This window comes from Streptomyces lavendulae subsp. lavendulae, assembly GCF_002803845.1.
GTDB classification, from domain to species: domain Bacteria; phylum Actinomycetota; class Actinomycetes; order Streptomycetales; family Streptomycetaceae; genus Streptomyces; species Streptomyces lavendulae.
Window position 1 is genome coordinate 7,602,820 of the sequence record NZ_CP024985.1, and the last position, 113,214, is coordinate 7,716,033.

Annotated in this window: 103 protein-coding genes, 2 pseudogenes and 1 riboswitch (2 of these 106 cut by a window edge); of the genes and pseudogenes, 39 read left to right on the top strand and 66 right to left on the bottom strand. The window is 73.2% G+C overall.

Annotated features, from left to right (window positions below; genetic code table 11):
* On the bottom strand, positions 1–431 hold the 5' portion of the coding sequence (locus SLAV_RS34045) for an SRPBCC family protein (RefSeq protein ID WP_030235505.1). Its footprint begins 4 nt before the window's first position; only the first 431 of its 435 coding nucleotides appear in the window; its start codon is at positions 429–431; its stop codon lies beyond the left edge, outside the window.
* A gap of 193 nt (positions 432–624) precedes the next feature.
* Here SLAV_RS34045 and SLAV_RS34050 point away from each other — a divergent pair, with 193 nt between their 5' ends.
* Entirely contained in the window at positions 625–972 is a 348-nt protein-coding gene (locus SLAV_RS34050; RefSeq protein ID WP_030235503.1) for a VOC family protein, read from the top strand.
* Between the two features lie 141 nt (positions 973–1,113).
* Entirely contained in the window at positions 1,114–2,088 is a 975-nt protein-coding gene (locus SLAV_RS34055) for an L-threonylcarbamoyladenylate synthase (RefSeq protein WP_030235501.1), read from the top strand.
* A gap of 110 nt (positions 2,089–2,198) precedes the next feature.
* On the opposite strand, the gene SLAV_RS34060 is transcribed toward SLAV_RS34055, so the two are convergent.
* Positions 2,199–2,840, bottom strand: a complete 642-nt coding sequence (locus tag SLAV_RS34060; RefSeq protein WP_030235499.1) for a carbonic anhydrase — start codon at positions 2,838–2,840, stop codon at positions 2,199–2,201.
* Between the two features lie 148 nt (positions 2,841–2,988).
* The gene (locus SLAV_RS34065) at positions 2,989–3,288 is read right to left on the bottom strand and encodes a putative quinol monooxygenase (protein ID WP_030235496.1); all 300 of its coding nucleotides are present in this window, start codon (positions 3,286–3,288) and stop codon (positions 2,989–2,991) included.
* A gap of 392 nt (positions 3,289–3,680) precedes the next feature.
* On the opposite strand from SLAV_RS34065, the gene SLAV_RS34070 reads away from it, so the two are divergent.
* Entirely contained in the window at positions 3,681–4,463 is a 783-nt protein-coding gene (locus SLAV_RS34070) for an SDR family oxidoreductase (protein ID WP_100661123.1), read from the top strand.
* Positions 4,464–4,591: 128 nt separating this feature from the next.
* On the opposite strand, the gene SLAV_RS34075 is transcribed toward SLAV_RS34070, so the two are convergent.
* Complete coding sequence (locus tag SLAV_RS34075; RefSeq protein WP_030235493.1) at positions 4,592–5,023, bottom strand: MarR family winged helix-turn-helix transcriptional regulator; 432 nt, start codon at positions 5,021–5,023, stop codon at positions 4,592–4,594.
* 62 nt (positions 5,024–5,085) lie between these two features.
* Between SLAV_RS34075 and SLAV_RS34080 the strand changes: the two genes are divergently transcribed.
* Together SLAV_RS34080 and SLAV_RS34085 are read left to right on the top strand one after the other, a co-directional pair.
* The gene (locus tag SLAV_RS34080) at positions 5,086–5,871 is read left to right on the top strand and encodes an alpha/beta fold hydrolase (RefSeq protein WP_030235490.1); all 786 of its coding nucleotides are present in this window, start codon (positions 5,086–5,088) and stop codon (positions 5,869–5,871) included.
* A gap of 263 nt (positions 5,872–6,134) precedes the next feature.
* Complete coding sequence (locus SLAV_RS34085) at positions 6,135–6,701, top strand: dihydrofolate reductase family protein (RefSeq protein WP_030235488.1); 567 nt, start codon at positions 6,135–6,137, stop codon at positions 6,699–6,701.
* A 159-nt stretch (positions 6,702–6,860) separates the two neighbouring features.
* Here SLAV_RS34085 and SLAV_RS34090 read toward each other — a convergent pair whose 3' ends face one another.
* From SLAV_RS34090 to htpX, 16 genes are all read right to left on the bottom strand, one after another.
* The gene (locus tag SLAV_RS34090; RefSeq protein ID WP_030235477.1) at positions 6,861–7,289 is read right to left on the bottom strand and encodes a nitroreductase family deazaflavin-dependent oxidoreductase; all 429 of its coding nucleotides are present in this window, start codon (positions 7,287–7,289) and stop codon (positions 6,861–6,863) included.
* A gap of 160 nt (positions 7,290–7,449) precedes the next feature.
* Complete coding sequence (locus SLAV_RS34095) at positions 7,450–8,820, bottom strand: hypothetical protein (RefSeq protein ID WP_030235475.1); 1,371 nt, start codon at positions 8,818–8,820, stop codon at positions 7,450–7,452.
* Between the two features lie 88 nt (positions 8,821–8,908).
* On the bottom strand, positions 8,909–9,460 hold the full coding sequence (locus SLAV_RS34100) for an MOSC domain-containing protein (RefSeq protein ID WP_051841228.1): 552 nt from the start codon (positions 9,458–9,460) through the stop codon (positions 8,909–8,911).
* A gap of 7 nt (positions 9,461–9,467) precedes the next feature.
* Positions 9,468–9,707 (bottom strand): acyl carrier protein, encoded by a 240-nt coding sequence (locus SLAV_RS34105; RefSeq protein WP_199922202.1) that lies wholly within the window; start codon positions 9,705–9,707, stop codon positions 9,468–9,470.
* 1 nt (position 9,708) lies between these two features.
* Positions 9,709–10,719, bottom strand: coding sequence for an NAD(P)H-dependent flavin oxidoreductase (locus SLAV_RS34110; RefSeq protein ID WP_051841227.1), 1,011 nt, complete (start codon positions 10,717–10,719; stop codon positions 9,709–9,711).
* Positions 10,716–11,582, bottom strand: coding sequence for a class-II aminoacyl-tRNA synthetase family protein (locus tag SLAV_RS34115; RefSeq protein WP_051841226.1), 867 nt, complete (start codon positions 11,580–11,582; stop codon positions 10,716–10,718). The genes SLAV_RS34110 and SLAV_RS34115 overlap by 4 nt, the downstream gene beginning before the upstream one ends.
* The gene (locus SLAV_RS34120) at positions 11,569–12,483 is read right to left on the bottom strand and encodes a diiron oxygenase (protein ID WP_051841225.1); all 915 of its coding nucleotides are present in this window, start codon (positions 12,481–12,483) and stop codon (positions 11,569–11,571) included. The genes SLAV_RS34115 and SLAV_RS34120 overlap by 14 nt, the downstream gene beginning before the upstream one ends.
* 5 nt (positions 12,484–12,488) lie before the next feature.
* Positions 12,489–13,445: an inositol monophosphatase family protein gene (locus SLAV_RS34125; RefSeq protein WP_051841224.1), complete on the bottom strand. Its 957-nt coding sequence runs from the start codon at positions 13,443–13,445 to the stop codon at positions 12,489–12,491.
* Positions 13,442–14,764, bottom strand: a complete 1,323-nt coding sequence (locus SLAV_RS34130) for an aspartate aminotransferase family protein (RefSeq protein WP_234333768.1) — start codon at positions 14,762–14,764, stop codon at positions 13,442–13,444. Before SLAV_RS34130 ends, SLAV_RS34125 begins: the two co-directional genes overlap by 4 nt.
* Positions 14,765–14,867: 103 nt before the next feature.
* Positions 14,868–15,395 (bottom strand): dioxygenase family protein, encoded by a 528-nt coding sequence (locus SLAV_RS34135; protein WP_030235457.1) that lies wholly within the window; start codon positions 15,393–15,395, stop codon positions 14,868–14,870.
* Positions 15,396–15,645: 250 nt separating this feature from the next.
* Entirely contained in the window at positions 15,646–16,647 is a 1,002-nt protein-coding gene (locus SLAV_RS34140; protein ID WP_030235455.1) for a phosphotransferase, read from the bottom strand.
* Between the two features lie 31 nt (positions 16,648–16,678).
* The gene (locus SLAV_RS34145; RefSeq protein ID WP_051841223.1) at positions 16,679–17,629 is read right to left on the bottom strand and encodes an ROK family protein; all 951 of its coding nucleotides are present in this window, start codon (positions 17,627–17,629) and stop codon (positions 16,679–16,681) included.
* Complete coding sequence (locus SLAV_RS34150) at positions 17,626–18,759, bottom strand: zinc-dependent alcohol dehydrogenase (protein WP_078950501.1); 1,134 nt, start codon at positions 18,757–18,759, stop codon at positions 17,626–17,628. Before SLAV_RS34150 ends, SLAV_RS34145 begins: the two co-directional genes overlap by 4 nt.
* Before the next feature lie 273 nt (positions 18,760–19,032).
* The gene (locus SLAV_RS34155; RefSeq protein ID WP_030235449.1) at positions 19,033–20,307 is read right to left on the bottom strand and encodes a phosphoribosyltransferase; all 1,275 of its coding nucleotides are present in this window, start codon (positions 20,305–20,307) and stop codon (positions 19,033–19,035) included.
* Between the two features lie 36 nt (positions 20,308–20,343).
* Entirely contained in the window at positions 20,344–20,934 is a 591-nt protein-coding gene (gene pspAB / locus SLAV_RS34160; protein ID WP_030235447.1) for a PspA-associated protein PspAB, read from the bottom strand.
* Between the two features lie 37 nt (positions 20,935–20,971).
* Complete coding sequence (gene htpX / locus SLAV_RS34165) at positions 20,972–21,886, bottom strand: zinc metalloprotease HtpX (RefSeq protein ID WP_030235445.1); 915 nt, start codon at positions 21,884–21,886, stop codon at positions 20,972–20,974.
* 125 nt (positions 21,887–22,011) lie between these two features.
* On the opposite strand from htpX, the gene polX reads away from it, so the two are divergent.
* Positions 22,012–23,730 (top strand): DNA polymerase/3'-5' exonuclease PolX, encoded by a 1,719-nt coding sequence (polX, locus tag SLAV_RS34170; protein WP_030235443.1) that lies wholly within the window; start codon positions 22,012–22,014, stop codon positions 23,728–23,730.
* A 28-nt stretch (positions 23,731–23,758) separates the two neighbouring features.
* Here polX and SLAV_RS34175 read toward each other — a convergent pair whose 3' ends face one another.
* Positions 23,759–24,319: a hypothetical protein gene (locus SLAV_RS34175; RefSeq protein ID WP_030235440.1), complete on the bottom strand. Its 561-nt coding sequence runs from the start codon at positions 24,317–24,319 to the stop codon at positions 23,759–23,761.
* 101 nt (positions 24,320–24,420) lie between these two features.
* Positions 24,421–25,353, bottom strand: coding sequence for a peptidoglycan-binding domain-containing protein (locus SLAV_RS34180; RefSeq protein WP_051841221.1), 933 nt, complete (start codon positions 25,351–25,353; stop codon positions 24,421–24,423).
* A 220-nt stretch (positions 25,354–25,573) separates the two neighbouring features.
* On the opposite strand from SLAV_RS34180, the gene SLAV_RS34185 reads away from it, so the two are divergent.
* Both SLAV_RS34185 and SLAV_RS34190 read left to right on the top strand, forming a co-directional pair.
* Complete coding sequence (locus SLAV_RS34185; protein ID WP_030235435.1) at positions 25,574–26,092, top strand: hypothetical protein; 519 nt, start codon at positions 25,574–25,576, stop codon at positions 26,090–26,092.
* 68 nt (positions 26,093–26,160) lie between these two features.
* Positions 26,161–26,451 (top strand): hypothetical protein, encoded by a 291-nt coding sequence (locus tag SLAV_RS34190; RefSeq protein WP_030235432.1) that lies wholly within the window; start codon positions 26,161–26,163, stop codon positions 26,449–26,451.
* Between the two features lie 90 nt (positions 26,452–26,541).
* Here the strand turns inward: SLAV_RS34190 and SLAV_RS34195 are convergent, their stop codons facing one another.
* From SLAV_RS34195 to SLAV_RS34240, 10 genes are all read right to left on the bottom strand, one after another.
* A complete protein-coding gene (locus SLAV_RS34195; protein ID WP_051841220.1) occupies positions 26,542–27,069 on the bottom strand; it encodes a nucleoside 2-deoxyribosyltransferase in 528 nt (175 codons plus the stop codon).
* A gap of 75 nt (positions 27,070–27,144) precedes the next feature.
* Positions 27,145–27,795, bottom strand: coding sequence for a class I SAM-dependent methyltransferase (locus SLAV_RS34200; protein ID WP_030235427.1), 651 nt, complete (start codon positions 27,793–27,795; stop codon positions 27,145–27,147).
* A 31-nt stretch (positions 27,796–27,826) separates the two neighbouring features.
* Positions 27,827–29,710: a hypothetical protein gene (locus tag SLAV_RS34205; protein WP_030235424.1), complete on the bottom strand. Its 1,884-nt coding sequence runs from the start codon at positions 29,708–29,710 to the stop codon at positions 27,827–27,829.
* 137 nt (positions 29,711–29,847) lie between these two features.
* Positions 29,848–31,074, bottom strand: a complete 1,227-nt coding sequence (locus tag SLAV_RS34210) for an MFS transporter (RefSeq protein ID WP_030235422.1) — start codon at positions 31,072–31,074, stop codon at positions 29,848–29,850.
* Between the two features lie 103 nt (positions 31,075–31,177).
* Entirely contained in the window at positions 31,178–32,416 is a 1,239-nt protein-coding gene (locus SLAV_RS34215) for an ATP-grasp domain-containing protein (protein WP_030235419.1), read from the bottom strand.
* Positions 32,413–33,594, bottom strand: coding sequence for a DegT/DnrJ/EryC1/StrS family aminotransferase (locus SLAV_RS34220; RefSeq protein WP_030235417.1), 1,182 nt, complete (start codon positions 33,592–33,594; stop codon positions 32,413–32,415). The genes SLAV_RS34215 and SLAV_RS34220 overlap by 4 nt, the downstream gene beginning before the upstream one ends.
* Positions 33,591–34,757, bottom strand: a complete 1,167-nt coding sequence (gene blsG, locus SLAV_RS34225; protein ID WP_051841219.1) for an arginine 2,3-aminomutase — start codon at positions 34,755–34,757, stop codon at positions 33,591–33,593. Before blsG ends, SLAV_RS34220 begins: the two co-directional genes overlap by 4 nt.
* A gap of 130 nt (positions 34,758–34,887) precedes the next feature.
* Positions 34,888–35,832, bottom strand: a complete 945-nt coding sequence (gene blsF / locus SLAV_RS34230; RefSeq protein WP_234333767.1) for a CGA synthase-related protein — start codon at positions 35,830–35,832, stop codon at positions 34,888–34,890.
* Complete coding sequence (gene blsE / locus SLAV_RS34235; protein WP_030235410.1) at positions 35,820–36,809, bottom strand: cytosylglucuronate decarboxylase; 990 nt, start codon at positions 36,807–36,809, stop codon at positions 35,820–35,822. The genes blsF and blsE overlap by 13 nt, the downstream gene beginning before the upstream one ends.
* A 70-nt stretch (positions 36,810–36,879) precedes the next feature.
* Entirely contained in the window at positions 36,880–38,133 is a 1,254-nt protein-coding gene (locus SLAV_RS34240) for a hydroxymethylcytosylglucuronate/cytosylglucuronate synthase (protein ID WP_037687915.1), read from the bottom strand.
* Between the two features lie 333 nt (positions 38,134–38,466).
* Between SLAV_RS34240 and SLAV_RS34245 the strand changes: the two genes are divergently transcribed.
* The 5 genes from SLAV_RS34245 to SLAV_RS34265 all read left to right on the top strand — a co-directional run bounded on the left by SLAV_RS34245 (position 38,467) and on the right by SLAV_RS34265 (position 44,502).
* On the top strand, positions 38,467–40,143 hold the full coding sequence (locus SLAV_RS34245; RefSeq protein WP_030235404.1) for an ABC-F family ATP-binding cassette domain-containing protein: 1,677 nt from the start codon (positions 38,467–38,469) through the stop codon (positions 40,141–40,143).
* Positions 40,144–40,324: 181 nt separating this feature from the next.
* Positions 40,325–42,160: a glycoside hydrolase family 15 protein gene (locus SLAV_RS34250; RefSeq protein WP_030235400.1), complete on the top strand. Its 1,836-nt coding sequence runs from the start codon at positions 40,325–40,327 to the stop codon at positions 42,158–42,160.
* Positions 42,161–42,290: 130 nt separating this feature from the next.
* The gene (locus SLAV_RS34255; protein ID WP_234333765.1) at positions 42,291–42,977 is read left to right on the top strand and encodes a helix-turn-helix domain-containing protein; all 687 of its coding nucleotides are present in this window, start codon (positions 42,291–42,293) and stop codon (positions 42,975–42,977) included.
* 61 nt (positions 42,978–43,038) lie between these two features.
* Entirely contained in the window at positions 43,039–43,635 is a 597-nt protein-coding gene (locus SLAV_RS34260) for an Rv1733c family protein (protein ID WP_030235396.1), read from the top strand.
* 570 nt (positions 43,636–44,205) lie between these two features.
* Positions 44,206–44,502, top strand: coding sequence for a hypothetical protein (locus SLAV_RS34265; RefSeq protein ID WP_030235393.1), 297 nt, complete (start codon positions 44,206–44,208; stop codon positions 44,500–44,502).
* 41 nt (positions 44,503–44,543) lie between these two features.
* Here SLAV_RS34265 and SLAV_RS34270 read toward each other — a convergent pair whose 3' ends face one another.
* The gene (locus SLAV_RS34270; RefSeq protein ID WP_030235392.1) at positions 44,544–45,203 is read right to left on the bottom strand and encodes a CBS domain-containing protein; all 660 of its coding nucleotides are present in this window, start codon (positions 45,201–45,203) and stop codon (positions 44,544–44,546) included.
* Positions 45,204–45,517: 314 nt separating this feature from the next.
* Between SLAV_RS34270 and SLAV_RS34275 the strand changes: the two genes are divergently transcribed.
* Positions 45,518–46,006, top strand: a complete 489-nt coding sequence (locus tag SLAV_RS34275; protein ID WP_051841217.1) for a CBS domain-containing protein — start codon at positions 45,518–45,520, stop codon at positions 46,004–46,006.
* A gap of 53 nt (positions 46,007–46,059) precedes the next feature.
* Here SLAV_RS34275 and SLAV_RS34280 read toward each other — a convergent pair whose 3' ends face one another.
* Both SLAV_RS34280 and SLAV_RS34285 read right to left on the bottom strand, forming a co-directional pair.
* Positions 46,060–47,571, bottom strand: coding sequence for a sensor histidine kinase (locus SLAV_RS34280; RefSeq protein WP_051841216.1), 1,512 nt, complete (start codon positions 47,569–47,571; stop codon positions 46,060–46,062).
* A complete protein-coding gene (locus SLAV_RS34285; protein WP_030235385.1) occupies positions 47,568–48,302 on the bottom strand; it encodes a response regulator transcription factor in 735 nt (244 codons plus the stop codon). Before SLAV_RS34285 ends, SLAV_RS34280 begins: the two co-directional genes overlap by 4 nt.
* Before the next feature lie 187 nt (positions 48,303–48,489).
* Here SLAV_RS34285 and SLAV_RS34290 point away from each other — a divergent pair, with 187 nt between their 5' ends.
* The 4 genes and pseudogenes from SLAV_RS34290 to SLAV_RS34305 all read left to right on the top strand — a co-directional run.
* Positions 48,490–49,860 carry a ferredoxin reductase family protein gene (locus SLAV_RS34290; RefSeq protein WP_234333764.1) on the top strand — a complete coding sequence of 457 codons (1,371 nt, stop codon included), beginning with the start codon at positions 48,490–48,492 and terminating at the stop codon, positions 49,858–49,860.
* A 44-nt stretch (positions 49,861–49,904) separates the two neighbouring features.
* Positions 49,905–50,342, top strand: coding sequence for an FMN-binding protein (locus tag SLAV_RS34295; protein WP_030235379.1), 438 nt, complete (start codon positions 49,905–49,907; stop codon positions 50,340–50,342).
* Positions 50,335–51,153: an FAD:protein FMN transferase gene (locus tag SLAV_RS34300; RefSeq protein ID WP_335341807.1), complete on the top strand. Its 819-nt coding sequence runs from the start codon at positions 50,335–50,337 to the stop codon at positions 51,151–51,153. The genes SLAV_RS34295 and SLAV_RS34300 overlap by 8 nt, the downstream gene beginning before the upstream one ends.
* A 277-nt stretch (positions 51,154–51,430) precedes the next feature.
* Positions 51,431–52,456: pseudogene (locus tag SLAV_RS34305) on the top strand (PEP/pyruvate-binding domain-containing protein); the annotation flags it as partial.
* Between the two features lie 159 nt (positions 52,457–52,615).
* On the opposite strand, the gene SLAV_RS34310 reads toward SLAV_RS34305, so the two are convergent.
* The 8 genes and pseudogenes from SLAV_RS34310 to SLAV_RS34345 all read right to left on the bottom strand — a co-directional run bounded on the left by SLAV_RS34310 (position 52,616) and on the right by SLAV_RS34345 (position 61,296).
* Positions 52,616–53,446, bottom strand: coding sequence for a CbtA family protein (locus SLAV_RS34310; RefSeq protein ID WP_030235371.1), 831 nt, complete (start codon positions 53,444–53,446; stop codon positions 52,616–52,618).
* A 14-nt stretch (positions 53,447–53,460) separates the two neighbouring features.
* Positions 53,461–53,688 (bottom strand): CbtB domain-containing protein, encoded by a 228-nt coding sequence (locus SLAV_RS34315; protein ID WP_030235368.1) that lies wholly within the window; start codon positions 53,686–53,688, stop codon positions 53,461–53,463.
* 320 nt (positions 53,689–54,008) lie between these two features.
* Positions 54,009–54,782: an enoyl-CoA hydratase gene (locus SLAV_RS34320; RefSeq protein ID WP_030235366.1), complete on the bottom strand. Its 774-nt coding sequence runs from the start codon at positions 54,780–54,782 to the stop codon at positions 54,009–54,011.
* The gene (mmsB, locus tag SLAV_RS34325; RefSeq protein ID WP_030235364.1) at positions 54,779–55,681 is read right to left on the bottom strand and encodes a 3-hydroxyisobutyrate dehydrogenase; all 903 of its coding nucleotides are present in this window, start codon (positions 55,679–55,681) and stop codon (positions 54,779–54,781) included. The genes SLAV_RS34320 and mmsB overlap by 4 nt, the downstream gene beginning before the upstream one ends.
* A complete protein-coding gene (locus SLAV_RS34330) occupies positions 55,678–56,763 on the bottom strand; it encodes an enoyl-CoA hydratase/isomerase family protein (RefSeq protein WP_030235362.1) in 1,086 nt (361 codons plus the stop codon). Before SLAV_RS34330 ends, mmsB begins: the two co-directional genes overlap by 4 nt.
* Positions 56,760–57,905: an acyl-CoA dehydrogenase family protein gene (locus tag SLAV_RS34335; RefSeq protein WP_078950512.1), complete on the bottom strand. Its 1,146-nt coding sequence runs from the start codon at positions 57,903–57,905 to the stop codon at positions 56,760–56,762. The genes SLAV_RS34330 and SLAV_RS34335 overlap by 4 nt, the downstream gene beginning before the upstream one ends.
* A 5-nt stretch (positions 57,906–57,910) precedes the next feature.
* Positions 57,911–59,412, bottom strand: a pseudogene (locus SLAV_RS34340) (CoA-acylating methylmalonate-semialdehyde dehydrogenase).
* Positions 59,413–59,600: 188 nt separating this feature from the next.
* A riboswitch (cobalamin riboswitch) is annotated at positions 59,601–59,771 on the bottom strand.
* Between the two features lie 55 nt (positions 59,772–59,826).
* Positions 59,827–61,296: a short-chain fatty acyl-CoA regulator family protein gene (locus SLAV_RS34345; RefSeq protein WP_030235354.1), complete on the bottom strand. Its 1,470-nt coding sequence runs from the start codon at positions 61,294–61,296 to the stop codon at positions 59,827–59,829.
* A 299-nt stretch (positions 61,297–61,595) separates the two neighbouring features.
* Here SLAV_RS34345 and aceA point away from each other — a divergent pair, with 299 nt between their 5' ends.
* The 3 genes from aceA to SLAV_RS34360 all read left to right on the top strand — a co-directional run bounded on the left by aceA (position 61,596) and on the right by SLAV_RS34360 (position 65,457).
* A complete protein-coding gene (aceA, locus tag SLAV_RS34350; RefSeq protein ID WP_030235352.1) occupies positions 61,596–62,882 on the top strand; it encodes an isocitrate lyase in 1,287 nt (428 codons plus the stop codon).
* Positions 62,883–62,995: 113 nt separating this feature from the next.
* Positions 62,996–64,588: a malate synthase A gene (gene aceB / locus SLAV_RS34355; RefSeq protein WP_030235350.1), complete on the top strand. Its 1,593-nt coding sequence runs from the start codon at positions 62,996–62,998 to the stop codon at positions 64,586–64,588.
* Entirely contained in the window at positions 64,585–65,457 is an 873-nt protein-coding gene (locus SLAV_RS34360; RefSeq protein ID WP_030235348.1) for a 3-hydroxybutyryl-CoA dehydrogenase, read from the top strand. Before aceB ends, SLAV_RS34360 begins: the two co-directional genes overlap by 4 nt.
* A gap of 109 nt (positions 65,458–65,566) precedes the next feature.
* On the opposite strand, the gene SLAV_RS34365 is transcribed toward SLAV_RS34360, so the two are convergent.
* Both SLAV_RS34365 and SLAV_RS34370 read right to left on the bottom strand, forming a co-directional pair.
* The gene (locus SLAV_RS34365; RefSeq protein WP_051841214.1) at positions 65,567–66,259 is read right to left on the bottom strand and encodes a sigma-70 family RNA polymerase sigma factor; all 693 of its coding nucleotides are present in this window, start codon (positions 66,257–66,259) and stop codon (positions 65,567–65,569) included.
* A gap of 141 nt (positions 66,260–66,400) precedes the next feature.
* Positions 66,401–67,180, bottom strand: a complete 780-nt coding sequence (locus SLAV_RS34370; protein ID WP_037687914.1) for a hypothetical protein — start codon at positions 67,178–67,180, stop codon at positions 66,401–66,403.
* Between the two features lie 338 nt (positions 67,181–67,518).
* Between SLAV_RS34370 and SLAV_RS34375 the strand changes: the two genes are divergently transcribed.
* Both SLAV_RS34375 and SLAV_RS34380 read left to right on the top strand, forming a co-directional pair.
* Entirely contained in the window at positions 67,519–68,649 is a 1,131-nt protein-coding gene (locus SLAV_RS34375; RefSeq protein WP_037687924.1) for an MFS transporter, read from the top strand.
* Complete coding sequence (locus SLAV_RS34380) at positions 68,646–69,740, top strand: hypothetical protein (RefSeq protein ID WP_030235338.1); 1,095 nt, start codon at positions 68,646–68,648, stop codon at positions 69,738–69,740. The genes SLAV_RS34375 and SLAV_RS34380 overlap by 4 nt, the downstream gene beginning before the upstream one ends.
* Here SLAV_RS34380 and SLAV_RS34385 read toward each other — a convergent pair.
* Entirely contained in the window at positions 69,727–70,941 is a 1,215-nt protein-coding gene (locus tag SLAV_RS34385) for an acyl-CoA dehydrogenase family protein (protein WP_051841213.1), read from the bottom strand. The genes SLAV_RS34380 and SLAV_RS34385 overlap by 14 nt on opposite strands.
* 143 nt (positions 70,942–71,084) lie before the next feature.
* Between SLAV_RS34385 and SLAV_RS34390 the strand changes: the two genes are divergently transcribed.
* Both SLAV_RS34390 and SLAV_RS34395 read left to right on the top strand, forming a co-directional pair.
* Positions 71,085–72,884, top strand: coding sequence for a CoA transferase (locus tag SLAV_RS34390; protein WP_030235334.1), 1,800 nt, complete (start codon positions 71,085–71,087; stop codon positions 72,882–72,884).
* A complete protein-coding gene (locus SLAV_RS34395; protein WP_051841212.1) occupies positions 72,881–74,578 on the top strand; it encodes a class I adenylate-forming enzyme family protein in 1,698 nt (565 codons plus the stop codon). The genes SLAV_RS34390 and SLAV_RS34395 overlap by 4 nt, the downstream gene beginning before the upstream one ends.
* A 69-nt stretch (positions 74,579–74,647) precedes the next feature.
* Here SLAV_RS34395 and SLAV_RS34400 read toward each other — a convergent pair whose 3' ends face one another.
* From SLAV_RS34400 to katG, 13 genes are all read right to left on the bottom strand, one after another.
* Positions 74,648–75,472, bottom strand: a complete 825-nt coding sequence (locus tag SLAV_RS34400; RefSeq protein WP_030235329.1) for a metal ABC transporter solute-binding protein, Zn/Mn family — start codon at positions 75,470–75,472, stop codon at positions 74,648–74,650.
* The gene (locus SLAV_RS34405; RefSeq protein WP_234333763.1) at positions 75,430–76,305 is read right to left on the bottom strand and encodes a metal ABC transporter permease; all 876 of its coding nucleotides are present in this window, start codon (positions 76,303–76,305) and stop codon (positions 75,430–75,432) included. The genes SLAV_RS34400 and SLAV_RS34405 overlap by 43 nt, the downstream gene beginning before the upstream one ends.
* A complete protein-coding gene (locus SLAV_RS34410) occupies positions 76,302–76,937 on the bottom strand; it encodes a metal ABC transporter ATP-binding protein (protein ID WP_030235324.1) in 636 nt (211 codons plus the stop codon). The genes SLAV_RS34405 and SLAV_RS34410 overlap by 4 nt, the downstream gene beginning before the upstream one ends.
* Before the next feature lie 147 nt (positions 76,938–77,084).
* Positions 77,085–77,627 (bottom strand): copper chaperone PCu(A)C domain-containing protein, encoded by a 543-nt coding sequence (locus tag SLAV_RS34415; protein WP_030235321.1) that lies wholly within the window; start codon positions 77,625–77,627, stop codon positions 77,085–77,087.
* On the bottom strand, positions 77,624–79,924 hold the full coding sequence (locus SLAV_RS34420; RefSeq protein WP_030235318.1) for a heavy metal translocating P-type ATPase: 2,301 nt from the start codon (positions 79,922–79,924) through the stop codon (positions 77,624–77,626). Before SLAV_RS34420 ends, SLAV_RS34415 begins: the two co-directional genes overlap by 4 nt.
* Positions 79,921–80,181 carry a hypothetical protein gene (locus tag SLAV_RS34425; RefSeq protein ID WP_030235315.1) on the bottom strand — a complete coding sequence of 87 codons (261 nt, stop codon included), beginning with the start codon at positions 80,179–80,181 and terminating at the stop codon, positions 79,921–79,923. Before SLAV_RS34425 ends, SLAV_RS34420 begins: the two co-directional genes overlap by 4 nt.
* Positions 80,182–80,431: 250 nt before the next feature.
* The gene (locus SLAV_RS34430) at positions 80,432–81,601 is read right to left on the bottom strand and encodes an agmatine deiminase family protein (protein ID WP_051841211.1); all 1,170 of its coding nucleotides are present in this window, start codon (positions 81,599–81,601) and stop codon (positions 80,432–80,434) included.
* Between the two features lie 168 nt (positions 81,602–81,769).
* Positions 81,770–82,888: an aliphatic sulfonate ABC transporter substrate-binding protein gene (locus SLAV_RS34435; protein WP_100661124.1), complete on the bottom strand. Its 1,119-nt coding sequence runs from the start codon at positions 82,886–82,888 to the stop codon at positions 81,770–81,772.
* A gap of 294 nt (positions 82,889–83,182) precedes the next feature.
* Positions 83,183–83,281, bottom strand: a complete 99-nt coding sequence (locus SLAV_RS43415; protein ID WP_335341798.1) for a putative leader peptide — start codon at positions 83,279–83,281, stop codon at positions 83,183–83,185.
* Between the two features lie 148 nt (positions 83,282–83,429).
* Positions 83,430–83,888 carry an RrF2 family transcriptional regulator gene (locus SLAV_RS34440; RefSeq protein ID WP_030229949.1) on the bottom strand — a complete coding sequence of 153 codons (459 nt, stop codon included), beginning with the start codon at positions 83,886–83,888 and terminating at the stop codon, positions 83,430–83,432.
* An 82-nt stretch (positions 83,889–83,970) separates the two neighbouring features.
* The gene (locus SLAV_RS34445) at positions 83,971–85,197 is read right to left on the bottom strand and encodes an acyl-CoA dehydrogenase family protein (RefSeq protein WP_037687322.1); all 1,227 of its coding nucleotides are present in this window, start codon (positions 85,195–85,197) and stop codon (positions 83,971–83,973) included.
* A 190-nt stretch (positions 85,198–85,387) separates the two neighbouring features.
* Positions 85,388–85,654 carry a hypothetical protein gene (locus SLAV_RS34450; RefSeq protein ID WP_030229951.1) on the bottom strand — a complete coding sequence of 89 codons (267 nt, stop codon included), beginning with the start codon at positions 85,652–85,654 and terminating at the stop codon, positions 85,388–85,390.
* 137 nt (positions 85,655–85,791) lie between these two features.
* The gene (gene katG / locus SLAV_RS34455) at positions 85,792–87,981 is read right to left on the bottom strand and encodes a catalase/peroxidase HPI (protein ID WP_030229952.1); all 2,190 of its coding nucleotides are present in this window, start codon (positions 87,979–87,981) and stop codon (positions 85,792–85,794) included.
* Between the two features lie 188 nt (positions 87,982–88,169).
* On the opposite strand from katG, the gene SLAV_RS34460 reads away from it, so the two are divergent.
* Complete coding sequence (locus tag SLAV_RS34460; protein ID WP_051840915.1) at positions 88,170–88,640, top strand: Fur family transcriptional regulator; 471 nt, start codon at positions 88,170–88,172, stop codon at positions 88,638–88,640.
* A gap of 40 nt (positions 88,641–88,680) precedes the next feature.
* Here SLAV_RS34460 and SLAV_RS34465 read toward each other — a convergent pair whose 3' ends face one another.
* Together SLAV_RS34465 and SLAV_RS34470 are read right to left on the bottom strand one after the other, a co-directional pair.
* A complete protein-coding gene (locus SLAV_RS34465) occupies positions 88,681–90,159 on the bottom strand; it encodes a type 1 periplasmic-binding domain-containing protein (RefSeq protein WP_030229954.1) in 1,479 nt (492 codons plus the stop codon).
* Positions 90,160–90,163: 4 nt separating this feature from the next.
* The gene (locus SLAV_RS34470) at positions 90,164–92,167 is read right to left on the bottom strand and encodes a hypothetical protein (protein ID WP_234333596.1); all 2,004 of its coding nucleotides are present in this window, start codon (positions 92,165–92,167) and stop codon (positions 90,164–90,166) included.
* Positions 92,168–92,397: 230 nt separating this feature from the next.
* Here SLAV_RS34470 and SLAV_RS34475 point away from each other — a divergent pair, with 230 nt between their 5' ends.
* The 6 genes from SLAV_RS34475 (at position 92,398) to SLAV_RS34500 (ending at position 99,672) form a co-directional block, all read left to right on the top strand.
* Positions 92,398–93,342: an aldose 1-epimerase family protein gene (locus tag SLAV_RS34475; protein WP_030229956.1), complete on the top strand. Its 945-nt coding sequence runs from the start codon at positions 92,398–92,400 to the stop codon at positions 93,340–93,342.
* Between the two features lie 64 nt (positions 93,343–93,406).
* Positions 93,407–94,363 (top strand): cyclase family protein, encoded by a 957-nt coding sequence (locus SLAV_RS34480; protein WP_234333597.1) that lies wholly within the window; start codon positions 93,407–93,409, stop codon positions 94,361–94,363.
* A 150-nt stretch (positions 94,364–94,513) separates the two neighbouring features.
* Entirely contained in the window at positions 94,514–96,094 is a 1,581-nt protein-coding gene (locus SLAV_RS34485) for a GMC oxidoreductase (RefSeq protein ID WP_030229958.1), read from the top strand.
* Between the two features lie 157 nt (positions 96,095–96,251).
* Positions 96,252–97,091 (top strand): SDR family oxidoreductase, encoded by an 840-nt coding sequence (locus SLAV_RS34490; RefSeq protein ID WP_037687324.1) that lies wholly within the window; start codon positions 96,252–96,254, stop codon positions 97,089–97,091.
* A 47-nt stretch (positions 97,092–97,138) separates the two neighbouring features.
* The gene (locus tag SLAV_RS34495; protein ID WP_030229960.1) at positions 97,139–98,620 is read left to right on the top strand and encodes a cytochrome ubiquinol oxidase subunit I; all 1,482 of its coding nucleotides are present in this window, start codon (positions 97,139–97,141) and stop codon (positions 98,618–98,620) included.
* Positions 98,617–99,672 (top strand): cytochrome d ubiquinol oxidase subunit II, encoded by a 1,056-nt coding sequence (locus SLAV_RS34500; RefSeq protein WP_037687327.1) that lies wholly within the window; start codon positions 98,617–98,619, stop codon positions 99,670–99,672. Before SLAV_RS34495 ends, SLAV_RS34500 begins: the two co-directional genes overlap by 4 nt.
* Positions 99,673–99,717: 45 nt before the next feature.
* On the opposite strand, the gene SLAV_RS34505 is transcribed toward SLAV_RS34500, so the two are convergent.
* Positions 99,718–100,398: a DUF1345 domain-containing protein gene (locus SLAV_RS34505; protein WP_063760298.1), complete on the bottom strand. Its 681-nt coding sequence runs from the start codon at positions 100,396–100,398 to the stop codon at positions 99,718–99,720.
* Positions 100,399–100,717: 319 nt separating this feature from the next.
* On the opposite strand from SLAV_RS34505, the gene SLAV_RS34510 reads away from it, so the two are divergent.
* Positions 100,718–102,496 (top strand): cation:proton antiporter, encoded by a 1,779-nt coding sequence (locus tag SLAV_RS34510; RefSeq protein WP_030229963.1) that lies wholly within the window; start codon positions 100,718–100,720, stop codon positions 102,494–102,496.
* A gap of 35 nt (positions 102,497–102,531) precedes the next feature.
* On the opposite strand, the gene SLAV_RS34515 is transcribed toward SLAV_RS34510, so the two are convergent.
* Positions 102,532–104,352 carry a glycoside hydrolase family 15 protein gene (locus SLAV_RS34515; RefSeq protein ID WP_030229964.1) on the bottom strand — a complete coding sequence of 607 codons (1,821 nt, stop codon included), beginning with the start codon at positions 104,350–104,352 and terminating at the stop codon, positions 102,532–102,534.
* A 294-nt stretch (positions 104,353–104,646) separates the two neighbouring features.
* Between SLAV_RS34515 and SLAV_RS34520 the strand changes: the two genes are divergently transcribed.
* Positions 104,647–106,008, top strand: coding sequence for a chloride channel protein (locus SLAV_RS34520; protein WP_030229965.1), 1,362 nt, complete (start codon positions 104,647–104,649; stop codon positions 106,006–106,008).
* Here SLAV_RS34520 and SLAV_RS34525 read toward each other — a convergent pair.
* Complete coding sequence (locus SLAV_RS34525; RefSeq protein ID WP_030229966.1) at positions 105,996–106,628, bottom strand: hypothetical protein; 633 nt, start codon at positions 106,626–106,628, stop codon at positions 105,996–105,998. The two genes, SLAV_RS34520 and SLAV_RS34525, sit on opposite strands and share 13 nt — an antisense overlap.
* 175 nt (positions 106,629–106,803) lie before the next feature.
* Between SLAV_RS34525 and SLAV_RS34530 the strand changes: the two genes are divergently transcribed.
* The 4 genes from SLAV_RS34530 (at position 106,804) to SLAV_RS34545 (ending at position 109,289) form a co-directional block, all read left to right on the top strand.
* Entirely contained in the window at positions 106,804–107,106 is a 303-nt protein-coding gene (locus tag SLAV_RS34530; RefSeq protein ID WP_030229967.1) for an antibiotic biosynthesis monooxygenase family protein, read from the top strand.
* A gap of 94 nt (positions 107,107–107,200) precedes the next feature.
* A complete protein-coding gene (locus SLAV_RS34535) occupies positions 107,201–107,803 on the top strand; it encodes a GNAT family N-acetyltransferase (RefSeq protein WP_051840916.1) in 603 nt (200 codons plus the stop codon).
* Between the two features lie 191 nt (positions 107,804–107,994).
* Positions 107,995–108,366, top strand: a complete 372-nt coding sequence (locus SLAV_RS34540; RefSeq protein ID WP_030229968.1) for a BlaI/MecI/CopY family transcriptional regulator — start codon at positions 107,995–107,997, stop codon at positions 108,364–108,366.
* Complete coding sequence (locus tag SLAV_RS34545) at positions 108,363–109,289, top strand: M56 family metallopeptidase (protein WP_030229969.1); 927 nt, start codon at positions 108,363–108,365, stop codon at positions 109,287–109,289. Before SLAV_RS34540 ends, SLAV_RS34545 begins: the two co-directional genes overlap by 4 nt.
* Before the next feature lie 35 nt (positions 109,290–109,324).
* Here SLAV_RS34545 and SLAV_RS34550 read toward each other — a convergent pair whose 3' ends face one another.
* On the bottom strand, positions 109,325–110,161 hold the full coding sequence (locus tag SLAV_RS34550; RefSeq protein WP_030229970.1) for an undecaprenyl-diphosphate phosphatase: 837 nt from the start codon (positions 110,159–110,161) through the stop codon (positions 109,325–109,327).
* Positions 110,162–110,361: 200 nt separating this feature from the next.
* On the bottom strand, positions 110,362–111,060 hold the full coding sequence (locus SLAV_RS34555; RefSeq protein WP_078950329.1) for an AAA family ATPase: 699 nt from the start codon (positions 111,058–111,060) through the stop codon (positions 110,362–110,364).
* 211 nt (positions 111,061–111,271) lie between these two features.
* Here SLAV_RS34555 and SLAV_RS34560 point away from each other — a divergent pair, with 211 nt between their 5' ends.
* On the top strand, positions 111,272–113,214 hold the 5' portion of the coding sequence (locus SLAV_RS34560; protein WP_030229972.1) for an APC family permease. The gene runs 40 nt beyond the window's last position; 1,943 of the gene's 1,983 nt are visible here — the first part of the coding sequence; the start codon lies at positions 111,272–111,274; its stop codon lies beyond the right edge, outside the window.

Here is a 113,214-nt window from a genome sequence, read left to right on the forward strand (position 1 = left end):
CGGCCCACAGCCGCTGATGGCAGTCGCTGCGCGACCTTGTCCGCGAGCGCCTCGAACTCCGCACGCAGGAAAGGCTCGGCGAATCTGGCAATGCCCTTGAACCGCAGCGAAGCGGTGTAGCTCAAGCGGGTGGCAAGCGCCGACTGCGCCTCGAAACGCATGACGTCAGTCGCGGTCACGGTCTTGTTCACTCCGATGAACACCAACTGCTGAGGCTCTCGGGATGCGAGACGGTAGACCAGATTGGTGGTACGCCCGCGGAAACGCGAAGTGTTGTCCCAGCTGGCCCCTGGCCTCACCGGTCCTTCGTCGATCCGGACACACCGTACCGTGCCCGGGTCCCATTCCTCGGTGTGGCCGAAGTCCTCCAGGTAGGTGATCAAGACGTCGAGCGGAAGTCCGACGAGGAAACTGCGCTCTACCGTGATCACTGCTCTCACTCCTCCTGCCGATTTCAGGGCGGTCCACTGCCGCGATGCTTCGGTTCCCCTTCGCGTCCCAGGTCCGAATCGGATGCGTCCCACGGGCGAACCTGCATGGTGCCGTGGCACTGGTGGAGGGACATGCGACAGTAGTGCTGCTGGAGAGACGCAGAGACAGGCCGGTTCTCACTGGGAGTCGTCGATGGCCGTTCGCCGTGTGGTGCCCAACATCCAGTCGGAGGCCGTGCAGGAGAGCCGGGAGTTCTACGGCCTGCTCGGCTTCGAGGAGGTCATGAACCACGGCTGGATCGTGACGCTCGCCTCCCCGTCCAGCCCGGCAGCGCAGGTCAGCGTCATGGCCGGCGACAAGACCGCTCCCGTCACGCCCGACATGAGTGTCGAGGTGGACGACGTGGACGCGGCATATGCGGTCATGCGGGAGAGCGGAGCGGAGATCATCCACCCCTTGCAGGACGAGGAGTGGGGCGTGCGACGGTTCTTCGTCCGCGACCCCAGCGGACGGGTCGTCAACGTGCTGGGTCACCGATGACGGACTTTCCCGCACCTCCGTGAAAGCGCTGGTCATGGCAACTCGTTGAGGGCTGCGATCAGTGCGGATGCTTCGTGGCGGTAACGCCGCAAGGTCTCCACCCCCGGCACGCGGGTGACGAGCGGTGGGAGAATCGCGAGGGTGACGACGACAACGAGTGACATCGAGACTGCGGCCGGGGTGCTGCGCGGTGGTGGCCTGGTGGCCTTGCCGACCGAGACCGTCTACGGCCTGGGCGCCAACGCCGAGGACGCCGCCGCGATTTCGCGCATCTTCCAGGTCAAGGGGCGCCCGCCCTCCCATCCCTTGATCGTCCACATCGGGGGCGCCGGGCAGTTGGACGCCTGGGTCCAGGACGTACCCGACAGTGCCCGCCTTCTGGCCGACCACTTCTGGCCGGGGCCGCTGACGCTGGTGCTGCGGCGCGGTCGACGCGTGCCCCTCGAAGCGACCGGCGGGCTGGAGACGGTGGCCGTGCGCGTGCCCGACCACCCCGTGGCACTCGCGCTGCTGTCGGCCTTCGGCGGAGGCGTGACGGCCCCGTCGGCCAACCGCTTCGGTTCCGTCAGCCCCACCACGGCCGATCACGTCCGTGCGGAGCTCGGCGATGCCGTCGACTTCGTACTGGACGGCGGCCCCTGCCGGGTCGGCGTCGAGTCGACCATCGTCGACGCCACCGGCGACACCCCGGCCATCCTGCGGCCCGGCGGGGTCACGAGAGAGGACCTCGAAGCGGTGCTGGGCCGCCCGCTCGCGGTGCCCGCGACGAGTACGGTCCGGGTGCCGGGCCAGCATCCCTCGCACTACGCGCCGCGCGCCCGGGTCGTCCTGGTGGAGCCCGGGCAAGCCGTCGCCGAAGCGGAGCTCGCACAGGAGCAGGGGCACCGGGCGGGCGTCCTCGTTCCCCCCGGCTTCGCCGGAAACGCGGTGAAGGCACACGCGGTGGTGGAGGTCCCCCCTTCGACGGCCGCCTACGCCCGCGGGCTGTACGGGTTCCTGCGCGAGCTCGACGAGCAGGGGTGCGACCTCATCGTCGCGTCCCTGCCGCCGGAGGAGGGGCTGGGACTGGCCATCGCCAACCGGCTGCGCCGCGCCGCAGGACCGCGGCCGTCGTGAGCGCCCGCACGCGAGCCACGAGAAGGCGCTGACGGAGGTGTGTCGAACGCACGCCCGATGACGTTCATGCCGTCTGGCGCGCAACCTTCAGGAGAACCGGGGGCCCGCCCTCACGAAGCCGCACCCGCGGGTGCCTGGAGTCCGCGGTGGGTGACCAGGCGGGCCGTTCCGTCGGCCAGCCGGTACGAGAGCCCCACAACGGCGGCCTGACCGGCTTCGACCGCCTGAGCCAGGACGCGGGAACGGTCCAGTAGCAGGTCGACGGTGTGCCTTATGTGCTCGGCGATGAAGTGCTCGTCCTCGGTGTACCCGGCGGCGCGGGCGGCCAGCACGCTGGGAGTGACCCGTTCGATCACGTCCCGCACGTAGCCACCCGCCGCCGTGCCGTTCTCGACGGCGGCGCGGGTGGCCGCGACCGCGCCGCACGCGTCGTGACCGAGCACCACGATCAGCGGCGCGCCGAGCACGCTCACCCCGTACTCGATGCTGCCGAGCACCTCCGGTCCCTGGACGTGTCCGGCGGTACGGACCACGAACAGGTCGCCGAGCCCACGGTCGAAGATGATCTCGGCGGCCAGGCGGGAGTCGGAGCAGCCGAAGAGGACCGCGAACGGATTCTGCGCGGGCGCGACCTCGGTGCGGCGCGCCGCGTCCTGATTCGGGTGTTCCGTCGAACCGGCGACGAACCGCTGGTTGCCGGCCAGCAGCATGTCGAGGGCTTCACGAGGGGTAAGGGCCTGGGTGTCGGTCATGGGCATCAGGGTAGGGCCATGCCCAAAGGGGTGTCCTGCCAGGTCGGGCCCACTGAGCCGGCGGGCGAGGTCGGGACCCGAGCCGGTGGCCTGCCGGCACGGCGGCCCACCGCAGGACGCCTCTGCTCGGCCGCCGCGGGCGATCCGCCTACGGAAGCTTGGCGGCCAAGACTTCAACCTCCCGGATGTCAGGAGGACTGGCGAGCAGGGTGGGGGCGATTTCCATCAGCGCGGCCGCGATCCGGCCGTTCAGGTGGGCTTGACGCCCTGCCTCGTCGTCGAAGGTGTCGAAAACACCGAAGCTCGTGGGCCCGAGCCTGAACGAGTACCAGCTGACGGTCTGCGCTTCCTCCCGGGCCAGTTCCAAGGCGTTCCGCAGGAGTTCCTGGACTTGGGCAGCGTGTTCGGGCTTGGCCTCGATACGGGCGAGAAGGCCGGTCTGGGGCATGGAGGACTCCGTAGTGTCTCGGGAAACGATCGGTCACTGGGGGAGAGATACCTGGCGGCGCGCCACGATGCCCGCGACACGTCCTCTGCTGTCTTCGGTACCACCAGCTCTCCGCACGGCTCCTGGCCCGTCAGTTCACTCGGATGACACACGCCCCTGGACTGTCCGAGCACACTCGACCGCCGCCTTCGCCTTCCTGGTCGCGCCGACGGTGTGCACGTCGGCTGCCGCGCCGGCGACGACGAGTCGGACGCGGCCCGACGCAAGGGTCCGGCTTGTCCATCTGCTCGGTGAGCCGACGGTGAGCGTGTGGTGAGCGGTCCGATCGAAAGTGATGTCGTCGCCGGGTCCCAGCGGGGGGTGCGGCACGGACAGGGCAGAGGAGTACGGGCATGGGCGGGCAGCTGGCCGGCAAGAGCGCACTGGTGACCGGTGGATCGCGTGGTATCGGACGGGCCGTCGCCCTGCGTCTGGCCGCGGAGGGGGCGCTGGTGGCGGTGCACTACGGCGGGAACGAGGCGGCCGCCGGGGAGACGGTGGCACGGATCGTGGAGGCGGGCGGGCGTGCCTTCGGTGTGCGGGCCCGGTTCGGGGAGGCCGGAGCGGTGGACCGGGTGTTCGAGGGGCTGGCCCGCGGGCTGGCGGAACACGGTGCGAAGGGCCTGGACATCCTGGTCAACAACGCCGGTATCAGCTCGGGCAGCTCCATCGGGCAGGTCACCGAGGAGGAGTTCGCCATGCTGATGGCGGTCAACGTGAGTACGCCGTTCTTCGTGGTCCAGCGGGCGCTGCCGCTGCTGAACGACGGCGGGCGGGTCATCAACATGGGGTCGACGGCCAGCCGGTTCGCGGTCTCGACCCAGATCGGCTACACGGTCAGCAAGGCGGCGCTGGAGGCCATGGGGCCCTCGCTGGCCAACGAGCTGGGCCGGAGGGGCATCACGGTGAACACGGTCGCGCCGGGGGCCGTACGTACCGACCTGACCGCGGGTTACACCGCGGTCCCGGAGATCGTCGCGGGCCTGGAGGCGATCACCGCGCTGGGGCGGATCGGCGAGCCGGAGGACGTCGCAGATGTGGTGGGTTTCCTGGCGGGCCCGCAGGGGCGCTGGGTGACCGGCCAGACGATCGACGTGTCGGGCGGGACCTGGCTCGGCCCCATCGCCGCCGGCTGAACCGTCCTGGTTCTGTGCTCCGGCACCCACGCCTGGACCGACCCCCGCGGGACAGACGCCGGCCGGCGGCGCCCCGGCCTCGCGACCGGGGGGGCAGGGAGCCCAGCCCCCTCACCGGACCGAGGGCGTCACCGATCGGCGGGGGCGCCCGCGCCGTCGTCGACGCGTTGGAGCAGGTCGAGCAGCGTGGCGCGGTCGGCCGGGGACAGGTGCGAGTAGCAGGCGGCGAGGACTTCGTCGGCGATCCGGTGTCCTGCGCTCAGGACCGCTTCGCCGGACGGGGTGAGGTAGTGCTCGATGCGTCGGCCGCGGCCCGGCCTGCGGTCGATCAGGCCGAGGGCCGTCAGCCGGCCGGCGAGCGTGCCGAAGGCCTGCTCGCTCTGGAACGTCGCCGTGGCCAGGGCGCGGGCCGGCGCCCCGGGCGCTCGGCTGATCGCTCGGAGGGCGTCCCACTGGGCCAGTGTCGTACCGGCGGCGGCGAGGCGGCTGTCCAGCGCACGGTGCTGCCTGTACTGGGCTTGCTTCACCGCTCTTCCAAGGACCTGAAGTTCATCTGGCATGAGTCCATCCTACGCCATGACTAAGGTTGCTTATATAAACAAGCTTAGTTAGAGTTCTGGGCATGCCCTCAGACAAAACTGTCGCCCTGTACCCGGACCTGTCCCTCACCCAGACCGAAGCCGGAACCGGCAGGCCCTGCCTGGTCCTGCACGGCGGCGGGGGACCGGCCACCGTCGCCGGACTCGCCGCCCACCTGGCGCGGACCGCCCACACGATCACGCCGGTACACCCGGGATGGGACGGCACCCGGCGCCCCGGATGGCTGACCGGCATCGACGATCTCGCCCTCGCCTACCTGCACCACCTCCAAGACCGCGGACTGCGTGACGTCCTGGTCGTCGGCTCCTCGATCGGCGGCTGGACCGCGGCGGAGATGGCGGTACGGGACACCGGCGGCATCATCACAGGCCTCGTCCTGATCGACCCCGTCGGAGTCCACGTCGAGACCGAGCCGATCAGGGACTTCTTCGGGCTCGATGCCCTCGGCGTGGCCGAGTACGCCTGGCACGACTCGGCCCGCTTCTACCGTGACCCCGAAACGCTCTCCGCCGGGCAGCTCGCCCTTCAGCGCGACAACATGGCCACTCTGCGCGCCCTCGCGGGCGACCCCTACATGCACGACCCGAAGCTGCTCCGCCGTCTGCGGCGCGTCGACGTACCGGCTCTCCTGCTCTGGGGCGGGAGCGACCGCATCGTCACTCCCGCCTACGGCGCCGCGTACGCCGAAGCCTTCGGCAGCGGCCGGCTCCACGTCATCCCCGAGGCGGGCCACCTGCCACACCTGGAACGGCCGGAAGCGACCCTCGCCGCGATCGACGCCTACCTGCGCGAGACGATCGGCGACTGAGTCGGCGATGGCTCCTCGGCCTGGCCGCCGGCCTTGAACCGCCGTCCGCGACCGGCCGGAAGTCCGGAGCCCCGTCGGCAGCTGCGGGGACGGATAGAACCCGCGAGGGCGACGTCGAGATCAGGTGGCTTGTCCGAGTCGGCCGAGTACACCAAGCTGAGCCCCGAGCGCGAGGGATACCGGTGAGTCCGGATCGCGCACCGATGGGTTTCCCGCGCCGCGCTGGTCCAGGTGCCGGACACCCACGCACGGAAGGCTGAGCCATGCGGAAACTGATCTACGGCATGAACCTGACCCTGGACGGCTACATCGCCGCGGCCGGCGACGACATCGGCTGGAGCGGACCGCCGAGCGAGGAGCTCTTCCGGTGGTGGCTCGATCACGAGCAGGCGAGTGGCCTGTCCCTGTATGGGCGCAAGCTGTGGGAGGCGATGAGTTCCTACTGGCCGACCGGCGACCAGCAGCCGGGCGCCACCCCGGCGGAGATCGAGTTCGCGCGGAACTGGCGGGACACTCCGAAGGTGGTGTTCTCCTCGACGATCGACAAGGTCGCCTGGAACACCCGCCTGGTCACCGGTGACGCGATCGCCGAGATCACCCGGCTCAAGGCCGAGGACGGCGGACCGATGAACATCGGCGGTGCAACGCTCGCGGGGGCGGCCATGCGCGCCGGGCTGATCGACGAGTACGTGATCGCCGCCCATCCGGTCCTGGTGGGCAGTGGCACGCCGTTCTTCACCGCGCTGGACAGCCGGGTGAACCTGAACCTGGTGGAGACGCGGACGTTTCCCGGCGGCGTGGTCCTGACCAGGTACGAGACGAGGCGCTGAGCAGCAGCACCCACGCGCCGGCCTCACGGCGATGCCGCATACGGCATCGGTACGACACGGCCCGTGAGCTTCCGACATCAGCCAGTCCCGCCGGACTTCGCGGCGGCCGTCGACGCACCGGCCGCCGCGGCGAACCGACCTGCCGCACGCGGGTGCGGGCTACGCCTGCCGGAGTTCGAGCACCGGAATGGTGCGGATCCCGGCGGTCTGGCGTTCGTAGTCGGCAAAGCCGGGGTAGCGCCGCGCCTGCTCGGCGTAGACGCGGTCGCGTTCGGCGCCGGTCAGTTCGCGGACGGTCACGCGGTAGGCCGCGGTACCGCGTTCTACGGAGCCCTCACCGGCGGCCGTGAGGTTGCGGTACCAGTCCGGGTCGGTGGGTGCTCCCGCCTTGCTCGCGAAGACGTAGACGATGTCCGGCTCGGTGTCGTGCGGAAGGTACATCATCGGACTGACGCGCTCCTGCCCGGTCTTGCGGCCGCGGTGATGGACGAGGAGCAGCGGAGCACCCTCGAAGGCCCCGCCGACCTTGCCCTCGTTCGCCCGGAACTCCGCGATGACCTGCGCGTTCCAGTCGGCTGCTTCGCTCATGTCGCATCTCCTGTCGTTCACGATCCGGGTCGTGCGCCGGGCGAGGGAGAATCTTCCTCCGATCGGAGACCTCCTGCCAGGAGGCGGGCCGCCGCGATCCCGTCCACCAGCCGGGTGGACGGGTATCACCGAAAGGCGGCTCGCCGTACGGGGCCCGGTCTCAGTCGGCGGCGGAGGCCGGATCGTCGAGTTCGTGCAGACCCGCCGGGTCCTCGTCGGTCAGCAGCTCCCCGGCCGCCGTGACGAAGCGCTGGGCGTGGCCGCGGTGGACGCAGAGGAGTTGGTCGCGGGTGCCGGTCCGGTCCCGGTGCACGGCCAGCGCCGGACCGTACTTGCTGCTGTGACCCGGCATCGCGGTGTCCGTGCTCCATCCCGTGCCATCGAACGCGGACCACCACAGCTGCTGGCGGGCGGGGTCCCGGTGGACGCACATCAGCGTGCCGTCGAAGACGGCGAGGCCGATGTTGCTGCGGGTACGGTGGCCCGGCAGTGCGCCCTCGGACGTCCAGGCGGTGCCGCGCAGCCTGGCCCAGTGGATCGCCCCGTCCTTGGGGTTGCCGTACAGCAGGTGCAGGTCGCCGTCGTACACGGCGAGCGCCGGGGACCTCGTGGTGGCGCAGCCGGGGACGGGTTCGGGGGTCGTCCAGCCGAGGCCGTCCCGGCTGGTGGTGACCATGATCCGCTGGGCGGCGTCGGCGTAGGCGAGGTGGAGCGCGTCGTCGAAGACGGCCAGCGCCGGGCCGTAGACGCTCTCGGCGTCCGGGACCGGCCGGTCCGGCGTCCAGGTACCACCGTCGTAGGAGGTCAGTGCCATGCCCCAGTCGCCCGAGCCGCCGCGGTGCGCGCAGTACAGGCGGTCCTGGAACACGGCCAGGGCCGGGCTGCCCAGGGTGTGGTGGGCGGGGAACGGCTGGTCCTCGGACCAGCCGCCGTCCGCGCGGTGTGCGGTCCACCACAGGTCGGGGTCATCGCCCCGGCCCTGGTAGACGCAGTACAGGTCGTCGCGGAAGACGGCCAGGGCCGGTGTTTCGGAGGCGTAGCGCGCCGTGAACTGGACGTCGGCCCCCCAGCCTCCGCCCGGTTCGAACACGCTGAACCACAGGCCGGTCTCGCGCGGTGGCGCGTCGAGGGCCACGGGGGCGAGGAGGGTGGGCGCGGACCACGGCGAGACCAGCTCGCACCCGGCGCCCCGGGTGGCCGCCCCGATCCGTCCGGCCCGTCCGGCCAGCCCCGCGCCGACGGTTTCGGCGAGGGCCTCGGGCAGGGAGCCCGCGAGCACTTCCTCCACCAGGCGGGGGAAGCCGCCGTCGGACCCGGAGCGGTCGGGGCGTGCGAGGCGGTCGGCGGCGCGCTGGTCGAGGCGGAGGGCGAAGCCCCATTCCAGCAGGCGGACGGAGACGGCCGCCCCCGCCGCGGCGAGCTCCTCGCCCGCCCGTTCCGCGTTCTCCACGGCCTTGGCCGACGGAGCGTCCGTGCCGGACTCCGGTGCCCTGCCGCTCTGCCGCCCGGGGGCGGCGCCTTCGATCGCCATGCTGTCTCCTGCCTGCTGGGCCGCCGCCGGGCCGTGGGCCCGCGGGCGAGGGATGCGGAAGAGGTCGGGGTGGGTGTCCTTGCCGCCCTCAGGGAAGGTCGGACGCAACGGGGGGTACGAGCTGCCGCGCGTCGTGCGGCAGCGGGAGGATCGGGTCGCCCACGCGGATCGTCCCGCCGCGGACCACCTCGGCCCGCAGGCCGCCGCGGTGCAGCAGGCCGCGGATCAGGCCGGGGCGGACCAGTTGTTCGAGGCGGGCGCAGGGTTCGCTGAGTTTGAGACCGCGCAGGATCACCGTGCCGATCCGGAACTCCCTGTCCACGAGCGGGTTGAGCCGGATCCCGCGGCAGACGAGGTTGCGCCGGCATTCGGCGGGGGTGAGCGTGATGCCGTCTTCGCGGGCCAGGGCCTCCAGCACCTCGGCCTCGATGAGGGTGACGTCGCAGACCCCGGACGCCCGGCCGGCGCCCCGGCGCCGGGGCCTGGGTCCCTCGCCCGCCCAGTAGTTGCGGTCCCCCGCCAGCCCGCGGCCGGTCACCGCGCGGGCCCGTGCCACGCGGAAGGTGGGATCTCCGGTGCGCGCGGCGAGGTGCAGGGAGGCGACCCGGCCGGTTCCGTGGGGCGGCGCGGTCTGTGCCATGGGCGGTTCACTCCTTCAGGAAGTGATCCGTGAGGGACCGAAGGGTGCGGAACTGGTTCACGTCGATCTGGTCGAGCCGCAGTTCCCGGCCGATCAGGTCCTCCAGCATCAGGATGAACTCCATGAAGCCGAGGGAGTCGATCAGCCGGTTCTCGATCAGGTCGAGGTCCTCCGGTATCTCCTCGACGGTGGGGTTGTGTTCGCGCAGCCAGTCCACGACCGGCTTGATCGCGTCGTCCATGGTCACGTCACCTCTCCTGGATCCGGTGCAGCTGTCGGGAGCCCCTCGGGGGCCGGTGCGCGCGCTCGTACTCCAGGCGGACCCGGGCAACGGTGACGGCGGCCGGGTGCGGGGCGGTGACGCGGGTGCAGGACCGGCCGCAGTACATGGCCATCTCCTCGATGCGGCCGGTGGTGGCCTCGCTCGGAGCCGCCGCACTGTAGCGCGGTACCGGGTACGCCCGGCCGTCCACCCGGGTGGTGGCCAGGAAGGTGGCCGGGGCGCGCTCCGAGGTGCCGGTGAGGGGGTTGCGCAGGACGCGGTGCGGGCGGTTCGGCCAGCCGATGTCGAAGAGGGAGGTGATGAGGGTGTCGTCGGCCACGGCCTCGACCACCCGGCGTTTGAACTTCGGGTGCGCGGCGGATTCCGCGGCCGGGACGAACAGGGTTCCGGCCATGGCCCCGTCCGCGCCGCGCGCCACGGCCTCCGCGAGGTCCTTCCCGGTGGCGATCCCGCCCGCGACGGCCAGGACCGCCTGCGGGTGGCGGGCCCGGACGGCGGCCAGCAGGAGGTCCACGGGCAGTCGGCCGAGCAGGTGGCCGCCGGCTTCGGTGCCCTGGAGGACCAGGACCGCCGCGCCCCTGCCGAGGGCCGTGTCGGCGTCCGCGGGGGTGCCGACCTGGACCACCAGCGGGTGTCCGGCTGCCCGCACGGCCCGGGCCGCGTCGGTGTCGGGCAGCCCGAAGGAGGTCACGAAGCAGCCCCGGGGCAGTTCGGGCAGGACGGCCCGGAGCTGGTCCAGGCAGCCGGCCGGCCCGGTGACCTCGGGAACCACGTTCACCCCGAACGGGCGGCCGGTGGCGGCCGCCACCTCCCGGACCAGCCGGGCGGCCCGCCCGGGCGCTTCCCTGTACAGCGCGAGGGTCCCGCCCGCTCCGGCCCGGGACACCTCGGCGCACAGTCCGGGTCCGGCGACGGCGCCCATTCCGGCCTGGAGCAGCGGCAGTTCGAGCCCGAGCCGGGCGGCCAGCCGGGTCACGAGCGTTCCCCTGCCCGCAGCACCGCGCGGTGCGCGGCGGCCAGGTCGCCTTCGAAGAGGTCGCCCAGGACGTGCACCCAGCGTTCCAGGCCGAAGGCGACGCAGCCGGTGAACGCCGGCCGGCCCGCGTGGCCGATGGCGCGCCGCTCGCCGAAGAAGTTGCGGTGGTTGTTGGTGGAGGCGACGGCGGTGCCGTCGGTGTGCAGGTACTCCTCCTTGACCGGGGCGAGCACCTGCATGACGGAGCGGGTGCCGTCCTTCTCGAAGAACGGGTCGGTGGCCGGCTGCCGGTCCAGGGTGAGGCCGAGGGCCGTGCCGAAGGCGAGGATCCGCTCCCGGTGCCGGTCCAGGTGGGTCCGTACGGCCTCGGCGGAGCCGACGCACACGATCTCCCGCATGGTGAACCCCCAGAGCCTGCGCAGCCCGTCGTGATGGTCCTCGTTGCGGAAGCACTGCGCGGCGGTGGTGATCAGTACGGGGGTGTCGGCGCTGGTGCCGGTCAGGTGCAGGAAGCAGCCGTAGCAGGCCGCGGAGGGCAGCATGTGGGTGGCGTCGGCCAGCTCGGCCGCGGGCAGTGCGCCGGCCCCGGACGGAGCCCCGGCGAGGCCGGCCAGCCGGTCGGGGCGGATCCGGGTGACCGGGCTGCCCAGGTGCGGGAAGTTGCGGAAGTAGTCGAGGGACCGCAGGTCTTCGGTCCGCAGCAGCGGCGGGTAGCTCTGCTGGCGGGCCCCGGCCTCGGTGGCCCAGCGGGTGAACACCGTGTCGAGTGCGTTCCTCAGCAGGACGGCGGGCTCGTCGAAGGTGGCCAGTCCGTCCCGGACCGACCAGGTGGTCCCGGTCGCCGTGGGGTCAGTGACGGGCATCGAACACCCCGATCCGGTGGAGGAAGTCGGTGGTCTTGCGCAGGACCTTGGCGTGGGCCGCCTGCCGGGCCGGGTGGGCGAGCAGCCGTCCGCGCAGCGCGAATCCGTTCGCGAGGCCCGCGTCCCGGTAGACGGCCGGGTTGTAGAAGGACTCCATGCTGGTGGTGATGTAGCGGCCGAGATAGCTGCGCAGTTCGAGCCGGGCCGTCTCGTCCAGGCCGCCGTCGAGGAGCCGCTGCCACAGCAGTTGCACCAGGCGGCAGCCGAAGGCGATGTGCCGGGACTCGTCCTGGTGGTGCAGCCGGTTGATGTGCCGGATGGTCGCGTGCAGGCGGCGGTCGGCTGCCAGCTGGACGTTGTAGTGGTCGACGATCTGCTCGAAGATCAGGATCCGGGCGAACACGAGGAAGTTCTCGACGTCCGGGTCGCGCGGGGCCTCCGGAAGTCTGACCGACTTGTCGGGGTAGATCTTGTCGGCGTACTTGAGGCAGAAGGTGGCGAAGAACCACATGTGGTCGTTCTCCTCGCCGATGAAGTGGTGGAAGAACTCGGAGGGGAGCTCGAAGCCGGGTGTGTGGACGCGCCGGGTGACCTCGATGAGCAGTTCGCGGATTCCGTGCACGTTGAGGCTGTAGAAGTTGACGCTCTCCCACCGGCCCAGTGCCCGGAGCTGGGCCGGGCTCAGTTCGTCGAACAGCTCGGTCCCGTGGACGGAGAGCAGTTCGGGGGACATCCAGAGCCCGTCGGTGGGGATGGCGGGCGGCCAGTCGAAGGTGGTGAACGGGTTGTAGTAGTCCGCGGTGGCCTTGTCGGAGAGCCGGTCGAGCAGGACCCTGAACTCGGTGTCGTCCGCCGTGGCGGTGCCGGCCGCCGCGGCGGGCGGGGTGTTCCGGGGATGCATGTGCGTCACTCCTTCCAGCGGACGGCCGACAGCAGGGCCCGGTGGAGTTCGGGGGTGGACGCGGCCACGCAGGACCGCTGGTTGTCGATGCTCAGGTCGGTCAGTACGGTCTCGCCGAGGGGCTGTCCGTAGCCGTCGGTGATGACCGCTCCGGCCCGCTCGGCGAGGAAGACGGCCGCCGCGATGTCGTACGGGAACAGGTGCAGGACCCGGCCGTTGCCGACGCGCTCGAACTCGGGCAGCAGCGCCGGATCGTCGCGCAGCAGCCGGTTGCCGATGTCCACGTACGCGTCGAGCTGGCCGGTGAGCAGCCGGGAGATGGACCAGGTGGCGCTGTTGAAGACGAAGACCCCGCCGGTGTTGGCCGAGCGGTCGACGAGGTGGCCGTAGGCCTCGGTCATCAGGCGGGCCGGGTGGCCGTTGAACTCCAGGGACCAGAACATCCGCGCGGGGTCGGTGGTGCGGGTCAGTGCCGGGACGGGGTGGTCGTAGCCGTGCGCCGTGATGCCGGGCGTCGCCAGGTCCCCGTAGAGGTAGGCGCCCGTGCGCAGTTCCATGAGCAGCGCGTGCTCGACGTCGGCGATGCGCGGGCGCTGTGACATACGGGCGACGGCGACCGAGACGGTGGCCGACTCCAGGCCGGCGACGGCGGGCCGGGTGCCGTCGATGGGGTCGACGACCAGCAGGTGGGAGGGGTCCGTGCCGTGGTACTGCAGGCCGCGGTCCTCGGAGTAGACGGCGACGGGCAGGTCGTGACCGACGACGTACTTCCAGACGGCGGCCTCCGCGACCTCGTCGAGGCCGAACTGGGCGTCCCCGCCCGGCGAATGGCCCCGGACGAGGCGACTGCCGGCCCGGTGCCGGGCGGCCAGCACGGCCTCGCGGACGGCACCGGCGAGACCGGTCGCGTACCGCCGCCAGGCCGCGGCCCCCGGCGGGCGGCCGTGTGCGGTGCCCGTCATACGGCGGCCTCCGCGGCGAACAGGGCTTCGAGCCGGTCGCAGAGCAGATCGGCCTCGGCGCGGGTGAGGATCAGCGGCGGGCGGATCTTGATCACGTTCCCCCGTCCGTAACGTGAGGTGCGCAGGATCAGGCCGTGGTCCATGCCGCGCCGGGCGAGGGCCTGGGCGCGTTCGCTGTGCGGGCGGCCCGCGTCGTCGCCGATCTCGATCCCGATCATCAGGCCGAGGCCCCGTACGTCCACGACGGCGGGGTGCGCGGCGGCCAGTGCGCGCAGCCGTTCCATGATGTGGGCGCCGACCTCCCGGACGTTCTCCAGGAAGCCGGGGCGGCCTATCACGTCGAGGGTGGTGGCCGCGGCGGCGGCGGCGAGTACGTTGCCGCCGTAGGTGAAGGAGTGGTGGTCGCTGCTGAGCCCGGACATCCGCTCGTCGGCGACGATGGCCGCGATCTGGGCGCCGGAGCCGCCGAGTCCCTTCGCGGTGGTCAGGATGTCGGGCCGGACCCCGTAGTGCTCGGCGGCGAACATCCGGCCGACCCGGCCGATGCCGGTCTGGATCTCGTCGAAGACGAGAGCGATGCCCCGTTCGTCGCACAGGGCGCGGAGCGCGGGCAGGTAGCCGTCGGGGGGCACGATGTTGCCGCCGCTGCCGGAGACCGGTTCGACGACCACGCAGGCGACGCTGCCGGAACTGGCGTGGTCGAGGAAGTCGTTGATGCGCTCGACGCAGAGCATGCCGCAGCTGTCGGGGCCCGCCTGGCGGTAGAAGCACCGCAGGCAGTAGGGGTCGGGGACCTGGAGCACGCCGGGCATCAGGTGCGGGAACGGGGCCTTGCGGAAGGACTCGCCCGACATGGTCGTCGTCATCATGGTCTGGCCGTGGTGGCTGCGGAACAGGGTGATGACGTCGCGGCGGCCCGTGGCGAGCTGCGCCATCTTGACCGCGCCCTCGTTGGCGGTGGAGCCGCCCGACACCTTGAGGTGCACCTTGGTCAGGTTCGGCGGGGTGACCTCGACCAGCCGCCGGACCAGCTCGTTGACGGGGGCGGTCTGGAAGGCGGAGGTGGTGTGCACCAGCCGCTCGACCTGGTCGCGCATGGCCTTGACCACTTCGGGGTGCCCGTAGCCGAGGCTCAGGTTGAAGGTGCCGGACGCGCAGTCCAGGTACTCGTTGCCGTCGGTGTCGTACAGGTGGACGCCTTCGCCGTGGTCCATCTCGTATGCGCTGACCGGGTAGTACAGGTGGTTCTGCGCGTAGCTCAGGGCATCGGCGCGGACGTCGCTCTGCGCATCGCATCGGGCGCGCATGAGATCGGCCATGTTTCTCCTGTCGACTTCCGTCCCGCGGACACGGCGGACGGCGGATATCGAAATCTCCGGGCATCGGACTAGAGGGTTCCCTGCGGGATTTTGTGGCCTGATTTCACAGCTCCAGGACGAAGGTGAACGCGGCGTCCCAGCCGTCGGGCGTCTCCCGCACATCCATCAGACATTCTGGCCGGAAATACTTGTCGAGGTGGTTTCGGCGTTCCCCGGGGAAATACAGCATCGTGGTCAGTACGGCTCCGCCGGGAGGCTGTACCTTCACGTGCACGTGCCGCGTCCGCCCCGGGTACACGGCGGGCAGCACCGTCTCCAGACGCCACCGCCCCTCGGCGTCGGCGAACTGGTGGCCGCGCAGCCGAAAACCGTCGTCGTCGTAGACCCCGGCGTCTCCGACCTGCCAGAAGTCGAGCAGGGTGCCGCCGATCGGCTTGCCCTCGGGGGTGCGCACGGTGCCGTGCAGCAGCATCGGAACGCCTCCCGCCACATCGCCCCGGAAGCTGGTCCTGCAGGGGGTGTCGGGCTTGTAGTACGGCCCTTCGCGCAGGGCGGGCGTGGGCGGCGTCCCGTTGCAGCGAACGGTCGGCGTGAGCGTCTTCAGGACATTTTCCGGACTTCCGTTCTCCACGGCGGAATTCTCCCTTGGTCAAGGATCTTCGCTTCCGTCGAGGCACCCTAACCGGCATTCCCGATGTTGAGAAGAAGGCCCCGTGCCACCTCTTCGCCATTTGTTGGACGCCTATTGCCGGGGCTTCCGTGATCCGCGCGAACAGCAGTTGTCTCCTGGGAATAGAGCGGCGCGCGGGGCGAATGGGACAGGGAGCGATCGGTGGCAGGCGCTCGTCCGCGTGCTCGGCCGCGCGCTCGTCCGGCCGTATTCAGTTCCGGTCGGCTGCGGACCGGCGCAGCACGGCGCGGGCGCGGGCGAAGTAGGCCGGGTCGGGTGGCGCGGTGAGGATGTCGGCGAGCGCGAAGAGGTCCAGTGTCCGGCTGAGCCGCAGCCAGTCCACCGGCAGTCGGCCGTTCCCGCCGCGGAAGCCCTCGACGAAGCCCGCGGTGAAGGCCGGCGGGTACTCGTGGGCGAAGCGCAGCATGTTCCCGACGTCGAAGAGCGGGGAGCCGCTGAAGGCGAGCTCCCAGTCGAGCACGGCGGCCACCGCCCACTGCCCGTGACGCCGTTGGACCAGGACGTTCTTCGGGTTGAAGTCACAGTGCACCAGGCTGCGTTCACCCGCCACGGCGGCGAGTGCCCGGGGCCCCCGGCGGGCCAGGGCGCGCAGTGCGGCCGCGTCCGTCCGGCTCAGCGGCCCGTCCGCGGGCGAGGTCGCCAGACAGCGTTCGACGAAACCGGGCAGGTCGCCCAGCGGGGCCGCGCCGTCCGGGGCCGGGACCAGCGAAGAGTCGCCGAAGGTGCCCGGGCGGGGCAGCCGGACCCGGCCGATCCGTGCCAGCACCGCGCCGACGGCCCGGCCCAGGGCCCGCGCCTCGCCGCTCACCGGGCCGTCCGCGAGCACCTGGCTGAGCGGGGTTCCGTCCACGAACCGGTAGAGCAGGGTGGGGCGCCCGGTGACCCGGCCGTGCGGATCGGCCGCGACCACCGCGGTCACCGGGACGGTACCGGCCGCCGCCCGGCCGAGGACGGCGACCTCCACCGCACAGGTGTTGCGCGGGACCCGGCTGCCGCTGGGCCGGTAGCGGCGCAGCACGTAGCGCTCCGCGCCCGGCGCGTCGGCGGGCTGGGCCGTGAGCAGGGCCATGTCGTTGGTGAACCCGCCGGGCAGCGGGTCCACCTCGTGCAGCCGGGCGCCGGGCAGGGCGTGCCGGGTCAGCCAGGCGCGGGTGGCGGGGTCGAGGAGGCCCACCGGATCGGGGCGCGTCACAACGGCCAGCCTGCCCGGCCCGGTACCGTCCTCATGCCTGCGTTCCCCCCGATGGTCCAGGGCCGGACGACGGCCGCTGCCGCGCGGCGGCGGCCGCCCCGGCCGCCAGGACCAGTCCGCCCGCCGCTCCGGCGAGGCGGCCGAGCAGGGCCGGGACCACGAACTCCTCGGCCGCGTGCTCGGGCAGCCCGGGGTATCCGGCCAGCGCCGTGGCCAGCTCGGCGCGGAGCAGCGGGAACAGCCCGGGGAGCTCCGCGACGCCGCCTCCGATCACGATCCGCTGGGGCGCGGTCGTGTAGACGATGTTGCGCAGCCCCGCGGCGAGGTAGGCGGCCTCCAGCCGCAGCGCCTCGCGCAGGGTTTCGCCGGTCAGCTCTTCGGCCGGCGTCCCCCAGCGGGCGCCCATCGCCTCGCCGCCCGCCAGCCCCTCCCAGCAGTCGCCGTGGAAGGGGCAGGAGCCGGGGAAGGCGTCGCCCGCGATCCGGGGCACCGCGAGGTGGCCCATCTCGGTGTGGACCAGGCCGCTGACCACCCTGCCGCCGATCACCGCGCCGCCGCCGATGCCGGTGCCGACGGTGAGGTAGACGTAGGTGTCCAGGCCGCGCGCCGCGCCCCAGCGGCCTTCGCCGAGGGCCGCGCCGTTGACGTCGGTGTCGATGCCCACCGGCACGCCGAGCGCGGCGGCTACCGGACCGGCTACGTCCACCCCGGACCAGCCGGGTTTGGGGGTGGCGGCGAGGTGGCCGAAACTGGCGTGGTCCGGGCGCAGTTCGAGGGGCCCGAAGGAGGCGATGCCGATCGCGTCCAGCGGGCCGGTCGCGGCGGCGGTCTCCTGGAAGAAGGCGATGGCCCGGGCCAGGGTGGGACCCGGTGCGCCGGTCGGGAACCGGATCTCGGCCTCGATCCGGTCGGGGGCCGAGCCGACCAGGCAGACGAACTTGGTCCCGCCGGACTCGATCGCCCCGAGCCGCGGCGCGTTCACGCGTCCACCGGCCAGCCGTCGGCGCCGACCGGGCCGGGGTGCGAGCGGATGACGACCTTGAGCGCGGCGTAGCCCGGTGGCCGTCCGGTGCCGTCGTACCCGTCGTCCTGGGTGAGACCGCCGAGCGCGGCGAAGGCCTCCGCGTGACGGCCGAGCGGGAACTCGTGCGTCACCAGCCGCTCCAGGACCGGTACGGTCCCGGCGCCGGCACCGGGTCGTCGCGGGCCGCCCAGCTCGGCGGCCAGGTCCACGGCGACCGGGAAGATGTCGGCCCGGTAGTCCCCGGCGCCGATCAGCCGGATCCCCCGGTTGGTGAGCCGGAGCGGGTGCAGCGGCACGGTGTAGGTGTCGTCGAAGCCCATGACCACGACGCGGCCGCCGTCGTCGACCAGCCGTAGCGCCGCGTCGAGGCCGGTGCCGGTGGTGTCGAAGACGACGGAGGGCCGCTCGCCGCCCGAGGCCTTCACCACGGCTTCGGCCGGGTCCGTACCGGCCACGTCCACCACGTGCGTGAACTGTTCGCGGGCCTGCTCCAGCCGGTAGCCGTCCGGTTCGGCGACGGTGACCCGGCGCGCCCGGCGGGCGGCGACGAGTGCGGTCAGCATCCCGATCGGGCCCGCGCCCAGCACCACCACGGTGTCGTCGAAGGTGACGGAGGCGGACTCGACGTTGTTCAGGACGCAGGCGAGCGGCTCGATCAGGACCGCGCTGCGGAAGGGCAGCCCGGCGGGGATCCGTTCGACGAAACGCTCCGGCAGGGTCACGGCCTCCGCGTACGTACCGTCCCGGTCGACGCCGACCTCCGTCCCGGCCTTGTGACGGCAGAAGTTGGTCGCACCCCGACGGCACGGAACGCACCACCCGCAGTACAGCGTGGGGTTGACCACCACCCGGTCCCCGACCCCGACCGACCGCACCTGCGGCCCGGTCTCCCGCACCACACCCACCGACTCGTGCCCGAGCACCACGCCCGGCCGGGCCGGGAACCGCCCGAGCAGGATCTTGCGGTCCGTCCCGCAGACCCCCGTACCGGTGACCTCGACCACGACGTCGTCACCGTTCACGAGTCGGGCGGCGGGCCGGTCCTGCAGTTCGGCGGAGCCGGGACCCAGATACACGAGAGCGCGCACGAAACCTCCCCATCGGTGTTCGGGAGGGCGACGCTAGCGCAGCCGGACGCGGCCGGACACGACGCGTCTGAGCCACTCCGCGTCCGCGGCCGGCGGGCCCGGGCCCGCCGGCTTCCGAGCCGGCCGGAATGTCGGCTGGTCACGGCCGCATGCACGCTCCGCCCGGAGCCAGGAACCCGGCCGTCTCGATTTGTCTCTTCCGAGCCTCTCCCGGCTGTCCCGCACGTGCCCGGCGTCGACGTCGATCCTGGCGCCGACCGGCATCCGGAAGCGCTACCGGGCCGGTGGCAGCAGGTGCCGCGTGAACCAGTCCCGGGCAAGGGCGGCCGCTTCGTCCAGTGTTCCCGGTTCCTCGAAGAGGTGCGTGGCGCCGGGGACGATGTCCAGGCGGTTCTCGCAGCGCAGTTCCCGCCGGGCCTGCTGGTTGAGGCCGAGCACCGTCGTGTCGAGGGCGCCGACGATGAGGAGCGTGGGGGCCCGCACGTCGGCGAGCCGTGGCCCGGCGAGGTCGGGGCGGCCGCCGCGGGAGACCAGGGCGCCGATGTCCGCGTCGGCGGAACCGGCCGCCCACAACGCCGCCGCGGCGCCGGTGCTCGCCCCGAAATAGCCGATCGGGACGGACCGGAGGTGCCGCAGCCAGCGGGTGGCGTCCGCCAGCCTCCGGCCGAGGGTTTCGATGTCGAAGACGTTCGCGCGCTCGGTTTCCTCCGCCGGTGTGAGCAGGTCGAACAGCAGGGTGCCCAGGCCCGCCAGGTTCAGGGCCGCCGCCACCGACCGGTTGCGCGGGCTGAGGCGGCTGCTGCCGGAGCCGTGGGCGAACATGACGACCGCACCCGAGCCCTCCGGCAGTGTGAGGTCTCCGGCCAGCCCGACGCCGCCCGCGTCCACCACCACCTCGCAGGCCCGGGCGGCGCGGTCGGCGGCCCGTGCGAGCAGGGCGAGGACCTCTTCGTCGGGGGTCTGGGTGAAGTCCCGGTACCACTCGCCGACGGCGCGGAAGGCGCGCGGTGCGGACAGGCAGACCACTTCGTCGGCCGGGCCGCGCAGACGGGCAACGGCGTCCGGCGGCGCCACCGGGACGGCCAGCACCACGCGGGCCGCACCCTGCGCCCGTACGACCTCGCATGCGGCCGCGGCCGTGGCGCCGGTCGCGATCCCGTCGTCCACCACGATCACCGACCGTCCGTCGAGCGGTACGCGCGGCCGGTCACCGCGGAACCGCCGCGCCTGAACGGCCAGCGCTGCCGTCTCGGCGCGCTCGACCGCCGCGAGATCCTCCCGGCTGACCCGGCCGATACGGACGATGTCCTCGCTGATGACCCGCACGCCGCCCTCGCCGATGGCGCCGAACCCCAGTTCACGGTGGGAGGGGACCCCGAGCTTGCGCACGACGATCACGTCGAGCGGGGCACCCAGGGCCCGCGCCACCTGGAAGGCCACCGGGACTCCGCCCCGGGGCAGTCCCAGGACGACGGGATCCTCCCTCGCCAGGTGACGGAGTGCTCCGGCGAGCTGCCGGCCCGCGTCCGTGCGATCGGTGAACATCATGGTGGTCCCTTCCCGCGCCACCGGAGCGCCTCGGGCTCAGCCGAGACCGGGAGCTCCCCACACCGGGAACCAGCGGCCGAGGTCCGCCTCTATCGGCAGGTCGTCCGCGAGCAGCGCCCTGATCTGCAGTTCCGTGGCGTTGTCGCGTTTCCCGGTCTGTCCGGGCAGGGGCGCGAACGGGTAGAAGGTGCCGCGCTTGTACAGGTAGACCAGGGCCAGAGCACGCCCCGCCGTCGCCTCGTGGAAACCCATCAGGGAACAGAGCAGCTGCGGACCGAAGCCGGCGTCCTGGAGGAGGGCGTTGACGGCGTGCAGGTCGTTGACCAAGGAGGCGGTGTCGTCGGCAGGGCGCCGGGCGAGGAGCCAGGTGTAGCCGTACGCGTCCTGGCTGAATTCGACCGGTCGGCCCCCGCTGCCGGTATCGGCGTCGAGCAGCTCCCGCACGTCCTCCTGGAGCCGGGCGAAGGCACCGCCCTCGACGCTGGCGAAGCACACCGAGCCGACGCCGGTGGGAGCGAACCCGGCACCCGCCTGAAGGGTGATCGCGGCGGAGGGCAGGCCGAAGAGCCGGTCGAGGTCGGGAAGCACCGGCTTGCTGCGGCCGAGGATGGTGTCGAGGAGTCCCACGGCAGAAACCTCCGTTCACGGTGACGCGCCAGGCCGCTCAGGGACGGCCGAGCTGCGCCGCGATCGTGCCCAGCCGGTCCAGCCGCTCCTCCAGCGTGGGGTGGGAGGAGAGCAGCCTGCCCAGGCTCTCCCTCGACGAGAACGCGGGCGCGAACCAGAACGCGTTGAACGGCTCCGCCGTGCGCAGGTCCCGGCTCGGGATCCTCGCCATCTCACCGGTCACCTTGGTGAGCGCGGAGGCGAGCGCCGACGGCCGGCCGGTCAGCAGCGCGGCCGCGCGGTCGGCGGACAGCTCGCGGTAGCGGGACAACAGCCGCGTCAACAGAAAACTGATCATGTAGACGATGGCGCTGACCAGGGGAATCAAGAGCGCCACGATGGCGGCGTTGCCATCGCGGCTGTTGCGCCCGAGTCCGCTGTAGACCGCGATGCGGGTCATGATGCCCGCGAGGACACCGAGGAACGACGCGACGGTCATCACCGCGACGTCGCGGTGGGCTACGTGCGACAGCTCGTGCGCGAGGACACCCTCCAGCTCCTGCGGCTCCAGGCGGCGCAGCAGCCCCGTGGTGACGCAGACCAGTGCCGTGCGCTCGCTGCGGCCGACGGCGAAGGCGTTCGGCACGTCGATGTCGGCGATCGCCACCCGCGGCTTGGGCATGTCGGCGAGGGCGCAGATACGGTCCACGGCACCGTGCAGCTCGGGCGCCTGCTCGGGGGTGACCTCGCGGGCACCCATGCTGGAGGCCGCGATCCGGTCGCTGAACCAGAACTGGGCGACGAACAGACCGCCCGCGATCACCAGAACGGTGGGCCACGAGCCCCGGAGAAGGACCAGCAGGGCGCCCACGAACACGACGTAGAGCAGCCCGATGAGGAACATGGTCGTCACCATGCGGGTGGTGAGTCCCTTGTCCGGGACGTAGCGCGAACGAGACAGGCTCCCAGGCATCCGACCGCCCTCCAGCCGGAGCGCGTACGCCGCGCTCCTCACTCTCGATTGTGCTGCAACTTCCTTCCCGCCGTGCGGACACTCCGGGCCTGGCCCGTCCCGGCCCGCGGGGGCACCCTGGAAGCATGGTCCGAGCCAACGACCAGGTCGAGGCGATGCTCCAGGAGTACGCCGACCTCATCGCCCTCCGGGGAGGGGACGCGTTCAAGGCGCGCGCCTACGAGAAGGCCGCCCGCGCCGTCGGAGGCTACCCGGACGACGTCTCGGCACTCGATGCCCAGGGCCTGCGCGACATCCCCCACGTCGGCAGGTCGGTCGCCGACAAGGTCCTGGAGTACTTGCGGACCGGCCGCATGTCCGTGGTCGACGAAGCCAGGGCGTCCGTTCCGGCCGGAGTGCGCGAGCTGATCGCCGTTCCGGGACTGGGCCCCCGCAAGGCCATGGTCCTCTACGAGGAACTGGGCATCACCTCCGTCGACCAGCTGCAGGACGCCATCCGCCAGGAACGGCTGCGTGATCTGAAGGGCTTCGGCGAGCGGACCGAGCAAAGCATTCTGCACGGCATCTCCGTACTCCGGAAGGCCGGCGAGGGCCGGATCCTCGTCAGCGCGGCCATGGACGTCGCCGAGCAGCTCGTCGCCGAGATGTCGGCCATCCCCGGCTGTGTCCGGTGCACGTACGCGGGGTCCCTGCGCCGGATGAAGGAGACCATCGGCGATGTCGACATCCTGGTGGCCGCCCACCGGCCGGCCCCGTTCATGGAGGCTCTCGTCGCCCTTCCCGGCACGGCCGAGGTCATCGCACGCGGGGAGAAGAAGACCTCCGTACGGACCGCCACGGGACTCCAGGTGGATCTACGGGTCCTCCCGCCGGCCTCCTGGGGAGCGGGCCTGCAGTACTTCACCGGCTCCAAGGCCCACAACATCCGCACCCGTGCACTCGCGGTACGCCAAGGACTCAAGCTCTCCGAGTACGGGCTCTTCGACGCCGAGAGCGGCCGGAGCATCGCCTCCGGGACCGAGGAGGCGATCTACACGAGGCTCGGACTGCCCTGGATCCCGCCGACGCTGCGCGAGGACCGCGGCGAGATCGCGGCGGGGCTGCGCGGCGAACTCCCCGACCTCGTGACGGAGCGGGACATCCGCGGCGACCTCCACACCCACACCGACCTCACGGACGGGCTGGCCCCGCTGGAGGACATGACCGCCGCCGCTGCCGCCCGCGGCTACGCGTACTACGCGGTCACCGACCACGCCCCGAACCTGTCCATGCAGCGCATGACCAGCGAGAAGATCCTCGCCCAGCGCGAGCGGCTGCGCGAACTGGACGGCGGGCACCACACGATGCGCCTGCTGCACGGCACGGAACTCAACATAGGCCCGGACGGCGACCTCGACTGGCCCGACGAGTTCCTCGCGGAGTTCGACCTCTGCGTGGCCTCGGTCCACTCCCACTTCAACCAGAACAGACGGGAGCTCACCGGCCGCCTCATACGCGCCTGCGAGAACCCGCACGTCTCCGTCATCGGCCACCCCACGACCCGCCTGATCGGCAGACGCCCGCCCATCGACGCCGATCTCGACGCGGTGTTCGAGGCCTGTGCGCGCACCGGCACGGCGCTGGAGATCAACGCGCATCCCGAGCGGCTCGATCTGTGCGACGAGGACGTCCTGCGCGCGAAACGGCACGGCGTGAAGTTCGCGGTGAACTCGGACGCGCACGCCACGACACATCTGGCGTACATGCGCTACGGGGTGGCGACGGCGCAGCGCGGCTGGCTGACGACGGACGACGTCATCAACACCTGGCCGCTGGCGAGGCTGCGCCGCTTCCTGGGCCGGTGAGCCTCCCGGCCGCCCCGGCGGGAGCGGGTCACCGCAGACCCGAGACCCTGAAGACCGTGAGGGCCGTCTCGCGGTCGATGCGCTCCGCCAGCTGCCGCAGGGCGGTCGCCCCGCGCAGCAGGGTGCCGCGCCGGACCGACGTACGGGTGTCCGTGTCCAGGCGGCGCCACATCGCCGGATTGCGGACCAGGACGGCCGGGTCGATCTCCACCCGGCCTCCCCGCGCGTCACGGAGGACCAGCCGCTGGGCCACCCCGTCCGACCAGCGGACCGAGACGAGCGAGTCGGTACGCACGGTGTCCGCCAGCAGCAGTCCGCGGGCGGTCAGCAGACCGGGACCCACGGAGACCCGAGGCGGGTGCAGGATGACGAAGAGAAGGCAGGCCAGGCCGGTCCAGAGGATGCCGCGAATCACGTCGAGGGTTCCGAAGCCCGCGTCCATGGCGAACAGGGCCGTGAGGAGGAGGAACGCGACTCCGAGCGCCGAGCGCCTCTCGGCGGCCCAGTGGGTGTCGTGTACGAAGGGTTCCGAAGGCGCCGCTTCGGTGCCGGGTGCGCCGGTCGCGGCCTGAGTGAAACGTCGTCCCATGGGAGCGACGTTAGGGCGGGCAGAGGCCCTGGAGCCGGACCCTGACACCCCGCTGATGGGATGCCTACGCCATCTTTACCGCGATGCGCCGATCGGATCGCTCAGCCGTGCAGACGGGGCTGTTGGGAGCCCATGAGCGCGAGCCAGACCGGCGGTTCGGCGATGCCGGTGGCGGGCATGCCGTGCGCCGACTGGAAGGCGCGCAGGACGTCCTCGGTGTCGGTGGTGAAGGAGCCCGTCACCGCGGTGGGGTGCCCGGCGTTGGTGAGCAGCGCCTGCAACGCGGTCACGGCATCGCCCCGGTCGCCCGCCCGTACGGTGACGACGAGCCGGGGCCAGGTCCGGGGCCCGACCCGGCCGTCCGCGTCCAGCCCGCGTTCGCTCTGGAAGCCCTGCACCGCGGTCACGGTCGCCGCGTCGACCGTACCGGTGACCTCCACGCGGTGGCCGTGCGCGTTGAGCAGGTGCTGCACGGTCCGCGCCTCCCACAGCACGTCCCCGAGCCGGACCACCGGCCAGGACGGGCCGGGGGACGGTTGCGCGGCAGGGGCGGACGCGGAGGAGATCGGGGACGGCCCGGGCGGAAGGGGGCGCAACCAGGCGCCGACCCACACGGCCGCCGCCAGCAGCACCAGATGTCCCAGCACCCGCACCGCTGCGGGAACCCCCACCCGACGGCGCACGGGAGCGCTGTCCCCGCCGGCCACCGCCTCCCCGACGGCTCCGCGCGCCCGGGGAACGCGCCGCGCCGCGTGGACGGCCTCGGCCAGCGCGAGGGCCTCCTCCAGGCGGGCGGGATCCGCCCGCAGCTCGGTGTGCAGCACCCGGACGACCCGGGGCGGCGCCGCCATGGGGCGCCCGGGGTTGAGGTAGCGGGACATCGTCGCCTGGTCGACCCCCGCCCGCCGCGCCAGCGCCTTCTGCGTGGGACGCGTTCCCGGGTACGCCTCCCACCACCCCCGCAGCAGGGAGGTCAGCGCGACGGCCGGGTCCGGGATCCGCGCGCCCGTGACCGCCCGATGGTCACTGTCCACGGCGCATCCCCCTGCATGGCGCATTGCAGCTGGTCACAGCCGTGCATGCATGCGTGCATGTACGCATGGTCACGGCACAACCCCAGATGGTAGCGGCATCCTGGGTGCGCACGGCACGGTGAGGAGGCGGAAGACGGCACCGCGCCCGACCCGCACCCCCACCCCACCCCCGGGCCCGCCCGATTCCTGCGGGACCGGGACACCGAGAGGAAACGAACCCATGACCACACTGCCCCGCCGCGCCTGCGTCATCGCCCTCGCCACGGCGGTTCCCCTGCTGATGGCCTCCGGCATCGCCCAGGGCGCCCCGGCCACGTACACCCACGAGGCCGCGGCCAGGGAGTTCCGCGCGGCCGGCGTCTCCTGGACGTCCAGCAAGAACTGCTCCAACCGGCGGGACAGCGGCTGTACGTCCTTCACCGGCATCAACCGGGCGACCGTCTCGGGCGCCATCGCCTTCAAGAGGGCCAGCCGCTGCACGGTGATCATCACCGGCGGTACCGAGGAGGGCCACAGCGAGCGCGGGAAGCACACCCACCGCAACGGCTACAAGGTCGACATGGCCCTGGTGAAGAAGCACAAGAACGACGTGCCGTGCCTGGACACGTACATCACCGGCCACTACGCGAAGGCCGGAACCCGCGGCGACGGTGCCGCTCTGTACAAGTCGCCCGACGGCAACGTCTACGCCCGCGAGACCAGCCACTGGGACGTCACGTACCTCAACGGCAAGGCCTGACCGGCCCGGCCCCCGTTCCCCAGCCGCGCCTCCGGGCCGGTGCCGGAACGGGTCACTAGCCTGGCCCCATGACTCCCGCGTCCCACCCCGCCCCGGACCGGTACACCGTCGTCCTGCGCCCCGGACCGCCCGGCGTCCAGGACGCCAAGGGCCACGACGCGGTCGTGCGCACCGCCCGGGTCGAAGCCACCGGCGCCACCGGTGTCTCCGGCTACCCCCGTTACGAGGGGGAGGGGGTCCAGGCCGAGATCGACCCCGAGAGCCGGGCGGTCGAGGCCGTCACCGTGGACGGCGAGGAACTCCCGTACGGCTGGACCGCCCAACTGGCCGACGACGACCCCGGCCGCCGCCGGACCTGACCCACGGCACGCGCCTTCACACGTTCTTCCGTAGCCGGCCGGGGACCGGGCCCCGCCCGTGGCCGGAGCCCGGTCCCCGGAACCGGTCGTTCAGCGGGCGCCGCTGCGTTCCCGCTGTCGGCGGACCGCCAGGTCCACCGCCCGGTCGACGGCCGGCAGGCAGGTGGCGATGTCCGTGTGGACGACGTACTCCACCGACGCGACCGTGTGCAGGCCCTGGACCAGGAAGGTGTACTCCCTGTCGCGCTCCAGCAGCAGCACGATCGGCTTGTCGAAGGCGCTGGCCCAGCCGATTTCGATGTGGGTGCCCGGGGAGGCCGGGTGGCCGGGCAGCGCCACGAAGACGTCGGCCTTGCGGATCTCGTCCTGGTCGAGCTTCGTGCACTGCTCCGGCCGCATCAGTTCCGCCCCCCACGCCTCGCGGCGGTGGGCGTTGTGCACGGAGAGCCCCTGCGCCTCGAAGTGCTTGATCAGGACGTCGAACGGGGCCCGGGCGTCGGCCGGCATCTCCCCGGTCGCGGGGTCCAGGAGCTGGATGAACGGGCCGGCCAGGAAGACCGAGCGGATGCCCGGCTCGGGGCGGGAACCAGGGGGGTCGAGGGGCTGCGTGACGGCCATGGGGGTACCTCCGGGAGTGGCGCCGGGGCGCGCGGTCGGGCGTGGCTGGGGGCGAGGGGAGAGGGGCGGGCTGGGTCAGTCCTTGATGAAGCACTGGACGAAGGCGTCGCCGGTGGTGCCGCCGTGCGTGTACTCGGTGGTGTCGTACGCGACGAAGGGGTGCCGCTCGACCCGGATCCGGCGGAAGTGCGGCAGGTACTGCCAGCGCAGCTCCGGCTTGGTGCTGAAGAACGGGATGAAGACGCCGCCGGGGCGCAGCACCCGGACGACCTCCGGCATGGTCCTGGCCCACAGCCCGGCGTCCGTCCAGACCTCCATGTCGAGGGCCGGGTCGAAGAACATCCCGTCGATGCTCTCCGACGGCAGCGCGAAGATCCGCTCGAAGAAGTCGCCGCGCTCGACCGTGAGGTTGTCGGGCACGTGGGGGTGGCGGGCCCGGAACAGGTCCTCGACCTCGTCGAAGAGCTCCAGCACCGTGTGGCTGCGGGTCGCCGGGTTGCCCGCGATGCGCAGCGCGGACAGGCCGAGGCCCAGCCCGACCTCGTAGAAGTCCTTGCCGTACTCGCACAGCATGTCGGCACTGGCCCACATCAGGTCCCGCTCCCAGGCCTGCATGGCCTGCTCGCCGCCGATGCTGAGGGTCACTTCGCCGTTCTGCTCGATCAGTTCGATCGCCGGCCTGTCCTGGGGCGCGGTGTCCCGCTCGGCGACGTCCTGGCTCTTCATGCTCTTCTCCTCGTAGGGGTGTGGGGGGCGGTCAGGTGGTCCGGGGAACGACGCCGAAGTGGCGCCGGGCCGTGGAGACGGCGAGGTCCTGTACGGCGAGCACCGTGAAGTAGTAGGCCTGCGGGGCGGTTCCGGGGTCGAACCGCACCCGGAACGCGACCTCCTCGGCCCGTCCGCCGGTGAGCCGGAGCCTGGTGGTGGCCGGCTCCACGGTCGTGTCCCCGCGCAGGTAGGTCGGGACGAAGAGCCCCAGCCGGACCGGGCCGGTACGGGCAGCGGTGACGGTGGCCCGGACCTCCAGCACCCCGCCCTGTGCGACCTCGTCCGGGGCGTGGGCGAGCAGCGCGGGGGAGTCGGGGATCCGGAAGGTGACGTCGCCGCACCGCATGCAGACGGCGCACGTGGTGTCCAGGACGTGCGGGAGCAGGCCCCGCCGGGTGAACTCCTGTGCGGGGCGGCCGCAGTGGCAGGTGACCTCCCGGACGTCCGGGTCCAGGCTGCTGCGGTCACCGAAGTACGCCGGGTAGTTCATCAGCTCGGTCTCGGGATCGGCTGCGACCTGCTCGGTGATCACGTGGTCGAGGGACTGCAGGTCCGCCGTGAGCGAGGCCTCGATCTGCTCGGGCGACTGGTCGGCGAGATGCGTGGGCCGGGCCACCCAGAGGTCCACCTTCCGGGCCAGTTTGGTCAGCCGGGGCCGCAGCGCGTGGTTGTGCGGCAGCAGGTCCGAGGCGAGGTAGGCGGTGAGCCGGGTGCCCGCGGTCAGCAGCAGCGGGTCGGGGCGGTGGTCCGCCGGAGCGGGCGGCGCCGGAGTGTCCTCCGGCGCCCCCGGCAGTCCGAAGCGCATGAACGCCGGGTACGGGTGCGAGCCCGCCAGGCTGGCGTTGAGGGTGTCGACCGAGTCCGCGCCGACGAGGGCGCCGTGCATCCAGGCCACGTTCTCCGGCCGGTCGGAGTCGTGCACCGACACGGCCGAGACCACCGTACGGGCCGGGCCGTCGAGCGCGTTCAGCAACAGCTGGTACTTGGGGTCGTAGAGGGCGAGGTCCGCGAGCGGACCGCTGTTGCAGGCGCTGAGCACCAGCTCCACGGCCTCCACCCGGTTGAGGGGGACCAGCTTGTCCTCCGGCTTGTAGCAGGGCAGCCCGTACGCGCAGCGCGGGCCCAGCAGCCCGGGAGCGGCCGGGGCCGAGGCGTTCAGCCCGCAGATGGTGAACTCGCCGAGGTTGACGCTGTCGTCCTTGCCGTGTCCCTGGAAGCCCACCCGCCGCCACCGGGTGCCCAGGATCTCCGCCTGGATGTCCGCACGCTCGAAGTCCCGGTCGTCGAAGACCTGGACGCCGGGCAGCCGGGGAGGCCGGTCGGTGTCGGTGAACAGGCCCAGCGCGTCGACGTCGAGGGCCGGCTCCGCGTACTGCTTGGCGACGTTCCAGCAGACCGAGGCGTCGTCGCGGCCGCTCAGCAGCGTCAGGCCGTGCCGCGGGCCGCGGTAGGTCGCCATCAGCAGGGCCCGGACGGGGTCGAGGGTGAGCCGGTCGTAGCGGCCGACGACCAGCAGCGAACCGCCGTGCCGGGCCCGGAACCCCGCGAGGTCCGCCAGTTCCTCCTCGTCCGCCCAGGTCCGCGCGAACGGCCGGGCCAGCTCCGCGAGACCTCCGGGCAGGTGCGCCGCGCCGAGGACGATCCCGACGTCCAGCGGGTGCGGCTGCCGCAGAGCGCCGTACAGCCGGCCGGCGAGCTCGACGCTCTCCGCCAGATCGGCGCGGTCCTCGGTCGGCACCGGCACCGGAAGGAGCCCGGGGGAGTCCAGGAACTCCCGTACGGCATCGGCGAATTCCCGCCGGACGACCGGACGGAACAGGGGAACCGGACCGGCCGGCCGGCCGGTTCGCTGCTCGGTGAGAGCGGCGTTCATGGTGGACCACCTCGTGTCGACCGCGCCGGGGCGCGGGGGTAAGGGGAATGGGGTGAGGGGGACGGGGAGCGGCCGCCCGCCGGGTACGGGTGGACGGGACTGCCCGGCGGGAGGGGGCGGGCCTGTGGGCCCGGCCCTCACGCCGCGCACTTCACCGTCGGCGCCGCCCGCCGCGTCAGCAGCCCCCGGCAGGCGAAGGCCAGCGCGGCGGCGGCCAGCGCGGTACCGGTCGCCACCGCGAACACCGTCCGCGGCCCGAACGGATCCATCAGCAGCCCGCCGGCCTGCTGGCCCAGGGCGTCGCCCAGGACGGTCGCCAGCGACGCCCAGGTGAACGCCTCCGCCATGGACCGCCCTTCGGCGATTCCGCTCACCAGGCTCATCTCCGTGGCGGAGACCAGGGCGATCGGTACGCTGCCCACCGCGAGCGCCACGGCCAGGCCCACCTGGGAGCCCGCGAGCAGCGTCAGCCCGGTGCCGACGGCGTACGCCAGCAGCAGGCGGCCCAAGCGCGCCTGGGGGGCCACCTCCGACTGGGACCGGCCCAGCCAGACGGCCCCCAGCGCGCTGCCGACACCCCAGCAGGCGTACACCACGCCCGCGCCGCCCGGAGCCCCGTGCCGGTCGACGAACGCCGGGATCGCGAGGGTCAGCAGGCCGATGGGCACGGCGGAGACGGCCATGATGCCGGTCAGCGCCAGCAGGGCCGGCTCCCGCAGCGGCCCCAGCGGGTGGCCCGGACCCTTCGGGGCCGCCGGGGCGCCTTCGGTGCCGTCGGGCAGCCGGGTGTACGCGAGCCCGAGCGTTCCCAGGCCGCCCACCACCGCGATCACCGTCAGCGCCAGGCCCGCCGGGCCCGCCAGCATCAGCGCCGCCAGCATCAGCGGCGCACCGATCACCAGGACCTCGGCGAGCAGCGCCTCCCAGAGGTAGGCCGTCTCGCGTTCCTCCTCCCGGAGCGGCATCCGCGCCCAGAGCGAGCGCATGCAGGCGTTCGCGGGCGGCAGCACCACCCCCGCGGCGAGCGCCGCCACCGGCTGCGCCCAGCCGCCCGGGCGGGTCGCCCACACCAGGACGGCCAGTGCCGCCGGGTAGGCGACGGCGGTCACGGTCAGCACCGCCGTGCGGCCGCGGCGGTCCAGGCGGCGGGCGATCAGCGGGCTGCCGAGGGCCATCCCCAGCGTGTACAGCGCGGCGACCAGGCCGGCCTGGGCGTAACTGCCGCCCTGTTCGCGGACCGTGAGGACGAGGGCCAGCGACATCAGGTAGACCGGCAGTCTGGAGACCACGCTCCACCAGGCCGCCCCGGCCACCCGGGGACGCGTGAGCAGGTCGAGGAAGCGACGGGGCAGGCCGCTGGTCACGTGTCGGTCTCCGTTTCGACGGCCGCGCGGCGCGGCGCGGACGGGTCGGGTGCCGGGTCGGGTGCCGGGCCGCCGTCCGGGCGGACGGCGCGGGTGGCGGAGGTCAGGTGGGGACGGCGCAGGCCTCCTGCGCCACCACCTCGATCGTGAAACGGGCGAGCACCTCGCGCATGCGGCTCTCCACCTCCCCGACCGAGGCTCCCACGACGTGGGCGTACCCCGAGGCGTTGTGCGAGGCCCGGCGGGCCGTCACCGTGTCACCGGCACGGACCTTGAGCACCGCGTCGATCACCCCGGGCATCCCCAGGAGCTCCTCGCGGGAGGTGATTTCCCGGACCAGCCCGCTGCCCGGCAGCGGCAGCAGCAGGTCGCCGGCGCAGCGGCGCTCCCGGTAGGCGAGTTCCGGGCGGCGGCCGAGGTAGACCGCCAGGGTGGCGCCGAACACGTCGAAGCCGTACGCGTGCCCGTGGTTGGCCGGGATCTCGCAGCCCGCGAGCCGTACGCCGATCTCACCGGCGTACACCTCGCCGTCGATCAGGAAGAACTCCATGTGGGCGTAGCCGTGGTCGATGCCCATCCCCGTGACGATCCGCTGGACGAGCGCCCGCAGGTCGACCGGCGGGCCCTCGCCGGTGCCGACGCTGATGTTGGCGTTCATCGCGCCGTCGACGATGTCCAGCGGACGGCAGGGCATGGCACTCGGCCAGGCGTCGAGGACCTCGCCGTCGAGGACGATCGCGCAGACCTCCCACTCGGTGCCGCCGAGGTACGCCTCCACCATCCAGTCCCGGGCCGCGAGGTCGATCCCGGCGAGGCCGTCCGGCCCGTCGAGCCGGTGGGTGTCCACGCAGGCGAACGAGTCCACCGGTTTGAGCACCACCGGCCAGCCGTGCCGGCCGGCGAACCGCTCGATCCCTTCGGCCGACCGCACGCGCTCGAACTCCGCCGTACGCAGGCCCAGTTCCCGGAAGCACGCCTTCATGGCGGCCTTGTCGCGGACCAGGTCCACCTGCCGCTCGGTCAGGTGCGGCAGCCCGGCCAGCTCCGCGAACCGCTGGGCCGCGGCCTGCCGGGGCTCCGACGGGTTGCAGAACCTGGTCGGCGCCGTCGGCAGCCCGGCCGCCCACTCCCGGTACCGCCGGGCCTCCTCGGCCGGCGCCGCGCCCTCGCGCACCCAGAAGGCGGGCAGGTGCGCGGTCTCCAGCAGGTAGTCCTCCGGCAGGTCCGGCCGGGTGTCGGCGAACCGCAGCAGGACCAGCCGGCCGGCCAGCTCCCGGGCCGCGTAGCGGGTGAAGGACGACGGCCGGTCGTCCACCATCAACAGCACCTCGGCGCCGCTCACACCGCCTCCAGCACCTGGCGGACGGCCTTGGCCGCGAGCGCCTGTTCCTCCTCCGGGAGTTCCGGGGAGAGCGGCAGGCACAGGGTGCGGTCCAGCAGGTCCCTCGTACGGGCGAAGCCGTCGCGGCTGAGCGCGAGGGGCCCCTCCGGGGCGTGGTTCCACGGGAAGCCGTCGCGGTAGAGCGAACGGCGGCCCGTGAGCACCGGATGCTCCGGCAACAGGTACTTCCCGAGGGTCCAGTTGGCGATGCCGGCCGCGGTGAGCGCGGCCACCGCGGCGTCCCGAAGCTCCTTGCTCTCGCACCGGAACCGCAGGCTGACCTTCACGTCTCCGGCGGCCCGGGGCCGGACCTCCAGGTCGGGCCGGGCGGGCAGTTCGGCCATGGCGATCGCGTACATCCGCTCCAGCCCGGCCAGCAGCTCGTCGAGGTGGCGGAACTGCTGGCACTGGACGGCCGCGACCTGCTCGCTGGTGACGAAGTTCTCCCCGAAGTGCGCGTCCTCGTCCCACGTCGGGTAGCGGCCCGGGACCCGCGCCGAGCCGTGGTCGTGGTAGCGGCGCATGGTCGCCCAGGCGCCGTCGTCGTCGGTGAGGACCAGCCCGCCCTCGCCCGAGGTGAGGACCTTGTTGTGGTGGAAGCTGAAGGTGCCGGCGTAGCCCGCCGTCCCCACGTACCGGCCGTCGGGGAAGCGCGCGCCGAGGGACTGCGCGCAGTCCTCGATCAGGTAGGGGACGTCCGCCGGCAACGGGGCCACCGTGCCCTCCATGTGGGCCGTGATCACCCGCTGCGCGTCCGGAGGCAGCAGCGTCGGGTCCATGGAGAGCGAGTCGTCGGCGTCCACCAGCACCGGGATCAGGCCGCAGGACAGCACCGCGCCGGCCACCGCGACGAACGTCACCGCCGGGATGTACACCGGGTCGCCGACGGCCGGGCCGGTGGAGATCAGCGCCAGCCTCAGTGCCTCCGTGCAGTTGTGCACGGCCAGGGCGTGGCCCGCGCCCAGCCGTTCGGCCACGGTCCGCTCCAGGAGGGAGGCCATGCTCTCGGTCTCGGTCTGGTACCGGAACAGGACCTGGTGCTCGATCACCTTCCGCAGCTCCGACATGTCGGACCAGTCGAGGTAGTTGGCTCCGTAGGGCAGGAAGCGCTGCCCGAGCCGCTTGTCGAGTGTGCTCATCGTGCGTCGGACTCCGTGATCGGCTGCGCGGCACCGCCGACGACCATTTCCTGGCCTCGGTAGTTGCGCAGCAGCAGGCCGTCGGGGGTGCGGGTGAAGGAGGGCTGCGCGATCGGGATCTTGCCGATCCTGGTGGTCAGCACGTACTGGGGGACGCCGAACCCGGTGATGTGGCCCTGGAGGCCGTCCATGATCTCCCAGCCCTTCTCCACCGTCGTCATGAAGTGCGAGACCCCGGTGACGTTGTCGCAGTGGTACAGGTAGTACGGCCGGACCCGGATCCGCAGCAGCTCGGTCATCAGGGTGCGCATGGTGGCGACGTCGTCGTTGATCCCGCGCAGCAGCACCGTCTGGTTCCCGACCGGGATGCCGTGCCGCAGCAGGCGGTCCACGGCGGCCGCGGACTCCGGAGTGATCTCCTTCGGGTGGTTGAAGTGGGTGTTCAGCCAGACCGGGTGGTAGCGGGCGAGCATGGAGCAGAGGTCCTCGGTGATGCGCTGCGGCAGCAGCACGGGGAACCTGCTGCCGATCCGGATGATCTCCACGCTGGGGATCGCCCGCAGCCCGGCGACGATCTCCTCCAGCTTGCCGTCCTGGTAGGAGAGCGGATCCCCGCCGGTCAGCAGGACGTCGCGGATCTCGGGGTGGTCGGCGATGTAGCGCAGGTCCTCGTCGAAGGAGCCGCCCTCGTCGTCACGGAAGTAGGTGCCGTCGACGTCGGTCGTGTGGAACTTGCGGGTGCAGTGGCGGCAGTAGACGGGGCAGGCCTCGGTGATCAGCATGATCACGCGGTCCGGGTACTTGTGCACGACCCGGTTGGTCTTGCGGTAGTAGGTGTCCCCGACCGGATCGACCTCGGCCCCGGGGAACTCCATCAGCTCGCCGAGCGCCGGAACCGCCTGCAGACGGACCGGACAGGCGGGGTCGTCCGGGTCCATCAGGGAGGCGTAGTACGGGGTGACGCTCCAGCGGTACTTGCCCGCCACCCCGGCGATGGCCGCCTCCTCGTCGGCGGTGAGGTTGATCCACCGCCCGGCCTTCTCGACGTTGGTGATGCGCCGGCGCATGTGCCAGCGCCAGTCGTCCCAGTCGGTCTCCGGGACCCTGGGACGGATCAGTTCGGGGCGGGCGGCGGTGACGGGTTCGCGGAGGGTGTCGGACATGGCGGCTCCAGCTCGACGCGGACGACGTGGGCGAGGTGGCCGGAACCGGCGGGGCCGGACCGGCGGGCTGACGGGGAGGCGTGGGCGGGCGGGCGCGGCGCTCCCGCGGCGGGCGGCCTCGGGGCGGGGCTCACAGAGGCGCCAGCGCGAGTTGGCGGAGGGTACGGGCGACCCGCTGCGCGCCGCGCATGTCGTCCAGGGCCGGGTCGAGCAGGTGCCACGGCCCGGCCGGGGCGGCGGGTTCCCACAGGCCCGGGTCGTGGGGATCACCGGCCGAGGGCAACGGCAGGACCTCGCCGACCTGTCCGGCGAGGGCCCGCTGAGCGGCCCCCAGCGGTGGCAGCAGCGCCAGCGGTGCCCGCCGCGCCTGCGCGAGGGCGAACGCCCCGAGCACCGGCGAGGCGAGGAACACGGCGGCGTCGGCGTGGAGCGCGTCGGCGTCCGTCTCGGCTGCCCGGAGCACCCGGACGCCCGGCTGCTTTGCCAGGGCGGACCGTACGAGGCCGAGCCCCGTGTCGGCGACGACGGTGCAGCTCCCGGTGCGGTGCAGCGCGGCGGCGGCCAGCTCCCGCAGCGCCCCGGACGCGAAGGCCCCCGCTTCGGCTTCGGGGACGTGCCACAGGGACAGCATCAGGAGGGTGCCCGAGCGGGTCCGGCTCCGGCCGGTGCGCCGCGGCGCGAGGACCCCGGTGGGCCGGGCGCCCCGGGCCGGGGGCCCGGGCAGCGGCAGCCACCCCGGACGGTGCACCCGTACGAGTGCGCGCCCCGGCGGCGCCTCGCCGCCGGGCGGGCCGGGCGGCCCCGACTCCAGGTGCACCACCGGTACGCCCAGCTCCAGGAGCCGCCCGGTGGCGGCCACGTCGTCGCAGACCAGCGCCGCGACCGGCGGGGGTTCGACGTCGTTCCAGTCGTTCCAGTCGGTCCGGCGCAGGTCCCCGAGGTGGGCGGCCACCCGGCCGAGGGCGAGGAGCGAGTCCAGCCGGTCCTCGCGGGCGCTCAGCAGCACCCGCGGGCCGGGGGAGGCGCCGCCGTCCGGCGCGGCCGGAGCCGCCCCGGCCGGGTTCAGTAGTGCCATGCCCCCACCGCCCCGAGCCGAGCCACGTCGTCGCTGTACCCGGCGGCGGTGGTGGAGCACCCGCTGCACACCTCGGGGCCGCGCTCGCGGAAGTAGTCGGCGTGCGCCCGGAACACCGGGGTGTCCAGCCGGATCACCCCCTGCTCCCGCAGGGGTGCGCCACCGGGCCCGTCGTCGCCGTCCCGGTGGGGGATGCAGCTGCACGCGTACATCCGCCCGTACTTGCCGTCCACGTAGATGACGTCGTCGGCGACGTGGCACAGCGGTTCGGCGGCCCGCGGCGTGACGGACCCCGTGAAGTACCGCTCCTGTTCCTGCGGGGTGTCCCCGTAGAAGCGTTTGCCCATCGGGACCAGCAGGGAGGCCGGGTCGGCGTCGTAGATCGGATCGCAGACGCTGCGGACGTGGTCGGCGTCGGGGTAGGTGATCGTGCGGTCGAGCTTGAGCGCGGACAGTTCCCACTGCCGTACCCCCGCCCCCGTCAGGACCTCCTGGAGCCGGGGCATCTCGGTGTAATTGTGCGGCCCCACCACGGTGTTGACCCTCGGGAGGACACCGAGGGCTGCGGCTTCCCGCAGGCCCCGCAGCCCGCTGTCGAACATGCCGGGGGAGCGCCGGTAGACGTCGTGGGTGGCGCCCGAGGCGCCGTCCAGGCTGACGATCACCTGGGCCAGGCCGGCCGCGGCCAGGGCCGCGGCCATCCGGGGCAGCAGCGAGCCGTTGGTGATGAGGGACATCTTCATCCCGGCCGCCGTACCCGCGCGCACCAGCTCCACCACGTCCGGGTGCATCAGCGGTTCGCCCCCGGTGAACCGGACGTAACCCACGCCGGCGTCCCGGGCCTTGGGGAGCAGGTCGTCGAAGTCCTCCGGGGAGAAACGGAACGTGTCGCGGGAGAGGGCGAACTCGCACATGAAGCAGTCGGCGTTGCAGGCTTCCAGGATCCTGATGAAGAGGTAGCGATCGCGTGTACGCACGGGGTGGAGACCTTCCAGGCGACTCACGGACGGGTGGGAGGGTGCGGGTGGAACGCGCGGCCCGGGCGGGTCAGGAGGACGGGCCCGCCGGGCCCAGGACGTCGAGCAGTGCGTCGGCCACCTGGGCCGCGCCACGGGTGCCCACCGCGGTGGTGAGCGCGTCCCACCGGTCGACGCCGGCGGATCGGCGCAGCGCGTCCAGGACGCCGTCGCGCAGGGCCCGGCCGATGTCCTGCCGGTCGTCTCCCCGCGCGGCCGCGCCGATCGCTCCGTAGATCCTTTCGAGGGCGTGGTCCTCGCCCTTCGCGCGGAGCGCCAGCACCTCGTCCTCGGCGAGCACCTCCTTGGGCCAGAGCACCCGCAGCGGGGCCCCGAGCGCCTGGCTGTGGTACCGGCCGTTGAAGATCTGGCTGAGGTTCTGCGGTGGCAGGCAGACGGTGGGGACGTGCAGCCCGCCCGCTTCGAGCAGGGTGGTCAGACCCGGCGAGGTGAGCAGGACGTCGCAGGCGTCCAGCCGTTCCAGGAACGCGCCGTGCCCGAGTGGTCCGGCGGTGGTCCGCGGCGGGGCGGTGGACGAGTCGACGAGGCGGCCCGCCAGGTCGCCGGGCAGGTTGCCGGCGATGTGCACCTCCTCGATCCCGTGGGCGGCGAGGGCCTCCAGGGCGGCCGGTACGACCAGGCGCGGGTAGTGCTCCGGATCCACGAGGTTCGGCGCCCGCAGCCCGCCCAGGCTGATCAGCGCCTTGCGGTACGGGCGGCCCGCGCCACGCCGGACGGCACGCTCCGGCGCCGAGGCGCGGGGCCGGGCAATGACCGCCTCGACCCAGCGCAGCCCCCGGGCGTCGGCCAGGACGGCCCGGCACTCGGTCGGCAGCTCGACGCTCTTCTGGGCGCAGTACACCGTGGCGTCCAGCGGCAGCGAGGCCCGGTCGCCCTCGGACCAGAGGAAGGGCAGGCTGTCGACGAACACGGTGGGCACGCCGGCGGCCAGCAATGCCTGCGCGGCCGCGCCGTCCAGGACCACCACCGCGGCCCGCACCCCCTGCGACCGTACGAACTCCCGCACGGCGGGGGCCAGTAGGCGGGGATCGTCCGGCAGGTCGTACCAGCCGTCCACCGCGTGCTCGGCGAGCAGCGGGCGGCCCAGTCCCGATGCCATTCCGACGAACCGCAGGGGAGGTGTGGACCGGTCCCGCAACACGGAGAGTACCGCGCTCAGTTTTCCCGAGCTTCCCCATCCGAATTCAGCCCCGACGAGTGCGACGGTGACGGGATCCAACCCCGGTGCGGGGGCCGCGGATTGCATGGCGGCATTGGGCGGCATTGGCTGATTCTCGCATTTCCATGGAGGGATGGCGCGCCTGGAACAGAGGACGGGCACTGCGCACGGATCCGCAATACGCACAGGCGCAAGGTCGCCCCGGGTGAGATCGTGTGGTGCCTCCCCGGAGCCCTTTCGAGGACAACCCTCCCGTACGCCGGTGCATGATGCAAGGAATTGGCGCGGCATCGATACCGGCGAGTGAATAGCCGGATCAGTCGAATAATCATGAGCCGATGAGAGGTGATTGACGTCTCGTCACACGATCGGAAATCAATCGGACGGGCCGCCGGAAACGAATCGCCCCGAACGGCCCGGGCCGCTAGCATTTGCTCCATGGGCTACCTCGAAGCCGCCTCCCTCGGTCATGTCCTCCCCGACGGTCGCGAACTGTTCCGTGAAGTCTCATTCCGGGTTCCGGCAGGCCAGACGGTCGCGCTCATCGGCGACAACGGCGCGGGCAAGACGACTCTCCTGCGCACCCTCGCGGGCGAAATCCCGGCGCAGCGCGGATCGTTCCGGAGCCAGGGCGCCGTCGCCGTCATGCCGCAGTTCATCGGCAGTCTGCGCGACGACCGCACCGTCCGGGACCTCCTGCTGACCGTCGCCCCGCCGCCGCTGCGGACGGCGGCCGTCGCCCTCGACGCGGCCGAGCTCGCCATGATGGAGGCCGACGACGAGCGCACCCAGGTCCGCTACGCCCAGGCGCTGGTGGACTGGGGCGAGGCGGGCGGGTACGACCACGAGGTGCTCTGGGACACGGTGACGGTCGCCGCGCTCGGTGTCCCCTTCCAGGCCGCGCAGTTCCGCGAGGTGTCGACGCTCTCCGGCGGCGAGCAGAAGCGGCTCGTCCTGGAGGCCCTGCTCCGGGGGCCGGCCGAACTGCTGCTGCTGGACGAGCCGGACAACTATCTGGACGTTCCCGGAAAGCGCTGGCTGGAGGAGCAGCTCACCCAGACCCGGCAGGGCGTGCTGCTGATCACCCACGACCGTGAGGTGCTGAGCCGCACGGCCGGACAGGTCGTGACGCTGGAGGGGGGAACGGCCTGGACCCACGGCGGCGGCTTCGCCACCTGGGGCGCGGCCCGTGAGGCCCGCTGGCAGCGCGCGGCGGAGCTGCGCCAGCGCTGGAGCGAGAAGCACGATCAGCTCAAGGAGCTGGTCCGGACCCTGCGTCAGCAGTCCTCCATCAGCGACGAGATGGCCTCCCGGTACCACGCGGCCCAGACGAGGCTGGCGAAGTTCGAGGCCGCCGGGCCGCCGCCCGCGCCGCCGCGCCGCCAGCGGGTCGCACCGGACCTGCGCGGCGGCCGCACCGGCATCCGCGCGATCACCTGCAAGGACCTCGAACTCACGGGACTGATGCGGCCGTTCGACCTGGAGGTGTTCTTCGGCGACCGGGTCTGCGTGCTCGGTTCGAACGGATCCGGCAAGAGCCACTTCCTGCGCCTGCTGGACGAGGTCTCCAAAGACACGGACACGGACACGGACGCGAACACGGACACGGACGCGGCCGCGACCGTGGCGCACACCGGTGAGTGCCGACTGGGCGCACGCGTGCGGCCCGGACTGTTCGCCCAGACCCACCGCCACCCGGAGTGGGCCGGCCGGACCCCGGCCGACATCCTGGGCGCCGGGGAGGGGGACCGCCCCGGGCTGGACCTCCAGGGCGCCATGTCGGCCCTGAGCCGCTACGGCCTGGCGGGCGCCGGCCGGCAGAACTTCGAGACCCTGTCGGGAGGTCAGCAGGCACGCTTCCAGGTCCTGCTGCTGGAACTCGCCGGGGCGACCCTGCTGTTGCTGGACGAGCCGACCGACAACCTCGACCTGATCTCGGCCGAGGCCCTGGAGCAGGCCCTGGCCGGCTTCACCGGAACGGTGGTGGCGGTCACCCACGACCGCTGGTTCGCGAGGGTGTTCAGCAGGTTCCTGGTCTTCCGGGAGGACGGCCGGGTGGTGGAGACGGACGCACCGGTGTGGGACGAGGGCCGGGTCAGCCGCGTCCGCGGCTGACCCGGGACCGGGGACCGGCATCCCGTCCGCCGTACGCGAGGCGTACGAGGCGTACGGAGAGTGACCCGTCCTGTACCGCGCAGGCCCCGGCGGCTCCGTCGGACCCCGCCGACGGCATCGGTCTAGCATGAAGAGCAAGGTTTCGTTCCCGGGCCCGGGCCACAGCGGCAGGGAGGCCGGCATGGCGTTCGACACGACCGGTTTCGAGCAGGCGGACAGCGGCCGGTACGTCCCGATCTCCGAGCACGGCTTGATCGGTGATCTCCGTACGGCCGCCCTGGTCGGCACGAACGGCACCATCGACTGGTACTGCTGCCCGCGCTTCGACGCGCCCAGCGTGTTCGGGTCCATACTCGACGCCGACCGGGGTGGGTCGTTCGAACTGGCCGCCGAGGTCCCGACCCGCACCAGGCAGTTCTACTTCCCCGACACGAACGTGCTGATCACGCGGTTTTTCGCCGCGGACGGGGTGGCGGAGATCCAGGACTTCATGCCCGTGGTCGACGAGTCGCGCGAGGCGGCCCGGCACCGGCTGATCCGGCGGGTGGTCTGCGTCCGCGGGGCCCTTCCGTTCAGGGCGCGGATCGCCCCCCGCTTCGGCTACGGCACCGAAAAGCACACCGTGCACGTCGAAGGGCACACGGCGGTGTTCCGCTCCCCGTCGCTGACGCTCGCGCTGACCGCCACCGCGCCCCTGGAGGCCCAGGGTCCGGACGTGTGGTCGCACTTCAAGCTCCTGGAGGGCGAGTCCCACGTCTTCGCCCTCGACCGGCTCGTCGACGACGTCCCGCCCCGGGCGTGCCCGCGCGCCGAGGCGCAGGAGCAGGCCGACGCGACCGTCCGGTTCTGGCGCCACTGGCTGGCCGGATCCCGCTACCACGGGCGGTGGCGGGAGATGGTCAACCGCTCCGCGCTCGTGCTGAAGCTGCTCACCTACGCGCCGACCGGCGCGATCGTCGCCGCACCCACCACCAGCCTGCCCGAGCAGATCGGCGGCGGGCGCAACTGGGACTACCGCTACGTCTGGGTCCGCGACGCCGCCTTCTGCGTCTACGCGATGCTGCGCCTGGGGTTCACCTCGGAGGCCGAGGCGTTCATGGGGTTCATCTCCGAGCGGGGCATCCTGCGGGGCACGGGCGAGACCGGTCCGTTGCAGATCATGTACGGCATCGACGGGCGTACCGAGCTGCCCGAACGCGAGCTCCCGCACCTGGAGGGATACCTCGGCTCGGCCCCGGTCCGGGTCGGCAACGCCGCCACCGGCCAGCTCCAGCTGGACATCTACGGCGCGCTGATCGACTCGATCTACCTCTACGACAAGTGGGGGCAGCCGATCAGCAGCGACCGCTGGGACGAGGTCGGTGCCGTGGTGGACTGGCTGTGCGACAACTGGGACCAGCCCGACGAGGGGGTGTGGGAGACCAGGGCGGGCCGGCGGAACTTCGTGTACTCGCGCCTGATGTGCTGGGTGGCGCTGGAGCGCGCGATGCGCATGGCGAACCGCCGCGGTCTGCCGGCGGACCTGACCCGCTGGCGGGAGTCCCGCGACGCGATCTACCGGCAGATCATGCGGCGCGGCTGGTCGGCCGAGCGGGAGGCGTTCGTCCAGGGACTGGACGGCGACGTGCTGGACGCCTCGCTGCTGATGATGCCCATGGCCAAGTTCATCTCGCCCATCGACCCCAAATGGCTGTCCACCCTCGACGCGCTCACCGCGGACCTGGTCTCCGACTCGCTGGTGTACCGCTACGACCCGGCCGTCAGCCCGGACGGCCTGCGCGGCCCCGAGGGCACCTTCTCGATCTGCTCCTTCTGGTACGTGGAGGCGCTGGCCCGGGCGGGCCGGCTGGAGGAGGCCAGGCTCGCCTTCGAGAAGATGCTCACCTACGCCAACCACCTCGGTCTGTTCGCGGAGGAGATCGGCCCCACCGGCGAACAGCTGGGCAACTTCCCCCAGGCCTTCACCCACCTGTCGCTGATCAGTGCCGCCTTCAACCTCGACCGCGCGCTGGGCTGAGGCGGTGCCGACCGGTCCCCCGGGTGGGGCCGACCGGCCCAAGCGGGACGGAGGTGCGCCGGTGGAGGCTGGGGGTGACACGCCCACCGCACGACACGGTCGCCGAACCGTACCGGGAGTAGTGAGTGCCGTGAAGAGCACGCCGAGCATCCATCCGCAGCAGTCCGGCGCGACGGTCGGACGCACCGACCTCGGCCGCCGCCTGGCGTCCCGCCGCACCGCTCTCGGCCTGAGCCGCGAGGAACTGGGCCGGCGGTGCGGGGTGGACGGCCACTACGTCGCCTACCTGGAGGAGCACGCGGCCTCGCCGTCGATCGGCACCCTCGTCCGCGTCGCCGACGCCCTCGGCGTCACGGTCGACGATCTGACCGGGGCGAATGCCGACCGGGTCCACGGCCGTTCCGCCGCCCCGCGCGACAGCGAACTCGTGTCGCTGGACGAGGGCGAGTGCCGCGGGCTGCTGGGCACGCACGGGGTGGGGCGCATCGCCCTCTTCACCCCCGAAGGCCCGGCCGTCCTCCCGGTCAACTACCTGATCGCGGGTCCCGACATCGGGTTCCGCACCGCCGCCGAGTCCCTCGCGGCCGGTGCGGCGGGGACGGAGGTCGCCTTCGAGATCGACAACATCGACGACGTCACCGCCGGGGGCTGGAGCGTGCTGGCCGTGGGCGAACTGCGGGCCGTCACGGACGCGGACGAGATCCGTCACCTGACGGCCTCGGCCCGGTCCGAGCCCTGGGCCGGCGGCCCGCGCACCCACTGGATGAAACTCACCTCCGTCCGCCTCACCGGCCGCCGCGTCAAGCACGGGTCATGAGCCCCGGGCCCGCCGTCCGACCGGGCGGCGGGCCGGGCCGGACACAGGACGGAGGCGCGCCATGCACCACCGCACGCCGCGGGCGGCGGACAACCCCCTCAGGCGAGAGACCGACCGCACCCGGGCCCGCCTGCGCGTCGTCCTCGTGGTGGCCTGCCTGCTGGCCGCGATCTGCGGTGTCGCCGTCGGACGGAGCGCCTGGACGGACTCCCGCCGGGCCGCGGAGGAGATCGCACCCCACCGGCACTCCGTCCGGGCCGTGGCGGTCGGCGAGAGCGTCCACCGGGCCGGGACCGGGCTGACCGGACGCCCCGTCTCCGTGGCGCCCGTGACCTGGCGGGACACCGCCCACCGTGTCCACACGGGAAGCGTGCCCGTCCCGGCCGCCACCCGGTACGGAGACACCGTCCGTCTCTGGATCGACGACCGCGGGAACCCCGCCGCCGCCCCGCCCGGCGCCGCCGAGACCGCGCTGAACGCCATCGGCCTGGGCGCCGGGGTATCGGCCGTCGGCGTGCTCGCCGCGGGTGCCTTCGTCGGCGCGCGTCTGCGCGGTGTCGACCGGCGCAGCGCGCGGGCGTGGGAGCGCGAATGGGAGAGCGTCGAACCCCGGTGGTCCGGCCGTCTGCGCCCCGGACAGGGAACCGGTGACGACTGAGCCCGCCGCCGCCCGCCGCAGGGGCATGGTCCCCGTACTGGACGAGGCCCTGACCGACGTCGCCCCGGCACGCCGGGGGCGGGCGAGCCGGGCACCCGGACGACGAGGAGTATCAGCGCCGCCTCGCGGTGCAGCGCGGCAATGCCTCAGGCCCGAAGCCCCGGTGAGACGTCCGCCGCGGGCCCGGTTCCGCGGCTCGCCCGCTGGGCGGAGGGTGCCCGCACGTGGACAGCCGACCGGATCGGACGGGGCGTGGTCACCGGCTCCAGACTCCGGGGCAGACGTTCCGTCGCGCCCCGACAGGCCCGAGCGAGCCGGTCGGCAGCTCGGCCGAGCACCACGGGATCCCGCCGGTGGGCCGGAAGGGACCATTCGGCCCTGGAGGGACCCGTCGGCCCGTGGTGTGATGAAGGTGTCGGAAGGAGCCCCGTGAGGATGCGGAGAAGCGGCCCACGGCCGTTCACCGCACGATCAGGATCCGCGAGAAGCGGGTGGGTTCCTTCCGTCCACAGATGCGCACCCGATTTCGTCGTACCCGGAATCCACCCCCCAGCGGTGAGGTGATGTGACATGACATCCGAAACCTGGACCACCACGGCTGTGTTCACGGGACCCGGCGGGGTGCGCACGGATGGAGCCGGGACCCTCACGGGCGAAGTCTCGGTGCGCACCATATGGGAGCCGGAGCAGGCGCGTATCGCCGTCCAGTACGTGGGGGCGTCCGAGTGGTACACGCTGGCCGGCAGTCCGGTGCCCTGTCCGTCCGCCGAGGCCGCCCGCTCGGTCCACCAGAGCGCGGTGGAGGCGGTGCGCACCGGCGGGCCTGACACCTTCGCCACCTGGCCGGTCAGGCCCGCGGCCGCCTGAGGGCGGACGGGCCCGGCCGGGGGAACCGGGCCCGGGCGGGGTCAGCGGCCGGTGGCCGTGTCATCCGTCTCCCAGGCGAGCCGCTCCGTGACGGCCACGACGCCGTCGACGGACCGGCAGAGCCGCTCGACGACGGGGACGAGGCTCCTGAACCGCACCACGCCGTGCAGGGTCACCTTTCCGGCCGCCACGTCGACCGACACGGCGGAGGGATCCAGAGACAGGGTTCGGCCGAGGACGTCCGCAGTGATCTCGTGGCGGATGGCGTCGTCGTCGCGCAGGAAGATCCGCAGCAGGTCACCGCGGGTGACGATGCCCACGAGGACATCGGCGTCGTCGACGACCAGCAGCCGCTTGACCCGCTGGCTCTCCATGAGCCGGGCGGCCTCCGCCACGGTCCAGTCCGGCCGTGCGCAGACGGCCGGCGCCGACATGAGTTCCTCCGCCCTCGTTCCCGAGGCCTTGTCGCTCTCCTGCGGTTCGGGCCGCGGCAGCGAGCGGAACCAGTCGCCCTGGTCGGCGGACTTCGGGAGCAGATCCCCCTCGGAGACCACGCCGAGGGGGTGGCCGGCGGCATCGGTGACGGCCACCGCGGACACCCCGTGCTCGCCGAGCGTGCGCACGATGTCCTTGAACGTGGCGTGCCCGGGGACCGTGACGACTTCGCGGGTCATCAGCTCGCCCACTTCTCTGTGCCTCACCGTATGGTCCTTCCGTCGTCGTTCCGGCCGGGCGCAGTTGTCAGGCCGCCACCCGGGAGTGGAGACGGATCTTCAGCAGGCCGCCGCAGCCGACCCCGCCGACGAGTCTGCCGTCGTCATCGACCACCGGCAACCGCTTGAAGTGACCCTTCGCCATCAGGGGGCCGCGCCGGCGACCCGGCCGGCGGCCGAGAGCACGGGCAGGCATCGGTACGGGGCCGGGTGGTCCCCGCCGTGGACCACCCGGCCCTGCCGCTCCCAAGGGCCCACGGCCTACGGTGATCCTCGGCGGGTTCCCGGAGAGGAGCCGGACGATGAACGTCTGCGCATCGATGTCCGCCCCGGTCGTGACCGCCCGGGCCGGGGCGCCGATCGCCGAGGTGGCGCGGCACATGGAGTTCTACGGCGTGGGCTGCGTCGTGGTGACGGAGGAGGAGACCCTGCTGGGCATCGTCACCGACCGCGACATCGCTGTCCACGCGGTGGCCAGGGGCATCGGCGGGGACGAGCCGGTGCGCACCGTGATGACCGCGCCCGTCGTCACGATCGGCGTGGAGGACGACATCCACGAGGCGTACCGGACCTTCCGCCGGTCGGGGGTGCGGCGACTGCCCGTTGTGGACGGGAGCCGCGTGGTCGGAATACTGACGGTCGACGACATGCTGATGGACGTGTTCCGGCGGGTCGCGGACCTGCTCGGCCCGGTTGCCCGGAGCGTCCTGGAGGAACCGCCAGGGCCGCAGGACGCGACGGCATGTGCAGGCGCCGAGGCAGCGGAGCCGCCCGGTTCCGGCGGGCCCTGACGGCGCGGGCCGAAGGTCCGGCACGGGACCACAGGGAGAGCGGGGTCCTGCGGTCAGTGTCCCGGCGGCCGGACACCGCCGGGCCGGGCCGGGGCACCCCCGCCGCCGGGTGAAGGGAACGGACCCGCGGGCAGGAGCAGTCGGAACCGCGTGCGTCCGGGTCGGCTTTCGACCGTGACCGTGCCGCCGTGCGCGTGGCTCACGGCCTCGACGATGGCGAGTCCGAGGCCGGTGGATCCGGTGGATCCGGTGTGGCGGGAGCGGCCCGTGTCGCCCCGGGAAAAGCGTCGGAAGGCGTCGGGCAGCAGCTCCCGCGGGATGCCGGGGCCGTCGTCGGTGACGGTGAGTTCGGCTCGCCGCCCGTCGGCCGACAGTGCCACCGCGACGTGCGTGCCCGGCGGGGTGTGGAGGCGAGCGTTGGTGAGGAGGTTGGCGACCACCTGGTGCAGCCGGTGGTGGTCTCCCGGGACGACCACGGGGTCCTCCGGCAGGTCCAGCTCCCAGCGGTGCCCGGGGGACAACGCGTGGACGTCGTCGAGCACGTCGAGGACGACGCGGGTCAGGTCGACCGGCTGCCGGTCCAACGGGCGTCCGGCGTCCAGCCGGGCGAGCAGCAGCAGGTCGTCGACCAGGGCGCTCATCCGGTGGGATTCCGCAGCCACCCGGCGGAGGGCGTGGCGTACCTCGTCGGGCACCGGGCCGGGGTGGCGCAGCGCCATCTCGGCATGGGCCCGGACGGTGGCCACGGGGGTGCGCAGCTCATGACTGGCGTCGGCGGCGAAGCCCCGCAACCGCTCTTCGCTGGTGTGCCGTCGGCTCAGTGCGTCGCCGACGTGGCCGATCATGTGGTTCAGGGCGGTGGCGACCCGGCCGACCTCGGTGTCCGGATCGGCGTGCGGAACGGGATCGGGCATCGCGACCTCACCCGTCGCGAGCGGCAGTCGGGTGACCTCGGTGGCGGTGCGGGCGACCTGTTCGAGCGGACGCAGGGAGTACCGTACCCACAGCGCGGCGGCGCATCCGGCCGTGACGAGTGCGGCGCCGAAGACCAGGGACTCCACGGCTTCCAGACGGTGGACGGTCTCCTCGACGGGATGCAGGGGGAGTCCGGTGATCAGGACGTCGCCGTCGTCGCCGGGTGCGGCGACGACCCGGTAGCGGCCGACGGCGGACAGTCGGACCGTGTGCCCCTTGGCATCGGGCCGCACCGAGCCCAGCGTGTGGACGTCGGTGCGACTGAGGGGGACGGACCGCTGGCCGGCGTCGTTCACGACGGCGGCCCGGGTCACCTCGCCGTCCAGCACGCGGGCCCCCAGTGTTCCCGGTGACTGGCCCCGGGTGTCGGGGAGGTTGTCGGCGTCGGGACTGGCCTCGTGTTCCAGGCTGGCCGCGAACCGGCCCCCGCTCGCGGTGAGCTGCTGATCGACCCGGCCGACGAGGAAGCCGTGCAGCGCAAGGGCGGTGATCGTGCCGACGGCCGCGCAGGCCAGGCCCAGGAGCACGATCAGACCGGCCGTCAACCGGGCGGGCAGCGAGCGGGGCGGACGAAGCCGGAAGCCGGTCATCTCCGCTCCGGCTTCAGTACGTAGCCCACTGCGCGGACGGTGTGGATGAGCGGGGGCCGCCCCGCGTCGATCTTCTTGCGGAGGTAGCTGATGTAGAGCTCGACCACGTGCGCGCGTCCACCGAAGTCGTAGGACCACACCCGGTCCAGGATCTGTTCCTTGGAAAGCACCCGACGGGGGTTGCGCATCAGGAACCGCAGCAGCTCGAACTCCGTGCGGGACAGCTCGACGATCTTCCCGCCCCGGGTGACCTCCCGTGCCTCCTCGTCCATGACCAGATCGCCCACCACCAGAAGCGGGTTCTGGTCGCCGCGGGCCATCCCCGCACGCCGCATCAGCCCCCTCAGCCGCGCCAGCACCTCCTCCAGGCTGAACGGCTTGGTGACGTAGTCGTCGCCGCCCGCCGTGATGCCGGCGATGCGGTCCTCCACCGCGTCCCGCGCCGTCAGGAACAGGACGCACACACCGGGGCAGTGCGTGCGCAGCGCACGCAGCAGGGACAGCCCGTCCATGTCGGGGAGCATCCAGTCCAGTACGACGAGGTCGGGCGTGAACCGCGCCGCGCTCGACAGGGCTCCGGCGGCGTCGCCCTCGGTACGGACCTCCCAGCCCTCCGCCCGCAGGGCGGCGCCGAGCACGTCGGTGAGGTCCGGTTCGTCGTCGACGACCAGGACGCGGACGGCGGTGCCGTCGGGCCGCAGGAGGGGGGAAGCGGAGGCGGGAGGGTGCATGGTCCGTCCAGCATCGCCGATCGCGGCGGCCCGCCGTGGGCTTCCCGCCTTTGAGTTTCCTCTGAATCGCATCAGAGGGTGTCTGTTCAAAGGCTCCTCAGAGCAAGTTCCGCCACGGTGTGAACCCGCCCCACCAGCCGCTCCCGTCCACGACGGCGGGCCGGCTGCCGAGAGACATGGAGACGCCGTGGCCGTCCACCCCGCCCTCGACGCGACCCGGACATCCGGCCACGGGGCCGTCGGACCCCCGCTCGCGCCCCGGCTCGTTCCCACGGGCGTGCACGTGCTCGGCTGGGCCGGAGCGGCCGGCGTGCTCGGCCTGTGGTGGGCCAACACCACCTCCGTGGTCGGCGCCGCGGGCTGGTTCACCGGAGCGGGCCGCATCACCGGCCTGCTCGCCGGCTACGTCTGCGCCGTCGTCGTGGTCCTCATGGCCCGGGTCCCCTGGCTGGACCGCACGGTCGGCAGCGACCGCCTGGCACGCTGGCACGCGGCCGGCGGCCGGTACGCGATCTCACTGGTCCTCGCCCACACGCTGCTGATCATCTGGGGATACGCGCTCACCGGTCACGCCGGCCCGGTGGACGAGACCGTCGGCCTGGTCCTGCACTATCCGGAGATGCTCGGGGCCACTGCGGCCTGGTTCCTGTTCCTGCTCACCGCCGTGGTCTCCGCCCGTGCCGCCCGGCGCCGGCTCTCCTACGAGACCTGGCAGTTCCTGCACCTCGCCACGTACGCGGCGATCTACCTCGCGTTCGGCCACCAGCTCGCCGACGGCGCCGACTTCGTCGGCAACCGCACGGCACAGGCCCTCTGGTACGCCATGTACCTGTCGGCTGCCGGCCTCGTCGTCTGGTTCCGGTTCCTCGCCCCCGTGCGGTCGGCACGCCGGCACCGGCTCACCGTCGCGCAGGTGCGCCGCGAAGGGCCCGACGTGGTCTCCGTCCACCTCACCGGCGACCGCCTCGACGAGCTGGCCGCGCTCCCGGGACAGTTCTTCCGCTGGCGCTTCCTGGCCCGGGGCCTGTGGTGGACGGCAAGTCCGTACTCGTTGTCCGCGCCGCCCCACCCCCGGTCCCTGCGCATCACAGTGAAGGCCCTCGGATCCCACAGCGCCGCCCTGACACGCCTCGCTCCCGGTACCCGCGTGTGGGCCGAAGGCCCGTACGGGGCGCTCACCGCCCGGAACACCCGGGCCGACCGCACCCTCCTGCTGGCGGGCGGCATCGGCATCACCCCGCTGCGCGCCCTGTTCGAGACGCTGCCCGGTGACCTGATCCTCATCTACTGGGCACGCACGCCGGCCGACCTGGTGCTGCGCGGGGAGCTGGACGCCATCGCCGCCGCACGCGGTGCCCGGGTGTACTACTCGGTGGACGAGCCCGACGGGCACGCCCTGCCGCTCACCGCACCCTGCCTCACCGCTCTCGTACCGGATCTCGGGCGGCGCGACGTCTACCTGTGCGGGCCGCCCGGCATGACCCGGGCAGCCGGAGCCACCCTGCGCGAGGCGGGCGTCGCTCCCCGCCGGATCCACCAGGAGTCCTTCGCCCTGTGACATCCGCCCCGCCCGTTCCGCCACCCGCCCTCCCTGGAGTCCCCGTGCGCCGCACAGCCCTCACCACCACGGCGACCGTGACCGGCATCGTCGCGCTGCTCGCCCTCAAGCCGCACCACGGCGCCCATCCCGCCGTCTCCGCGCAGCCGGTGCCAGGGACGGATCCGGTGTCCGGTGCGACGGCCGGGCCCGGCGGGGCGGGCCGCACGGGTACCTTCACCGGAGACGTGATCGACACGCGCTACGGACCCGTGCAGATCGCCGTGACGATGAGCGCGGGCAGGCTGACGGCCGTCGAAGTGCTCCAGGTCCCCTCCGGGAACCGGCGCGACCGCGAGATCGCCTCCTACGCGGTTCCCCGCCTCACCGACGAGGCGATCGGTGCCCAGAGCGCGGACATCGACGCGGTGTCCGGTGCCAGCTACACCAGCGAGGGGTACACCCGCTCCCTCCAGAGCGCCCTGGACAAGGCCCGTGCCTGAGCGCCGGCTCCGTGAGGCGGAGCGCCTGCGCCACACCGAACACGTCATGGGCACTGTCTTCTCCTTCGACCTCCGCCACGAGCCCACCCGGGCGACACGGGCCGCGCTGGGGGAGGCGGTCGCCTGGTTGCACCACGTCGACCGGGTCTTCTCCACCTACCGCCCCGACAGCGCCATCAGCCGCATCGGCGACGGATCGATGAACGTGACCGATGCCCCGCCGGAGGTCGAGCGTGTCCTGAGGATGTGCGAGCGGGCCGAGAGCGCCACCCGGGGGTGTTTCTCGGCCCGCGCCGGTCGGCGTCTGGACCCCTCGGGCCTGGTCAAGGGCTGGGCGGTGGAGCAGGCGTACGGCCTCCTCCGCACCGCCGGAGCACCCAACAGCCTCGTCAACGGCGGAGGCGACATCCGCCTCGGCGGCGAGCCGGCCCCGGGGAGCCCCTGGCGCGTCGGCGTCACCGACCCCTGTGGACCCGGCCGGCTGCTCACCACCGTCGAGGGGAGGGACTTCGCGGTGGCCACTTCCGGGGGCGCCGAGCGCGGCCCCCACATCCTCGACCCGCGTACCGGTCGCCCCGCCCACCGCCTTCTCGCCGCCACGGTCACCGGGCCCGACCTGACCTGGGCGGACAGCTGGGCCACGGCCGCTGTGGTCCAGGGCACCGACGCGCACACGTGGATCGCGACCCAGCCGGGGTACGAGCTCCTCACGGTCGACCTCGACGGGCAGGCCCGCCGCAGTGGCGGATTCCCCCTCGCCGCCGCCACCCGCGCCGCTCCGCGCGCTCCCGGAGCGGCCCTCGACGGGTGACGACGCCGTCGGGCACCGCGAACCCGGTGCGGGCGGGCAGCGGCAGCCCGCCGAGGCGACGGTGACCACGGGGCCGGACATGAGGTCCTCCTCGGCCCCGCGAAGTGGACCGGTGCGGTCCGTCGCGCCGGGAGGGCCGAGCGGTCCAGGGCGCCGACCCTCTCGGCCCACCTCCCGAGGAGGGTTCCCCTGCGAAGGTGGGGGAGGGAACGGTCCGGGCCTGTTCGGACGGACGGGCCCCCGCAGGCCCTCGTACCCGAAGGGATGGGCACGTGTGATGGAACGGTACGTGTACGACTTCACCGAAGGCGGCCCCGACATCGCCGGGCTCCTCGGCGACAAGGGGGCCGGCCTGGCGGAGATGACCCGTTTGGGCCTCCCCGTACCGCCTGGTTTCACCGTCACGTCCGAGGCGTGCCGTGTCTTCATGGCGACGGGCGCGCCGCCGGGCGGGCTGGAGGAGCAGATCGCGCACCACCTGGCGGCCCTGGAACGCGCGACGGGCAAGCGGCTCGGGCAGGTGGACGACCCGCTGCTGCTCTCCGTCCGCTCGGGCGCGCTGTCACCCGGGAGGTCGGACACGGTCCTCGACGTGGGCCTGAACGACCTCTCCGTCCTGGGCCTGGGCAAGACGCCCGAGCGTGAGCGCTTCGCCTGGGACTCCTACCGGCGCCTGGTCCACATGTTCGGCAGTACGATCATGGGGGTGGACGGCTCGCTCTTCGAGGACGTCATGGGCCGCCTCGTACGCCGCCGTGCCGTCGCCGACGACAGCCGTCTCGACAACGTCGACCTGATCAGACTCGTCCAGTCGTTCAAAGACCTGATCGTGGAACGGACCGGCGAGGAATTTCCCCAGGATCCGGCCGAGCAGCTGCGCAGGGCGGTCCTGGCCGTCTTCACGGCATCGGACGGGGAACGGGCACGCGGCCCGCGACACCGCGAGCGCGTCCCCGAGCACGTGGGCACGGCGGTCACCGTCCAGACGATGGTGTTCGGCAACCTCGCCCCCGACTCCGGAAGCGGCATCGTCTTCGTCCGCGACCCGGCCACCGGACGACCCGGTGTCCATGGCGACTACCTGCCCAACGCCCAGGGTGAGGACGTCGTGGCAGGAATCCGCACCACCCTGCCGCTGGAACGGCTGGCTGAGCTCGACCCTGCCGCCTATGGGCGACTGCGCGACTGCGTGGACCGTCTGGAAGCCGAGCACGAAGACCTGTACGCCGTCGAGTTCACCATCGAACGCGGCACGTTGTGGATGCTGGAGGCCCGGGTCGGAGACCGGGCCGTGAGCGACGCGCTCTGATCACGGTCGCGTCAGGGGGCCGTGGGTGTACCGATCGCTTGAGCGGCCCGATGACCGGATCCGGCGCGATCGCCGGGCGGGTCCCACGCACAGAGCCCTGCCGCCCCGGACCTCCGGGGCGGCAGGGCTCTGCGGTCGGGCGCGGTACGCCGGTCAGCCGAGGGCCGACGCCGGCTGCGGAGCCGTCGCCTGCGCACCGGCGGGATCGGTGCGCCGGCCCAGGAGCCGCTGGGCGAGGACGCCGAAGACGATCCCGAACACGACCCACATCACGACCTGGACGGTCACCGACGCGACCCGGAACTCCCACAGCAGGGCCGCGGGGAACTCGGGCTTCACGGCGTCGGTGTTGTCCGGGAGGACCAGGAAGGCCAGCGCCGCGGCGACGACGAAGCCGCCGCCCGCCGCCAGCGTCGCGTTCCAGTTGCCCAGACGCGGTGCCAGCCGCCGCCCCAGGATGATCGCGCCGACGCCGAGCAGCACGCTGAGCAGGATCATCAGGAAGAACAGCGTGGTGCGTTGCCCGATCGTGTCGGGATTGCCGACGGCCGGCGGGCTGGCCGGGTACTTCAGGAACGGCACGAAGTACACGGTGGTGAAGGCACCCGCGGCCGTGAGCGCCGCCGTCGCGCGGGGGCTGAACCCGCCGACGCGGCCCAGCACGAAGGAGAACGCGAGGGAGGCGATGCCGCCCAGCGCGACCCCGTAGACCAGCACACCGGTGGCGAGACCGACGGTGGACTGCACGGGCCGGCTGACGAGCTCTTCCTCCTCCCCGGCGGCGGGGGCGGCTTCGGCGCCGCCGTGACCGGCGTGACCGGCCGCGGGGGCGGCTTCCTTGGCGGCCGTGGCCTCTTCGACGGCGATGGAACCCCGGACCGGGGGCTCACCGACCACGTAGGCGACGGCGAAGGCGAACAGACCGGCGATCAGGCCCGCGAGCATGCCGCGGACCAGCAGACCTCTGACAGTGGAGGCGTACATGATGCGTGTGCCTCTCAGTGGCAGGGGAAGCCGAGCAGGTGACGGCCGTCGTGCACCCACTCGTGCACGCCCTCGCCGGAGAACACGGCGGTGGCGCCCTGCTCGGCACCGACGAAGTACAGGGCCACGAGCATCAGGAGGCCGACGAAGAGCGCCCAGGGCAGGACCGCGCGCACGGGCAGCGGAGCCGAAGGCGAGAGGGCGGGGGCGGATACGGCAGCGGAAGCGACGGCCTCGGCCATGGGTGGAACCTCCTCGGGGAACAACGCGTCCCATGTGGTGGTGCGGAACGACGGTCCGAGGGTCTGACTCGCCACGGCCGGCACCCCCGGGGGAGTGCGGACGCAGCACACAGTGGCGCGACCATGCCGGATTCACACCGGGCTTCCGTCTCGCCGTCGTCGCTATGTGCAGATGTCGGCGTGACGCTACAGCCTGCGGCCGGTCCGGCCAAGCGGATGAGTTGCTGATCACAGGGATGCCCGGGGCGCGGGACGGCCCGGCGTCCGGCCCCGGGGTGCGGGGGAGGGCCGGCCCGCCGTCCCCCGCACCCCGGGCGCGCTCAGCCGTGGGTGAAGTGCGGCGGGCGCTTGTCCACGAAGGCGGACATGCCCTCCTTCTGGTCCGCGGTGGCGAACACCGCGTGGAAGAGGCGGCGTTCGAAGCGGACGCCCTCGGCGAGGGTGGTCTCGAAGGCGCGGTTCACGGCCTCCTTGGCCATCATCGCGACCGGCTTGGACATCTCGGCGACGGTCGTGGCCACGGCCAGGGCCTCGTCGAGCAGCTCCGCGGCGGGGACGATCCGGGAGACCAGCCCGGCGCGTTCGGCCTCCTCGGCGCCCATGGTGCGCCCGGTCAGGCACAGTTCCATCGCCTTGGCCTTGCCGACGGCCCGGGTGAGGCGCTGGGAGCCGCCGATGCCGGGGATGACGCCCAGCCTGATCTCGGGCTGCCCGAACTTCGCGGTGTCGGCGGCGAGGAGGATGTCGCAGAGCATGGCCAGTTCGCAGCCTCCGCCCAGGGCGTAGCCGGAGACGGCGGCGAGGGTGGGGGTGCGGACTTCGCCGAGCCGGTCCCAGGCCGTGAACCAGTCGGCGAGGTACATGTCCATGTAGCTCCGCGGGCGCATCTCCTTGATGTCGGCACCCGCGGCGAAGGCCTTGGCGGAGCCGGTGAGGACGATGCAGCCCACGTCCGGGTCCCGGTCCAGTTCCTCCACGGCGGCCACGACCTCCGTCATCACCCGGAGGTTCAGCGCGTTGAGGGCCTCGGGCCGGTCGAGGGTGAGGACGGCGACGCGGCCCTTGCGCTCCAGCAGGATGGTCTCGTAGGTCATGCGGGGGTTCCGTTCTCGGGTCGCAGGGAGCGGACGATGGCCGAGAAGTCCAGGTCGGCCCCGTCTGCCTCGGCGAACGCGGCGTACAGCTCGGCGGCCTTGAGGCCCAGCGGCGCGTCCACTCCGCCGGCGCGCAGGGCATTCGCGGCGAGCCCGAGGTCCTTGGCCATCAGGGGTGCGGCGAAGCCGGGGCGGTAGTCGCGGTTGGCCGGGCTGGTGGGCACCGGGCCGGGGACCGGGCAGTTGACGGTGAGCGCCCAGCACTGGCCGGAGGCGGTGGAGGCGACGTCGTAGAGCGCCTGGTGGTCCAGGCCGAGGCTCTCCGCGAGGACGAAGGCCTCGCTGACCCCGATCATGGAGATCGCGAGGATCATGTTGTTGCAGATCTTCGCGGCCTGCCCGGCGCCCGGCCCGCCGCAGTGCACCGCCTTCTTGCCCATGGCGCCGAGCAGCGGTCCGGCGGCGGCGAACTCCCCCGGCCCGCCGCCCGCCATGAAGGTGAGCGTGGCCGCCTCGGCCCCCACCACCCCGCCGGAGACCGGGGCGTCCAGCGCCCGGTGACCGGCCGCGACGACGGCCTCGTGCGCGGCGCGGGCGTCGGCGACGTCGATGGTGGAGCAGTCGACGAACAGGGTGCCGGACCGGGCGGCGGCCAGGAGGCCCTGTTCCGCGTAGAGGGCCAGGACGTGACGGCCGGCGGGCAGCATGGTGATGACCACGTCCGCCTCCGCGGCGGCCGCGGCCGCGGAAGCGGTGGGCTCCACACCGGCCGCCGCCGCGGCGGCCAGCAGGCCGGGGACGAGGTCGAAGCCGAGGACGCGGTGTCCGGCCCCGACGAGGTTGGCGGCCATCGGGCCGCCCATGTGACCGAGCCCGATGAACGCGACGGTGCTGCTCACCAGACCACCTCCTGGGACGAAGGGGACGCGACGAGCCGGAGCCCGTCCACGCCGAGCGGGGCGAAGTAGCGGTCCACGTCCGCCGGGGTGACGTCCTCCAGCGCGGCCGGGGACCAGTGCGGGTCGCGGTCCTTGTCGATGACCTGGGCGCGGATCCCCTCGACCAGATCGGCGGAGGACAGGGCCGCGCAGGAGACGCGGTACTCCTGCTCCAGCACCCGTTCCAGCGGTCCGAGCCGGCGGGCCCGGCGCAGCGCCGCCAGGGTGACCTTGACGGCGGTGGGCGACTTGGCGGCCAGGGTGTCCGCCGCGGCCTGCGCGGCGGGGACGCCCGAGGCCGACAGCCGCGCGAGGACCTCCTCCGCCGTGCCGGCGGCGTAGCAGGGGTCGATCCACTCCCGCGCGGAGCCGAGGGTGCCCGCGGGCGGCTGCTCCACGTACCGCTCCAGGACCGTGCGCACCGGGTCGGCCGCCAGGTCCCGGACCAGCGCGGGAAGGGAGGCCGAGGGCACGAAGTGGTCGGCCAGCCCGCACAGCAGCGCGTCGGCGGCGCCGACGGGGGTTCCGGTGAGCGCCAGATGGGTGCCCAGTTCCCCGGGGGCCAGCGCGAGGAGGTACGTCCCGCCGACGTCGGGGACGAAACCGATGCCGGTCTCGGGCATGGCCACCCGGGAGCGTTCGGTGACGATGCGGACGCTGCCGTGGGCGGAGACGCCGACGCCGCCGCCCATGACGATGCCGTCCATGAGGGCGACGTAGGGCTTCGGGTAGCGGGCGATCAGCGCGTTCAGGCGGTACTCGTCCCGCCAGAAGTCCGCCGAGGCGGTGCCGCCGGTGCGGGCGTCCTCGTGGATCGCGCGGATGTCACCGCCCGCGCACAGGCCCCGGTCGCCGGCGCCCTCGATGACGACGAGTGCGACGGCGGGGTCATCGGCCCAGGCCGTGAGGGCCTGCTCTATACGGAGCACCATGGGGTGGCTGAGGGCGTTGAGCGCCTTGGGGCGGTTGAGGGTGATGTACGCGGCGTGGCCCTCGGTGCGCAGGAGGACGTGGTCGCGGTCTTCGGGGGCTTCGTGGGTCATCGCAGGGTCTCCGTGAGTCCGCGCGCGACGATGACGCGCATGACCTCGTTGGTGCCTTCCAGGATCTGGTGGACCCGCAGGTCGCGGACGATCTTCTCGATGCCGTACTCGCTGAGGTACCCGTAGCCGCCGTGCAGCTGGAGGGCCGCGTCGGCCACCGCGTACCCGGTGTCGGTGGCGAACCGCTTGGCCATCGCGCACAGGCGGGGGGCGAGCGGATCGCCCGCGTCCAGTGCCTCGGCGGCCTGGCGGACGAGCGCGCGGGCGGCGGCCAGTTCGGTGGCCATGTCGGCCAGGCGGAACTGGAGTGCCTGGGCGTCCAGCAGGCGGGCGCCGAAGGCCTCGCGGGAGGCGAGGTGGGACAGGCTGCGGTCCAGGGCGCTCCGGGCGCCTCCGAGCGAGCAGGCGGCGATGCCCAGGCGGCCGCCGTTGAGGCCGTTCATGGCGATGCGGAACCCGTCGCCCTCGGCGGCCAGGAGCCGGTCGGCGGGGATCCGGACGCCGTCGAGGACGACCTGGCGGGTGGGCTGCGCGTTCCAGCCCATCTTCTGCTCGTTCGGGCCGAACGACACTCCGGGGTCGTCGCGTTCGACGACGAACGCGGAGATCCCGGCCGGGCCGGGCCCGCCCGTCCTGGCCATGACCACGTAGACGCCGGCGGCCCCGGCACCGGAGATGAACTGCTTGACCCCGGTCAGCACGTAGTGGTCGCCGTGGCGCTCCGCGCGGGTGCGCAGGGCGGCCGCGTCGGAGCCGGCCTCCGGTTCGGTGAGGCAGTAGCTGCCCAGGGAGGCGGCGGAGCAGAGGTCCGGCAGCCAGCGTTCGCGCTGGGACCGGTCGCCGTAGCGGTCGATCATCCAGGCGACCATGTTGTGGATGGAGAGGTAGGCGGCGATGGAGGGGCAGCCGGTGGCGAGGGTTTCGAAGACGAGGACGCCGTCGGCGCGGGTCAGGCCCGAACCGCCGTGCTCCTCGCGGACATAGACCCCGCCGAGGCCGAGTCCGGCCGCCCGGCGGATCACGTCGACGGGGAAGTGCTTGGTCCGGTCCCAGGTGACCGCGTGGGGGGCCAGCTGCTCCTGGGCGAAGTCGAGGGTGACCTCGGCCAGGGCGAGCTGGTCCTCGTTGAGGGTGGTGGTCACGGCGTTCACCCCATCGTGGGGATGGTGAAGCTCGCGCCTTCCTTGACCCCGGAGGGCCAGCGCGAGGTGAGACGGTCTTGGTGCGGGTGTAGAAGCGGATCGAGTCCGGGCCGTGCTGGTTGAGGTCGCCGAAGCCGGAGCGCTTCCAGCCGCCGAAGGTGTGGTAGGCGACGGGCACCGGGATGGGGACGTTGACGCCGACCATGCCGGTGTTGACCCGCCGGGTGAACTCGCGGGCGGTGTCCCCGTCCCGGGTGAAGATCGCCACGCCGTTGCCGTACGGGTGCTCGCTCGGCAGGCGCAGCGCCTCCTCGAAGTCGGCGGCGCGGACCACCGACAGGACGGGGCCGAAGACCTCTTCCCGGTACACGCGCATCTGCGGGGAGACGCGGTCGAAGAGGGTGGCTCCGGAGAAGAAACCGTTCTCGTGCCCGGGGAGGGTGAAGTCGCGCCCGTCGACGACGAGTTCGGCCCCTTCGTTGACGCCGATGTCCACGTAGCGGCGGACCCGGTCGAGGGCGTCCCGGCTGACCAGCGGTCCGAAGTCGGCCTCGGGGTCGTCGGACCGGCCGATCCTCAGCGTGCCGATGCGGTCCTTGAGGGCGGCCACCAGGCGGTCCGCCGTCTCCTCGCCCACGGGCACGGCCACGGAGATCGCCATGCAGCGTTCGCCCGCCGAGCCGTAGCCCGCGCCGATCAGGGCGTCGACGGCCTGGTCGAGGTCCGCGTCGGGCATCACGATCATGTGGTTCTTGGCCCCGCCGAAGCACTGGGCGCGCTTGCCGTGCGCGGCCGCCGTGGCGTAGATGTGCGCGGCGACCGGCGTCGAGCCGACGAAGCCGAGCGCCTGGACGCGGGGGTCTTCGAGGAGGGTGTCGACGGCCTCCTTCCCGCCGTTGACGACGTTCAGGACGCCCGGCGGCAGCCCGGCCTCCAGGAACAGCTCCGCGAGACGCAGCGGTACGGACGGATCGCGCTCGGAAGGCTTGAGGACGACGGCGTTTCCGCAGGCCAGAGCCGGTGCGGCCTGCCAGAGCGGAATCATGGCCGGGAAGTTGAACGGGGTGATGCCGGCGACGACGCCGAGGGGGCTGCGCAGGGAGTGCACGTCGACGCCGGTGCCGGCGTTGTCGGTGAACTCGCCCTTGAGGAGGTGCGGGATCCCGGCGGCGAACTCGACGACCTCCAGGCCGCGTTGGAGATCGCCGTGGGCGTCGGCGACGGTCTTGCCGTGCTCGGCCGACAACAGCCGGGCCAGGGAATCCCGTTCGCCTTCGACGAGCTGGAGGAAGCGCATCAGGACGCGGGCGCGCCGCTGGGGGTTCCACTGGCCCCAGTCGGCCTGCGCCTCCTCGGCGTTGGCGATGGCGGCCTCGGTGTCGGCGCGCCCGGCCAGCGGAACGCGGGCCTGGACGGCGCCGGTGTTGGGGTCGTACACGTCGGCGAAGAGCCCGGACGCGCCGGTGGTGTGCTTTCCGCCGATGAAATGGGTGAGTTCACGGACCATGGGTGCCTGCTCTCGTCAGGTGAGATCCGAGGAATGGCAGGGCCGGCCCGCGGACGGGCCCGATGGGGCGCGCCGCGGGGAGGGCCGTGGGACTACGAGCGCGCCAGACCGGTGTGCGCGCGCTCCGCCGGATCACCAGGGTCGTGGGTACAAACCGGTGCCATGCGTGTCTGCTCCATCCTCGTGGACAACACGGAACATCCGCGGCCGGTATCCTGACTCCCGGATCCCCGCGCGCCGCCCGCCTTCCCGACAGACCTCGTCAGTGGCGTGTGGATGGCAGCACACTCCCCGGTCACAGTGGCGGGACCGTGCCGGTTTTTCACCGGCTTCCCTGCACCGCGGACCTTGTGCCACGAACATATAGTTGGACGTCCTAGTAAGTCCAGACCCGCCACTCGGGCGGCTCTGGAGTCACTCCCGGTCGCGGGCCACGGGGTAGGGGACGAAGGTGCTGCTGTGCTCGTCGACCGCGAGCGTGCGGCCCAGGGGCGGGACGGCGCGCTGCGGGCAGTCGAGGCGTTCGCACAGCCGGCAGCCCATGCCGATGGGAGTGGCGGCCGAGGCGTTGTCCAGGTCGAGGCCGTCGGAGTAGACGAGCCGTGACGCGTGGCGGATCTCGCAGCCGAGGCCGATGGCGAAGGTCTTGCCGGGCTCGCCCCAGCCGCCGCGGTGGCGGGTGACGGCGCGCGCGGTCCACAGGTGGCGCTGTCCGTCGGGCATGGCCGCGATCTGGACGTGGATGCGGCCGGGGGCGGCGAAGGCCTCGTAGACGTTCCACAGCGGGCAGGTGCCGCCGGCCCGGGAGAAGTGGAACCCGGTGGCGGACTGCCGTTTGGACATGTTCCCGGCCCGGTCCACGCGGACGAAGGAGAAGGGCACCCCGCGCAACCTGGGGCGCTGCAGGGTGCTCAGGCGGTGGCAGACGGTCTCGTAGCCGATGCCGAAGTGGTCGGTGAGGCGCTCGATGTCGTAGCGGAATTCCTCGGCGGCGGTGTGGAAGACGCGGTACGGGAGGACCAGCGCGGCGGCGAAGTAGTTGGCGATGCCGATCCGGGCCAGGGCGTGTGCGGGGGAGCCGGGCTCGAAGTCCTCGCCGGCCAGCCGGTCCAGCTCGTCGCCGTACTCCAGCAGGGCGAGCTGCGTGGCCATCCGGAACGCCTGCTGCCCGGGCCGGAGCCGGCCGGACAGGTGCAGCACACGGGTCCGGGCGTCGAAGCGGTGCAGCCGGTCGGCGTCGGCGGCGGCGCGGCCTCCGGGCCGGCCGGCGTCCGCGCCGGGGCGGACCCCGGGCCGGTCGGGGTCCGAGGAGAGGCGGACCCCGTGGTGGTCGGCGAGGCGGTTCGAAAGAGCCCGTACGACCTCGCCGGTGCGGACGCCGGCCTCCCGGGCCAGGTCCTCGGCGGCGAGGTCCGCGTCGTGCAGGTAGTTCCGGCGGCGGTAGAAGAACTCGCGGATCTCCTCGTGCGGTGACCGGGGCACGGGCGGGCCGCCGTCGCGCCCGTTCGCGGTCTCCGCGAGCCGCTCGGCCAGGAGCTGGCCCCGTCGGCCGAGGTCCAGCAGGACGGAGGCGACGGCGGGCATCCGGGTGGCGAGTTCGGCCAGGTCGGAGGGGGAGACGCGGGCCTCGGCGACCTCGTTGGCCAGCGCCTCGCGCAGATCGGCGACGAGGCGGCCGGTGTCGCGTTCCGAGAAGAAGCCGGGGTCCACGCCGAAGGCCTCGGTGATCCGCAGCAGGACGGGCACGGTGAGCGGCCGGGAGTCGTGCTCCATCTGGTTCAGGTAGCTCGGCGAGATGGCCAGTACGCGTGCCAGGTCCGCCTGGCTCATCCGGCGCTCCTCGCGCAGCCGCCGCAACCGCGCACCCGCGTACGTCTTGCCCACCCGGACCCCCCTCGGCCTCGTTCCGGCTCCAGGGTACGCACGGATCCGCCCTCCCCGGCCTTCGCAACCTTGGCAATTGCGCCCCGGAAGATTCGCAGAAATTGGCAGACGTCCCTAATTGATGGCACTGCGTGCCGCTGTCAGAGTCTGTCCTGCGGCCTCCGGATTCCGGCTCATTGCTCCGTTCCGCCCTCGGGTCCGGCGGCCGCGACCCCAGATCACGGCACAGAGTGCCATCAGCTCGCCGCGGTGCACGGGCGCATTGGCAGGCGAAGCGACTCATGGAGACGGTGACGGTCATGGCAGGCATCAACACGACGGCGGCCGCCGAGCGGCTGGAGCAGCGGTGGGCCACGGACCCGCGATGGGCGGGCATCGAGCGCACCTACTCGGCGCTCGACGTGGTCCGGTTGTCCGGGAGCGTCCGCGAGGAGCACACCCTGGCCCGGCGCGGCGCCGAGCGGCTCTGGCGCCGGCTGCACGAACTCGACTACGTCCACGCCCTCGGCGCCCTGACCGGCGGCCAGGCCGTCCAGCAGGTACGGGCCGGCCTGCAGGCGATCTACCTGTCCGGGTGGCAGGTGGCGGCCGATGCCAACCAGGCCGGGCACACCTACCCCGACCAGTCCCTGTACCCGGTCAACTCCGTGCCCCAGGTGGTGCGCCGGATCAACAACGCCCTGCTGCGCGCCGACCAGATCGCCACGGCCGAGGACGCCGGTGACACCACCGACTGGCTGGCCCCGATCGTCGCCGACGCCGAGGCAGGCTTCGGCGGCCCGCTCAACGCCTTCGAGCTGACCAAGGCGATGATCGCCGCCGGCGCCGCGGGCATCCACTACGAGGACCAGCTGGCCTCGGAGAAGAAGTGCGGCCACCTCGGCGGCAAGGTCCTCGTCCCCACCGCCCAGCACATCCGCACCCTCAACGCCGCCCGCCTCGCCGCCGACATCGCGGACACCCCGACGCTGGTCATCGCCCGCACCGACGCCCTCGCCGCCACCCTGCTGACCAGCGATGTCGACGAGCGCGACGCCGAGTTCTGCACGGGCGAGCGCACCGCCGAGGGCTTCTACCACGTGCGGGGCGGCATGGCTCCGGTCATCGCCCGAGGCCTGGCCTACGCCCCGTACGCCGACCTCATCTGGGTCGAGACCGGCACCCCCGACCTCGCCCAGGCCCGCGAGTTCGCCGAGGCCATCCACGCCCGGTACCCGGACCGGATGCTGGCGTACAACTGCTCGCCGTCCTTCAACTGGAAGGCCGCGCTGGACGACGACCAGATCGCCAAGTTCCAGCGGGAGCTGGGTGCGATGGGCTACCGCTTCCAGTTCATCACCCTCGCCGGCTTCCACTCCCTCAACCACGGCATGTTCGACCTCGCCCGCGGCTACGCCGAGCACGGCATGACCGCCTACGTCGACCTGCAGGAGCGCGAGTTCGCCGCCCAGGAGCACGGCTTCACCGCCGTCAGGCACCAGCGCGAGGTCGGCACCGGTTACTTCGACCTGGTCTCCACCGCGGTCAACCCCGCCTCCTCCACCACCGCGCTCACCGGCTCCACCGAGGAAGAGCAGTTCCACTGAGCCCGTCGGGGCGGCCCCGTCCGCCCCGTCCGCCCGGTCCGCCGCTCGTCCGCACGGGGGCCGGGCGGTTCCTCCCCGCCCCCGTCCTCCTCTTCCAGCCCAGGAGTGCCCCGATGACCACCAGTGCCCCTGCCCGCGCCGTGCGCGTCCTCGCGGCCCCGGGCGACCGCCACGACGAGATCCTCACCCCCGAGGCCCTGGACTTCCTCGCCCACCTGGCCGAGGCCTTCGGCGACCGCCGCCACGAGCTGCTCAAGGAGCGCCGCCGCCAGGCCGTCCGGCTGGCGTCCGGATCCCCGCTCGACTTCCCCGTGGCCACCTCGGCCGTCCGCGCCGACCGGACCTGGCGGGTCGCCCCGCCCGCCCCCGGGCTTGAGGACCGCCGAGTGGAGATCACCGGCCCGCCCGAGCGGCGCATGGCCGTCAACGCCCTCAACTCCGGCGCGCAGGTCTGGATGGCGGACTTCGAGGACGCCACCGCCCCCACCTGGAACAACGTCATCGGCGGCCAGCTGAGCCTGCTCGACGCGTGCCGCCGCCGGATCGACTTCACCACCTCCGGGGGCAGGGAGTACCGTCTCGGCGAGAAGCTGCCCACCCTCATGGTGCGGCCCCGTGGCTGGCACCTGCCGGAAGAGCACCTGGAGTTCGACGGCCGGCCCGTGCCCGCACCGCTGGTCGACTTCGGCCTGTACTTCTTCCACTGCGCCCGGCGCCGCATCGACGCCGGGTCCGGCCCGTACTTCTACCTCCCCAAGCTGGAGAACCGCTACGAGGCACGGCTCTGGAACGACGTCTTCGTCCTCTCCCAGGACCTGCTCGGCATCCCCCGCGGCACCGTCCGGGCCACCGTCCTCATCGAAACGGTCACGGCCGCGTTCGAGATGGAGGAGATCCTCTACGAGCTGCGTGACCACAGCGCCGGTCTGAACGCGGGCCGCTGGGACTACCTGTTCAGCCTGATCAAGACCTTCGGGCACCGCACCGACTTCCAACTGCCCGACCGGGCCCGGGTCACCATGACCGCACCCTTCATGCGCGCCTACACCGACCTGCTCGTGCGCACCTGCCACCGGCGCGGCGCCCACGCCATCGGCGGCACGGCCGCCCACGTTCCCGGCAAGGACCCCGAGGCCGAGGCATCAGCCCTCGCGAAGGTCCGCCTCGACAAGGAGCGCGAGGCCGAGGACGGCTTCGACGGCTCCTGGGTCGCGCATCCCGCCCTCGTCCCCGTCTGCCGCGAGGTCTTCGACGGGGTCCTGGGCGAGCGCCCGCACCAGCTCGACCGCACCCGCGAGGACGTACGGGTGGAAGCAGCGGACCTGCTCTGCGTACGGCGGATCAGCGGCCCGCCCACCGAACAGGGCGTACGCACCAACATCGCGGTCGCACTGCGGTACTTCGACGCATGGCTGCGCGGCCAGGGCGCCGTGGCCCTCTACGGGCTGATGGAGGACGCCGCCACCGCCGAGATCGCCCGGGTCCAGATCTGGCAGTGGCTGCGCCACGGGGTCCTGGACCGGGACACGGCGCTACGGGTGCTGGACGAGGAGCTCGCCGCGCTCGGCGCCGCACATCCCTGGGCCGCCCTCGACGAGGTGCGGGAGCTGTTCGAGCGCACCGCGCTCGCCACCGAACTCCCGCTCTTCTTCACCCCCGACGCCTACACCCGTCACCTCGTGCGCATCCCGGAGGTACGGTCGTGAGCGCCGCCCTCCGCAGGGTCGGGATCGTCGGCGGCGGCCTGATGGGCGCCGGGATCGCCGAGGTCTGCGCCCGCGCCGGTCTGGACACGGTCGTCTGCGAAGCCGACGCGACCGCCGCCCGGGCGGCCCGGGAACGGGTCGCCGTCTCCCTCGAACGCGCCGTCCAGCGGGGCAAGCTCGACCGGATCTCCGCCGAGGACGCCCTCACCCGGCTCGTCTTCACCGGCGGCCTCGACGACCTGGCCGACCGGCAGCTCGTCATCGAGGCCGTCACCGAGAACGCCGACGTCAAGACCGAGACCCTCGCGGCACTCGACAAGGTCCTCGTCGATCCCGGGGCGATCCTCGCCACCAACACCTCCTCCCTGCCCGTCATGGTCCTGGGGATGGCCACCGGACGCGCCGACCGGTTCGTGGGACTGCACTTCTTCAACCCGGTGCCCGTCCTGCCGCTGGTGGAGGTCGTCCCCTCGCTGCACACCTCCCGGCAGACGGTGGAGACCGTGGAGGGCTTCGCCCGGGACGTCCTGGGCAAGACGGTGATCCGCTCGCAGGACCGGGCCGGCTTCGTCGTCAACGCCCTCCTCGTCCCGTACCTGCTCTCCGCCGTCCGGATGGCCGAGTCCGGCTTCGCCACCGCGACCGACATCGACGCCGGGATGGAACTCGGCTGCGCCCACCCCATGGGCCCGCTGCGGCTGGCCGACCTCATCGGTCTCGACACGGTCGCCGCCATCGCCGGGTCGCTCTACGACGAGTTCAAGGAACCCCTCTACGCCCCGCCGCCGCTGCTGATGCGGATGGTGCAGGCGGGACTGCTGGGCCGGAAGACCGGCCGGGGGTTCCACACGTACGACCGGGACCGATGAGGGACCCGGTACTGCCGCCGGGCTGAGGGGCCCGGCAGCGGGTGGTGGAGGGGGTGCGGCGGAGTGGTGTCCGCCGCACCCCCTCACGTCGTCCGGCCGGACCCGGCGGTCAGACGAGCGAGGCCAGGGCCACGGGCGAGCCGGACGCCCCGCTGCCCCGGTCCTCGTACGCGGGGAGGGCGGCGCCGGCCGCGGGCGGTTCGGCATCCGTCAGCAGGGCGATGAGCATGGTGCGCGCACGGGCCACGCGGGAACGGACCGTACCGATGGGGCACCCGACGGCGACGGCGGCCTCCGCGTACGGCAGGCCGAGCAGCTGGGTGAGGACGAAGGCCTCGCGGCGTTCGGCCGGGATCGCGGCCAGCAGCTCCGCCAGAGCGACGCCGACCTCGAAACCGGGAAGGCCGTGCGGCTGGCTCTGTTCGGCGGCCGTCTGCCAGTCGTCGCGGTCCGACAGCCGGGGGCGGGCGGCGGCGTGGCGCACGCTGTCGACGACCGTGCGGCGGGCGATGGACAGGAGCCAGGTACGGGCGGAGGAGCGGCCCTCGAACCGGGGGAGCGCGGCCAGGGCCCGCAGGAACACGTCCTGGGTGAGGTCTTCGGCCGCCTGGGGGTCCGCGCTCAGGTACGCCACGTACCGCCATACGTCGCGGTGCAGGGCCCGGACGAACCGGTCGGCCTTCGCGGGGTCGCCGTCGCGCGCGGCGAGGGCCAGCCGGGTCACCGCCGCATCGGAGTCCGGGGTGTGCCGGGCCGCCCTCTCGCGGGCGGGGCGGGGCTGGGTTTGCAGGGCAGGAGTCATCGCCACAGGTCCTTAAGGGCAAGGTGTCCGGCGCCGCGCGCGGCGCCGGTGAAGGGGTACGGCCGGCCGGAGGGCACGGCCGATGCCCGAGGGGCGACGGGCCGGTGAAGGGCCGTCAGCGCACGCTCGGGGAACCGGCTGTCACAGGACAGCGGGTCCCGTCGGCGGACCCCGTGAGGTGATGGCGTGGACGAGGAACAGCTGCCGGAGCGCGCGGCGGTGCCGCACCCGGCGTACGCGGGCGCGCGGCCGGACCGCGACCGGTGCGAAGCCGACGAGCAGGCGCAGCGGTGTCCAGAGCCAGCCCGCGACGGCGCGCAGGACGCGGAAGGCGCCCTGCTCCCCGTAGGCCAGCCACAGGCCGCAGAGCAGCGCGGCCAGCAGGTGGGCGGCGAGCATTCCGGCCGGTGACATGCCGGCCATGTCGTGACCACCCGAGGGCACGAGGGCGCCGGTGGCATCGGACGCGGCGCCGGCCATGCCGGCCATGCCCGGCATGTCGTGCATGCCGTGGTGGAGGTGGGCGGCGGCGCCGTCAAGGGCGGTGCCCGGTGGCGGCTGGGACACGAGACCGCCGAGCCCCGCGTCGCTGACGACCTTCAGGGCGTCCCGGGCGGACAGGGCCGGTGCCGTGCCTTCCCCGCACGTCAGGTACGCGGCCCACTGGCGGGCGAACGAGGTGCCGGACGGCAGGGAAGGGTGCAGGACCGACTGGGCCAGGGAGAAGCCCGAGTGGAGCGCGGCCTGGACGGCCACCGTCGCCGCGACGACGGTCAACGGCCCCCGCTCACGGCCCGCGAGGGACCAGGCCACGGCCGCCGTGCCCGCGAACGCGGCGGCCATCGCCCACCAGGGCACGGCCATACCGGACATGAGCACGTGGCCGACGGTAGCGAGCAGCACGCAGACGGCTGCGAACATCGCAGCCCGTCCCGCTCGAAAACAGTGACCCGGCGTCATGGCGGCTTCATCCTCGCACCGGCCTTCCGGACCGCGCAGGGGGGTGCGCACTTCCTGACAAGTTCTCGACCACGCCTGTGGCACCCCTCCAACTCCCGTCCCACGGTGTGGTGCAGGGCACAGAAAGGAGCGGGAACCGTGGTGCCGGTCCGTCCGACTGCCTTCCCGGCCAGTCGTGTCGGACAACACCGGGGACGGGGATTTCTGTGGCGGCAGAGGGGACGACGGCAGCCATCGCCGAGGCGCCGGGCGCGGGGGACGGGCGGGCCCGACGCCTGACCGCGCTGCTCACCTGCGCCATGGCCTTCTCGATGCTGCAACTGTTCCTGCTCGGCGCCCTGGGACCACGCCTGGTGGAGGAACTCGGCCTGTCCCCGACGGTGTTGGGGCTGACGACCACGGTCGGATTCGGGACGGCCGCCGCCTTGTCCCCGGCCGGCGGCCGGATGGTGGACCGCGTCGGGCCCCGGCGCTCGCTGGTGCTCCTGCTCGTGGTCTCCGCGGTGGCCCTCGCCCTGATCGGCGCCGCCCCCGGCGCCGGTCTCCTGCTGGGTGCGGTCGCGCTGGGCGGAATACCGCAGGCCCTGGCCAACCCCGCGACGAACAAGGCGATCCTGGCCGCGGTCCCGCCGGCCCGGCGGGGTGCGGTGACCGGCCTCAAGCAGTCCGGTGTGCAGCTGGGCGCGTTCGCCGCCGGACTGCCGCTCGCCGCCCTCGCGGGCGGTCTCGGCTGGCGGGGCGCGGTGTGGACGGCCTCCGGGGCCGCGCTGCTCGCCGGGGCGTGGGCGCTGCGCGCGCTGCCGGCCGACCCGCCCGTCCGGTCGGCCCCGCCCGTCGGCACGTCGTACGTACCGCGGGGGATGGTGGCCTGGCTGGCGGGATTCTCGCTGTTCCTGGGAGCCGGGATCGCCTCCGTCAACACCTACCTCGCCCTGTACGGGGTGCGCGCCCTGGGGATGGGACCCACCCCGGCCGGCGCCCTGGTCGCCGCCCTCGGCATCGCGGGCGTCCTCGGCCGGATCGGGTGGTCCAAGGCCGCCCGCCCGGGCCGGGCCGAGTGGCTGCCGGGCCTGCTGGCCTGCGGTGCCGTGGGCGCGGCGGCGCTCCTGGCCGGCGGGTCGCCCGTACCTCCGCTGGTGTGGGCCGGAGCCGTAGCCGTCGGGGTGTTCGCCGTGTCCGGCAACGCCGTCTCGATGGTGCTGGTCATGCAGCGCGCCGCTCCCGGCCGGGCGGGACAGGACTCGGCGCTCGTCGCGGCCGGGTTCTTCGCCGGGTTCGCGGTGGGCCCGCCGCTGTTCGGCCTCCTCGCGCAGAGCGGGCGGTACGGGTGGGGCTGGCTGCTGGTCGCGGTGGAGTTCGCGGCGGCGGGAGCGGTCGCGTTCCTCTGGGCCGTACGGGACCGGCGCGCCGGGGCGGGGAGGACGGCATGACCTCCGACGACCGGGCCGGGCGGGCACTCGCCGCCGTCATCGGCCGGGTGACGCTGACCGAGGCCGAGGTCGGCACCCGCTTCCCCCTGTACGCCGACCCGGCCGACGGGCGGTGGACGACGACCGGCCGGGGCTCGTGGACCGGCGGCTTCTGGGCCGGACTGCTGTGGCTGCGGGCCCGGTACACCGGGGAGGCGGCACACCGGCGGGCCGCCGCGGACTGCACGGCCCGGCTCGCGCCGTGGGCGGAGGCCGACACCGCCACCCGGGGACTGATCTTCTGGTACGCGACGGCACCGGCCCTCGACGGGTCCGGAGCCGCAGAGCTCCGGGCGGAGGCGGCCCGGGCCTGTCTGGACTCCTACGACCCCGGGGCGGGCATCGTGCCCTGGGGCGCGGCGCTCGGCGGCCCCCGCCTCCTGGCCCGCGCCGACGCCGTACCGGGGCTGGTGCCCCTCCTGGCCGCGGCCGGACCCGAAGGGGCCGCCGTGGCCGCGGCCCACCTCCACCGCCACCTCGACCTCGCCCTCGGCACCCAGGGCGCGGGAAGCGGCCGCAGACCCCGGCCCGCCTGGGAGTTCGACCCGGCGACGGGGTGGCACCCCCGCGCGGACCCGGCTCCGGGCTGGAGCCGCGGCGAGGCATGGCTGCTCCTGGCCGTGGCCGACGCCCTGCTCCACCCGGAGGTCGCCGCCCACCGGCCGGAGCGGCTCGCCTCCGCCGCCGAGCAGCTGCTGGTCCGGACGCGGGCGCTGACCGGGCGGATCGTCCCGCCCGACCAGGCGTCCCGGCCGCGGGGGCCCGTCGACACCTCGGCCGCCGCCGTCAACGCCGTCGCGCTGCTCAAGCTGTCGCGCGCGGGGACACCCCGGGCCGGGACGTGTGCGGCTCGGGCCGCGGCGATCCTGGACCGGCTGGCCGGGGCCCACCTCAGCGGGCCGGGGCCGGGCCGTCCGCAGGGCATGCTGCTGGACGGCTGCTACGACGCCGCCAAGGGCCTGGCGGTGCGCCACGAACTCATCTGGGGCGACTTCTTCCTGGCCCTCGCACTGGCCGCGCTCGACGGCCTCGTCGACATCACCCGGGTGTAGCCGCCCCGTGACCCCGGCCGTAGCCGCGCAGCACGCGGCGGGCCACCGAGGTGATGTGCAGCTCGTCCGGCCCGTCGAGGATGCGGGCCGCGCGCCCGCCGCGGAACAGGGACGGCAACGCCGTGTCCGGGCCGAGCCCGGCGGCGCCGTGGACCTGGATGGCGGAGTCCGTGACCTGCTGCAGCATCCGGGCGGCGGCGACCTTGGCCAGGCCCACCTCGGTACGGGCGTCCCGTCCGGCCGCGATCAGCGCGACCGCCTCGTGGACCAGGGGGCGGGTGGTGCGCAGCGCGAGCAGGGAGTCGAAGACGTGCTGCTGGACGAGCTGGTGCTCGGCGAGCGGCCCGCGCGATCCGCTGCGCGTGGCGGCGCGTTCGGCCATCAGGTCGAAGGCGCGCCGGGCCTGGCCGAGCCAGCGCAGGCAGCGCAGCGTGCGGCCGAGCGCGAGCCGTTCGCCCGCGATGGCCAGGGCGTCGCCACCCGTGCCGAGGAGGTGGTCGGCGGGCACCCGGACCCGGTCGAGCTCGATCTCGTACTGGCCCGCCGCCCCCAGTACGGGCAGTTCGCGCACCACGCGGAACCCGGGTGAGGCGGTCGGTACGAGCAGCAGGGACAGGCCCTCCCGGTCGCCCGCCGCGCCGCCCGTGCGCGCCAGGACGGTGACCAGATCGGCGCCGGCCGCGCCGGAGGTGAACCACTTGCGGCCGCTGACGCTCCAGCCGCCGTCCGCCCGGGCCTCGGCACGCGTCGCGGTGCGGAGCGGGTCGGTGCCCGGCACGTCCGGCTCGGTCATGGCGTAGCAGGTGCGCATCGAGCCCGCGACCAGCCGTTCCAGGTATTCCTCGCGGACCCGGGCGGTGCCGTGGCGCTCCAGCATGGTGACGTCGAGCAGCGGGGCGGAGCCCAGGGCGGCGGGACCGTGGTCGCTGGCGCCCTCCGCCTCGGCGAGCGCCGCGTACCGGCGGAACGTCAGGCCGCCGCCGCCCAGCTCCGCCGGGAGCGGCAGGGCCCACAGCCCGGCGGCGCGCGCCTCGGTCCGCAACCGCGCCAGGGCGGCCGCCGCCTCCTTCCCGCCCGCGTCCAGCACCGTCTCCGACGGGATCACCCTCGTACGGACGAACCGGTCGACCGCCTCCCCCAACCCGTCCGCCCGCGCGTCGGGTTGCGCCGGTCCGTCGTACGCCGTGCCCGTGTCCGCCACTGCATTCCTCCTCGTTCCCGGGAACCCGTGGGAACTGCTGTCCGACTCCCTGTCCGAGGAACTGGTCGGGTGCGCACCCTCCGCAGTTCCCGCGTTCCGTTCGACCTGGGCGACGGCCACCGCCGCGCCGGGAGAGGAGAGGCATGGCGTCCCCCGCAACCACGCAGACGGTCCGGCCGCTCGACACCATGGGCTTCCACGCTTCGGGGCCCCCGCAGATCACCGATGTCGTCGCCGAACACCTGCGGCTGCTCGGAGCGCGCTCCGACGGGCCCGCCGCCGACGCTCCGCCGGGCCGCGTCACGCTCTGCGGAGGCGGTTTCGAGCCCGGCCACGCCACCGTCACCTGGGCGGAGCCCGGCAGTGGCCTCGTCGACGAGGCGACCGTGCAGGCCGCGACCGGCATGATGGCGGTCCACGGACGGCGCGACGGCAGCCCCCGCGGCCTGGCCGCCGACTACGCGGCGACGGCCACAGGCATCCTCGCCGTCCAGGGACTGCTCGCGGGCCTGGTCGGGCAGGCCCGCGGGACCGGGCCCACCCACATCACCGCGGGCGCCGACCGGGCCGGGCTGCTCGCCGTGTCCCAGTACCTCGCCGCCGCCGGGGCCGACGAGGGCGAAGCCGCCGAACTCGCCCCGGGCGGACCGCCCTTCACCTCGGCCGAAGGCGTGCTCTTCGAGCTGGAGACCCTCGACCCGGGTGCCTGGGCGGCGTTCTGGCGTGCCCTGGGAGCCCCGGCCGATGCGATGCGGGCGGGGTGGCGGCCGTTCCAGTTCCGCTACGCCACCGCCTGCGCCCCCTTCCCCCGGGCACTGCACAGCGTGACCCGCTCGCACCCCCTCCCGCGGATCCGGCAGGCGGCCGCGCTCTCCGGCGCCGAGGTGTGCGTACTGCGCACCCTGGCCGAACGCGCCCTGGAGACCGACGGCGCCGCGCCCTGGTCGCTGCGGCCCCTGCCCGGCGGCCCCGCCCCCTCGGGCCCCCGGACGACGGTGTCCCGTACGACGGTGACCCCTTCCGCCGGCCGGCCGCTGGCCGGGCTGACGGTGCTGGAGGCGGGCCGCCGCATCCAGGCACCCCTCGCCGCGCACCTGCTCGGCCTGCTGGGCGCCGAGATCATCCGGATCGAGCCGCCGGGCGGGGACCCGCTGCGCGGCATGCCGCCCGCCTGCTCCGGGATCTCGGCCCGCTGGCTCGCCCTCAACCGCGGCAAGCAGGCCGTCGAGGTGGACATCAAGGCGGAGTCGGGCCGCCGCCGGCTCCGGGAGATGGCCGCGGAAGCCGACGTCTTCCTGCACAACTGGGCGCCGGGCAAGGCAGCCGAGCTCGGCCTCGACGCCGACGACCTCGCCCGCGTCAACCCGGCCCTGGTCCACGCCTACACGAGCGGCTGGGCCGACCGGCTCCAGGACGCCCCCATGGGAACCGACTTCATGGTGCAGGCCCGCACGGCGGTGGGCGAGGCGGTCCGTCCCGAAGGAGAGCCCCCCGCGCCTTCGCTGATGACCCTGCTCGACGTACTGGGGGGCCTGCACGGCGCCGAAGCCGTCCTCGCGGGACTGCTGCTGAGGGAACGCACCGGTCACGGCGTACGGGTGGACTCCTCGCTGCTCGGCGCGGCCGACACGCTGACCGGCCCCGCCCTGCGGCGCGCGGCGCGCGGGCAGGACGCCAGACGGCCGGCGGGATTCCGCCACCCGCTGCCGACCGCCGACGGCTGGCTCGCCCCCGCCGACGCCTGCGCCGGGGCCGCGGCCGCCTACGACCTGCGCGACCTCTCCACGAGCGACGCCGTGGCCCTGCTCAGCGCCCACGGCCTCGCGGCCACCGCCGTCACCACCGACCTCTCCGCCCTGCACCACGACGCGCGCTTCGCCGGCCAGATCGGCCGTGACGCGCACGGTGCCCCCGCCGTTCCCGCCCCCTGGAGCCTCGTATGACCGCCGACCGGCCCGTCCTGCGCGACCTGCTGCCCGCCGAACTCCGCCGCTCCTGGGTGGTCGACGGAACCTGCCCCGACCTCGACCTCTACAGCCTCTTCCGGGCACGCCAGATCGCGGACCTGCACCGCACGGCCGTCCTGGACGCCAAGGGCGCACTCTGTTACACCGCCCTGGACCGCAAGGTGCGATGTCTGGCCACCGGCCTCAGAGACCTCGGCATACGCGAGGGCGACGTGGTCGGAGTGCAACTGCCCGACAACCGCAACGCCGTCATCGCCGACCTGGCCCTGGCCGCGCTCGGCGCCGTCGCCCTGCCCTTCCCCGTCGGCCGCGGGATCCTGGAGGCCGAGTGCCTGCTCCGCCGGGCCGGGGCCGTAGCCGTCATCGCCGCCGTCGAACACCGCGGCCTCCACCACGCCGCCGACCTGCTCACCCTCGCGCGCGCCCTGCCCGCCCTGCGCCACGTCGTCGCCGTGGGCCCCGGCAGCGCGCCCGGGGGAACGGTCCCCTGGCCGGACCTGATGCGCCGCGACCCCCGCGGATTCGTCCCCGCCCGCCCGGATCCCGACGGCGCCGCCCGGATCCTGGTCTCCTCGGGTTCCGAAGCCGAGCCCAAGATGATCGCCTACTCGCACAACGCGCTGGCCGGCGGACGCGGGAACTTCCTCGCCTCGCTCATCCCCGACGCGGCCCCGCCGCGCTGCCTCTTCCTCGTACCGCTGGCCTCCGCCTTCGGATCCAACGGAACCGCCGTCACCCTCGCCCGGCACGGCGGCACCCTGGTCCTCCTCGACCGCTTCTCGCCCGAGGCCGCCGTCCGGGCCGTGCGCGAGCACGAGCCGACCCACGTCCTCGGCGTGCCCACCATGGTCCGGATGATGCTCGAACGCCTCGACGTGACGGGCGAGCCGTTGCCGGCCCCCACCGCCCTGGTCCTGGGCGGGGCCCCGCTCGACGAGGCCACCGCGGCCGCCGCCGCGAAGGCCTTCGGCTGCCCGGTGGTCAACCTCTACGGCTCCGCCGACGGCGTCAACTGCCACACCGGGCTGGCCGACACCGTGCCCCCGGCCGACGCCGCGGGCGTGGTGGCGGGCCACCCCGACCCCCGGGTCGCCGAGATCCGCATCGCCGACCCCGAGACCCACGCCGCGCTCCCCGACGGCGACATCGGCGAGATCATCTCCCGGGGCCCCATGACACCGCTGTGCTACGTCGGCGCGCCCGAGCTGGACGCCCGCTACCGCACCCCCGACGGCTGGGTCCGTACCGGCGACCTCGGCTACCTCGACGCCGACAACGTGCTGCACGTCGTCGGACGCCTGAAGGACATCGTGATCCGCGGCGGCGCCAACATCAGCCCCGCCGAGGTCGAGCGCGAACTCCGCGCGCACCCGCAGGTCCGGGACGTGGTGTGCGTGGGCGTCCCCGATCCGCTGATGGGCGAGCGGCTGGCGGCCTGCGTGGTGGTACGGGGACCGCAGGCCCCGACGCTGGACGCCCTCGGCGTCCACCTGGCCGCGCGGGGGCTGGAGCGGCGCAAGCACCCCGAGCGGCTCCTCGTGGTGGAGGAGGTGCCCCTGACGGCGGCCGGCAAGCCGGACCGGATCGCTCTGCGGGCACGCCTGGCCGCGGATGTGCCGCCGGTCCGCCACGTCCTGCCCGAGGTTCCGCCCCTCGCCCAGGCCGGATGAGCGACGGGCCCGGCAGCCGATGGCTGCCGGGCCCGCGCGGGTTCCGGCCCGGCCGGGCCGGAACCCGGATCAGGAGCCGCCCATGGCCTTCTTCAGTTCGGCCGCCGCGTTGCGGTAGACGGGCAGCAGATCGAGGTCCTCGCCCGGATAGTTGACGATCTCGACCTGCTCGGCGCCCGAGTCGGGCAGCACGGTCCCGGTCGACATGTGGGCGTTGTCCAGCACCAGGGACGGCTTCTTCGCGGAGAGCCCGGCCAGCTGCCCCGGGGTCACGGCCTCCGGACCGTAGGTGCCCACCGCGGTGGCGCCGGCGAGCTTCGCGGCCCAGCCCGTGAAGACCTGCGTGACGACGGAGGGGCTCTTGCCCCCGGGCCACGCGGCCTGGAGGTCCTTGTTGAGCCTGCCGTACTCGCTGTCGAACCCGGACTTCCACTTCGTGGCCGCGTCCCGCGTGCCGAAGAGCGCGCCCAGCCTGTCGACCTCGGCCCTGACCTTGTCGGGGTCGTTGTCGAGGTTGACCTCGACCAGCTTCGCCCGGGAGCCGGCGGCCTCCTTGATCTTCGCGGCGTACGGCTCGAAGGGCGCGTAGAGCACGAAGTCCGCCTTGGCGACGGCGGCGAGGTCGGAGGGCTTGGGGTCGTAGTCGGGGGCGTGGTGGACGGACTGCGGCACGATGACCTTGACGTCCTCGGCCCCGGCGGCCTTGGCGAACGCGCCCTCCCAGGTGGTGGTCACGACCACCACGGGCCTGTCCTTCCCGGCGGCCAAAGCAGCGCCCTTCGCGGGGGCGTCGGCGACGGCCCCGGGGTCGGTGCCGTCACCGCAGCCGGCGACGAGGGTGAGGGCCGCGCTCAGTGCGAGGACGGAAGGGATGCGGACGCGGGTGCGCGCCATGAGCTGATTCTCCGTTCGGGTATGAAGTGCACGGCGAGGACGAGCGCCCCCGCCGTCAGGACGAGTACGGGACCGGGCGGCCAGTCCAGCCACAGGGCCAGCAGGAAGCCGGTCGCGTTGACGGTCACGCCGATGCCGACCGCCCAGAGGGTGATCGATCTCAGGGAGCCGCCCAGGCGGCGCGCGGCGAGCGCCGGCAGCAGGGTCAGGGCGTCGACGAGCAGGGCGCCGGTGAGCTTGATGGCTCCGGCGACGGCGATCGCGACGAGCACCAGGAGGGCCGCGGTCAGGGCGCGCACGGGGACCCCGGAGCACTGGGCGAGCTCGCGGTCGTACAGGAGCAGCCCGATGTCGCGGCGCCGCCACCAGAACAGGCCGGGTACGACCGCGGCCAGGACGCCGAGCACGAGGAGGTCCGGCGTCTCCACGGAGAGGATCGACCCCCACAGCAGGGCGAAGGCCCCGGACGCGTTGACCCCCGACACGGCGAGGACCAGCAGCGCGGCGGCGATCGCGAGGCTCATCAGCAGGCCCATGGCTCCGGACAGACCGTCCGGGGTACGGGCGAGCGGGGCGACGCCCGCTCCGGCCAGGGCGCAGGCGACGAGCGCGCACAGCATCGGATCGAGGCCGGCGAGCAGCCCGATGGCGATGCCCAGCAGTGCGACGTGCATCATCGCGAAGCGGACCGGCATGATGTCGAGCCCGACGATGACCACCCCGATGACGGGCAGACCGATCGCCGCGAGCAGCAGCGCGAGCCCGGCCCGCTGGACCGGAAGCAGCTGGAGGAGCGCACCGAGGTCGGCGGTGGCGAGGGTCACCGGGGTCACCGGACCTCCCGCAGGCGGCCCGCGGCCATCTCCAGCACCCGGTCGCAGCGGTCCGCCAGGGACCGGTCGTGCGTCACCACGATCAGGGTGACCGGCAGCGAGGTGAGGACGTCCGCGGCCTCCGCCTGCCCGTCGAAGTCGAGGGCGGCGGTGGGCTCGTCGGCCAGCAGCACCTGCGCGCCGGCGGCGACGCAGCCGATCGCACGGGCCAGGTACATCCGCTGCAACTGGCCCCCGGACAGGGTGTGCAGGGGACGTTCGACCAACGCGGCGACGCCCAGCCGGCCGGCGGCTTCGGCCGCGTCGCCCGGCGCGGCACTGCTGGCGAGCAACTCGGCCCCGAGCAGGGGGAACCGTCCGGCGGCCGGCTTCTGGGGGATCCAGGCGCAGGCCCGGCGCCGCCAGGCCCACTCGGCGGGGGAACCGGTGCTGCGGCCGCCGACCGAGATCGATCCCGAGACCTGACGGTGCAGGCCCAGGACCGCGCGCAGCAGCGTGGTCTTGCCCGAACCGTTGGTCCCCGTCAGCGCCACGCGCTCACCGGCGGCGATCTCCAGATTCACGTCGGAGACCGCCTCCACCCGGCCGTGCCGGCAGGCGACCGCCCTCATGTGCACGTCGAGCCCGCCCATCCCGCACCCTTCCGTCGATCCGTGCCGCGCGGAGCGACGGGTGTCCGCCGCCCACGTTCCAGTAGTCGGACGGGGACGGGCCCCGGTTCCCGGGGATCGTCACCCGCGCATCCACCGGCCCCGCGGGCCGCCCGGACCGGTGGCCCCTCAGCTGCCGGGCCGGATCGCGATCGCGAGCGTCCCGACCGGTTTCCCGTGACGGAAGTGCAGGACGAAGGGGACGACCTGACCCGCCTGCCAGCGTTCGCCCGCCTTCACCTTCACCCGCACCGTCGGGCCCGTCCCGAGGGGGGACATGTCGACCGCGCCCCCGGCCGGGACGCGCACGGGACCGGCGGTGTCCGGGGCGGCGGCCCCGGTACCCGTGCCGCTGCGGTCCCGGACCGGTACGGCCCGTTCCACGGCCGGGGAGGTGACTGCCACCAACTCGTCCTCCGCACCGCCCAGGTTCGTGATCCGGAAGAACGCCGAGGTGTCCTCCTCCCCGGCGGACGGGAGCAGGACGCGGCCGTCGTCGACCGCGATGCGGGGCGGGGTTCCGGCGGCCCCGGTGGCGGTCCAGGCCGTCAGCCCGCACAGAACGGCCAGGCACGCGATCACCGGGACGGCCGCGGCCAGGTAGCTCTCGCGCAGACGCCGTCGCGCCGGCCGCCGGTCCCGCGTCCCTTCCCGCCGCACGGGTCCGGTCATCGTCCGCCTCCCGTCCGGGCGGTGCGGGCCCGCGCACCGGCGGGTCGGCCCGCGGGGTCGCGGCCGCGCAGCCGCAGGCTGTTCCCGACGACCAGCAGCGAGCTGGCCGACATGGCCGCCGCGGCGACCATCGGGTTGAGCAGACCGACGGCGGCGAGCGGGACGGTGACGAGGTTGTAGCCGAACGCCCAGACCAGGTTGACCCGGATGGTCGCGAGGGTACGGCGGGCCAGGCGGACCGCGTCGGCCACCGCCTCGACGTCACCGCGGACCAGGGTCACGTCCGCCGCGCCGATGGCGACGTCGGTGCCGCTGCCCATGGCGATCCCGAGGTCCGCGCCGGCCAGTGCCACGGCGTCGTTGACGCCGTCCCCTACGACGGCCACGCACCGGCCCCCGTCCCTCAACCGCCCGACGAGGGCGGCCTTGTCCTCCGGGGAACAGCGGGCGTGGAAGCGGGCGATCCCGAGCGACGAGGCGACGGCCGCCGCCGGGGCCTCGCGGTCGCCGGTGGCGAGGACCGGCTCGACCCCCAGCCGCCGGAGGCGCTCGACGGCCCGGTAGCTCCCCGGACGCGGGACGTCCCCCAGCCCGACGAGGGCCCGCCCGACACCGTCGATCCGTACCAGGACGGGCGTGAGCGCGGCGTCCTCGGCGGCGGCCAGCGCCCGGGCCAGGGGCTCGGGGAGGTCCTCGCCGGGTGCGCACACCTCGACGGCACGGCCCTCGACCACCCCGCTGACGCCCGCTCCGGGCACGGCCCGGAAACCGGTCACCGGCGGCAGCGCCCCGTCGGGCAGGTTCCGCCGGGCGTACGCGGCCAGGGCCTTCCCGAGCGGGTGCTCGGATCCCTGCTCGACCGCCCCGGCCAGCCGGAGCACCGTCTCCCGGTCCGGTCCGCCGGGGACCGTCGTGAGCCGGGCGACGGTCATGTGACCGGTCGTCAGGGTGCCGGTCTTGTCGAGCACGACCGTGTCGACGTGGCGCAGGGCCTCCAGGGCCCGCGGTCCGCTGATCAGGATCCCCGTGCGGGCGCCGCGGCCCGTGGCGGCCAGCAGGGCGGTGGGCGTGGCGAGGCCGAGGGCGCAGGGGCAGGCGACGACGAGGACGGCGACGGCCGCGGTCACCGCCGGCTGCGGATCCGCACCGGCGCCGAGCCAGAAGCCGAGCACGGTGACCGCCGACGTCAGGACGACGGGGACGAAGACGCCCGCCACCCGGTCGGCCAGCCGCTGCGCCGCCGCCTTTCCGGCCTGGGCGTCGGTGACCATGCGGGTGATGCGCGCGAGCCGGGTGTCCGCGCCCACCGCGGTGGCCCGTACGACGAGCAGCCCGCCCGCGTTCACCGCCGCGCCGGTCACCGGCCGGTCCGGCCCGACCTCGACGGGATCGCTCTCGCCGGTCAGCAGGGACAGGTCCAGGGCGGAGCTGCCGCAGACCACGACGCCGTCCGTGGCGACGCGTTCCCCGGGCCGGACGACGAACTCCTGCCCGACGGCGAGCCGTTCGACGGGGATCCGCCGTTCCTCGCCGTTCTCGCGCACGGTCACGTCCTTGACCGTCAGCGCGGACAGCGAGCGCAACTCCGCACCGGTGGCGCGCCGCGCCCGCGCTTCGAGGAACCGGCCGGTCAGGACGAACAGCGGTACGCCGACCACCGCCTCCAGATAGACGTGGGCGACCTCGCCCCCGGCCGTTGGGAGGAGGGTGAAGGGCATCCGCATGCCCGGCCGGCCCGCGCCGCCGAGGAACAACGCGTACAGGGACCACAGGAAGGAGGCGGTGACACCGAGCGAGACCAGTGTGTCCATGGTGGCCGCCGAGTGCCGCAGGCCCCGGAGCGCGCGGAGGTGGAAGGGCCAGGCGCTCCAGACGGCCACGGGTGCGGCGAGCACGAGGCACAGCCACTGCCAGTTGCGGAACTGCAGGGCCGGGACCATCGACAGGACCAGGACCGGCGCGCAGAGCAGCGCGGTGACCAGCAGCCGCTCGCGCCCGGCGCGGTCCTCCTCCGGTACGACGTCCTGCGCCTCCCCTTCCGGCCGTTGCGCGGGCCGCGCGGGCGCGTGGAGTCCGGCCGTGTACCCGGCGCGCTCGACGGCGGCCACCAGCTCGGCCGCCGTGACTCCGGGCGGATGGAGCACGCGCGCCCGGCCGGTGGCCAGGTTCACGGTGGCGCTGACCCCCTCGATCCTCCCGAGCCGTTTCTCGACGCGGTTGACGCAGGCCGCGCAGGTCATGCCGCCGACGGTGAGGTCGGTCGTGGTGGCGGGGACGGCCGTCGGCTCCGGTGTCATCGGCCGCCGCCCGGCCCGGTGTCGGCGGTGCCGTCGTGACCGTGCCGCCCCGATCCGCCGCCCGCGCCGCCCGCCGGGGCGGGGGCGGCGTCGCCGGAGTGCATGCCGGGTGCGACCGGGCCCGCCGCGGAACCGACCCCGTACGAAAGGCAGAACACCACCACCAGCAGGAGCAGGAACCCGGCGAGGGCCGGTGGCGGCACCCACCGCCGGGGTGCGGGGTCCGTGTCGCCGGGGGACCGCTGATGTTCCGCCATCGCCACTCCCTGTCCTCGTGCCCTTGGAGGCCTTCCCCTTGAGTGGTCGGGCCGCCGCGGCGGAGAGTTCCCGGTTCGGAACAGGCCGTCAGGCCGAGCGCGAGCGCGCCGGCCCCCGCGAGGGAGCGCGGCACGGAACGGCGTGACAGGTCGGGAATCGGGACGGGGGCCTCCGGTGGGGGAAGGGGGAGTGGGGAGCGACCGGGCCGCACACCTGGTCGGGGGGGACGGCTGGGGGACGGGCGGACGGTCAGGGCATCGGCTCGTGCATGGTCGAGCAGTGGATGCCGCCGCCTCCGCCCATCAGGCGGTCGACGTCGAGCTGGACGACCTCGCGGCCGGGGAAGGCCGCCGCCAGGGCCTGCCGGGCGGCCTCGTCCTTGGAGCGGTCGCCGAACCGGGCGGTGATCACGCCGCCGTTGACGAGGACGAAGTTCAGGTAGGAGTCGACGAAGGTCGAACTCTTCGAGCGGACGGTGTCGGGTCCGTCCACCCGGATCACCCGCAGCCGGCGGCCGCGCGCGTCGGTCGCCGCGGAGAGGATCGCGAACTGCTCGCGGGCGTCGCGCGCCCACTCGTCGTTCCGGTCCTGGGGCGGCAGCTGGACCATCACCACGCCGGGGCGGACGAACCGCGAGGTGACGTCGACGTGGTCGTCGGTGATGTCCTTGCCCCTGATCCCGGGCAGCCAGATCATCTTGTCCGCGCCGTACGCCTCCAGGAGGGCGTCCTCGATCCCGTCGCGGCTCATGCCCCGGTTGCGGTTCCTGTTGACCGGGCTGCTCTCGGTCGCCATCAGCGTGCCGTCGCCGTCGCACTCCACCGCGCCGCCCTCGCCGACCAGGTCGGCGTAGGTGAGCCGCAGGCCGCGCCGGCGGGCGACGAGCTCGGCGGCCCGGGCGTCGTAGGTGTGCACCTGCTTGTTGCCCCACCCGTTGAAGTTGAGGGAGACCGCGTCCAGGCCGCCGTTGCCGTCGTGGCGGAAGACCGGGGCGATGTCGCGCATCCACAGGTCGTCGGTGGGGATCGCGGTGGTCACCTCGACCTGCGGGCCGCACAGGGGACGCGCCTGGCGGGCGCTGTAGTCGTCGGGGACGCACATCACCACGGGCTCGAACTCGGCGATGGTGCGGGCGATCAGCGCGATGTCCTCCTGCACGCCGGACAGCTGCCGCCCCCACACCGACTTCCGGGACGGCCAGGACATCCAGGTCCTGGCGTGCGGGACGTCGTCGGCCGGGACCCGGGGGCGTACGCCGCCCGGCCGCGCCGCGGGCGAGGCGGAGGCAGACGTGAGCGCCGCGCCGCCGAGGGCGACACCTGCCGCGCCGAGGCCGACCGCCCCGAGCACGCCCCGACGGGAGGGCAGGAGCCCGAGCAGGTGGTCGCCGAGCGAGCGCTCGCCACGGTGTTCGGTCATGGCATCTCCAGATCAAGTAGACCTTCGCCGGACCGGCGCCGCCATCGCGGACAGGGGGTATCACCGGTCGGCTGGAGGCGCTGCGGCTGCCGGCCGAGGACGGGCGCTGACGGGCATGCCCGGCGGGGCGGTGGTGTGGCCGCTGCCACGACCACCGCCCCCGCGGGGTTACTTGGCGCCGAGACCGGCGTCGGAGACCTCGGGCTTGCCCGCGGCCTTGAGGACCTTGTTCAGGAGCGTCAGGTCGTAGATGCCTGCCAGGTCGGGCTGCTCGATGAGCTTGGCCTTGACCGCCCAGTCGGACTCGGTCTTCAGGGTGCTCGCGAGCGGGTCGTCGGTGACGAGGATGGACTGCCAGGCCGGGTCGATGACCTTGGCGTCGAGGGGCTTGCCGCTGTCCGCCGCGAGCTTGGCGTTGGCCGAGGCCTTGGCCTTGTCGGGGTTGGCGTTGATCCACTCGTTGGTCTTCACCGTGCCCTTGAGCACGGCCTCCACCACGTCCGCGTGTTCCTTGAGGAACTTCTGCGACACGATGACGTTCGTGATCACGAACTTCTTGTCGGGCCACAGGGCCGTCTCGTCGAGGAGGACGGAGCCGCCGTCGGAGACGAGCTTGGAGGCGGTCGGCTCGGGCACCCAGGCGCCGTCGATCGAGCCCTGCTTGAAGGCGTCGGGGGTGACCTTGTTGTCGGTGCGGACGACGGAGACGTCGCCCTTGCCGGACTCCGGGTCGACCGACCAGCCCTTCTCGGAGATCCAGTTGAGGAACGCGACGTCCTGCGTGTTCCCCTTCTGGGGGGTGGCGATCTTCTTGCCCTTGAGGTCGTCGAGGGTCTTGATCTTGTCCGGGTTCACGACGAGCTTGACGCCACCGGAGGCGGAGCCGGAGATGATCCGCAGGTTGGAGCCCTTGGACTTGACGTAGCCGTTGATCGAGGGCGAGGGGCCGATGAAGCCGATGTCGAGAGAGCCGCCGTTGAGGGCTTCGATCTCGGACGGGCCGGCGTTGAAGGACTGCGGCTTGATCCTGGTGCCGTTCAGTTCCTTCTCGATCAGGCCTTCCTGGAGGCCGACCAGAGCGGTGGCGTGCGTCAGGTTCGGGAAGTACCCGATGCGGACCTCGGAGGCGGAGAGCTTCTTGGCTCCATCGGCGACGTTGGAGGCCGCGGTGTCCTTGGGCTCGTCCTTCTTGGCCTCGGAGCCGTAGCCGCAGGCGGTGAGCAGCAGGGGGAGCGTCGCGGTGAGGGCGATGGCGCGCAGGGCGGTGAGCGGTCTTGCGGCAGACACGGAGGTGTCCTTTCACGGAAGGGAGTTCGAGTGGATGCGGAGGATGCGACGCGGGGCCGTCGGTGCGTACGGAGCCCGTCACCGGCCGGCGGCGGCCGGATCACGGTCGCGGGGCGGAGGAAGGGCGGGGCGCCGGCTGCCGCGGGGTGGACGGCGAGCGGGTCCGTCGCACACCCGCGTGCGAAGGCGCGCGGGCGGTGAGGCCGGCCGAGGGGCCCGTCGGGCGGACGGCGAGCGGGGCGGACGGCGCGCCGGCGGTGTTCCGTGCGTGGGGCGAAGGCCCCGCGGACGGTTTCAGGCGGGCTGACACATGGCGCTGGAGGTGCGGACCAGGTCGATGTGGCGGCGGGAGGTCAGGGCCGGCGTCCGGCCCGCGCGGTGCGGTGTGCGCACGGCTGGTCCCCCCTTGATTCCTAGTTTTCCCACCTGGTTGGTAGGCATAGTGGCAGACGGGGGTGACCGTCCCAAGGGACCGGCCACATCGTGGACGCCACGATCTCGCGATGCGAGAATCCGCAGGTGGGGCGGATGGCGGGGAGGATCAGGGATTGGTCCAGGCGTCAGGGGTCCGCGTCAGCGCGGATACGTCGGCGGGCAGGTCGCACGATGCGACGTCGGCGAGCGAGACACCGTCGAGGATCTCGCGCACATTGGCCCGGAGCGCGATCCACAGGGGGAGCAGCGCCTCGGCGGGGCCGGTGTAGGAGAGGTCCGGGGGGCGGACCCCGCGTACCGAGACGAGCGGTCCGTCCACGACGCGGATGACGTCGGCGATGCTGATGGACCGGGCGGGCTTGGCCAGCCGGTAGCCGCCGTTGCCGCCGCGCTGGCTGAGCACCAGACCGCCCCGGCGCATGTCGTTGAGGATGCCTTCGAGGAACTTGTGCGGGATGTCCTGGGCGTCCGCGATGGCTTCGGCCTTCACCGGCCCGTCGTCCTGTGACGCGGCGAGCTGCAGTGCGGCACGTACCGCGTAGTCCGCCCTGGCTGAGATCCGCATGAGGCCATTATCCCGTACGGTTCGGGCCGGTGTCCGCCACGCACGGGCCGCCCCGACGTGCGGGAGGGGCCCGTGCCCGGTGTCAGTGGAAGGCGGCCGCCACCGCGCGGTGGGAGCCGTTGAGGTAGTGCTCGCCGATGGAGCGCAGGCGGTGCGCGGCGGGATGGAGCGCCGTCAGGACGCGTGCGTTGCGCCAGAAACGGTCCAGGCCGGGGGCGTCCGCGAGCTCCAGTACGCGCGCGGTGACGTGCAGGGCCGCCTTCGACGTCACCGTCTCGGCCGTGGCGACCAGGGCGGAGACCCCCGCGGGCTCCTCCAGGTCGAGCTGCGCGCCCGGGTCCAGGGCCTGGGCCATCACCTCCGTCGCCCGGTCGACCACGGCGGTGGCCGTCTGGGCGGCGGAGGCGAGCTCCCCGTACGTCAGGAAGAGGTCCGGGTCCGCGCCGGGCAGCCGGTACGCGCGACCGCCCCTGCTGAGGTCGCGGGCTTCCGTGAGCGCACCCTCGACGATGCCCAGGCCGACGTGGCAGAGGGCGAGCCGGAGCGCCGGTTCGGCCAGCGCGGTGAAGGGCGGGGTCGACTCCTCGTCGTGCGGCCGGCGGCCCAGCACCTGTCCCGGTGCGACGGTGACCCGGTCGAGGACGAGCTCACCGGCGCCGACCACGCGCTGCCCGAGGCGGTCGTGGGCGGGCTCGACGGTCATGCCCCGCACACCGGACGGGATCCGTACGACCAGGACGTCACCGGTCACGGCGCAGGTGGCGTCGAGCACGATCTGGTCGGCGACGGCCACCGCCGTCTCCACGAACCGGCGTCCGCTCAGCACGTGGCCGGTGCCGCGCGGCCTCAGCGCGAGGTCGGCTCCTTCGGATTCGTCCTCGGGTGCGGGAGCGCGCAGCGCGCCGGTCCACAGCCAGTGCTCGCGGACCGACTCCTCTTCGAGGGCGGTCGCGTGCTGGTGACCCGCGTAGAAACGCGCGCTCCACGCGTGGGCGTAGTGGCGGGCGAGCACCTCGCCGACGGAGCTGTCCGCGGCGGAGATCTTCCGTATGACGGTGCATCCGGTACGCCAGTCCGCCCCGCGGCCCGGCGCGTACGGGGTGAGGGCCGCGAGCAGTCCGGCCTCGCGCAGCCGGGCCGCCTCGTCGTCCGGGGACCTGCCCGCCCGGTCGCGGGCGATGGCGTCCGCGGCGAGGTCGTCCGCCACGTCGCGGACGGTACGCAGGAGCGCCCGGCGCCGCTCGTCGGCCGGCCGGCGGCCCGCGGTGCCACGAGCGACGGCGGCGTCAGGGGGGACGGCGGTGGTCATGTCGGTTACTCCGGAACGTCTTCGGGCGGCTTCGGCCGATTGCCGAATCCCACCTTTCCCATCGGATTGATAGGGATACTTCACCGAAGTGGCCGTCCGGGCAAGGGTGTGACCGGATGATGGACAGTCGGGTCTTGAGAGGGGAGATGACGAGGGGTCAGGGGCCGTGGCCCCCACGCCGGGACGGTGCTCAGCCCGTCTCGTCACGGATCACGTTGCGGTGCTCCTCGTAGACGAGACGGGCGTCGGCGTCCGGCAGCGCCGGGGTCGTGAAGCCGCAGGCGCAGGTCACCACGGTGAGATCGCGCGCAGCGCCCGCGCCGTGTCCCTCGGGGCCGGTCCGCGCCGTTCCCGCCGGCCTCTCGTAGCGGAGGTGGTGCGGGTGGCGAGGGGTGCGGGAAGCGGCCGGGGCGAGGGGGGAGCCGGTCTCGTCGGGGGTGAAGCGGTGATCGCTCATGGGCCCAGTGTCGCCTGCCGCGCACGGGCGGGGAGCGCACGCGCGGCAGGGCGCGACGGTGGCGTCACCGGGTTGGGGGCGGAGCCCGCGGCGGGGTTCCGAGCCCGGGACGTCGTCCGGGCTCGGACACGCCGGGGTCAGGCGAGGTCGAACCGGTCGAGGTTCATCACCTTGTCCCACGCCGCCACGAAGTCACGCACGAACTTCTCCCCGGCGTCCGCGGACGCGTAGACCTCCGCGAGGGCCCGCAGCTGGGCGTGCGAACCGAAGACGAGGTCGACGGCGGTGGCGGTCCACTTGACCTCGCCCGTCGCGCGGCTGCGCCCCTCGAACACGTTCTCCGCCGCCTCCGACACCTTCCATTCCGTGCCCATGTCCAGCAGGTTGACGAAGAAGTCGTTGGTCAACGCCTGCGGCCGGTCGGTGAGGACGCCGTGCCGGGACCCCTTGAACCCGGTGTCGAGCACCCGCATGCCGCCGGTCAGGACCGTCATCTCGGGTGCGGTCAGGGTCAGCAGGGAGGCGCGGTCCAGCAGGAGCGTCTCCGGCGACAGCTTCTCTCCCGCCCGGAGGTAGTTGCGGAAACCGTCCGCCCTCGGTTCGAGCACACCGAACGACTCCACGTCGGTCTGCTCCTGGGAGGCGTCCGTGCGGCCCGGCGCGAACGGCACCGTGATCTCGTGCCCGGCGTTCTTCGCCGCCCGCTCGACGGCCGCGCACCCGCCCAGCACGATCAGGTCGGCGAGCGAGACCTTCTTCCCGTCGGTCCGCCCGCCGTTGAAGTCCTGCCGGATGCCGTCGAGGGTCCGCACCACCTCGGCCACCTCGGGCAGGTCGTTGACCTCCCAGTCCTTCTGCGGCGCGAGCCGGATCCGCGCCCCGTTGGCCCCGCCGCGCTTGTCGGTGCCGCGGAAGCTGGCCGCCGACGCCCATGCCGTGGTGACCAGTTGGGGGAGGGAGAGTCCGGAGGCGAGGATCCGCTCCTTGAGGGCGGTGGCGTCCGCGTCCGAGACCAGCTCGTGGTCGACCCCGGGGACCGGGTCCTGCCACAGCTGCGGCTCGGGGATCCACGGGCCGAGGTAGCGGGACAGCGGCCCCATGTCACGGTGCAGCAGCTTGTACCAGGCCTTGGCGAACGCCTCCGCGAGCTGCTCCGGGTTCTCGTGGAAGCGCTTGGCGATCGGCCCGTAGACCGGATCCAGCTTCAGCGAGAGGTCCGTCGTCAGCATCATGGGGGCGTGGCGCTTCGACGGGTCGTGGGCGTCGGGCACGGCGTCCCGGGCCGCCGGGTCCGTGGGCGTCCACTGCTGGGCCCCGGCCGGGCTCCGCGTCAGCTCCCAGTCGTACCGGAACAGGTTGTCGAGGTACCCGTTGTCCCACTTCGTCGGCTCGTTGGTCCACGCACCCTCCAGCCCGCTGGTGATCGCGTCCGCGCCCACGCCGCTGCCGCAGGTGTTCCGCCACCCGAGGCCCTGCTGCTCCAGGGGGCCGGCCTCGGGTTCCGGACCGACGCACCCGGGGTCGACCGCGCCGTGGCACTTGCCGAAGGTGTGGCCGCCGATGATGAGTGCGGCCGTCTCCTCGTCGTTCATGGCCATGCGCTTGAACGTCTCGCGGATGTCCCGGGCGGCGGCGAGCGGATCCGGGTTGCCGTCGGGCCCTTCCGGATTGACGTAGATCAGCCCCATCTGCACGGCGCCGAAGGGACCGGAGAGTTCCCTGTCGCCGCTGTACCGCTCGTCTCCGAGCCAGGTGTCCTCGGTCCCCCAGAAGACCTCCTCGGGCTCCCAGATGTCCTCCCGGCCGAATCCGAAGCCGAACGTCTTGAGTCCCATGGATTCGATGGCGCAGTTCCCGGCGAACACCAGGAGGTCGGCCCACGAGATCTTCCGGCCGTACTTCTGCTTGACCGGCCAGAGCAGGCGCCGCGCCTTGTCGAGGCTCGCGTTGTCCGGCCAGCTGTTGAGGGGGGCGAAGCGCTGGGCCCCGGCCCCGCCCCCGCCCCTGCCGTCCTCGATGCGGTACGTGCCGGCGGAATGCCAGCTCATCCGGATGAAGAGCGGTCCGTAGTGGCCGTAGTCGGCGGGCCACCAGCCCTGCGAGTCCGTCATCACCGCGAAGACGTCCCGCTTCAGCGCGTCGACGTCCAGGGTCGAGAACTCGCGCGCGTAGTCGTACTCCTCACCCATCGGATCGGACAGGGGCGAGTTCTGGTGGAGGACCTGGAGGTCCAGTTGCTCCGGCCACCAGTCCCGGTTCGTCCGTGGACGGGTCGGGGAGGGGGTCGGGGCGGGGATGGCTGGGTTCTCGCTCTCGCTGCCGGACACGTCCGTCCTTCTTTCCTGTCTCGGTGTTTCCCCCCGCTGGCTGCGTCCGTATGGTCGCGCACCGCAGACCGTGCCGCACGGGAACACGCAGGCGGCCCCGCACAACGGGCACGCGAGGCCGAAAGGCGGAATCCAGCCATCCGTATCGGTAAGCTGCTGTCTCCCCGAGCCTGAACAGGTGAACCGATATGAGCGACCTGCTGGAGCGGCTGCGCGGGCGCGGCTGGCGGATGACGTCCCAGCGGCGCGTCGTCGCGGAGGTCCTCGGCGGCGAGCACGTGCACCTCACGGCCGACGAGGTGCACGCCCGCGCCGCCCGGCTGCTGCCCGAGATCGCCCGCGCGACCGTCTACAACACCCTGGGCGAGCTGGTCGCCCTCGGCGAGGTCGCGGAGGTCTCCACCGACGGCCGGGCCAAGCGGTACGACCCCAATGCCCACCACCCGCACCAGCACCTGGTGTGTTCCGGCTGCGGCACCATCCGTGATGTCCACATGACCGGCGACCCGCTGGCCGGCCTCCCGCAGGAGCAGCGGTTCGGCTTCACGGTGTCCGGGGCCGAGGTCACCTACCGCGGGCTGTGCCCCTCCTGCGCCCGCGGCCCCGGCCCCGATCCCGGTCCCTCGCGGGCCGCGGGGGAGGGGCCGGAGCCGGCCTGAGGCCCGTTCGAGGGGGGTAGGCGGTCACACCCCCCTTTCCTCACTGCTCCTGGGGCGGTTTGCCCTCCGCCGCGGAGACCTCGACGAACTCCACGTGCCCCTTGCCGTCGAGGCGCAGGACGGGCACGGCCTTGTTGCGCGGATTGCCGTTGTTCTGGAAGGAGATGAACCCGCTGGCCCCGGCCACCTGCTGGGTCCCGTCCATCTGGTGGAACATCCGGGCCACCGCGTCGCCGACGACCTGACCCTGCCAGCGGGCGGCCATCTGGATGCCGTGCGCCGCGGCGAGCACCGCGTCGTGGCCCATCAGGGCCCCGCCGTCGTCCCGGGTGTCGCGCGGGAACCACTGGTCCAGCAGTCCGCCCGGCTGGAAGTTCTTCGCGGACGGCGCGGACACCGCCTGGGGCGCCGAGCGGTACATGTCGGGGTGGGAGAGGCCGGTGTAGAGCACCTCGATGTGCGTATCGGCGGCGTGGGCGAGCTGCTCGGCGCTCAGGTTGGTCGTGTCGTCCCCGGTGAACACCGTGAACTGCTGGTCGGTGCAGCTGCGGTTGGCGAGCGCGTCGAGGAAGTGCGTCAGGTGCTGACCGCGGCCCGCGAAGTACACCAGTTGGGGGCGCTGCTGGCACAACTGGCCGGGCATGTAGCGCAGTTCGTTCTGCCAGGCGCTGCTGACGGAGGAGTCGTAGGTCATCCGCTCCGCCACGAGCCGGTGTTTGTCGCCGTCCTGGAAGGCCTTGGTGAAGGCGGTGCCCAGGGTGGAGGCGTAGAGGTTGCCCTCCGCCACGTCCTGGATGACGACCGCGGTGGCGATCCCCCGCCGTTTGAGGTAGCCGGCGGCCGCGTACGCCTCGTCCTCGTTCGTGGGCGCGATCCGGACGAAGCCGTTGATGCCCTGGATGTTCGTGGCGGTCAGGGTGGCGCCGACCATGGCGATGCCGTGCTCGGAGAGACGCCTTATGGCCGAGAGGTTCTCGTTGTTGCTGGGACCGAGACCGGCCACCGCGACGAGCCGGTCCGGCGAGTCCTTGCGGGCGATCAGCTCGTCGACCGTGTGCTTCCACTGGGTGGACTTGCTGCCCGGATTGGCGATCAGCAGACGGATCTTGGGGGTGGCCGCGAGGTCGCCCTGGTTGTGCCGGAACTGGGCGAGGTAGGCGCCCTGCAGTTCGTGGCGGACGCCCTCGGCCGAGTTGCTGTCGTCGGCGGTGCTGGTGAAGGAGGTGAAGTAGGCGACGCTGACGTACGGTTCCTTGTCCGCGTTGGCGAGGACCCGGCGGTTCTCCTCCTCGATCCTGCGGGTCACCGCGTCGAGGTGCGGGGCGAACACGTAGGCGCCGTCGGTCACTCCCACGCACTCGTCGTCCGGGCCCTGTTCGACGACCCCGTCCGCGCATCTGGCCTGGCGCTCCTGGAGCCAGCCGACCCCCAGCCAGAGCGCCGTGACCAGCGCGACCGCGACGGCGGTCGCGAGGGCGACGCGGCGCACGACGTGCAGGGGCCATTCGAGTCTCGGCACGCGCTCAGCCCTCCCAGCCCGCGGTCTGGGGATCGCGCCAGTGACGGTACCGGTCCGCCTCGTCGTACAGGGCCACGATGTCGTTCCTCCGCAGTTGGGACAGCTGCGTGCAGCCGTCGGCGATCAGGTCGTTGAGCCGCATGGCCGGGTCGGCGAGCGGATCGCTCCACACCCAGCGGGTGGTCACCAGGGTGTGGATCACCGACTCGGTGTCCATCACCCGTTCGGGGCGGCGCGGGACGAGCCCGGCGAGGAGTTCCACGGGTCCGCTGTCGGTGGGGAGCCGGTTCGGCGCGGAGGTGATCGCGTCGAACTCGGAGATCCACTGCGCGGCCGGTACGGCGGTGAAGCGCCGCGTCAGGTGTGCGGCGACCTCCTCGGTCCGCCCGCGGGCCAGCTGGTGGTACATCTGCTGCACCGGCTTCCCCTCGCCGCGGTAGTACTCGGCGAGGAGCTCGTGCGCCGCGTCCCACCCGTCGGGGCGGGCGGCCAGCCGCCACAGGAGCAGACGGCGCAGCCACGGGTGCAGTACGGGGACCACGGCCACGGGCCCGGTCAGCAGCCAGCGGGAGCGGACCGCCCCGAACAGGGAGTCGTCGGGGCTGAGCAGCCGCGTGGCGACGGAGAAGTCCCGGGCGGCCGCGCATGCGGCGAGGGCGGCGCGCTGGGTGTCGTCGAAGTCGCGCAGGAGGTGGCCGAGGGCCGTGTCGGCGAGGGTGGCGGAGTCGTCCCCGGCGCGCAGGTGCCGGTCGGGCAGGGTACGCAGCCAGCGGTCCTGCCGGGGGCCCGAGTCCGGGGGCGGCCCGGCCTGGCGCAGCACGTCCAGCACCTGGTGGACGGCGCGCGGCAGCCCCCCTGTCAGCCGGTGCACGAACGACGTGAGGCGGGTCAGCGGGGCCAGGTCGCCGTTCCCGCCGAGCTGGAGCTCTATCCGGATCCGCACCTCGTCCAGGTTGAGGTCGCGCAGGCGCAACGGGTACCACCAGGTGTCCTCGCTGTCGCGGGTCGGCCGGTGGGCGTTCCAGTCGGACAGGGACGCCCGGTCGGGGCCGCGCAGCTGCCAGGGCCAGGAATCGCCGGTGGCCGGGCCCCAGCGGGGCAGCCAGCGGTTGGAGCTGGCGACGACCGTCAGCGGGTCGCTGGCGTGGCCGGCCACGACCGTCTCGTCGTGCCGGGAGCGCAGCAGCAGGTCGAGGAAGCGGCGGCCGTACTCGGTGTGGGAGTTGTCGAGGAGCAGCAGGTAGGAGCGGGGCATGAAACTGCGGGCCGAGTTGCGTCTGAGGTCCTCCAGGAACGCGGAGAACAGGACGAGGTCGAGGCGTTCCTGCGCGTTCTCGTCGCCCTCGTGACGCCAGAGGTTGAGCTCGACCAGGGCTTCCATGGGGTCCGCGCTGCGGGTCATGGGATGGCGTCCGTACCAGTGGGCCCCGGAGGTCAGCCTGCTGCCGAGCCTGCCGGCGAACAGGCCGGGCACGGTGCGGCGGCCGCGCCGCAGGGCGTCCTGGAAGAGGGCGAGGGCGGCGGTCGAGGCGCCCTCGGGCATCCCGAGCGCGCCCATCCCCACCTCGAAGAAGGCGGCCAGGTAGTCCCCGTGCCGGGCCTCGTTCTCCTCCTGGAACCGGTCGAGCTGGCGCTGCACCGCGCGCCGGCCCTCGGCGAGGCTGCGCATGCGCAGCTCCTGGTCGGAGGCGAGCAGGCCCAGGCTGAGCAGCGGGAAGTGGGAGCGCCCGTAGCGGGGCAGCTTGCGCTCCAGCTGGCGGGCCAGGAGCCCCAGGGCGTAGCGCGGCAGCAGCGACTGGGCCCCGCCGAAATTGACGAAGGCGAAGGGGTAGTCGGGCCCGAAGTGCTCCAGCAGCGCGCTGTGCGCCTCGCTGGCTCCGCTGCCCGCCGGCCCGAGGAGCATCGTCAGGGGCCGTTCGGCCGCCGGGTCCTCCTTCAGGCACGCGTCGACCAGCGACAGGATGCCGCTGCGGCCCCGCAGGCCCATGCCCGTACCCGGCTCCCTCACGTGTGATCCCCCCCAGGACGACGCTTCCGAGGAGTAGAGACTGCCATTCGCGGCGGGAGTCAGACAGGGTTTTCCCCTCCTTGATTCGGTCCGGTCGCATCCGCGCAGGTACCGCGGGGTTCCGGGCCCGGGGAAGGGGCCGCCGGCCGGCCCGTTCCGGTGGTCCCGACGTGCGCCGCGTGCGCCGCTGACCGAGATTGGAAGTAACCGTCGGCCCCGAGGAGACGCCCATGTCCGCGCAGCCCCCAGGGTCCGGTGGCCCGACAGGCGAACAGTGGGAGCTGCGCCACGGCGGCCAGCGCGCCGTCGTGGTCGAACTCGGCGGCGCCCTGCGCCACTACGAGGCGGACGGCCGGACCCTGCTGGACGGGTTCGCCGCCGACGCCCCCGTCACCGCCGGACGCGGGCAGCTGCTGGTGCCCTGGCCCAACCGGGTGGGCGGCGGCCGCTACCGGTTCGACGGCAGGGACCTGCAACTCCCGCTCAGCGAACCGGAGAACCACAACGCGATCCACGGACTGCTGCGCTGGACCCCCTGGCGCCTGCTCGACCGCTCCGCCGACGCGCTGCGGGTCGCCGCCACCCTCCACCCCCAGCCGGGGTACCCCTTCCTGCTGGAGGTGAGCGCCGGCTACCGGCTTGACGACGACGGGCTGGAGGTCCTGGTCCGGGCCGTCAACACCGGCACCGCGAGGGCGCCGTACGGCGTGGGTCAGCACCCCTACCTGACGGTCGGCACCGACCGGGTCGACGCGGCGCTGCTCACCGTGCCCGCCCGCTCCCGGCTGCGCACCGACGACGCCGGACTGCCGATCGGGGAGGAGCCCGTCGAGGGCACGGAGTACGACTTCCGCACCCCCCGCCCCCTCGGCGCGCAGCGGCTGGACACCGCCTTCACCGGACTCGACCGCGACGGGGACGGCCGGGCCGTGGTCCGGCTGGCGCACCCCTCGGGGCGGCACGGTACCGACGTGTGGCTCGGCGAGGGCACCCGGTGCGTGCAGGTGTACACCGGTGACACCCTGGCCGAGCCCGAGCGGCGCCGCGGGGTCGCGGTGGAGGCCATGTCCTGCCCGGCGGACGCCTTCCGCACCGGCACCGACCTGACGGTCCTGGAGCCGGGGGACCGGCACGCGTTCCGCTGGGGCCTGAGCCCCTGGGGCAGCGCCGGCTGAGCGGGACCGGACGGCGGCGACGCACCCGGCACACCCCCACCGTCGGCGGGAAGGCGGCGATCCGATGGCCCGGCACCACGAACCCCCGGCCGGCCGGCGCATGAGCGCGCGGGACTTCCGGACCCTGTACGAGCGGCTGCGCGCGGCGGCCGGCTCCGCCCAGGATCCGCACGGCCGGATCGGAGCCCTGCGCCACCTGACGCCCGAACGCGTCGCGGCGGCCGCCGCCGAGGTCCGGCTCGGGCACACGGTGTCCCTGGCCGCGCCGATCCAGACCCGGGCCGGTCCGGACGATCCCGAGCCCGCCGAGTACCGGGTGACCGGGCCCGCCGCCGGGGAGGCCACCGCGGAGGGGCTGCACTTCGCCCTGGACCGCTTCGCCATGAACGTCCACGGGGACGCCGACAGCCACCTCGACGCGCTCAACCACGTGATCTTCGACGGCGGGCTGTACGGCGGGGCCCCGGCCGGGGACGCGGGCGCCGCGGGCCCGCGCCGGCTCTCCCTCGACGCGGTCCACGACGGCATCGTGGGGCGGGGCGTGCTGCTGGACGTCCCCCGGGCGCGGGGCGTGCCCTGGCTGGAGCCGGGGGACCACGTGACGGCCGGGGACCTGACGGCCGCCGAGGCCGCCCAGGGCGTCCGGGTCGGCCCCGGGGACCTGCTGCTGGTCCGGGTGGGGCACCGGCGTCGGCGCGCGGAACTCGGCGCGTGGGAGGCGGCCTCGGCGCGGGCGGGCCTGCACCCGGACGCCCTGTCGTTCGCGGCGGAGCGGCAGGTCGCCGTCCTGGGAAGCGACGGCAACAACGACACCGCCCCCGGCGCGGTGGCGGACGTGGCCTTCCCCGTGCACGTCCTGGCCGTGCACGCGATGGGCATGCACCTGATGGACTACCTGAGCTTCGAGGAGCTGGTCGGGGCCTGCGAACGGGCGGGCCGCTGGAGCTTCCTGTGCGTGGTCGCCCCGCTGCGCCTCCCGGGCGCCACCGGGTCCCCCGTGAACCCGATCGCCGTGCTGTGAGGGTGGCCCGCGCCGGTGCCCGCCCCGCCGGGTCGCCGTCCGGGGGAACGGCGACTACGTTCGAATGGGTGGAAATGCTTGGACTCCACACCGCGGAGCGACAGGTTCTGGCGCGACGGCAGGGCCGCGACCCCAAGGACGGTGGTCGACGTGGGCGACTCTCCCCACTACGACGTCATCATCATCGGCACCGGTGCGGGCGGCGGTACCCTCGCCCACCGGCTGGCGCCGTCCGGCAAGCGGGTCCTCCTCCTCGAACGCGGCGGCTACCTGCCGCGGGAGCGGGACAACTGGGACTCCACCGCCGTGTTCGTCAAGGGCAAGTACCGGGCCCCGGAGTTCTGGTTCGACAAGCACGGTGAGGCGTTCCCGCCCGAGGTCAACTACTACGTCGGCGGGAACACGAAGTTCTACGGGGCCGCCCTCTTCCGGCTGCGGCCCGAGGACTTCGGCGAGCTCCGCCACCACGGCGGCATCTCGCCCGCCTGGCCCCTGCGGTACGAGGACCTGGAGCCGTACTACACGCAGGCCGAGCACCTCTACCTCGTGCACGGGCGGCACGGGGAGGATCCCGGCGAGGGGCCGGTGAGCGCGCAGTACGCCTACCCGCCCGTCGAACACGAGCCGCGGATACAGCAGTTGAGCGACGACCTGGAGAAGAAGGGGCTGCACCCCTTCCACCTGCCCATCGGGGTCGACCTCGTCCAGGACGCCGACGGGCGGGCCGTTCCCTCCAGCGTCTGCATCCGCTGCAACCGGGTGGACGGCTTCCCCTGCCTGGTGCGCGGCAAGGCCGACGCCCAGGTGATCTGCGTGGAACCCGCCCTGGAGCACCCCAACGTCGAGCTGCTCACCCAGGCCCACGTGGTCCGGCTGGAGACCGACGCGACCGGGCGCAGCGTCACCGCCGTCGTGGTCAGGGGCGCCGACGGCGCCGAGACCCGGTTCTCCGCCGACATCGTGGTCGTCTCCTGCGGGGCGGTGAACTCCGCGGCCCTGCTCCTGGCCTCGGCCAACGACCGCCACCCGCGCGGACTGGCCAACAGCTCCGACGTCGTGGGCCGCCACTACATGCGGCACAACAACCTGGCCCTGATGGCGGTGTCGAAGGAACCCAACGACACGCAGTTCCAGAAGACCCTCGCACTGCACGACTGGTACCTGGGCGCGGACGACTGGGACCACCCGCTGGGCGGCATCCAGATGCTGGGCAAGTCGGACGCCGAGCAGATCCACGGCGAGGCCCCGCGCTGGGCCGGCGCGGTCACCCCGGACATGCCGTTCGAGGTGCTGGCGCACCACGCCGTCGACTTCTGGCTGTGCGGCGAGGACCTCCCGATGCCCGACAACCGGGTCACCCTGGACGGTGACGGCGCCATCCACCTCGCGCTCGACGAGAAGAACAACACGGAAGGTCTGGAGCGGCTGCGGCACAAGCTCCAGGGCATGCTCGGACACCTGGGCATGCACGAACACCACCTGCTGCCGCACAGCATCTACCTCCACAAGGGCATGCCGATCGGGGCCACCGCGCACCAGGCGGGCACCGTCCGGTTCGGCACGGACCCGGCGGCCTCCGCCCTGGACATCCACTGCAAGGCCCACGACCTCGACAACCTGTACGTGGTCGACACGAGCTTCTTCCCGAGCATCGGCGCGGTCAACCCGTCCCTGACGGCCATCGCCAACGCGCTGCGGGTCGGCGACCACCTCCTGGCCCGGCTGAACTGACCTCCTCGCCTCCTGGGCCGACCGGAGGAAGATCCTCGGCCGAACGGCCCAACGGGGGCCCGCCCGGCGGGCCCGCCGCCTCGGCCGGTGCTTGTGTGGGCCGTCGGTCCGGTCGGTCCGGTCGGCCCGGGGCCGCGCATCGAGGAGGCAGCACGACGTGGATTCCACCGTGGGCGCACCGCAGGGTGTGATTCCGCCCCATCTGCTCAAGGGCCAGAAGGCGCTGGTCACCGGCGCCAACTCGGGCATCGGCAAGGCGACGGCCATCGGGCTCGGCAAGGCCGGTGCCGACGTGGTCGTGAACTACGTGGCCGACCGCGACTCCGCGGAGGAGGTCGTCCGCGAGATCGCCTCCTACGGTGTGCGCGCGGCGGCCTACGAGGCGGACGTGTCCCAGGAGGACCAGGTCGTCGCCATGGTGGACCGGATGGTCAAGGAGTTCGGCACGATCGACATCATGGTCGCCAACGCCGGCCTGCAACGGGACGCCCCGTTCACCGAGATGACCCTCGCCCAGTGGCAGAAGGTGCTGGACGTCAACCTCACCGGCCAGTTCCTGTGCGCCCGCGAGGCGACGAAGGAGTTCATGCGGCGCGGTGTGGTCCCCGAGGTGTCCTGCGCGGCCGGGAAGATCATCTGCATGAGTTCGGTGCACCAGATCATCCCCTGGGCCGGACACGTCAACTACGCCTCCTCCAAGGGCGGCGTGCAGATGATGATGGAGACCCTGGCCCAGGAGCTCGCACCGCACCGGATCCGGGTGAACGCGGTCGCCCCCGGGGCCATCAAGACGCCCATCAACCGCGACGCCTGGGACACCCCGCAGGCGCGCGAGGACCTGCTGAAGCTGATCCCGTACAACCGGATCGGCGAACCCGACGACATCGCGCACGCCGTCGTCGGCCTCTGCTCCGACCTCATGGACTACGTGGTCGGGGCCACCCTCTACGTCGACGGCGGAATGACCCTGTTCCCCGGATTCGCCACCGGCGGCTGACCTCCCTCGCCCGTGCGCCGGTCACGGCACTAGCAGCGAAGGCACGCATGCACACCACGGTCCACCTGCTCGCCGACGCCCCCGCCCAGCTGCTCCCCGCCAGGGAGCTGATGGCCTTCACCCTCGCCTCCCACATCATCCTCGTGCCCATGGGCGTGGCCCTGCCGCTCATCACCCTCGTGATGCACTACCGCGGCCTGCGCCACGACGACCCCACCGCCCTCCTGCTGGCCCGGCGCTGGTCGGCCGTCATGGCGGTGCAGTTCGCCGTCGGCATCGTCACCGGCACCGTCCTCTCCTTCGAGTTCGGCCTGCTCTGGCCCGGCCTGATGGGCAGGTGGGGCGACGTGTTCGGCATCGGGTTCGGGGTCGAGGCGTGGGCGTTCTTCCTCGAAGCGGTGCTCATCGCCATCTACCTCTACGGCTGGCGCCGGCTGAAGCCCCGTACGCACTTCCTGCTCGGCCTCCCGCTCCCCGCCGTCGCGCTGATGGGGGCGTTCGGCATCCTGGCCGCCAACTCCTGGATGAACACGCCGCAGGGCTTCTCCCTCGACCCCGAGGGCAACCCGGTCGACGTGAACATCTGGAAGGCCATCTTCACCCCGATGTTCGGGCCGCAGTACTGGCACTTCGTCGTGGGCATGCTGCTGACCGCCGGGTACGTGGTGGCGGGCGTCTACGCCGTCGGCTGGCTGCGCGGCCGCCGGGACCACTACCACCGGCTCGGCTTCGCCGTCCCCTTCACCCTCGCGGCCGTGGCCACTCCGGTCCAGTTCATGCTGGGGGACTCCATCGCCCGGTCGGTGTTCCACAAGCAGCCGGTGAAGTTCGCCGCGCTGGAGATCGTCTGGGAGACCGGTACCCACGTGCCCGAGTACATGTTCGGCCGTCTGCACCCGGACGGGTCGGTCTCCGGCGGCATCAAGATCCCCCAGCTCGACTCCATCCTGGCCGGCTTCAGCCCGGACACCAAGGTGATCGGACTGAGCTCCGTCCCCGAGAGCGACCGGCCCACGGCCACCCAGGCGACCATCGCCCACTGGGCCTTCGACCTCATGGTCGTGATCGGATCCGTGCTGGTGCTGCTCGCCCTCTGGTACGCGCTGGTCTGGTTCAGGCACCGCCGCCTGCCGGGCTCCCCGTGGTTCTACCGCGGCGCCGCCTGCGCGGGCGTCGCGTCGGTCCTGGCCGTGGAATGCGGCTGGGTCGCCACCGAGGTGGGTCGCCAACCCTGGATCGTGTACCAGAACATGCGGGTCGCCGAGGCGGTGACCGCGACCCGCTCCACCAGTCTGTGGATCATGTTCGGCCTGGTGGTCGTGGTGTACGTGTTCGTCTTCGGCTCCTTCCTCGCCGTCCTCCTGAAGATGCGCACCGGATGGAGGCTCGCGGACGCGCAGCAGGCGGCCGGCGGCGCGGCGGGGGCGCCGGAGACGGACACCCCGTACGGGCCCCGTCCCCCCGTCCCGGCGGGCGGCGCGCCGCCGGCCGACGGCGGAGCCGGCCCGTCCGAGGGCGGCCGGTCGTGACCGCCGGGCTCATCGCCGTCGTCCTGCTGCTCGCGGTGGCGGCGTACGCGTGCGCGGGCGGTACGGACTACGGGGCCGGCTTCTGGGACCTGGCCGCCGGAGGGACCGAGCGCGGCGAGCGGCCGCGGTGGCTCATCGGCCACGCCATGGCCCCGGTGTGGGAGGTGAACAACGTCTGGCTGATCTTCGTCCTCGTCATCATGTGGACGGGTTTCCCGACGTTCTTCCAGACCGTGTTCTCGGCGATGTGGCTCCCGCTCGCCCTGGCCGCCGTCGGCATGGTCCTGCGCGGCGCCTCCTTCGCCTTCCGCAAGGCCGCGCGGCGGCTCGCCCGGCGGCGGCAGCTCGGGATCCTGTTCGCTCTGTCCTCCCTCGTCACGCCCTTCTTCCTCGGTGCGGCCGCCGGCGGGATCGCCTCCGGGCGGGCGGCGCCCGGCACGACCGCCTCGGCGCACGTCTGGGTCAACCCCACCTCCCTCCTGTTCGGGCTGCTGGCCGTCGCCGCCACGGCCTTCCTCGGCGCGGTGTTCCTCGCCGGTGACGCGCGCCGCTTCGACGTGCCCGATCTGGTGGGCTACTTCCGGGCGCGTGCGCTGGCGGCACTGGTCGCGGTCGCCGTCCTGGCCGTGATCACGCTGTTCGTCACCCACACGGACGCCCCGTACGTGTGGCACGGCCTCACCCACGGCGCGGGGCTCGTCTTCACCCTCGTGGCCGTGGCGGCCACCTGCGCCACCGCGTGGCTGCTGACGCGTACGCCGGGCATGCCGGTCCGCCTCACGGCGGTGGGGGTCGTCGCGGGGGCGGTCATCGCCTGGGGCCTGGCCCAGCGCCCCTACCTCATCCCCACCTCGCTGACCGTCGCCGACGCGGCGGGCGCCCCCTCCACCCTGACGTGGCTGGTGTTCGTGACGCTGGTGGCCGTGGCGCTCGTCGGCCCGGCCGTCTTCCTCCTGTACTGGCTGGACACCCACGGCGAGCTGGAGGAACTCACCGATGCCGACCTGCGGGCCAGCGGCCCCGAGCCGGGTGAGACGGCCGGTGGCGGCTGACCGCCCGCCCGCGGACGGCGCCCGGGGCGGTGGTCCGGCCGTTCGTCAGACGAGGACGTTGACCGCCCGGGCGATGACGAGACCCAGGATGGCCAGGGAGATGACGGACTGGACGGTCATGACGCTCTTGGCCCAGGGGGCGAGCGGCATGACGTCGGTGGGGCTGAACGCGGTCGAATTGGTGAACCCGAGGTAGAGGTAGTCGATGTAGCGGGGGCGCCACTGCGCCCCGACCAGTTCGGGGGTGATCTGCTGGGGGAAGGCGAGCGCCGGAGTCCGGGGCATGCGGTGCGCCCGGGCGGCCGGTCCGCCGCTGTCGAGTTCGAAGTACAGCAGGGAGAACGTGAGGACGGTGGAGGCCCAGACGCTGCTGCCGGCCAGGAGGAGGGCGGACGCGGACCCGGTCTCGTTCCCCCCGTGGATGAGGTCGTCGATCAGCCGGACCGTCGACCACAGGGTGCTGCACGCCAGCACGACGACCAGGGCGACCGACACCCCGCGCAGGACGGCCGAGCGGCGGCTGATCCGGAGGGGGTCGCCCGAGACCAGCGCCACCAGGAGCAGCCCCTCGGCCGCGGGGAGCGCCCATCGGGGTCCCAGCCGCAGGTCGTCGGGGAGGAGCAGGGTCAGCACCGCGGCGGCGATGACGGCCCCGGCCATCGGCCAGCGGGTCTCGGGGTACGCCGGTGGTGGCGGTGTGGGCTCCGGCTCGTGCGGGTCGCTCATACGGTTCGCATCCGAGGGGGTATGTCCGGTCAGGGCAGACTGCTGCGAGGGTGCGGGGCGGCGGGGCGGATCGCTCCGGGCCACCGCGGTCACCCGACGCAGGGGGCCGGGATCGCGGGTCCCACCGTAGACCGGGGCGAAGGCGCGGCGACGTGACCGACACGCTCCTCGCTCACATCGCCGCCGCGGGGTTCCGGCCGTCGCGGCACGTCACAATGGCCCGCACGACGTGATCCCGCAGCGCACGGACCGCCGCGTTCGGGCCGGTGGGGACATCCGCGGACCCTTCGGGCAGGAACGCCCCCACGGAAGGACCGTCATGACAACGAGTCAGATCCTGCTCGGCATCGGGCTGGTCGTGGCCCTCGCCGTGGGGTGCCAGGTGGTCGCGAGCCTGCTGCGCGTCCCGGCGATCCTCCTGCTGTTGCCGGCCGGATTCGTCGCGGGCACGCTGACCGAAGTCGTCAACCCGCAGAAGCTGCTCGGCCCCGCGTTCTCCCCGCTCGTCTCCCTCGCCGTCGCGGTCATCCTCTACGACGCCGGCCTGGGACTCGACCTCCGCCACCTCAAGGGCCACACCCGTACGGTCGTGGTCCGGCTGGTCTGGCTCGGCGCCCTGGTCACCTGGGTGTCCGCGGCCCTGCTCGCCGTCCCCGTCATCGGCATGTCGCTGAGCGCCGCCGTGATGCTGGGCGCGATCCTCGTGGTCAGCGGCCCGACCGTCGTCGGGCCGCTGCTGGGCTTCGTCCGCCCGACGGAGCGCCTGCAACGCGTCCTCGTCTGGGAGGGCTCCCTGATCGACCCGCTCGGCGGCATCCTCGGAGCGCTGGTCTTCCACGGCGTCCTGGCCAGCGGACAGCAGAGCCTCGCCGACAAGGTCGCCATGTTCTGCGGCAGCGCAGCGATCGGGCTCGCGGGCGGCGCCCTCGGAACGGCCCTGCTCTGGCTCCTCCTGCGCCGCCTCACCCTCGACGAGGTGCTCGCCACGACGGTGCAGCTCGCCGCGGTGGTCTCGGTGGCGGCGGCCTGCGACGCCTTCCGCGACGACACCGGCCTGATCGCCGCCGTGGTCATGGGGATCGCGCTCGCCAACCTGCCCGGCCTGGACATGCCCGCCCGCCGGTCCTTCTTCGAGACCCTGGTCTCACTGATCATCGGCCTGCTGTTCATCTCCATCTCGGCCACCGTCACCCCGCAGTCCCTGCGCCACGTGGTGCTGCCCGCCCTGGGCCTGGTGGCCGCCCTCGTCCTCGTCGTGCGGCCGCTGGTGGCGCTGCTCTCCACCGCCCGCACCGACGTCCCCTACCGCGAGCGCTGGTTCATCGGCTGGATGGCCCCCCGCGGCATCGTCGCCGCGGCCACCGCCTCCACCTTCTCCGTCGCCCTCGTCGGGGCCGGGATCGGCGGCGCACAGAAGATCCTGCCCGCGACCTTCGTGGTGATCGTCGCCACCGTCATGGTGTACGGCCTGACGGCGGTCCCGGCGGCCCGCCGGCTCGGCGTCCGCCGCTCGGCGCGCTCCCGGCCGCTCCTGGTCGGCGGCGACCCCTGGGTGATCGAGCTGGGGCGCGCGCTGCGCTCCGCGGGCCTGGACGTGCTCATGTGGGCGGGCCTCGACGTCCAGAGGCGCCGCATCGCCGAGGCCGGCCTCGACCTGGCCCCGGGTGAACTCCTGGCCGCCGCCACCGGCGCCGGAGCCGAACTGGAAGGCATCACGGACGTCCTGCTGCTCACCGACGAGGACGATTTCAACGCCCTCGCGTTCATGACCCTCAAGGAGACCGTGGAGGGGCCCGTCCACCGCCTGGCACCGCCCACCCGCGGCCACGGAGTCGTCGCCCCCTACACGGGCAGCGAGGCGCTGTTCGGACCCGGCCTGAACCGGCCGGAACTGGCCCACCGGTACGCGGACGGCGCCCGCATCGTCGTCGTGCCGGCCGGCGAAGGCGTTCCGGCCGGACACGACACGCTGTTCCTGGTACGGCAGGACGGACGGCTCGCCGCCGCCACGGAGGCCGGGCCGCCGACCCCGGGCGACGGTGACACCGCCATCCTCCTGACACCCGCGGCCGCGCCCACGCCGAGGCCCGGGAGGTAGGCCACGTAGGCCCTGCCGTGGTCCCCGCCGCGGTCTCAGCCGCGCTGCCGGTCCAGCGCCTCGTCGAGGGTGCTCGCCGCCATGATGAGCGACAGGTGGGTGAACGCCTGCGGGAAGTTGCCCAGTTGCTCGCCGCTGGGGCCCACCTCCTCGGCGAAGAGGCCGACGTGGTTGGCGTAGGTGTGCATCTTCTCGAACGTGTACCGGGCGGGCCGCAGACGGCCGGCGCGGGCGAGCGCGTCCACGTACAGGAAGGTGCAGAGGCTGAAGGTGCCCTCGGAGCCGCGCAGGCCGTCCGGGGAAGCGGCCGGGTCGTAGCGGTAGACGAGGCTGTCCGAGACCAGGGTGCGGTCCATGGCGTCCAGGGTGGAGAGCCAGGACGGGTCCCTGGGTGCCACGAAGCCGACCCGGGGCATGAGGAGCAGGGAGGCGTCGAGGACGGCGTCGTCGCCGTAGTGCTGGACGTAGGCCTGGTGGGACTCGCTCCAGCCGCGCTCCATGACCTGGTACAGGATGGCGTCGCGGGTCTTCGTCCAGCGGTCGATGTCGGCGGGCCTGCTGAACTCGGCGGCCAGCCGCAGGCCGCGGTCGAAGGCGGACCAGCACATGATCCGGCTGTAGGTGAAGTCCTGGCGGCCGCCGCGCGTCTCCCAGATGCCCTCGTCGGGACGGTCCCAGGAATCGGACAGCCAGTCCAGGGTCCGGGAGAGCACCTTCCAGGCCCGGTAGCCGGCCTGGACGGCGATCTCCCGCCCCTCGGACAGGGCGTAGAGGGCCTCTCCGTAGATGTCCAGCTGCAACTGGTCGGCGGCGGCGTTGCCCAGCCGTACCGGGGCGGAGCCCCGGTACCCCTCCAGGTGGCCGAGGATCTCCTCGGTCAACAGCGGTTCTCCGTCGACCCGGTACATGATCTGGAGCGGTTCGCCGTCCTTGCCCGTGGACTCGCGCAGCCGGTCGCCGAGCCAGTGGGTGAAGGCCGTGGCCTCCTCGACGAACCCGAGGTCGAGCAGGGCGCGTACGGAGAGCGAGCCGTCGCGGACCCAGGTGTAGCGGTAGTCCCAGTTGCGTTCGCCGCCGACCTGCTCGGGCAGGCCCATGGTGGCCGCGGCGACCGGGGCGCCGGTGGGCGCGTACGTGAGGAGCTTGAGGGTGATGGCGGAGCGGTTGACCATGTCGGGCCAGCGGCCGCGGTAGTTGGAGCCCCGGACCCAGCTCTGCCAGAAGTCGGCCGCGTCCCAGAGCTGGTGGGTGATCCCGTCGACGGAGAGCGGCGGCGGGGCCTGCGCGTCCGCTCCGCGGACGGTGAGGACGACCGCTGCCGCTTCGCCCACCGCCAGTGTGACGGAGCCCCGCACGTCGTCGCCGTCACGCTCCACCGGGAAGGTGCTCTGCAGGTGCGCGCAGACTCCCGGGGCCCGGAAGACGGCGACCCCCGGGTCCAGCTCCAGCCGGTGGGCGGCCCGGCCGTAGTCGAACCGGGGGCGGCACTCCATGTCGAAGCGGACGGTACCGCGCACGGTGCGGGCGGTCCGGATCACGGTGTGCCGGACCGCCGGGGCCCGGCCGGTGTGCGGCGGCATCCAGTCGAGCACCTCGCCCACCCCGTCGGGGGACATGAAACGGGTGACCAGGATGGCGGTGTCCGGGTAGTACAGCTGTTTGCAGCTGGCGTCCGGGTCCGCCGACGCGATCCGGAAGTATCCGCCGCGGTCCTGGTCCAGCAGGGCGGCGAAGATGCTGGGTGAGTCGAAGCGGGGCGCCGCGAACCAGTCGACGACGCCGCGCGAGGTCACGAGCGCGGCGGTCTGCAGGTCACCTATGAGACCGTGCTCGGCGATGGGCGGATAGCGATCCATGATCATCCCCGGGGTCAGGGTGGTCCTTTTGGATCCACTATCGGTCAGCGTTACCGGAAGCGCCCGGCGAGCCGGGGACCACCGTCCCTGCGCTCCGCTCCGCCCGGGTGCGCGCCGGACCTCCGGAACCCGCCGCGCACGGGGCCCGGGCGCGCCGTCGGAATGACGTTCGGTGACGCGCCGGGACGTCGCGGCCCGTACGCGCCCGACGCGCCCCGGTGCCGTGATACGACCACCGTGAGGCCTGTCGCCCGACGTGTCCGGGTGGATCCGCGAGCTGAGGAGACGATGCGCATGTCGGCCGTACCCGCCGGGCCGCCCACCGCGACACCGCCGGACGCGTTCGCCCTGGTCCGCACCCGTGGGTACCTGGTGCTGCTGGTCATGACGGCGCTCCTCGGCATCCCGGTCTCCGCGGTGGCCTTCGGGTTCCTCGCGCTCGTCTCCGAGCTGCAGTCGCTGACGTACACCGACCTGCCGAGGGGGCTGGGCTTCGACGGGACGCCCTCGTGGTGGCCGATCCCGCTCCTGGCCGTGGGCGGCGTTCTGGTGGCCCTGATCATCCGGTTCCTGCCGGGGGAGGGCGGCCACCGGCCGGCCGAGGGCCTGGTCACGAAGGGACCGCCGACGGCGGCGGAGCTGCCCGGCATCGCGCTCGCGGCGATCGTGTCGCTGGGCGTGGGCGTGGTGCTGGGGCCCGAGGCGCCGCTCATCGCGCTCGGCGGCGGCCTGGCGGTGCTCGCCGTCCGCGCCGTGAAGCGGAACCTCGACCCCGGAACCACCGGCGTCCTCGGGGCCGCGGGGAGTTTCGCGGCCGTCAGCACGCTGCTCGGCTCACCCCTGCTCGGTGCGTTCCTCCTGATGGAGGTGAGCGGCATCGGCGGGGCGATGATGGGGATCGTCCTGGTGCCGGGCCTCCTCGCGGCCGGTGTCGGCGCACTGATGTTCACCGGCCTGGGGTCGTGGACCGGCCTGGGCACGTTCTCGCTGGTCCTCGGCAAGGTGCCGCCCGCCGCCCGTCCCGACCTGGCGGGCTTCGGCTGGGCACTGGCCGTCGGAGTGGTCGCGGCCCTGCTCGGCACGGCGATCCGCCGGTCGTCCCTGCTCCTGGAGGCCCGGGTCGAGCGCCGGAGGCTGCCGCTGACCGTACTGGCCGGTGCGCTCATGGGCGTCGCCGCCCTGGTGTACGCCGAGACGACGGGCCGGGAGGCCTCCGAGGTGCTCTACTCGGGACAGACGGCCCTCGGCCCGCTGCTGGCGGACCAGGCCGGATACACGGTGGGGGCCCTGGTGGCCCTGCTGGTGTGCAAGGCCGTCGCCTACGGCCTCGCACTCGGCGCCTTCCGCGGCGGCCCGGTCTTCCCGTCGATGTTCGTGGGCGCGGCGGCCGGTCTGGCCCTGGCCCACCTCCCCGGGCTGGACGTGACGTCCGGCTTCGCGATGGGCGTCGGGGCGATGTGCGTGGCGATGCTGAAACTGCCGATGACCTCCGTGCTGCTGGCCACCATCCTGATGGGGACCGAGGGGATCACCGTGATGCCGCTCGTGATCGTCGCGGTGGTGGTCTCCTACGTCCTCACGCTCAGGCTCACCCCCGCCCCGGCACCCGCACCGCCCCCGGCACCCGCACCGCCCCCGGCCCCTCAGCCCGGATAGCGGGCGGAGGCCGCGACGAAGGCCGCCGCGTTCCGGGACGTCGAGGCGACGACGGCGACCCAGGAGCCGTCCGTGAACTCGATGTCCACGCGCCCCTTCTGGAGCACGCCCGTCGGCCTGGCCCGCAGGGCGGAGACGGCCGACCGGGGCGTTTCCCAGTACTGCTTCATCACCGGTGTCATCTGCCACAGCTGGGAGACGTCGCTCAGGGCGTACCAGCGCCGGTCCGTGACGGCCAGCACGTCCGTGACCGAGCCGCGCGCGCCGGCCCGGGAGATGACGAAGCGTCCGGCGGCGCTCTGCCAGTCGCCCTCCATGTTCGTCCCGTGCATCAGCCGGTTGCCGAGGTCGTCCACCGCGTCCGGCAGCCGGTCGATCGCGTTGGCCGCCGCGGCCGGCCTCGACCGGCGGGGGTCGAGCACCCGTGCCTTGACCAACTGCTTCAGGGGCCCGGGCAGCCTTCCCTCGATCCGCCGCTGGAGCTCGGAGGGCTCGGGCGGCGGGAGCAGCGACTCGGGCGGGGTCGGCACGCCCGGACCGAGTTCGCAGGAGCACCAGGCGATGAGCCGCTCCCCGGGGTGGAGGAAGGCCTCGGCTTGTTCACGCCCGTCCTGGTTCAACGGACCCGCTCCTGTTCGTCGTTCGGCCGGCCTGTCCGGCGCTCCCGATTCTCCCCCACGCCTCCCCGTCGATGATCACCGGGGCGGTGGTCTTCCCGGTGGTCCCGGCGGCGCGGGCAATCGCCTATCGTCTGCCGGAACGTGACGAGGCGTCACGGGACGAGGGGGTTCGGCGATGTTCGCAGTGGTCTACCGGTGGCGGCTCCACGAGGGCAAGGAGCAGCAGTTCGTGGAGGGTTGGCGCCGGGTGACGGACGCGATCCACGCGCGCTGCGGCAGTTACGGCTCGCGCCTGCACCGGGCGGACGACGGTACGTGGGTGGCCTACGCGCGGTGGCCGGACGCGGAGAGCCGCGAACGGTGCGCGGTGCCCGATCCGGAGGGCGTGGCCCTGATGAGCGGGGCGATCGCGGAGCGCTTCCCGGAGACCCGCCTGCAGATCGTCGAGGATCTGCTCGCGGAGCCCGCCGCACCCTAGGGAACCGGTCCCGGGGGAGTCACCGGACCTCACGTAGAGTGTCGTGTCGGCAGGCGTGTCACGGGGGTGGCTGGATGATGGAGACCGCACGGTCGTGGGTCGAGGGCTGGGCCGTTGCCCGACGGGCGCCCAGGCCGGTTGGGGGCTGCGGATCGACATCGGGCAGCCGGCCCAGGCGGTCCGCCACGTCCTGCTCGACACCGACGCGGGAACCGCCCGCGGACTCATCGGCACGATCACCGAGCCCACCACCTGCGTGAAGGCGTTCCTCCCGCAGAGCGAGATGGAGCCCTGGTTCTCCTCCGCGTGGCAGCCCACCGAGCCCTGCTTCCTGATGGCCGCCGATCTGCGCCCGTCGCGCGTGGACGCGCCGGACGGGTACACCACCACCGTCGAGACCGCCGACGGGGTCACCCACGTGCGCGTCCTCGGCGCCGGCGGGGAACCCGCCGCGTGCGGCCGGACCGGTCTGGCCGGTACCGCGTGCGTCTTCGACCAGATCGTCACCGAACCGGCTCACCGGCGCCTCGGCCTCGGGACGGTGGTGATGGCCGCGCTCACCGGCGCGGCGGTCGACAGCGGGGCGACCACGGGCGTCCTGGGCGCGACCGTCCAGGGCCGGGCGCTCTACGAAGCGCTCGGCTGGAAGGTCCTCTCACCGCTGAACGGATACGTGTACGCACCCGCAGCCCGGTGACCGCCCGCCCACGGGGATCGGAGGGGGACGCCTGTCGGCGCGGTCCCGTCGATAATGGGGGCCGGGGTGGGCCCGCGGCCGGTGGCGAAAGGTTTCCGGACCGCCACGGCTGTGCGGTGGGCCACTCCTGACGTCTACAGAGCAGTAGTCGGTCTACCTTGCTGTAGACGACCTGGTGAGAGGAAAGTTCCGTGGTGGACAGCGCGAGCGAACGCCGGCCGGCCGGCGAGCTGGAGTCAAGCGTTCTGGCCGCCCTGTGGGCCGCGGGCCAACCGCAGTCGGCGGCGCAGGTCAGGGCGGCGATACCGCAGCCGCTGGCCCGGACCACGGTGGCGACGCTGCTCGCCCGGCTGCACGAGAAGGGCGTCATCGACCGCAGTCCCGGCGGGCGCGGCTTCCTGTACTTCCCCCTGGAGGACGCGCACGGCCTGACGGCCCGCCGGATGCACCGCGAGCTCGATCAGGACGGCGACCGCAGCGTCGTCCTGGCCCGGTTCGTCGAAGGGCTCAGCTCCGACGACGAGGCGGAGCTCAGGCGGCTGCTGGAGGGGGGCGGGCAGTGATCGCCCTCCTCCTCGTCCCCCTCGTCCTGCCCTGGATCCTGCCGCCGCTCGCCCGGCGGGCGGCGGCCCGGGTGAGGCCCGAGGCCGCCCTGTGGACGGTCACCGCGGCCGCCGGCCTGCTCGCCGTCGCGGTCGTGGCCTGCCTCGGCGCCCTGCTGCTGCCCCTCGCCCTGGCGATCGCACCCCTGGCCGCCCTGCTGCACCTGATCCGGCCGCTCCAGGCCGGTCCGGAGCCCGTGGCCCTCGGCATCTCGGCGCTGTCCGCCGGGTTCGTCGCGGTCACCGGGGCGACCGTGGTGCGGCGCGGGCTGTCCGAGGCGAAGCGCCTGCGCGGCGCCCACGGGGACGTCGCCCACCTCCCGCACGTCGGAGGGTTGTGCGTGCTGGAGGACTCCCGCCCCGACGCCTACGCCCTGCCGGGCCTGACGGGTCCGGGGCGGATCGTGGTCACCAGCGGCATGCTGCGCTCCCTGGACCCGCACGAACGCGAGGCGCTCCTCGCCCACGAGCGCGCCCACCTCGCCGCGCGCCACCACCTCTTCCTCGCCGTCGCGCAGCTCGCCGGATGGTGCCACCCGGCGCTGGCCGCCGTCGTGCCCCAGGTGCAGTTCGCGGCCGAACGGGCCGCGGACGAGTCCGCCGCCCGGGCCACCGGCAGCCGGACGCTCACGGCGCGCGCGGTGGGACGCGCGGCCCTGGCCGCCACCCGTGGCGGCCCGCGCCCCGGGGGATCCGTACTCGCCGCGGGAGCCGTCACCGGGCCCGTCCCCGCCCGGGTGAAGGCCCTGCTCGGCCACGCCCCCGTCCGGTGGGTCGCGCCGGTGCTGCTGGCCGTGGCCCTGCTGTGCACGACGGCCGGGGCGTCCGCCCTGTCCGGTGCCGTCTGGCTGCACCGGGGCGTCGAGACCGCCCAGGGGGAGTAGACCCGACGGACGGGGCCGGACGGGGCCGGACGGGGTCAGGCGGCCAGGACGCCGGTTCCCAGGAGGCCGAAGAGCAGGACGCCGATGACGATCCGGTAGACGACGAAGGCGTTGAAGGAGTGCTTGGCGACGAACTTGAGCAGCCAGGCGATCGAGGCGTAGGCGACCGCGAAGGACACCACGGTCCCGACGACCAGCGGGAGCGTGTCGACGCCGGCGCCGACGGCGTCCTTGAGCTCGTACAGGCCCGCGCCGGTCAGGGCGGGGATGCCGAGGAAGAAGGAGAGGCGGGTCGCGGCGACGCGTTCGAGGTCGAGGATCAGGCCGGTCGACATGGTGGCGCCGGAGCGGGAGAAGCCGGGGAAGAGCAGCGCGAGGATCTGGGAGCAGCCCACGAGCATCGCGTCCTTGAAGCCGGTGTCGTCCTCGCCGCGCTTGTGCCGGCCCATCTGGTCGGCCGCCCACATCAGGCCGCTGCCCACGATCAGGGATCCGGCCACCACCCACAGCGAGGCCAGGGTGCTCTCGATGAGCGGTTTGGCGGCCAGGCCCACGACCACGATGGGGATCGTGGCGAAGATGACCCACCAGGCGAACTTGTAGTCGTGGTGGTAGCGCTCCTCCCGGTTGGCCAGGCCACGCCCCCACGCGCTCATGATCCGCACGATGTCCTTGAAGAAGTACACCAGCACCGCGGCGATGGCTCCGACCTGGATGACGGCCGTGAACGCGACGACGGCCTTGTCGTCCACCGGAATGCCCATCAGGCCCTCGGTGATCTTCAGATGCCCGGTGGAGGAGACCGGCAGGAACTCGGTCACCCCCTCGACGATGCCGAGGACGGCTGCCTGTCCGATGCCGATGGTGCTCAATTGGTCCGTCCCTGGGGTTGGTTGGATGGAGCGCCGAAGGGTGGGGGAGCCGGTGCCATGGGGGAGGGGGATTCATGGCACACGCGGGAAAGACCCTCAGCGTCTACACGCGTGTAGAAGACGAAGGTGACTGTAGAGGATGGGCGAGGGGGCGGCCAACACCGGATCGGCGCGAGGGCGCCGCCACCGCTCACGCCCCGTCAGCCCGCGTCGTGCCCGAACCGCACCTCGGTGACGCGGGTCCGCAGCCCGCTGTCGAACAGGACCAGGGAACCGATGCCCGGAGCCGCGGACAGCCCGTCGCGCTCGACGCGGGCCAGCAGCCTCGACAGGCCCCGCCGGTGGACCCCGAAGACCCTCCGCGAGGTCACCCGGCGGCGCGCGTGCTGGCCGAGCAGCGCCTCCCGGGAGCCGACGTCGAGCACCACCATGTGCAGGGGACGCCCGGCCCGCAGGGCCGTGCGCGCCAGCCACCGGCGCATCCAGGGCCTGCTGCCGCAGTCGTGGACGAGGAGCGGCCCGCCGCCCCGTATCCGCGACCGCAGACGGCGCAGGTGACCCAGCCGCGCGAACGGCCGGTACACCGCGTACGGGAGCCAGCCGGGCAGCCGCGCCTCGTAGGAGGTACGGGTGGCACGGGGATCGACGACGGGGGCGGCCGAGGACCAGGCGCGCAGCAGGGTGCTCTTGCCGCTGCCGGGGAGTCCGGCGACGACGACCGCCGCGTCGGACGGGTAGCACAGCGTCACGTCCCGGCCGCCGCGGCCCCGCAGATCGACGACCCCCTGCGGAGCCAGGTACCCGGCGGCCCTGCGGGGCGGACCGTCGGCCACACCCGCCCCGCCCCCACCGCCGCGGGGCCGTACCGTCGCGTATTCGGTGCCGGGGGTGGTGCTCACAGGTGACGGGCCGTTCGGGTGGGGAGTCCTGGAAGCCACCGAGACTACGTGAGCCGTCGGGTCGCGACCCGACGGGGTGCCCGCCGCGCACCCTTGACCGGATCATGGCTCGACGTCCCGCCGAAAGCCCTCATACTCGTTGATCGCTGCCGAACCGTGAGCGCAGCGATGGCAGGCCCGGAACGCCGGGCGGGAAAGGTTGTTGGGGGACATGAAGGACACAGACGAACTGCTCATACCGGAAGTGGTGGACAGTCCGGCGCTACGGCCCCAGGGCGGCGGCGGCCTGGGACGGTGGATGCTCCGCCACCGGGTGCAGCCCGTCGGGTCGGCGTCCGCCGAGGGACACGGCGAATCGCACGCCTGGTGGAAGGTGATGTGCCTCACGGGCGTCGACTACTTCTCCAGCCTGGCCTACGTACCGGCCATCGCCGCGCTCGCGGCGGGCGCCGTGTCCCCCCTCGCGACCCTCCTGATCGTGGGGCTCACGCTCCTCGGCATGCTGCCCATGTACCGGCGGGTGACGGGCGAGAGCCCCCACGGCGCCGGATCGGTGGCGATGCTGGAGGACCTCCTGCCGTTCTGGCGCGGCAAGCTGTTCGTCCTGGTCCTCCTCGGCTTCGTGGCCACCTCCTGGATCATCACGATCACCCTGTCCGCGGCGGACGCCTCCGTGCACATCGTGGAGAACCCCTTCTTCCCGCACGCCCTGCACGGCCACGAGGTCGCCATCACCGTGGCCCTGCTCCTGTTGCTGGGCGGGGTCTTCCTGCTCGGCTTCAGCGAGGCCGTGAGCGTGGCGATCCCCCTCGTCGCCGTCTTCCTGCTGCTCAACGCGGTGGTCATCGGCGTCGGTTCGGTCGATGTGTTCACCACCCCCGGCGCCTGGTCCGCGTGGACGCACGCGCTCGTCGAGGGCGGAGGCGGCCTCGGCGACGTCGTGGGCCCGGCCCTGCTGGCCTTCCCCCTGCTCGTCCTCGGTCTCTCGGGCTTCGAGACCGGCGTGAGCATGATGCCGCTCGTCGGGGCGGAAGGCGCCGACCCCGAGGAACGGCTGCGGTCGCGGATCCGCAACACCCGCAAGCTCCTGACCACCGCCGCGCTCATCATGAGCGTCTACCTGCTGGCGGCCAGCTTCGTCACCACCGTCCTCATCCCGCACAAGGAGTTCGAACCCGGCGGCGGCGCCAACGGCCGCGCGCTGGCGTGGCTGGCCCACGAGCACGTCGGCGAGGCCTTCGGCACCGTCTACGACATCAGCACCATCCTCATCCTCTGGTTCGCCGGAGCGTCGGCGATGGCCGGGCTGATCAACATCGTGCCCCGCTACCTGCCGGACTACGGGATGGCCCCCGAATGGGGACGCGCGGTGCGACCGGTCGTGATCGTCTACACGGTCCTCTGCGTCGTCATCACCGTCGCCTTCGACGCCGACGTGAACGCCCAGGCCGGCGCCTACGCCACCGGGATCCTCGCCATGATGGTCTCCGGCGCCTTCGCCGTGACCGTCTCCGCCCTGCGCCGTCGCGGGCGGGCGGCGACGGCCGGCTTCACCCTGCTCACCGCCGTACTGCTCTACGCGCTGGTGGCCAACGTCGTCGACAAGCCCGACGGCCTCGCCATCTCGGGCATGTTCATCGCGGGCATCATCGTCGTGTCCCTGGTCTCCCGCGTCTCGCGGACCACGGAACTGCGGGCCGACAGCATCGTCTTCGACGAGGCCGCCCGCCGGTTCGTCACCGACACCATCGCGTTCGACAACGCCGTCAACATCATCGCCAACCGCCGGGAGACCGGGGACGGCGCCGAATACGCCGGCAAGGAGCGGGAGCAGCGCGGGTCCAACCCGGTCCCCGGTCCCGCCGACGTCATGTTCCTGGAGATCGACGTGGTCGACCCCTCCGACTTCAGCGAGACCCTCACCGTGCGCGGCATCGAGGTCGACGGCCACCGGATCCTGCGCGCCGAGGCCCCGGCCGCGCCGAACGCCATCGCCGCGATCCTGCTCGCGCTGCGCGACACGACCGGCGTCAGGCCGCACTGCTACTTCGCCTGGGCGGAGGGGAGCCCGCTGCGGCACATGTTCCGCTACTTCCTGCTCGGCCGCGGCGACACGGCCCCGGTCACCCGGGAGATCATCCGCAGGCACGAGCC

What these genes read in the sequence shown, in the direction of transcription:
- SLAV_RS34370 (WP_037687914.1), bottom strand. Translation starts at nt 67,180, where the DNA reads ATGTTCGCAGCCGTCTGCGTGCTGCTCGCTACCGTCGGCCACGTGCTC.
- SLAV_RS34475 (WP_030229956.1), top strand. Translation starts at nt 92,398, where the DNA reads ATGTCCGCGCAGCCCCCAGGGTCCGGTGGCCCGACAGGCGAACAGTGG.
- SLAV_RS34065 (WP_030235496.1), bottom strand. Translation starts at nt 3,288, where the DNA reads ATGCCCCAGACCGGCCTTCTCGCCCGTATCGAGGCCAAGCCCGAACAC.
- SLAV_RS34205 (WP_030235424.1), bottom strand. Translation starts at nt 29,710, where the DNA reads ATGAACGCCGCTCTCACCGAGCAGCGAACCGGCCGGCCGGCCGGTCCG.
- SLAV_RS34195 (WP_051841220.1), bottom strand. Translation starts at nt 27,069, where the DNA reads ATGGCCGTCACGCAGCCCCTCGACCCCCCTGGTTCCCGCCCCGAGCCG.
- SLAV_RS34115 (WP_051841226.1), bottom strand. Translation starts at nt 11,582, where the DNA reads ATGCCCGTCACTGACCCCACGGCGACCGGGACCACCTGGTCGGTCCGG.
- aceA (WP_030235352.1), top strand. Translation starts at nt 61,596, where the DNA reads ATGGCAGGCATCAACACGACGGCGGCCGCCGAGCGGCTGGAGCAGCGG.
- SLAV_RS34260 (WP_030235396.1), top strand. Translation starts at nt 43,039, where the DNA reads ATGCACCACCGCACGCCGCGGGCGGCGGACAACCCCCTCAGGCGAGAG.
- SLAV_RS34090 (WP_030235477.1), bottom strand. Translation starts at nt 7,289, where the DNA reads ATGAGCGAAGCAGCCGACTGGAACGCGCAGGTCATCGCGGAGTTCCGG.
- SLAV_RS34395 (WP_051841212.1), top strand. Translation starts at nt 72,881, where the DNA reads ATGACCGCCGACCGGCCCGTCCTGCGCGACCTGCTGCCCGCCGAACTC.
- SLAV_RS34420 (WP_030235318.1), bottom strand. Translation starts at nt 79,924, where the DNA reads ATGACACCGGAGCCGACGGCCGTCCCCGCCACCACGACCGACCTCACC.
- SLAV_RS34400 (WP_030235329.1), bottom strand. Translation starts at nt 75,472, where the DNA reads ATGGCGCGCACCCGCGTCCGCATCCCTTCCGTCCTCGCACTGAGCGCG.
- SLAV_RS34390 (WP_030235334.1), top strand. Translation starts at nt 71,085, where the DNA reads ATGGCGTCCCCCGCAACCACGCAGACGGTCCGGCCGCTCGACACCATG.
- SLAV_RS34085 (WP_030235488.1), top strand. Translation starts at nt 6,135, where the DNA reads ATGCGGAAACTGATCTACGGCATGAACCTGACCCTGGACGGCTACATC.
- SLAV_RS34515 (WP_030229964.1), bottom strand. Translation starts at nt 104,352, where the DNA reads ATGGATCGCTATCCGCCCATCGCCGAGCACGGTCTCATAGGTGACCTG.
- SLAV_RS34275 (WP_051841217.1), top strand. Translation starts at nt 45,518, where the DNA reads ATGAACGTCTGCGCATCGATGTCCGCCCCGGTCGTGACCGCCCGGGCC.
- blsF (WP_234333767.1), bottom strand. Translation starts at nt 35,832, where the DNA reads ATGGCACTACTGAACCCGGCCGGGGCGGCTCCGGCCGCGCCGGACGGC.
- SLAV_RS34440 (WP_030229949.1), bottom strand. Translation starts at nt 83,888, where the DNA reads ATGCGGATCTCAGCCAGGGCGGACTACGCGGTACGTGCCGCACTGCAG.
- SLAV_RS34050 (WP_030235503.1), top strand. Translation starts at nt 625, where the DNA reads ATGGCCGTTCGCCGTGTGGTGCCCAACATCCAGTCGGAGGCCGTGCAG.
- SLAV_RS34200 (WP_030235427.1), bottom strand. Translation starts at nt 27,795, where the DNA reads ATGAAGAGCCAGGACGTCGCCGAGCGGGACACCGCGCCCCAGGACAGG.
- SLAV_RS34080 (WP_030235490.1), top strand. Translation starts at nt 5,086, where the DNA reads ATGCCCTCAGACAAAACTGTCGCCCTGTACCCGGACCTGTCCCTCACC.
- SLAV_RS34250 (WP_030235400.1), top strand. Translation starts at nt 40,325, where the DNA reads ATGGCGTTCGACACGACCGGTTTCGAGCAGGCGGACAGCGGCCGGTAC.
- SLAV_RS34265 (WP_030235393.1), top strand. Translation starts at nt 44,206, where the DNA reads ATGACATCCGAAACCTGGACCACCACGGCTGTGTTCACGGGACCCGGC.
- SLAV_RS34060 (WP_030235499.1), bottom strand. Translation starts at nt 2,840, where the DNA reads ATGACCGACACCCAGGCCCTTACCCCTCGTGAAGCCCTCGACATGCTG.
- SLAV_RS34480 (WP_234333597.1), top strand. Translation starts at nt 93,407, where the DNA reads ATGGCCCGGCACCACGAACCCCCGGCCGGCCGGCGCATGAGCGCGCGG.
- SLAV_RS34245 (WP_030235404.1), top strand. Translation starts at nt 38,467, where the DNA reads ATGGGCTACCTCGAAGCCGCCTCCCTCGGTCATGTCCTCCCCGACGGT.
- SLAV_RS34095 (WP_030235475.1), bottom strand. Translation starts at nt 8,820, where the DNA reads ATGGCGATCGAAGGCGCCGCCCCCGGGCGGCAGAGCGGCAGGGCACCG.
- SLAV_RS34365 (WP_051841214.1), bottom strand. Translation starts at nt 66,259, where the DNA reads ATGACTCCTGCCCTGCAAACCCAGCCCCGCCCCGCCCGCGAGAGGGCG.
- SLAV_RS34430 (WP_051841211.1), bottom strand. Translation starts at nt 81,601, where the DNA reads ATGACCGAACACCGTGGCGAGCGCTCGCTCGGCGACCACCTGCTCGGG.
- SLAV_RS34375 (WP_037687924.1), top strand. Translation starts at nt 67,519, where the DNA reads ATGGCCTTCTCGATGCTGCAACTGTTCCTGCTCGGCGCCCTGGGACCA.
- polX (WP_030235443.1), top strand. Translation starts at nt 22,012, where the DNA reads ATGGTCCGAGCCAACGACCAGGTCGAGGCGATGCTCCAGGAGTACGCC.
- SLAV_RS34185 (WP_030235435.1), top strand. Translation starts at nt 25,574, where the DNA reads ATGACCACACTGCCCCGCCGCGCCTGCGTCATCGCCCTCGCCACGGCG.
- SLAV_RS34320 (WP_030235366.1), bottom strand. Translation starts at nt 54,782, where the DNA reads ATGACCTACGAGACCATCCTGCTGGAGCGCAAGGGCCGCGTCGCCGTC.
- SLAV_RS34520 (WP_030229965.1), top strand. Translation starts at nt 104,647, where the DNA reads ATGTCGGCCGTACCCGCCGGGCCGCCCACCGCGACACCGCCGGACGCG.
- SLAV_RS34510 (WP_030229963.1), top strand. Translation starts at nt 100,718, where the DNA reads ATGACAACGAGTCAGATCCTGCTCGGCATCGGGCTGGTCGTGGCCCTC.
- SLAV_RS34315 (WP_030235368.1), bottom strand. Translation starts at nt 53,688, where the DNA reads ATGGCCGAGGCCGTCGCTTCCGCTGCCGTATCCGCCCCCGCCCTCTCG.
- SLAV_RS34120 (WP_051841225.1), bottom strand. Translation starts at nt 12,483, where the DNA reads ATGCATCCCCGGAACACCCCGCCCGCCGCGGCGGCCGGCACCGCCACG.
- SLAV_RS34155 (WP_030235449.1), bottom strand. Translation starts at nt 20,307, where the DNA reads ATGATGTTCACCGATCGCACGGACGCGGGCCGGCAGCTCGCCGGAGCA.
- SLAV_RS34310 (WP_030235371.1), bottom strand. Translation starts at nt 53,446, where the DNA reads ATGTACGCCTCCACTGTCAGAGGTCTGCTGGTCCGCGGCATGCTCGCG.
- aceB (WP_030235350.1), top strand. Translation starts at nt 62,996, where the DNA reads ATGACCACCAGTGCCCCTGCCCGCGCCGTGCGCGTCCTCGCGGCCCCG.
- SLAV_RS34410 (WP_030235324.1), bottom strand. Translation starts at nt 76,937, where the DNA reads ATGGGCGGGCTCGACGTGCACATGAGGGCGGTCGCCTGCCGGCACGGC.
- SLAV_RS34240 (WP_037687915.1), bottom strand. Translation starts at nt 38,133, where the DNA reads ATGCCGCCCAATGCCGCCATGCAATCCGCGGCCCCCGCACCGGGGTTG.
- SLAV_RS34530 (WP_030229967.1), top strand. Translation starts at nt 106,804, where the DNA reads ATGTTCGCAGTGGTCTACCGGTGGCGGCTCCACGAGGGCAAGGAGCAG.
- SLAV_RS34280 (WP_051841216.1), bottom strand. Translation starts at nt 47,571, where the DNA reads ATGACCGGCTTCCGGCTTCGTCCGCCCCGCTCGCTGCCCGCCCGGTTG.
- SLAV_RS34075 (WP_030235493.1), bottom strand. Translation starts at nt 5,023, where the DNA reads ATGCCAGATGAACTTCAGGTCCTTGGAAGAGCGGTGAAGCAAGCCCAG.
- SLAV_RS34285 (WP_030235385.1), bottom strand. Translation starts at nt 48,302, where the DNA reads ATGCACCCTCCCGCCTCCGCTTCCCCCCTCCTGCGGCCCGACGGCACC.
- SLAV_RS34100 (WP_051841228.1), bottom strand. Translation starts at nt 9,460, where the DNA reads ATGGCACAGACCGCGCCGCCCCACGGAACCGGCCGGGTCGCCTCCCTG.
- SLAV_RS34425 (WP_030235315.1), bottom strand. Translation starts at nt 80,181, where the DNA reads ATGGCGGAACATCAGCGGTCCCCCGGCGACACGGACCCCGCACCCCGG.
- SLAV_RS34415 (WP_030235321.1), bottom strand. Translation starts at nt 77,627, where the DNA reads ATGACCGGACCCGTGCGGCGGGAAGGGACGCGGGACCGGCGGCCGGCG.
- SLAV_RS34190 (WP_030235432.1), top strand. Translation starts at nt 26,161, where the DNA reads ATGACTCCCGCGTCCCACCCCGCCCCGGACCGGTACACCGTCGTCCTG.
- SLAV_RS34125 (WP_051841224.1), bottom strand. Translation starts at nt 13,445, where the DNA reads ATGACGGGCACCGCACACGGCCGCCCGCCGGGGGCCGCGGCCTGGCGG.
- SLAV_RS34495 (WP_030229960.1), top strand. Translation starts at nt 97,139, where the DNA reads ATGCACACCACGGTCCACCTGCTCGCCGACGCCCCCGCCCAGCTGCTC.
- SLAV_RS34330 (WP_030235362.1), bottom strand. Translation starts at nt 56,763, where the DNA reads ATGACCCACGAAGCCCCCGAAGACCGCGACCACGTCCTCCTGCGCACC.
- SLAV_RS34220 (WP_030235417.1), bottom strand. Translation starts at nt 33,594, where the DNA reads ATGAGCACACTCGACAAGCGGCTCGGGCAGCGCTTCCTGCCCTACGGA.
- SLAV_RS34175 (WP_030235440.1), bottom strand. Translation starts at nt 24,319, where the DNA reads ATGGGACGACGTTTCACTCAGGCCGCGACCGGCGCACCCGGCACCGAA.
- SLAV_RS34380 (WP_030235338.1), top strand. Translation starts at nt 68,646, where the DNA reads ATGACCTCCGACGACCGGGCCGGGCGGGCACTCGCCGCCGTCATCGGC.
- SLAV_RS34460 (WP_051840915.1), top strand. Translation starts at nt 88,170, where the DNA reads ATGAGCGACCTGCTGGAGCGGCTGCGCGGGCGCGGCTGGCGGATGACG.
- SLAV_RS34505 (WP_063760298.1), bottom strand. Translation starts at nt 100,398, where the DNA reads ATGAGCGACCCGCACGAGCCGGAGCCCACACCGCCACCACCGGCGTAC.
- SLAV_RS34130 (WP_234333768.1), bottom strand. Translation starts at nt 14,764, where the DNA reads ATGGCCGATCTCATGCGCGCCCGATGCGATGCGCAGAGCGACGTCCGC.
- htpX (WP_030235445.1), bottom strand. Translation starts at nt 21,886, where the DNA reads ATGCCTGGGAGCCTGTCTCGTTCGCGCTACGTCCCGGACAAGGGACTC.
- SLAV_RS34450 (WP_030229951.1), bottom strand. Translation starts at nt 85,654, where the DNA reads ATGAGCGATCACCGCTTCACCCCCGACGAGACCGGCTCCCCCCTCGCC.
- SLAV_RS34445 (WP_037687322.1), bottom strand. Translation starts at nt 85,197, where the DNA reads ATGACCACCGCCGTCCCCCCTGACGCCGCCGTCGCTCGTGGCACCGCG.
- blsG (WP_051841219.1), bottom strand. Translation starts at nt 34,757, where the DNA reads ATGTCCGACACCCTCCGCGAACCCGTCACCGCCGCCCGCCCCGAACTG.
- SLAV_RS34070 (WP_100661123.1), top strand. Translation starts at nt 3,681, where the DNA reads ATGGGCGGGCAGCTGGCCGGCAAGAGCGCACTGGTGACCGGTGGATCG.